Here is a 115343-nt window from a genome sequence, read left to right on the forward strand (position 1 = left end):
AGAGGAATTCACGAATTTAAGGACGCAGCTGAAGCAATCCAAAATGCAGAAGGTATTTTTACAGGAGGGGGTAATACTTTTTTACTGGTTTCACAATTGTATAAAAACAAAATAATGAAAGTTCTTGCCGATACCGTTAAGAATGGAACTCCTTATTTAGGAACAAGTGCCGGAAGTAATATTTGTGGGCTGACTATGCAAACCACGAACGACATGCCGATTATTTACCCGCCGAGCTTTCAAACTTTAGGCTTAATTCCTTTTAATCTGAATCCGCATTATTTGGATACCGATGAACAATCAAAACACATGGGAGAAACCCGCGAAACAAGAATAAAGGAATTTCATTCTTTTAATGCCATTCCAGTTTTAGGATTACGAGAAGGCAGCTGGCTAGAGGTAAAAGGCGAAAACATAACGTTAAGAGGAAACTTATCGGCTAGACTTTTTAGACAAAATCAAGATCCTGAAGAATTAGAAAGCGGAGCTGATTTGAGTTTTATAAAATAATTCTGAAAGGACTAAGAATAAAAAAGCCGAAACAATTACGTTTCGGCTTTGAAGAGCGAAAGACGAGGCTCGAACTCGCGACAACCAGCTTGGAAGGCTGGAGCTCTACCAACTGAGCTACTTTCGCATTAAAATTTTAAATAAAAAACCTCAAATCAAATTTGAGGCTTAGAGCGAAAGACGAGGCTCGAACTCGCGACAACCAGCTTGGAAGGCTGGAGCTCTACCAACTGAGCTACTTTCGCATTAACAACAGTGCAAATATAATTAATAAGTTTGTTTCAATGCAAGTTTTTTTTCTTAAAAAATTACAAACTTACGCTGCAGCCATTTTTATTAAAGCATATTCAAATCATAAAGAATTTAATATGAAAATATTATACCTTTATTAAGCTTAAAAAAACAAAATAAAAAAAAATGCAAAACATCAAAAAAATAACGGCCCTAGAGACATTTCCGGTAAGACATCCTGTCCTTCGAGCCGACAAATCGATAGACAGTTGTCATTTTGATGGTGATAATTTAGAAACCACTTCTCATTTTGGTTTGTTTGATGGAAATAATATCATAGGTGTTATTTCAATATTCGAAGCAAAACATGATTTATTTGCGGCAGAAAAACAGTATCAAATTCGGGGTATGGCGATTTTAAAACAGCATCAAAAAAGAGGTTTTGGCGAAAAGCTGATTCACAATTCGGAGAAACATTACAGAAACAAAAACGCAAATTTAATTTGGTTCAATGCCAGAAAAGAGGCGGTTGGTTTCTATGAAAAAATGGGATACCAAGTTAAAGGATTGCCCTTTGAAATACCCGAAGTAGGAGAACACCTTGTTATGTTTAAAAAAATGAGCAATGAATAAATTATTTCTAATACTATTATTGTGTCTAATAACTAGTTGTAAAAAGGAATTAAAAAGCGAGGTAGTCGTAAAAAAAGAGATTGCTAAACCTAGTATTAAACCTGAAGGCAAAGCAATTAAAATTGACTCGGCTTTACTGATTTCTTTTAACAACAAAGCGCTCACTGATTTTTACAAATCTACTGAATACAGAACTGTTTGGCAATCAGAAGAAAAGAGAAAAATTATTTTAGGAGAACTTCTTAAATCTGATGAAGAAGGACTAAATCCAGAAGATTACACGGTAGCTACATTGAGTGATTTTGAAAAAAAATCAGCAACATTAGATGATTCTGATTTAGCTAAATATGATATTTTGTTGACGGCCAATTTTCAAAAATACATTTCACATTTAACTAACGGAACACTGAATCCACGAAAATTGTATAAAAACTGGGACTTAAAAGAAAACTACATTGATATAAATGAGACAATGACACATTTATTTAGCAGCGATTCCTTAGGCTATAAAATCGAACAATTGAAACCCAATCATATTGTTTACAAAAGATTAAAAAAAGCACTAAAACTAATCAACACTTTCCCAAAAGATAATTTCAAAACGATAAAAATAACGAAAAAAATCACTCCAAATGACACCAATCCTGCTATAGTAGATATCAAAAAAAGATTAATTTTTTGGAAAGAATTACAACCGAAAGATAGCTTGACCACTGTTTATGACGAAGAAACGGTAGCTGCAATAAAAAAATTTCAGTCCCGTCACGGTTTAGGCATTAATGCGATTATAGATGAAGGAACAATTAACTGTCTCAATTTCTCAAAACAACAGCGTATCCATCAAATTATTGCCAATCTAGAGCGCTGGAAATGGTATCCAAAAGAAATGGGGAAAGAATATATAATTATCAACATTCCTGATTACAGATTGAGCCTCGTTAAAGACAATGACACTTTGAGAACCCATAGAGTAATTGTAGGAAGGGCCAAAAGAAAGACTCCAATCCTGAGTTCGAAATTAACGCAAGTGGTTTTTAATCCAACATGGACTGTCCCTCCAACTATTTTGAGAGAAGATGTAATTCCGGCTATTTTAAAAAGGCGAAGCTATCTGACCGAATCAAACATTAAAGTTTATGATAGTAACGGAAGAATAATAAGTCCCTATGAATGGCAATTGTCACTAGCAAAAACATATCGTTATGTCCAAAGTCCGGGGACTTTTAATTCACTAGGCATGGTAAAAATAATTTTCCCCAACCGATTTTCTATTTATCTGCACGATACTAATCATAGAGATTATTTCGATAAAATAGATCGCTCATTAAGTTCGGGTTGTGTCAGGGTTGATAATCCATTAGAATTAACGGAGTATTTGCTGGATGATGCTGTCAATTGGAATTTTGATAAAATTACAAACATCTTGCAAAACGAAAAAACAAAATTTGTAAAAATCAGAAAAGAGGTTTCGTTCCATTTATTGTATTGGACCGCTTGGAGCGAAAATAACAAATTAATTTTTAGAGATGATATTTACGCCCTTGATGCCAATTTATATAACAAACTACGAAATTGACGCAGCAAATTTTGAAACTCTTGACGGATGATAAATAAAGAAGCACGATTTGTTTTTTATGGTGCTGATAATTTCTTTAGATAATTCTACCGGTACAGCCGGACAACCTTGACTTCTACCTAATCTGTGATTATTTTTAATAAACGAATTAGAAACGTATTCAGCTGCATGCATTACCACACCTCTTGCTCTTGCGTTATCGTTAACTCCTCTTTCTAAACCATCTAATTTAAGTGACATTCCATGTTTACCATTGTAAATTTCACCCGTAGCATAAAAACCTAAACTGCTTTTATACGATTCAGCTGAATTTGAAAAATTAGAAGCAAATTCTTCGCCTGTATTTCTTCCATGAGCAACAAGAGAATGAAACAATACATCACCAGAAATTAAATCAATCACCCAAAGTCTTTTAGTATTGGACGACAAACTAAAATCGACTAAGGTTAAGATGTCTTTCTGGATCAATCCTTTTTCTTTCAACAAATAATACCCTTTTAAAGCAGCTGCGAAGCTTTCTAATTTAGGTAAAGCAAAATTATTGGAATGTAAGTTACTGTAAGCCATTTCAATTTTAGCGTCAACACTAGTTTCCACCGTTTTGGCATAAACCACCGGTTTCGCATTCTTTGGCTCAGAAGAACTTGTTTTAATCGTAGAGAAGGAAACAAGCATAAATAAAATTGCAGGAAATATCTTATAAATCATTGGCTTTCTTTAAGTTATAGATTAATTTGGGATTGCAAACGTACGGTAAAATAAAACGATTAAAAATAATTTAACAAAACTTTAGTCCAATTAATAACGGACAAGTAAGGAAAATATTGAGTAAAACATCATAAAAAATTCACTTCCTGTGTTAATTTTGTTATTTTTGTTTTGATACAATCACAATATATGTCCAAATTTCAGTCTACTGTGCTTTTTTTTTTAATTTTCTACAGTTTCAATAGCTATAGCCAAAAAAAGGTTCTTTTGGCAAAACCTATAGAAGAAAACATCACCATCGATGGAAAAATTAACGAAGATATCTGGAAAACAGAATCAGTAGCTACCGATTTCGTTATGTTTCAACCTGACAATGGAAAACCAATAAACATTAATAAGAAAACTGAAGTTAAAGTACTCTACGACAACAATGCCATCTATATTGCAGCTTTGCTATATGATGATGAGCCTGAGAAAATAAAAAAAGAAATAACAAACCGTGATGTTTTTGGGGTTTCCGATAATTTTTCAGTTTACATCAACGGGTTTAACGACGGGCAACAAGACTTCCGCTTTTTTGTAAGTTCAGCAGGAGTTCAAATGGATTGTCTAGCAACTGAAGACAGTGAAGATTTTACATGGGACGCCATTTGGGACAGTGAAATAACAATGACTGACTTTGGATGGGCTGTAGAAATGAAAATTCCCTATGCTGCCTTACGATTTTCTAATGCTGATAAACAAATCTGGGGTCTGAATTTTATGCGAGAGATAAAACGAGATGTTCAGAAATATACTTGGAATCGCGTAGATACGAAAATAGGGGCCGTTATTCCGCAAGCAGGAATTCTCGAAGGAATAGAAAATATAAAAACACCTACTCGACTTTTTTTCATACCCTACTCGTCTGCGTATTATCAAAAAAACAACATTGGATCAGGAACCACTTTAAAAGGGGGATTAGATATTAAATACGGCATCAATGATTCCTTTACATTGGACGCCATTTTGGTTCCCGATTTCGGACAAACAAAATTTGACAATGCTATTTTAAACCTTGCACCTTTCGAGCAAAAGCTTGATGAAAACAGGCCTTTTTTTACAGAAGGCACTAATTTATTCAACAAAGGAGGATTATTCTATTCCAGAAGAATTGGAGGTGCACCAAGCACAGAACCGGCAATTACAGCAAATGAAGAAATAATTAATTATCCGAATACTGTTGATTTGCTAAATGCAGTTAAAGTTTCAGGAAGAACAGAGAAAGGCTTAGGGATTGGTTTTTTGAATGCAGTTACCGAAAAAACATACGCTACTATTCGAGATAACGCTACGAATGAAACACGAAAAGAAGTTATAGAACCATTGACTAATTATAATATTTTAGTTTTTGATCAGCGTTTTAATCAGAATTCGTCGGTCTCTTTTGTAAACACAAACACTACTCGTAATGGCGGCTTTAGAGATGCTAATGTTTCTGCATTGTTATTTGATTTAAGCACAAAAGAAAACACTTATAATTTATACGGAGATTTCAAATACAGTTCCATTAATACTATTGAAGATTATGATGGTTTTAAAACTTCATTAAACTTTGAAAAAACAAGCGGAAAATATCGATATTTACTTTCTGGAAAATACCTTTCTAAGGATTACGATATAAATGATTTAGGAATCATTTTCTATACCAATTATCACAATGCCTATGCGAATGCCAGTTATAGAATTTTGAATCCTACAAAGTTTTTTAACACCTTTAAGATAGAGCAGGAATTCAATTTCGAAATACAAAACACTGCTGGGAAATTACAAGAAGGCTATTATAAAACAGTGATTAAAGCAACGTCTTTAAATAATCATTATTTTGAGTTAGCCCTACTAATAAATCCACTTAAAACATTTAATTTTTACGAGCCTCGTACGAATGGCAGATACGTCTATAACCCTAAAAGCATTGCTTCTTATTTCGGATTTGAATTGAACAGAAACAATGAACTAACTCTTGATATGACACCACAATTTATCAAATATGACGAGAAAGGAAGATTTACTTACGGGATTAATTTTAGTCCAAAATACCGATTCAATGACAAATTTTCTTTAGCATATACGCTAGACTATACTACTTTAAAAAATGATCGTGGGTGGGTTGACTTTGATGATTCCGGAATTGTATTTGCGGAACGTAATCGTGAAATACTTCAAAATGATCTTACTGGAAAATATTCCTTAAACAATAAAATGACCTTTAATTTAACGGCTCGATATTATTGGTCTTATTCTAAAAATCATGATTTCTTCACCTTACAAAACAATGGCTATTTAACGCCAAATAATAATTATGCCTTAAATAAAGACAGAAATTTTAACTCTTGGAATTTTGATTTGTCGTATTCCTGGTGGTTTGCTCCTGGAAGTGAAATCTCAATTTTATACCGTAACTATGGATTAGAAAGAGCTAGTTTAGTCGAAAAAGATTTATCCAAGAATCTTAAAAGTATTTTCAATAGCGATCTTACCAATATCCTTTCCATAAGCGTACGTTATTTTATTGATTATAATGTGATAAAAAATAAGTTTTAAAATCTTCAAAATAAGATTTAAAAACAAATCGCTTTTAAGTTCTGAAATAGACTACCGACATATATAATATTGTTTTTGTTCTAAAAAATGTAACAATATATTAAAAACATAGTCTATTATTTAAATTATATTCTTGAACCGTTTTATCATCAATCAATCAAAAAATATCATGAGAAAAATACTTTTCATAAGTGTCTTCTTGTTTTCATTTCTTGGCTATGGCCAAAAAAAAGTCTTACAAACTAAATTCATTTCCGACAATATAATCATCGATGGAAAATTGGAGGAAACTATATGGGAATCTACACCTGTAGCAAAGGATTTTATCATGTTTCAACCAGACAATGGTAAACTTATTCCAGAAAACAGAAAAACAGAAGTAAAAGTTTTATATGACAATGACGCCATCTATATCGCAGCATTAATGTACGATGACGAACCAAATAAAATAATGAAAGAAATAGTGCAAAGAGATAATTTCGGTGCTTCGGATCTATTTGGAGTTTTTGTAAATGGTTTTAATGACGGACAACAAGATTTTCAATTTTTTGTTTCCGCTTCTGATGGACAAGCTGATTGTATGACGACCGACACTAATGGAGAAGATTACTCTTGGGACGCTGTTTGGAAAAGCAAAGCTACTATTACAGATTTTGGCTGGATTGCAGAAATACGGATTCCGTACGCAGCTTTGAGATTTTCAAGTGAAAAAAAACAGCTATGGGGACTCAATTTTTTCAGAGAAATAAAGCGCGACAAACATAAATATACTTGGAATTTTATTGATTCAAAAATTGGAACTTTTACGCAACAAACGGGAGTATTGGAAGGCATAGAAAACATAAAAACACCTACTCGTCTGTTCCTTTTACCCTATTCTTCTTTTTATGTAAATGCAAATTCACAGCAAAAAACCTACGGAACTATGAAAGGCGGTCTAGATATAAAATACGGCATAAATGATGCTTTTACGCTGGATGCTATACTTATTCCCGACTTTGGTCAAACAAAATATGATGACCAAATTTTAAATTTAGGCCCATTTGAACAACAATTTAACGAAAACAGGCCTTTCTTCACAGAAGGAACCGATTTATTCAGCAAAGGAAATTTACTTTATTCAAGAAGAATTGGCGGCACACCTTCAAATCTGCCAACTACTGCAAGTAATGAAAAAATTATTGACAATCCATCAAGTGTAAATCTTATTAATGCCTTAAAAATATCCGGCAGAACAAAAGATGGTTTAGGAATAGGAATTCTAAATGCAGTTACTGAAAAAACATATGCATCAATCCAAAACAATGAAACTAAAGAAACAAGAAGAGAATTAGTGGAACCATTAGCAAATTATAATGTTTTGGTAGTTGATCAGCGCTTTCGTAAAAATTCTTCTATTTCATTTATCAATACGAACGTAACCCGAAACGGGAGTTTTCGTGACGGGAATGTTTCTGCATTAGTTTGGGATTTAAATACTAAGAAAAACACCTACAATCTTTCTGGAAATTTCAAATACAGCTACATAAACGACATTGAAGACAAAAAAGGAACTGCAACATCGCTTAACTTTGGTGAGACTTCTGGAAAATACCGTTATAGCGTAGGAACAGAAATACAATCAAAAAATTTCGACAACAATGATTTGGGAATTAATTTTGAGACCAACTATTATGCAATCTATGGAAATGTAAATTATAGAATATTAAATCCAACCAAATATTTCAATACGTTCAATACAAATTTTAATATGTTCACCCAGTTTCAAAAAGAAACGGGAAAAATCCAAGGTAATAATATCAATGTTAATGTCAACCTGAACAATAAACAAAATCATTATTTTGGACTGGGAATAAACGCGAATCCAATCGAGTCCTTTGATTATTATGAACCGAGGACAGAAAACCGGTATTTAATTTTTCCAAAACGATTTGGAGGTTGGTTTATGTTTTCTTCTAATTACAATAATAAATTTGCCCTTGACATCAATCCATCATTTGCTGTTTTGAGCGAACCTGGAAGAAATTCTTATGGTATCGACATTGGCCCAAGATACCGTTTCAATGATAAATTCTCATTGAATTACAACTTTAGCTTTTTTAGACAAAACAATAACAAAGGATATGTAGACAGTGTAAATGATGATCTAAATTCGACAGCGCCTAATACTATCATTTTTGCCAATAGAAATGTTATTACCTACTCCAACTCTTTTTCCGGAAAATACTCCATTAACAGCAAAATGACTTTTAATCTTTCCTTGCGCCATTATTGGTCTTTTGCAGAAAACAAGAACTTTTTATCATTAGAGCAAAACGGCAGACTAATGGATTATAATATTTATACTGAAAACAAAAACTCCAATTTTTTCTCCTGGAATGGTGATTTATCCTATTCATGGTGGTTTGCCCCAGGAAGCGAAATTTCTATCTTATACAGAAACAATGCAGCCAATTTTCAAAGAGAAATCGATAAAGACTTTGGAAAAAAAGTAACAACGCTACTAACCAACGACCAACTAAAACATGTTTTCTCAATAAGCATTCGTTATTTTATAGATTATAATGAAGTGAAAACTAAATTCTAATTTGCATTAATTTTAGCAAACCCCCTTTTCTACAACAAAATTATCAATATTTGTTATTGTTACCTTATGAATGAATAATAGTGATTTCGATTACTTCCAACATTTTTAGAAATGCTTTATCTTTGCTCAAAATATAGTACAATGAACAAAAAAGTAATTCTTATGATTTTGGACGGTTGGGGAAAATCTCCTGACCCTAAAGTATCTGCAATTGACAATGCTAATGTCCCATTTATAAATAGTCTTTATAGAAATTACCCAAGCGCTCAACTTAGAACCGATGGTTTAAATGTAGGTTTACCAGAAGGACAAATGGGCAATAGTGAAGTAGGGCACATGAACCTTGGTGCTGGACGAATAGTCTATCAGGATCTCGCCAAGATAAATCTTGCTGTAGCGCATAATACTTTGGCAAAAGAACAAGTATTGGTTGATGCTTTTACTTATGCCAAAGAAAACAATAAAAAAGTACACTTCTTAGGTCTTGTTTCAGACGGTGGAGTTCACTCTCATACTTCTCACTTACGTGGTTTAATTGATGCAACGCAACAATATGGATTGCAAAAAGTTTTTGTTCACGCCTTCACTGATGGCCGTGATGTTGATCCAAAATCGGGTAAAAACTACATTCAGGATTTAGAAGATTATATCGAAAACACCACTGTAAAAATAGCTTCTATAATTGGGCGTTATTATGCTATGGATCGTGATAAACGTTGGGAAAGAGTAAAATTAGCTTACGATTTATTAGTAAATGGAATTGGCACTCATACTAAAAATGCAGTCGAATCGATACTAGAAAGCTATGAAGTTAATGTAACCGATGAGTTTATTCATCCAATGGTTATGGTTGACGACAGCGACAAGCCCCTTGCTACAATTGAAGACGACGATGTTGTTATTTTCTTCAATTTCAGAACAGATAGAGGAAGAGAATTGACAGAAGTCCTGACTCAAATGGATTGTCATGAGCAAAACATGCACAAACTCAATTTGTACTATGTCACGCTTACCAATTATGACGAAACCTACCAAAATATAAAAGTAGTTTACAATAAGGATAACATTACCGAAACCCTAGGTGAAGTCTTAGAAAAAGCCCAAAAAAAGCAAATTCGTATAGCAGAAACCGAAAAATATCCTCACGTGACGTTCTTCTTTTCTGGCGGAAGGGAATTACCTTTTGCTGGTGAGAGCCGCATCTTGAAAAACTCCCCTAAAGTGGCCACTTATGATTTGCAACCAGAAATGAGCGCATTTGAACTTACTGATGCTTTAGTTCCTGAGCTTGAAAAAGAAGAAGTGGATTTTGTATGCCTTAATTTTGCCAATGGCGATATGGTAGGACATACTGGAATTATGAGTGCTGCAATAAAAGCTTGTGAAGCCGTTGATAAATGTGTAGAAAAAGTAATTACAACAGCATTAGCGCATAATTACACTACTATTGTAATTGCAGATCACGGAAATTGCGAGACAATGATTAATCCTGATGGAAGTCCGAATACCGCTCATACAACAAATCCGGTTCCTATTATTTTGGTTGACAAAGATTTAAAAGTGATCCATGATGGTGTTTTAGGAGACATTGCCCCAACTATTTTAGAGTTGATGGGAATTGAAAAGCCTGAAGTTATGACATGTCATTCTTTGTTATAAAACTTAGAAGTAATTTGAATCAAAATATTTTAAATACATTTTAAAAAAATTCAAAAAAGCTGTTCTGATTGGAACAGCTTTTTTATTATCAAAAATTTGACATCAAAAGTTCTCATAAAATTGTACTTTTGCAAACTGAAAATTCGAAATTATGATTATTGTAAAATCACGTGAAGAAATAGAATTGATGCGAGAAAGCGCATTAATCGTATCAAAAACATTAGGAATGATTGCTTCTGAAATAAAAGTAGGAGTCACTACATTATATTTAGACAAATTAGCCGAAGAATTCATTCGTGATCATGGTGCCGAACCAAGTTTTCTTGGTTTATATGGTTTCCCAAATTCACTTTGTATGAGTCCAAATGCCCAAGTGGTTCACGGAATTCCAAATAACAAACCATTAGAAAGCGGCGACGTTATTTCGGTGGATTGCGGTGCTTATAAAAATGGATACCATGGGGATCACGCTTATTCTTTTGAAATTGGCGAAGTAGCTCCAGAAACCAAGAAATTATTGCAAATAACCAAAGAATCTTTATACGTAGGAATCCGGGAATTAAAATTAGGTAACCGCGTGGAAGATGTAGGAAATGCTATTCAAAGATACACTGAAGCCCATGGCTATGGTGTTGTTCGTGAATTAGTAGGACATGGAGTAGGACAAAAAATGCATGAAGATCCTGAAATGCCAAATTATGGTAAAAAGGGAAGAGGAAAGCTTTTTGTGGAAGGAATGGTTGTTGCTATTGAGCCAATGATTAATTTGGGAACCCGAAACATCAAACAATTAAAAGACGGCTGGACAATCCTAACTGCCGACGGAAAACCAAGTGCTCATTTTGAGCATGACGTTGCTATTATCGATGGGAAACCTGAGATTTTATCGACTTTTGGATATATATACAAAGCGTTAGGAATTGTGAGTAATGAAGAAGATGAGTTTAGAAAAACACCTTTAGTCCTATAATGAAAAAACTTTTTAAACTTATACTCAATACCATTCCGCGTCCAATTCTTATTCGTTTAAGTTACCTGGCAAGACCAGTTCTTGCTTTTGCATTAAAAGGAACTCAATTTACGGATCCTATCGACGGAAAAAGTTTCAAAATGTTCCTCCCTTACGGTTATGGAACGCAAAGAAACAATGTGCTTTCACCAAGTACACTTTCATTGGAAAGACACCGTTTGCTGTGGTTATATCTGAATGAAAAAACCGATTTCTTTACTTCAACAGAGAAAAAGAAAGTACTTCATTTTGCACCGGAACAGGCCTTCTACAAATTGTTTCGAAATCAAAAAAATCTGGATTATACCACAACCGATTTATTTTCACCACTAGCTGATGTAAAAGCAGATATATGTGATTTGCCTTTCGAGGAAAATCAATATGATGTGATTCTTTGCAATCACGTTTTAGAACATATTCCAGATGACACTAAAGCGATGCAAGAATTATTCAGAGTTTTGAAACCAGGAGGAATGGCGATTTTGCAAATCCCACAAGATCTATCCAGAGCCACTACTTTTGCAGACGACACAATTACTGACCAGAAAGAAAGAGCAAAAATATTTGGGCAATACGACCACGTTCGTATTTATGGCCGTGATTATTTTGATAAATTAAGAGGCATTGGTTTTAAGGTAATTGAAGAAGATTATACGAACAAAATATCGTCAGAATTAGTGGAAAAATATTGCTTAGCCAAAGGTGAAATCATCCCTGTTTGTTTTAAATAGATTTGAGACTAATCAAATAAAGCTACTCCAATTCGCATAATAATAGTATTGCTTAATTCGTTATATTTACATTTCAGCAATTCAAGGTATATGCTTAAAGCTCTTTTTCTAAAAATAGGTCTGCTCTTTATAATCACTTCGACTACTGCACAAGTAGAAAAAGAGACCGCTCCACCCTATAATATTAAGACGATTACTTTTGTACAAACGGAACAAAATGTAATTCCAATTTTCAAATTAGGAGAGGGATTTCAGTTGCAATTTGATGACCTTTTCGGCAATGAAGCTGATTATTACTACGAAATAACGCATTGTGACTATAATTGGAATCCAACAGACATCCCTAAAAGTGAGTATTTAAAAGGTTTTGACAACCAAAGAATTTCAGATTACACTAATTCTTTCAACACATTACAACTCTATTCCCATTACAGACTGGCGATACCAAATCAGTTTACACAGCTATTAATCAGTGGTAATTACATGCTGAAAATATTAAACAACGATAAAGAAGTTATCTTTTCCAGAAAATTTATTCTTTATGAAGATGTTGTGACAGTTCCTATTCAAGTAAAGAGAGCAAGAACCGTTAGTAATTTAGAATCTAAACATAACTTAGAATTTACTATTAAATCCAGTACAATTACTTTTCAAAATCCATTGAAAAACGTAAAAGTCCTTTTACTTCAAAATGGCCAGTTCAATGATGCAATTAAAAACATAGCCCCCCAATATACAATTGGAAATGATTTAATTTATAAATATGATACCCAAACCCAGTTTTGGGCACGAAATGAATTTCTGTATTTTGAAAATAAAGACATTAGAGCTGCTAATAATAATGTAGCCCGTGTAGATTCTAATAATGAAATTTACAGTTCCCATTTATACACAAATGATGCAAGAACAAATTATCCATATTCTGTAACACAAGACGTCAACGGGAATTTTGTCATCAAGAACATAAACGCGACCAACAACGACATTGAATCCGATTATGCCTGGGTGTATTTTAGCCTTTCCGCCCCTACTTTTAGAATTAGCAAAGAGGTCTACATTACCGGAATGTTCAATAATTATAATCTAACACCCGAATATAAAATGGACTATAATGAAAAAAAGAGCATTTACGAAAAAGCAGTTTTAATAAAACAAGGGTTTACAAATTTCCAATATACAGTTGCAGATAGCAAAGGAATTATCGATCATGAAAATGCAATTGACGGAAATTTTTATCAAACAGAAAATGATTATTTTATAATGGTCTATTACCGAGAAAATATGGACCGATATGACCGAATCATCGGAAAAGGGATAGCAAATTCACTAAATATCATCAACTAAAAAAAACTTTTCAAAAAATGACAATACGAAATCAATTTTTTGTAAATTTGTCATTATTAAGCACCTATTCATTTATTTATTATGGTTTCTCAAATAACAAGAGGCATAAAGATATCAGTATTGACTAGTTTTGAAGGAACCTACTTCAAAAACTATAAGATCCATTTTGCCTTTAGTTATGAAATCACAATCGAAAACCACAGTAAAGATTCTGTTCAGTTAATTTCTCGCCATTGGGAAATTTTTGACTCTCTAAATGATATAGAAGTAGTAGATGGCGAAGGCATTATCGGAAAAAAACCGGTTTTAAAACCAGGTGAATTCCATACTTATAGCTCAGGTTGTTTATTATCTTCTCCTTACGGTGCGATGAAAGGTTATTTTAACATGATTAACTTTACTTCTACAAAAAATTTCAAAGTTATAGTACCTACATTCAGACTTTGTGCTCCATTTGCATTAAACTAATTTCTTTCTCTTTTGAATTATTTTGATTTTATTAGGATCAAATAATAAAATTTTTAAATTATCCTTTGTACTTTTGTCGTAATCTAAGTTATTCGCAACATTTGGAATGATTTTATTTTTTTCAATTGTTTAATCTTGCCTGTCTTCAAACAGGTCATCTAATTACTATATCATGCTAAAAGGATTTTTTAATGTACCAAAAGCGGTAAACGAACCAGTAAAAGGGTATGCGCCAAATTCACCTGAAAAAGTGGCTGTTCAAGCCGCTTACGCAAAAATGTGGAATTCTAAAATCGATGTGCCGCTATACATTGGAAGCGAAGAAATTAGAACTGGCAACACAAAAAACATGACCGCTCCTCATGATCATAAACATATCGTAGGAACCTATCATCTTGCTGAAAAAGCACATGTTGAAAAAGCCATTGCAAATGCACTAGAATCAAGAACTGCATGGGCAAATATGGCTTGGGAGCAAAGAGCTGCTATTTTTCTTAAAGCTGCTGAATTAATTGCGGGTCCCTATAGAGCAAGAATAAATGCTGCAACAATGATTGCGCAATCGAAAAACATTCATCAGGCCGAAATTGACGCTTCTTGTGAACTTATCGATTTTTTACGTTTCAACGTGGAATTTATGACACAAATTTATAGTGATCAGCCCAATTCAAACTCGGATATGTGGAACCGATTAGAGTACAGACCTCTGGAAGGCTTTGTATATGCTATAACTCCATTTAACTTCACTGCTATTGCTGGAAATCTCCCTGCAAGTGCTGCTATGATGGGAAATGTTGTGATCTGGAAACCAAGTGACAGCCAAGTTTTCTCTGCAAAAATCATTATCGATGTTTTCAAAGAAGCTGGAGTTCCTGACGGCGTTATCAACGTCGTTTTTGGAGATGCTTTAATGATTACGGACACTGTTTTGGCCAGTCGCGATTTTTCCGGAATTCATTTTACAGGTTCAACACATGTATTTAAAGACATTTGGTCAAAAATTGGAGCAAACATTCACCACTATAAAACGTATCCAAGAATTGTAGGGGAAACCGGAGGAAAAGATTTCATTATAGCGCATCCAAGTGCACATGCGAAACAAGTTGCAACTGGAATTGTACGTGGGGCATTCGAGTTTCAAGGTCAAAAATGTTCTGCAGCTTCAAGAGCTTATGTACCACAAAGTTTATGGCCAGCTGTAAAAGAGCAATTAATTACCGATACAAAATCCATGAAAATGGGCTCACCAGAAGATTTTGGCAACTTTATTACTGCAGTTATTCATGAAGGGTCTTTTGATAAATTGGTAAGTTTTATTGACCAAGCCAAAAAAGACGCTGATGCTGAAATTATCGTTGGTGGTAATTATGACAAATCAGTTGGTTATTTTATTGAACCAACCATAATTGTAACAACCGACCCTCATTACACAACAATGGAAACCGAATTATTCGGACCAGTAATGACAATTTTCGTTTACGAAGATGAAAAATGGGAAGAAACATTAAAACTAGTTGACACTACTTCAGAATATGCTTTAACAGGTGCAATTTTCAGTCAAGACCGTTATGCAATTGAGCAGGCAACCACAAAATTACAAAACGCTGCAGGTAACTTTTATATTAATGACAAACCCACAGGAGCTGTAGTAGGAATGCAACCGTTTGGTGGTGCAAGAGCATCAGGAACCAATGACAAAGCGGGTTCCGCATTGAACTTATTACGTTGGGCTTCGCTTAGAACTATCAAAGAAACCTTTATAACTCCAGAAGACTACAGATACCCGTTTTTAGGAGAATAAGTTTTAAAAGCTTAAGGATTTTCTAATGACGATTCTTGGTTTAAGATTTAACCCCAAAAAATTCAAATTATTTTGATTTTCTGGGGTTCTCTTTTTTTTACCTTAGCCTTCTTTCTTAAACGCCTAAACTACAAACTTCAACGGCACATGCACAACTTTCTTCGTTTCAAAGAATTCATCATCGAAAAAGTCAGCTAAATTATACTCTGTAGCTTTAGGGAAATCTTTTAACTCTTCTGTTAAATCACCGCCTTTAAGATATAGTATGCCATTTTTCAATTCGTGCTTGTTATTCTTTTTGATTTTTGTTTTAACCCATGAAACAAAATCAGGCATATTCGTTACCGCACGACTCACGATAAAATCAAAATCCCCTTTTACATTTTCGGCTCGAAGTTGTTCGGCTTTTACGTTTTTTAGCTCCAATGCTTCGGCCACAGCCTGTACCACTTTTATTTTTTTGGCAATAATATCTATCAGAAAAAAACGGGTTTCCGGAAAAAGAATCGCCAACGGAATTCCAGGAAATCCTCCCCCAGTCCCTACATCCAATATATAAGTTCCTGGTTCAAACTTTATAATTTTGGCAATTCCTAAAGAATGTAAAATATGTTTGGTATATAAAGCATCAATATCTTTTCTCGAAATAACATTTATTTTTTCATTCCAGTCGTGGTATAGAAAATCTAATTTTGCGAATTGCTCTTTTTGAATATCGGTCAAATAAGGAAAATACTTAAGAATCTCGTCCATTGCTCTATTTTTTTAACAAAAGTACTATTTTTCTCTTTGAAATATTTAACTCAATTTTGCAGATTGAAAATTTATAATAATTATCTTTGGGGATTATTATAAAATTATATGAACAAGACCGCTCCTACATTTGCAAAGCAAGACAGTCTGAAGTTTTTCAGGACGCTTAACTCGCGGGTAAACAATTACTTCAAGGAAAACAACATCCAAAAAACAGGAAATTGGAGACTTTATTTGAAAACCATAATTCTGTTCACCGTTTTTCTTGCGCCGTATTTTTTGATACTAACGCTAGACATGCCTTTTTGGGCTCATCTTTTATTGACTATTGTCATGGGAATTGGTATGGCTGGAGTAGGAATGAATGTTATGCATGATGGAAATCATGGCTCTTATTCTAATAAAAACTGGATAAATAAATTCATGGGAGGAACGATTTATGTTCTTGCAGGAAATGTATATAACTGGCAAGTGCAACATAATGTCTTACACCATACTTACACTAATATTCCTGGTCATGACGAAGATTTAGATGCTGGACGTGTCATTCGTTTTACAAAAGAAGCAAAATGGTATAATTTTCACCAATTTCAACAATACTATTCTGTTTTTCTATATGGATTATTAACTTTCAATTGGGCGATAACGACTGATTTTAAGCAAATGAGAAGCTATCTAAAAAGAAAATTGTCTTACGGTGAAGCTAAAAGCCCAAAAACACTTTGGACAACTTTAATCATTACAAAAATAATTTATGTTTCTATCTGGATTGTTTTACCAATCGTTATTGGAATCACGTGGTGGAAGGTACTAATCGGATTTTTTGTAATGCACTATACTGCTGGATTAATCCTTAGCGTTGTTTTTCAATTGGCACACGTTGTAGAAGAAACAACCAACCCCTCTCCAAATGAATTAGGAGAAATGGGTAATACTTGGGCGATTCACCAATTGTTCACCACAACCAATTTTGCACCAAAAAACAAAATAGTGAACTGGTATACCGGAGGTTTAAATCACCAAATAGAACATCATATTTTTCCAAATATCAGCCACATCCATTACGGTAAAATTGCGAAAATTGTAAAAGAAACTGCTCAAGAATGCAACTTACCTTATTACGAATATAAAACAATGCGAAGTGCTATTATAGCTCATTTCAAACATTTGAAAGAGTTAGGAATGAAACCAGAACTTATATAATCGCATTAGAGCCCTGCAGTGCGTCACAATAAAAACTAAAGAAACTAATTACAATTAACTAAAAAATGAATCCACTTTCAGACAGAATTAACAATCTAGCTACATCACAAACATTAGCAATGGCTGCTTTGGCCAGAGAATTAAAAGCACAAGGAAAAGATATCATCAGTTTAAGCTTAGGTGAGCCTGATTTCAATACGCCTGATTTCATTAAAGAAGCTGCAAAAAAAGCGATTGACGAAAACTATAGCACATACTCTCCTGTAGAAGGATATGCTGAGTTAAAAGAAGCAATCTGTAGAAAATTCAAAAGAGACAATAATTTAGAATATAAACCATCTCAAATTGTAGTTTCAACTGGAGCAAAACAATCTTTATATAACATTGCTCAAGTTATGTTAAACGATGGTGACGAAGTAATTTTACCAGCTCCTTACTGGGTATCCTATTTTGAAATTGTAAAATTATCTGGTGGAGTTCCTGTAGAAGTTCCAACTTCTGTAGATACTGATTTCAAAATCACACCAGAACAATTAGAAGCAGCTATCACTCCAAAAACAAAAATGATGTGGTTCAGTTCTCCTTGTAATCCAAGCGGATCTGTGTACAACAGAGAAGAATTAACTGCATTGGCAAAAGTGCTAGAAAAACACCCAAACATCTATGTTGTTGCTGATGAAATCTATGAGCACATCAATTTCTCAGGAACTTTTTGTAGCATCGCTTCAATCCCTGGAATGTTAGAAAGAACGATTACCGTAAATGGAGTAGCAAAAGCTTTCGCTATGACAGGATGGAGAATTGGATATATTGGAGCTCCAGAATTCATTGCAAAAGCGTGTACAAAAATACAAGGTCAGGTAACAAGTGGAGCTAACAGTATTGCACAACGCGCTACCATTACTGCTGTAGATGCCGATCCAAGCGTTTTAAAACACATGGTAGATGCTTTTCATAGCCGTAGAGATTTAGTGGTTGGATTATTGAAAGACATTCCAGGAATCAAAATCAACGTACCAGAAGGCGCATTTTACGTATTTCCGGACGTTTCATCTTTCTTCGGAAAAACATTGAAAGGAACTTTCATCAAAGATGCTAATGATTTCTCTATGTATCTTTTAGGCGAAGCCAATGTAGCAACCGTAACAGGTGACGCATTTGGTAACCCGGACTGTATTCGTTTTTCTTACGCAACAAGCGAAGATTTATTGAAAGAAGCATTACGCAGAATAAAAGAAGCTGTAGCATAATTCCAAATAGCTCAAAATTTAAAAATAGTTTAAGGTTTAAAGTTTTACCACTTTATACTTTAAGCTATTTTTTTTATGGGAGTATCCCGATGAAAAAACGAGGCCAGGCCATTCATTAAAATGCCTTCTCTTGTTAAAAAAAGCAAACAAAAAAGATTTTTGACCCCTACCCTTCCCACAAAAAAAACACTATTTTTGCTTACAATTCAAATCGGTTTTATACGACTAAGCAACTTGAAAACTTCAAAAAAAAATGAAAATACTACTTCTCGGCTCAGGCGAATTAGGAAAAGAATTTGCAATCGCAGCACAACGCATCGGGCAAACCATAATTGCGGTTGACAGTTACGAAAACGCGCCCGCTATGCAAGTTGCTCATGATTTTGAAGTAATCAATATGCTTGATGGAGAAGCGTTAGACCGAATAGTTGCAAAACACAAACCCGATTTCATTGTTCCTGAAATAGAAGCCATTCGTACCGAGCGTTTTTATGAATATGAAAAACAAGGGATTACCGTGGTTCCTTCAGCAAAAGCTGCTAACTTCACGATGAACAGAAAAGCAATCCGTGATTTGGCTGCTAGAGAATTGGGACTAAAAACTGCTAATTATCGTTATGCGACAACTGCCGAGGAATTACAAAAAGCCGTGGAAGCGGTCGGAATGCCATGCGTGGTAAAACCATTAATGTCATCCTCAGGAAAAGGGCAATCGACCATTAAAACCGAAGCCGATATCGAAAAAGCGTGGAAGTATGCCGTTGAAGGTTCACGTGGCGATGTCGTAGAAGTTATTGTGGAGGCGTTTATAAAATTCAATTCCGAAATCACTTTATTGACTGTTGTTCAAAACAACAATCCAACCCTTTTTTGCGCGCCAATTGGCCATAGACAGGAACGCGGCGACTATCAAGAAAGCTGGCAACCTGCTCGAATTTCTGACAAGGATCTATATGAAGCCCAAGACATGTCCGAAAAAGTAACCGAAGCTTTGGGTGGTGCAGGACTTTTTGGAGTCGAATTTTTCTTGGCCGATGATGGTGTTTATTTCTCAGAATTATCGCCAAGACCCCATGATACCGGAATGGTAACTTTAGCTGGAACACAAAACTTCAACGAATTTGAATTGCATTTACGAGCAATTCTAAGTTTACCCATTTTCGAAATTACATTAGAAAAAGCGGGAGCCAGTGCCGTAATTTTAGCTTTAGAAAATTCAACAAATCCAACTTATACTGGTATCGAAAAAATTGCCTGTTATCCTAAAACCGATTTCAGGATTTTTGGAAAACCAACTTCAAGACGCTATCGAAGAATGGGCATCGCTTTAGTCAATGACCATTTAGAAACTCCTATTGAAGAAGTGGTAGAAAAAGCTAAAAAAGCAGCAAGTTTAGTTATAGTAAATTCATAATTACTTTTTAGAAACACGAAAAGCTGACGGGGTCAATCCAGTATGTTTTTTGAATAATCTTGTAAAATAAGAATAGTCATCGAACCCTAATTCGCTCGCAATTTCATTGACCGTCATTTTTTTGTCCATTAACATTCGTTTGACTTCAAGTATGATCCGATCCGTAATTACTTCAGTTGTGGTTTTTTGCAACATTTCATTACAAATCCTGTTCAAATGCTTTAAAGTAATATTGAGCTGTGAAGCATAGAAAGAAGGTGCTTTTTCAGTTTTAAAATGATGCTCTAAAAGAACTTCGAAATTCTTAATCTTCACATTATACGAATGCGCTACATGGAGATGAGTTGCACTATATTTTCTGGCAATTTCAATGTGTATAATGTCTAACAGATTCATGATTTTATCCTGCTTCAACATCTGATTTGTCTGAATTTCTAGCATCATACTCTCAAAATAAGGTACAATCGCTTTGGCTTCGGCTAAATCAAAGACCATTTCAGGCTTGTTGTCTACCGACGAATAGAAAGGGTAGTCCGCGATGGTTTTCTGTCCAAAATAAAGATTATACATTTCCTGTGAATAGAAAATCACAAATCCTTCCACATCATCCGACAAATCCCAATGATGCATTTGTCCGGGCTGCAAGAAAAACATACTTCCCGACTGAATCGAAAATACATCAAAATCGATTTCATGTGTTCCTGATCCTTTAGTAAAAAAGACCAAAACATACGAATTATGTCGATGTGGCTCCTCTACAAAACTATGGTCAATCAAATGATTTTTAAAACTATTGACATACAAATCACTATTCACCGAATTGCAGTTAAACCGCTGAATATTATAAACAGGATACTTTTTCATAAGCAAAAATGTCTTTATTGTGCTATAATTAGCGAATATAGAAAACATCTGTGATATGGATAAGGAATACCTTTGAAAAAAATAATAATGATGTCAAATTCAATTGTCCACATCCTAAATAACGATTGTCCCCATTGTCTTAAAGGCAAAGTTTTCAAAGAAAAAAATATTTTCTTGAATATTGGCTTTCCTAAAATGTATGAGTATTGCTCGAACTGTCAGTTTAAATTCGAAAAAGAACCTGGCTATTTCTTTGGCGCGATGTATGTCAATTATGGCTTAACAGTAGCACAAGGTATAGCGACCTATCTTGTTGCCCAATTCTTCTTTAAGGAAAATTTTGATTTAAGAATCATTCCAATTATTGCTATTGTCATTATTGCAATGTCTTCTTTCAACATTCGACTTTCCAGGTTATTGTGGATTTACATGTTTAAAAATTATTCTATTTAAAATAATTTCCTTCTGTCATAAAACTGTTATCTTAGCAAGAGCAAATCCTTAAATCATGAAACAGTTACTGCTCTTCTTTTTTTTATTTTCTGCTGCATTTGTGAATGCACAAGATAAAAAAGGACAATCAAAAACTCAGATTGTCGAAGCTGCTTGTGGGCAATGCCAGTTTAAAATAAAAGGCCACGGTTGTGATTTGGCCGTTCGTATTGATGGAAATAGTTATTTTGTTGACGGAACTTCTATAGATTCCCACGGTGATGCCCATGCCGACGATGGCTTTTGTGCTGCAATTAGAAAAGCAGAAGTGGCTGGCAAAATTGTAGACAATCGCTTTAAAGCGACCTTTTTTAAATTGCTTCCCAAAAAATCCAAAAGCAAATAGTTCTAAACCAACCATGATAGAACCATCGTCCTCATAGCATTTTGAAGAGAAAAGGATAAAGGCAGAACACTCATGATGAAAACATAAAACGCCTGGCTCCTAAAAGGCATTCTGATAAATCCTAAAAAAATAGTATTTTTGCGGCCTAATTTAAACTAATCCATAAAAGTGGATAGTTCTAAATTTTAAACTTAAACAAAAAAATATGAAAGCATACGTATTTCCAGGTCAAGGCGCACAATTCACAGGAATGGGTAAAGACTTATATGAAAACTCTCCTCTAGCAAAGGAACTGTTCGAGAAAGCAAACGAAATTTTAGGTTTCCGCATCACAGATATCATGTTTGAAGGAACAGGCGAAGAATTGAAAGAAACCAAAGTTACACAACCCGCAGTTTTCTTGCATTCGGTGATTTTGGCAAAAACGTTAGGTGAAGATTTCAAACCAGAAATGGTAGCGGGACATTCACTAGGGGAGTTCTCTGCTTTAGTAGCAAATGGAGCTTTGTCTTTTGAAGATGGATTACGATTGGTTTCTCAACGTGCTTTAGCGATGCAAAAGGCATGTGAAATAAAACCTTCGACTATGGCAGCAGTTTTAGGATTGGCAGACAACATTGTGGAAGACGTTTGTGCTTCGATAGACGGAATTGTGGTAGCGGCCAATTATAATTGTCCAGGACAATTAGTGATCTCGGGAGAAACATCAGCAGTAGAAAAAGCCTGTGAAGCGATGAAAGCAGCGGGTGCAAAACGTGCTTTATTATTGCCGGTTGGTGGCGCTTTTCACTCTCCAATGATGGAGCCTGCAAGAGAAGAACTGGCAGCTGCTATTGAAGCTACTACTTTTGCTGTTCCTATTTGTCCAGTATATCAAAATGTGACTGCAAACGCAGTTTCTGACCCGGGCGAAATCAAAAAAAATCTAATTATACAATTGACCGCTCCTGTAAAGTGGACACAATCCGTACAACAAATGATAAAAGACGGAGCAACTTTGTTTACTGAAGTTGGCCCTGGAAAAGTTTTGGCAGGATTGATTAGTAAAATTGATAAAGAAGCAGTTACGACTAATGCTTAATTAGTATCCATTTTCAGCAATGGAAATCGTTTACAAATAGGATCCTCATAAACAGAAGTTTGTGAGGTTTTTTTTTTTATCTTTATAAATTGAGTACAAATCAATATTAATTTACTTAAAACAAATAAAAATGAAAAAAGCACTTTTAGTATTAGCATGTATTGGCATTTTATCGACTTCTTGTAAAAAAGAAACAAAGGACGAAGTAAAAGAGGCTACCGAAGCAGTTGGCAATGAAATGGAAGAAGCTATAGATACCGCAGCTGTAAAAGTTGACGCCGCAGCTGATTCAACTAAGGTTAAAGCTGGAGAAGTTCTTGAAAAAGGAGCTAAAAAAATGGATGAAGCTGCCGAAGAACTAAAAGAAGCAGCTAAAAAATAATTCCAAAAAAGCTATTGTTGGACTACCTTCTGACATCTTTTAAGAGACGATAGCACTTTGGCTACACAATTGCTATCTGTCAATCGTCTTATCGAATAAATCCGATTAACAAACAAGCGATTGAGAATAGAACCATCTCTATTCAACAATCGCTTGTTTTTTAAATTTTCAAAATAGCTACCTTGCATTTTTCACATATCCTTAAAAAAACATGTATCCAGACGGTAGTCTAGATTGGGTACATTTATTTCCTATTTTTCTGTTCCCATTTCCAGGCGCTAGCCATAGCTTCCTCCAACGTAGACTGCGCTTTCCAACCCAAAACTTTATTCGCTTTATCCGTATTAGCATAAGCCTCAACAACATCCCCTTCTCTACGAGCAACTATCTTATAAAGTATTTTTACACCACTTACTTTTTCGAAAGTATGGATAACTTCTAAAACTGAACTTCCGGTTCCGGTTCCCAGATTGAAGGTTTCTACTTTGGCAGTGTTTTTTTTATTCAATAATCGCTGTAAAGCAATAACATGCGCTTTCGCCAAATCGACTACATGAATATAATCCCGAATAGCCGTTCCATCAGATGTTGGGTAATCATCACCGTAAACGGATAATTCCTTGCGTAAACCGATTCCAGTTTGAGTTATAAACGGCACTAAATTTTGCGGAACACCAATAGGTAATTCCCCAATTTCAGCCGATGGATGTGAACCAATAGGATTGAAATAACGCAATAATATTGCATTTACATTAGTGACTTTAGCAGTATCTGTGATAATCTCCTCTCCTATTTGTTTCGTATTCCCATAAGGAGACATTGCCGTTTGAATAGAAGCATCTTCGGTAATTGGCATTTTTTTGGCTTGGCCATAAACGGTACAAGAAGAACTAAAAATGAAATTTGCTTCTGGTTTTTTCTGTAATTCTTGTAAAATATAGACTAACGTATTGATGTTGTTCTCATAATACAACAATGGATTTTCAACACTTTCACCTACCGCTTTTGAAGCTGCAAAATGTATAACCCCTGAAATATCACTATGTCTTTTGAAAAAATCCTGTACTTTTTCTTTATCGCGTAAATCTAACTTTTCGAAAGCGGGAACTTTTCCAGTAATGTTCTGAATTCCGTCTAAAACATTCAATGATGTATTCGATAAATTATCAACAACCACGACTTCAAAGCCTTCGTTTTGTAATTCAACAACGGTATGTGAACCAATAAAACCTAAACCTCCTGTTACTAGTATTTTCATATTTATTTTTTATCGTTTGGCGGAAATTTAAAAGCTTGTCTAGCAATTAGAAACCATTGTTTTTTTTGTTTTTGCCAAACAAGCAGTGTTCCAATTTTTATATCCTTATCAACTCCACCGTCTCTAGTATGCGCAACAAGTGCATTTCTTACTATAGCAACATCACCAACAATAGTAATTGTTTGATTTTGAAATTCAATCGTAACAAAATCGGATTCGCCGCTAACAATTTTCTCTATAAATACGGATTGATTTTCGAGATGCCCATCAGAATGTCCGTAACTTAAATCTACAGACGTTAGGTCTTTAAGCATGTTTACATCGGCATCAATCATTGCTTGACGCAAAGCCTCAACACGAGAAGCAACAGCTATTTCTTTCCTATTATTGGAACTATTTTGAGCTAAACCTGAAAATTGTAATAAAACCAGCGAAATGGTTGCGAAAAAATATTTCATTATTATTTAATTTAAAAATTCCAAGACGCTATCGGTAATAAACTTGACTTGCTCATCGTCTAATTCTGTATGCATTGGCAAAGAAATCACTTCTTTTACTAATTGATTGGTCACCGGAAAATCTTCTTCTTTATATCTCGAATCCAAATAAGCCTTCTGAGAATGTAGAGGAATTGGATAATAAATAGCGCAAGGAATTCCTTTATCTAACAAATATTGCATTAAACCATCTCTATCTGCATTTACAATACGCAATGTATACTGGTGAAAAACGTGGCAGTCACAAATATCACAAATACTAGGCGCAATTATATTTTTGTGTCCTTCAAAAGCGGTGGAATATTTTCTGGCCGCATCCTGTCTTGCATTACTGTATTGGTCTAATAAAGGCAATTTAGCATTCAAAACTGCAGCCTGAATACTGTCCAAACGCGAATTCACTCCTATTACATCATGATGGTAACGCTCGTACATACCGTGATTTACAATCCCGCGAAGTCTGTGAGCTAATGCGTCGTCATCTGTAAAAATGGCTCCACCGTCTCCGTAACACCCAAGATTTTTTGAAGGAAAAAATGAAGTGGCTCCTACATGTCCAATAGTTCCTGCTTTCTTTTTAGTTCCATCCAAAAATTTACAATTGGCACCAATGGCTTGCGCATTATCTTCGATAACATATAGATTGTATTCTTTGGCGATAGCCATAATTGCTTCCATATTGGCGGCACGACCGAACAAATGAACCGGAACAATTGCTTTTGTTTTTGCCGTAATTGCTTTTTTAATTCCCTCGATAGATATATTCATATTATACATATCTACATCGACTAAAACAGGCGTTAATTGCAATAAAGCAATCACTTCCACCGTCGCTGCAAAAGTAAAATCGGCAGTGATTACTTCATCCCCAGGCTTTAAATCCAATCCCATCATGGCAATTTGCAAAGCATCAGTTCCATTTGCACATGGAATTACATGTTTCACGCCTAGGTATTCTTCTAAAGATCTTTGGAATTGATGAACTTGAGGTCCATTGATATAAGTATTTGTGTCTAAAACTTCTTGAATAGATGCGTTTACAACGGCTGCAATTTTATCATATTGACTTTTTAAGTCAACCATTTGGATTTTTTTCATTGAAATTTTTTGTTAAAAGTTCGAAAGTTTAAGGTTTCTATAACCATCGAACACTTTCTTAAAACGAAGAACAAAAATAGTTATTTAATGAGTTCAAACCAATGAAATTAATATAAAGAAAAACGTATTTTAGCCACAAAATTTCACTGATGCTTTTTCTTTATAATCTAACGGTTCAAATTGCTGGTTTTTTATTAAAAATCGTAGCCCTTTTCAGTCCAAAAATTAAACTTTTCATAGAAGGAAGGAAACTTGTTTTCCCTACTTTGAAACAAAAAATAAAACCTTCCGATAAAACGATTTGGTTTCATGCTGCATCATTAGGCGAGTATGAGCAAGGTTTACCCGTGATTGAAAAAATTAAAGAAAAATTTCCTTTGCACAAAATTGTGGTTACATTTTTCTCGCCTTCGGGTTATGAAGTTCGCAAAAATAACACTATTGCTGATGTAACGGTCTATTTACCTTTAGACACAAAAAAAAATGCACAGGAGTTTTTACAAATCGTTCATCCTGATTTGGTATTTTTTATCAAATATGAATATTGGCCGAATTATTTAAGCGAACTCAAAAAACAAAGACGACCGACTTATTTAATTTCTGGCATTTTGAGAGAAAATCAGGCGTTCTTCAAATGGTACGGAGGATTTTACAGAAAAGCTCTGGATGCGTTCACTTATTTTTTTGTACAAAATGAAAACTCCAAAAAACTATTACTACAATTAGACAAAACCAATGTAGCCGTTTCCGGAGATACGCGTTTTGACAGGGTTGCTACTATTTTAGAAAAAGACAATACTTTGGATTTTATTGCAAATTTCAAAAACGATACTTTGACTGTTGTTATTGGCAGTTCTTGGCCAAAAGACGAACATTTATTAGTTGATTTTATAAATTCTAATAATTACAATGTCAAATTTATTATTGCGCCTCATAATATAAAAGAAGAACAGATTCAATTGCTAAAAAACAGTATTACTAGAAAAACGATTCTCTTTTCTGAAAAGGAGAATGCAGCGCTAGACCAATATGATGTTTTAATAATTAACACTATTGGTATCCTGACCAAAATCTATAGTTACGCCGATATCGCCTATGTTGGGGGCGGATTTGGAAACCCTGGAGTACATAATATCCTTGAACCAGCAACTTTTGGCGTTCCAATAGTGATAGGACCAAACTATTCCCATTTTGCCGAAGCAACTGCTCTAGTAAATATGGAAGGCTGTATTTCTGTTTCCAATAAAAAGGAACTTGATAATGCTTTAACAAATTTAATTCTAAACGAGATCGAAAGACAGGAAAGAGGACATATTTGCAACACCTTTGTACAAATGAATAAAGGCGCCACAAATGTGATTATGAGTGCCATTTAAAAAAACAAAATCATTAATCTTTTCGTATTACCAGAACTAAAAACCTTTTTATCAAAAAAAAAAAAATCAAAAAAACATTTTTATTCAAATAATCCATTCAGCAAATATTTCTCTAATTAGTACCGAAACCGGACAGCTATCAGTTAAAATTGGTTCCATAACAGCCTGTAAGAGTATTATTCATTAAATTAGCGCTATATATTTCGAACAAACGATCCTGTGGCATAATAGTTGTTACAAATGAGAATGTTGGACTTAAATATTATTTTTTAAAAAAAAAATAAAAAAATATTTTACATATTAAAAAATTTATATCTTTGCCACGAATTAATAATTAACCTTTTATATTAAATTAAGATGAAAAAAGTATTTTTAAGTTTAGCTGTTGTTGCTGTTTTAACTGTTGTATCATGTAAAAAAGCTGACGCTCCTGCTGAGGACGCTGCTGCTGTAGTTGATTCTGCTGCTGCTGTTGTTGATTCTGCTGCTGCTGTAGTTGATTCTGCTGCTGTTGTTGTTGATTCTGCTGCTGCTGCTGCTACTGATGCTGCTGCTGCTGCAACTGAAGCTGCAAAATAATTAGAACTCAAATTCTAAAAATTTTAAAGCCATCCGCTATGCGAGATGGCTTTTTTAATTATCTATATTGAAAGAATCATGAATAGATAATCCTAAAAAGAGAGCAAATGTACTTACAATTGCTCTCTTTTTTATTCAAATCAGTTTTCCTCAATCTTAATCGATGAAAACAAAATCATTTTCTGAAAAATCTAATATTTCCGACTTCGAACCGTAAAGCACAATTTCATCTATTCCTTTTTGAAGCCTTAATGAAGTAGTATATTTTCTACTCGTTGCAAAATGATTACCTCCGAACATCAATTTAAAAAAGTACTTGCCACTGGACGTTTTAAACTTTAAAAAGTCAGCCGATTCAATATCTGCTTTTAACTTTTCAATATCCTCCTCACACTCAAACTTAAGTTCGTAACTTAAACTTGTAAAAATAACTTTCCCTCTTCTAGAGGTGAAAACGAATTTATACTCATCATTATTTCTCTTACTAATCACAAAAGCCCCCATACTCCTTGAAATGAATTACATCGTTGAAGTCAAAACTGCAATGATGATGATTATTATAAAATTACATAAACACTAAAAGCAATATACTTCTACTTTTAAACATTTGTAACTAACTCCGTAAAATCTAAATGGATTTATTATAAATAAAAAAAGCTCCAAACATAGTTTGAAGCTTTTTTAGTACTCAGAGCGGGACTTGAACCCGCACGAACATTGCTGTTCACTGGATTTTAAGTCCAGCGTGTCTACCAATTTCACCATCCGAGCATTATGTGGTGTTGGAGCGAAAAACGGGGCTCGAACCCGCGACCTCGACCTTGGCAAGGTCGCGCTCTACCAACTGAGCTATTTTCGCATTTTCAATTTTTAGAAAGAACCGCGATACTTGTTCTGTATTGCGGATGCAAATTTAGGACATTTATTGAATTAAACAAGCCTTTTTTATAAAAATTTCACATATAAAAGTTAACCTTCTGATAACCTAAACATTAAAATAAATAAAATTATTTTCTGGTCAACATTCTTTTAATTTCATTGAGTTTCATCAATGCTTCCATAGGCGTAATGGTATTTATGTCTAAATTAAGAATCTCTTCTTTTATTTCCTCCAGTAAAGGATCATCCAAATTAAAGAAACTCATTTGCATTTCGTCTTTAGAAGCTTTTATTCCATTTAGCGCGTCGCTAGAATGATTCTTTTCTAATTTTTTCAAAAGCTTTTGTGCTTTCAGAATTACGATTTGCGGCATTCCCGCCATTTTCGCTACATGTATTCCAAAACTGTGAGCGCTCCCTCCTTTTATCAATTTTCGAATAAAAAGCACCGTATCTTTCAACTCTTTGACGGCCACATTATAATTCTGAATTCTAGGCAAGGATTCACTCATCTCATTTAACTCATGATAATGTGTTGCAAATAATGTTTTGGGTTTTGAAGGATGCTCGTGTAAAAACTCAGCAATTGCCCAAGCGATAGAAATTCCATCATATGTACTGGTTCCTCTTCCAATTTCATCTAATAGCACCAAACTCCTATCGGAAATGTTATTCAAGATAGAGGCTGTTTCATTCATTTCGACCATAAAAGTAGATTCTCCCATCGAAATATTATCACTTGCTCCTACTCTGGTAAATATTTTATCCACAATTCCCATTCTAACGCTATCTGCAGGAACAAAACTCCCCATTTGAGACAAGAGCACAATTAAAGCAGTTTGGCGCAAAATAGCCGATTTTCCGGACATATTCGGTCCCGTAATCATAATCAGCTGTTGCGTCTCCCTATCCAGGAAAACATTATTGGCAATATAAGGCATTCCGACAGGCAGTTGTTTTTCAATAACAGGATGCCTTCCGTTATTAATTTCCAGTTCGAATGTCTCGTCAAGTTCCGGACAAACGTATTTATTCTCAATAGCCAATTGGGTAAAAGAACACAAACAATCCAGTTGCGCAACCAAATTAGCATTCATTTGGACCGGTTTGATATAAGTGGCAATCCAACTGACCAGCTGTTCAAATAATTCTACTTCTATTTTATGAATTTTTTCTTCGGCACCAAGGATTTTGGTTTCATATTCTTTTAATTCTTCTGTAATATAACGTTCCGCATTTACCAAGGTTTGCTTTCGAATCCATTCAGAAGGAACTTTATCTTTGTGCAAGTTTCTGACTTCTATGTAATATCCAAAAACATTATTAAAAGATATTTTCAAAGACGATATCCCTGTTAATTGCGACTCCCGTTTTTCAATTCCTTCCAAGAATTCTTTACCCGAAGTCGATATTGCCCGTAAATCATCCAATTCTTCACTGATTCCTCTAGCAATAGCATTTCCTTTGGCAATAGCAACGGGCGCATCTTGATTTAAAACGGATTTTATCTTTTCACGCAATAATTCACAACTGTGTAAACTTTCACCTATCACTTTCACCGCTTCTTGCGGACTTTCTAACGCCAGCTCTTTTATTGGAATAATAGCATCCAATGATTCTTTCAGATAAACTACTTCACGAGGCGACACTTTTCCGGCTGCAATTTTTGAAATCAAACGTTCTAAATCTGAAATTTGTTTGATTTGCTTCTGAATATTTTTTAAAACATCTTGATTTTCTTTCAAATAAGAAACAACCTGATGACGACTTTTTATCTTAGCACTATCTTTTAAAGGAAGTGCCAACCATCTTTTTAACAATCGTCCGCCCATTGGCGAAAGCGTTTTATCAATCACATCAAGAAGCGTAACCGCATTTGGATTATAACTATGATACAATTCCAAGTTACGGATCGTAAATCGATCCATCCAAACGTAAGCATCTTCGGCTATTCGCTGAATTGCGGTGATATGTTGGACTCTATTGTGTTGTGTTTCTGATAAATAATACAAAATGGCTCCCGAAGCAATAATTCCTTCTTTCAATTCCTCGATTCCAAATCCTTTTAAAGAGGTAGTTTGAAAATGCTTAGTTATGGTTTCGAATGCATAATCCTCCTTATAAATCCAATCTTCCAGGTAAAAATTATGATAATCATCCCCGAAAATTTCTCGAAAATCACTCTTATTATTTTTTGGAATTAAAACTTCGCTTGGATTGAAATTCTGCAATAACTTATCAATGTATTCCGCATTGCCTTGCGCTGTAAGAAATTCACCTGTAGAAACATCCAAAAAAGAAACCCCAATTGATTTCTTTGTAAAAAAAACTGAGGCTAAAAAATTATTGGTTTTAGATTGTAAAACCTCATCGTTCATAGAAACACCCGGAGTTACTAATTCCGTAACACCTCGTTTTACAATAGTTTTAGTCATTTTCGGATCTTCGAGCTGATCACAAATCGCCACACGAAGCCCCGCTTTAACCAGCTTTGGTAAATAGGTATTCAAAGAATGATGCGGAAAACCCGCCAGAGCTGTTTCGGTCTCAGAACCTGCTCCTCGTTTGGTTAAAACAATTCCTAAAATTTTCGAAGCCCTTACGGCATCCTCTCCAAAAGTTTCATAAAAATCTCCTACCCGAAACAGTAAACAAGCATCAGGATATTTCCTTTTAATCTCATTATACTGCTTCATTAAAGGCGTTTCTTTAACCGTTTTATCTTTAGATACCAACTTATTTTATATTTAATAAATGAAAAAAAATGTGTCAGCGAATTTATATATTTTATAGCGAATAACTATCACTTCAAAAATTAAAATATTTTTAAGGAAAATTTAAGATGTAATTTCTATTTTTTCTATAGATTTGTCTTTAATTCTTAAATCAAAACTGACATGAAAAAAATATTTACTCTAGCGATGCTAGTAGTTTTAGGAGTTACAGCTTCTAACGCACAAGAAACATCAAAGGTTACAAAAAAAATAAAAGCTGCAACTACTAAAGTAAGTGGCGCTGGAATGGTTTTTGTAAACGAAGTTATTGACTACGGGACTATTGCACATAATGCAGATGGGAAACGTGAGTTTGTTTTTACTAATAATGGTACCAAACCATTAATCATTACAAATGCCCAAGGTTCTTGTGGTTGCACAGTGCCAACGAGCCCAAAAGAACCGATTGCACCGGGTGCAAAAGGAGTTATTGGTGTAAAATATGCTACTGATAGAGTTGGTGCATTTACAAAAACGGTAACAATTACTTCAAATGCTGAAGGACAGCCTACCAAAGTACTTACAATAAAAGGAACTGTTTTAGCAGATAATGCAAAGAGCTAAATTCTAAATTAATTATAACAAAAAAAGCTTCCCTAATTTCGGAAGCTTTTTTTATTAAAAACAAACCTGAAAAAACATGAGAAAACTGGAAAACAGCGAACTCGAAAGAAAATCTATTGAAGCTTTTAAAGAATCTGAAAAAACACCTCTAATTTTAGTCTTGGATAATATCCGCAGTTTGCATAATATTGGGTCTGTATTTAGAACTGCCGATGCTTTTTTAATAGAAAAAATATACTTGTGCGGAATAACTGCAACACCTCCAAACAAAGAAATTCATAAAACGGCACTTGGAGCAACCGAAACCGTGGCTTGGGAACATAACGAAAACGTTCTTGAGGTTATTAAAAAATTAAAGAAGGAAAACATTACTACATATGCAATTGAGCAAGTAGAAAATGCTATTTTTCTTCAAAATTTTGAAATTGAAAAGAACAAAAAATATGCTCTAGTTTTTGGAAACGAAGTTTATGGAGTTTCACAAGAAGCGGTTGCATTGTGCGATGGTTGTATCGAAATCCCGCAATTAGGAACCAAACATTCTTTAAACATCTCAGTAAGTGCAGGTATTGTGGTTTGGGATTTATTTCAAAAATTAAACTGGCCGAAATAATTTTTTTTTTAAAATAAGAAAAGTAATACTTTTATCGCATGAGAATTTATCATTTTTTGAAAACAACTTTAGTTTTTTTATTTTTTGTCCAGATGGCAGCACATCCAGCTACTTCATTTTATTTTACAAAAAAAAACAATGCTGCTTTCACAAAAGATAGTATAAATTCTTTGACCAAAAATCCCATTACAAGTCCACTTTCATCATCAATTTTAGATATAGCACCCAAAATTATAGCTACAGGCAATCAAATCTATTGCCCGGGAACTTCCTTAAAAATAGTAAACGATGTTGTCATAACAGATGCTGATGACACCGGTACAAATGCTATTTACATACAGATCTCTTCAGGTTATGTAAACGGACAAGATCAATTAACCCTTACGGGCTTTCATCCCACTATTACTACAAGCTGGGATATAAGTGCCGGAAAATTAAAATTATCCGGTGCAATATCGGGTGCTGAGATATCCTACGCTGATTTTATGGCTGCAATAAAAGATGTTGAATTCAGTAATTCATCGGCTGCACCGTCAGGTATCCGAAATTTCTCGATCAGTATAGGTCAGGCAAATTATTTACCAAGAAATGGTCACTATTATGAATTTGTTCCTAATCTTGGTATTAGCTGGACTGCCGCAAAAGTTGCTGCCGAAACAAGCTCTTATTACGGAATGCAAGGCTATTTGGCAACAATCACGGCTAGTGATGAGGCAAAAATATCTGGAGAACAAGCCTCAGGAGCTGGATGGATTGGCGGTAGCGACGCTGGAACAGAAGGAATTTGGAAATGGATGACTGGACCCGAGCTTGGAAATCTCTTTTCATTTACTTTTTGGAATTCCAATGAGCCCAACAACGTGAATAACAATGAGCATTATGCTCACATCACAGCACCTGGAGTAGGCACAAGAGGTTCTTGGAACGACTTGCCCGATTCTGGCGACCCAACCGGACCGTATCAACCTAAAGGATATATAGTCGAATATGGTGGCATGCCAGGAGATCCTATTCTTGAAATTGCCGCTAGCACAACCATAACAATACCCCAAATAACAGGGACGACATCCGCGTCAAGATGTGGATCAGGAACAGTTATGCTTCAAGCAACCGCATCCAACGGAACAATAAAATGGTATGACGCAGCAATAAATGGAAATTTACTGACAACCGGCAATAGTTATACTACACCTTCATTATCAATCACTACTACCTATTATGTAGAAGTTGAATGTCCAATGTCAAGAATACCTGTTGTAGCTACTGTAAACACTATTCCTTCTATTACATCTACCAACACTCCGGTTTCCAGATGTGGTGCCGGATCTGTAACACTCCTAGCAACCGCAAATATTGGCACCATCAACTGGTATTCTACCCCAACTGGCGGAACTATTGAAGCAACAGGAACAAGTTTTACATTGCCAAATAACACTGCAAGTACAACCTATTATGCGGAAGCAGTAAATAACGGATGTGTTTCAATGAATAGAAATCCCATCGACATTATCATCTACACACCACCAGTTGTTACTCCTCAAGAGGTTGTACTCTGTAAATTAGGTGTCGTAACACTAGACGCTTCACTTTTTGGCATGACGTATTTATGGTCTACTGGTGAAACAACTCCCGAAATTGTCGTTTCTACACCAGGAAACTACACTGTCAATGTAACAAGTCCAGCCCCAGAAAACTGCACTAGCACAAAAAATATCACTGTCATAGAACACAACACCCCCGAAATAGACCGTATCGACGTCAATGAAAGCACTGTTGTCATCTATTTAAAGCAGGAAGAAGTTTACTTTGAATATTCTGTTGACGGAATTAATTACCAAAGTTCAAATGTTTTTTTTAATGTACCAAGTGGATTTCAAACTGCTTATGTGAGGGAAATAAACTACTGCAGTTCGGATACAGAAAATTTTATTGTTCTTATTATCCCTAAATTTTTCACTCCAAACAATGATACTTACAATGATTTTTGGGAAGTAAAAGGATTAATTAACTACCCTGAAGCCGAAGTGAATATATTTGACCGCTATGGAAAACTAATCACCCAATTAAATGCGTCAAAACTAACTTGGGACGGAACATTGAACAAAAATCTACTCCCAGCATCCGATTATTGGTATGTCTTAAAAATCGACAATACAAGACCCGAGTTCAGAGGTCATTTTTCACTTAAAAGATAAATTTTCAAATTTTAGTCCGCCAATCTTTTGCTGGATTTCACTTAAAATATACAAATAATCTTCTTGATTTTTTACAAAGTCCCGATCAGACACATCAATAATTAGAACATTCAGTTCCGTCTGCGATTTAATGTAATCAAGATAACCATTATTTATTTTATCTAGATACTCTGCTGGAATCTTTTGTTCGTAGCTTCTTCCTCTTTTTTTAATATTTTGCAACAACCGTTCTGAATTTTGGTATAAATAAATATATAAATCCGGTTTTGGCATTTCTCTGTAAATAATATCAAACAAGTTTCGATACAAACGGTATTCGTCTTCAGCCAGTGTTATTTTAGCAAAAATTAAAGACTTAAAGATATGATAATCGGCCACTAAAAAATCTTTAAACAAATCAAACTGAGCTAAATCATCTGTTAACTGTTGGTATCTGTCAGCAAGAAATGACATTTCAAGCGGAAAAGCATACCGATTTTGATCTTTATAGAATTTAGGTAAAAATGGATTATCCGCGAAGCGCTCCAAAACTGTTTTTGCATTAAAATCTTCAGAAATTTTGGTCGCTAAAGTTGTTTTTCCTGCCCCAATATTCCCTTCAAAAGCAACATAATTAAATTGCTCCAAAGGAATACTTTGTAAAGGATTTTCTAAATTTTGTATAATTTTGCAAACGCTTTGATCCGAACAGACTTCAAGCAATTCTGAAATTGTTTTTTTTAAAACAGGGTGCTTCCAGTCTAAATTCAAATCCTGTATTGGCAACAAAACAAATTTTCGGTTCTGCATCATTGGATGTGGAATTTGAAGCTTTTCGGTTTCAATAACTACTGAGTCGAAAGTAATCAAATCAATATCTATACTTCTAGATTGATAGCCTAATTCTTCACTGCGAATCCGTCCCAATCTTTTTTCAATTTTCAAAACCTGAGACAGAATTTTATTTGCCGAACTAAAAGTGTGGATTACCAATGCGCAATTGTAGAATGCATCGCTATCAAAACCCCAAGACGGTGTTTCATATAGCTTTGAAACTTTAACTACCGTTCCAACTTCCTGGTGTATCAATTGCAGGCAACGCTCGATGTTTTCTAATCGGTTGCCTTGATTGCTTCCTATCGATAAAATAACTTGATGTTGTGATTTCATATTAAGCACAAATTAACTAAAAGAATTTTAGAATAGAAGTATCTTTGCAAAGAGTGTTGATAACTAAATTTACCATTTATAAAATTAAATCTGTAACAATTCAACCTTTTTTAGACTTATTAAAAAAAATATAATTATGAAGTTTTTAGGAAATGTGTTGGCAACCATAATAGGTATTTTCATCTTTTTTATGTTATTCTTTTTTGGGATACTAATTATTGGAGCCATTTTTGGAGGTGAATCTGAAGGTATTACCGTAAAGAATAATTCAGTTATCGAATTGGACTTAACAGACATAAAAAACGACTACGCAGGCAAATATAAAGATCCTTGGATGGAGTTATTTTCCGATGGCAAAAACATAGGCCTTTCGGACATTATCAATGCAATTGAAGAAGCAAAAACTGACGATGATATCAAAGGAATTTCGATTTTGAACACCGATTCCTCCCTTGGAATGGCACAAAGCAAAGCCTTACGTGATGCATTAGAAAGCTTTAAAAAATCAGGGAAATTTGTAATGGCTTATGCCAATTCATTTTCCCAAAAGGAATACTACTTAAACTCCGTTGCCAGTCCTATTTATTTGAACCCCGTTGGGGAAATGGATTTTAAAGGATTGTCTTCAGAAATTATGTTTTTCAAAGATTTTCAGGAAAAATCAGGATTAAAAATGGAAGTGATACGCCACGGGAAATATAAAAGTGCTGTAGAACCCTTTCTAGAAGACAAAATGAGCGACGCAAATAGAGAACAGATTTCAGCATTATTGAATGCCGTTTGGAATTCCTTTACCAGCGATATTTCTAAAAGCAGAAACGTGCCAGTGGCTAAACTAAACGAAATTGCAAACGGGCTTCTGGCCAGAACTCCTGAAATGGCAAAAACACAGGGATTAGTTGATATTATAGCATATGAAGATGTATATCACAATGCAATTAAAAACATATTAAAAGTATCCAAAGATGACGATTACAATAAAGTAAAGATTTTGGATTATGCTAAAAAAGTAGCCACTACCTCAAAAATCACTGATTCAAATGATAAAATTGCTATCCTGTATGCGCAAGGTGAAATTCATAGTGGTGAAGGTGATGTTAATGTTATTGGCGAAGGTGCCATGCGTCGTTCACTTCAAGAAGCCAGAAAAGATAAGAATGTAAAAGCAATAGTGCTTAGGATTAACAGTCCGGGTGGAAATGCTTTGACTTCGGATTTGATTTGGAGAGAGATTGAATTAACTAAAAAAGTAAAACCTGTGGTAGTTTCTATGGGGAATTATGCAGCTTCAGGCGGATATTATATCGCATGTAACGCTAATAAGATTTTTGCCGAAAACAATACTATTACAGGTTCTATTGGTGTTTTTGGAATATTGCCTAATTTTAGTAAACTGACAAAAAAAATCGGGATAAACGTAGAACAAGTTAAAACGCATGAAAATGCTGCAAAATATAGTCCTTTTGTTCCATTGGATGAAAAATTTAAAGCAGTTACTCTTGAAGAGGTCGAAAAAATCTACAAAACTTTTGTTACTCACGTTGCCCAAGGGCGAAAAATGACATTTGCACAAGTTGACTCCATCGCACAAGGAAGAGTTTGGGCTGGTTCCGAAGCCTTGAAAATTGGGCTAGTAGATAAAATTGGAGGTTTAGATGATGCCATACATGAAGCTGCTGCCTTAGCAAAAACAAAAACATATACTACTCAAAACTATCCTGAATATGAAAAAAATTTCAATGATATTTTTGCCAGTTTACCATTTGCTAAATCCAAAGAAACATTTATCAAGGAAGAAATAGGGGAAGAAAATTATAAAATCATGGAAGAAATAAAAAGAGTACAATCGCAAAAAGGCGTTCAGGCCATGATGCCTTTTGAAATTAACATCCATTAAAATACAATCATAGTTTGCTGAAAAATCCGTTTAGTCAATTGATCAAACGGATTTTTTTATTTTATAAAGTTAAATTACTGCTTATAAAAAACATTCAGAAAACCACTACATTATAAAAACACTATTTTTGTAAAAATACAAGGCACCATTTTTGCAGCTTTGTAGAATCTAAATAAATCAAATTATGATAAAGAAAATTTTAAAAATCATTGGAATTCTGATCATCCTACTTGTAGGGACGTTATTGGCAGCTCCCTATTTATTTAAAGATCAAATAAAAGCAAAAATTGCAAAAGCTATTAATGAGAAAGTAGATGCAAAAGTCTCATTTGCAGATGCTGATTTAAGTTTATTCAAAAATTTTCCAAATGCGAATGTCACTTTAGATCAACTGGTCATTATAAACAAAGCTCCTTTTGAAGGCGACACTTTGATTTCATTCGGCGAATTGAATTTAAAAATGTCTATCAAAGAACTTTTTAAAGGCAAGGAAGAAGCGATAAATATTGACGGAATAACTTCAAAAAATGGATTAATCAATATCATCTTCAATAAAGATGGAATAGGGAATTATGACATTGCTTTGAAAGATGACAAAATTAAAGACGCTGGAAAAAGCAGTCCTTTATCGTTAAAAATTCAAGATTATAAAATCGAAAATTTCAAGTTCCGTTATTTTGACGAAAAATCAAAAATAAAAATGGTTATCGACAGCTTAAATCATGAAGGAACTGGAGATTTTGCAGCACAAAAACTGGATTTGGTTACCAAGTCAACAGCAAAAATATCGCTCGATGTGGATAAAGTCAATTATATGAAAGATATAGCTTTGACTTTGGATGCGGTTTTAGGAATTGATTTAGAAAAAGACAAATACACTTTCAAACAAAACAAGGCCCTAATTAATCAATTACCGCTGGAATTTGATGGATTTATTCAAATGATTGAAACGGGTCAGGAATACGACTTAAAATTCAAAACCCCAACTTCTTCTTTCAAAAACTTCTTAGGTGTTATACCGGCAGCATATGCATCGAGTTTGGACAACGTAAAAACAACTGGTGATTTTACGGTCGTAGGCTTTGCAAAAGGCTTATATTCTGATACAACTGTTCCAAAATTTAATATTGAAATTGCTTCAAACAATGCTTCCTTTCAATATCCTAACTTGCCAAAGTCAGTTCAAAACATCATTATTGATACTAAAATAATAAACGAAACAGGGATTCTAAATGACACTTACATCAATCTGGACAAGCTGTCTTTCAAAATAGATCAGGATGTTTTTAGTGCTAAAGCAAATATTAAAAACATAACACAAAATGCAATAGTCGATGCCGCTTTAAAGGGAACTATCAATTTAACAAATCTTTCTAAAGCGTATCCCATAAAACTGGACAAGCCTTTATCAGGGATTTTAAAAGCGGACGTAACTACAAAGTTTGACATGAAATCTGTGGAGAACAATCAATATCAAAACATTAATAACGCTGGAACAATGAGTTTATCCGGATTCAACTATGCAGATGAGAATGGAAAAACGATGAATATCAGTACAGCCTTAGTTCAGTTTAATCCTAGTCAAGTCAATCTGAAACAACTGAATGCAACCACTGGAAAAAGCGACATTAGTGTAACTGGTATTTTAGAGAATTTTTACGGATTTATATTTAGAAACCAGGAACTGAAAGGGAATTTCAACATGAATTCCAAGCAACTGGCCGTTGATGATTTTATGACAAGCGGTGAAGCCACTAAAACACAAACTAAAAAAGCGGAAGCCATGAAAATTCCTGCTTTCTTGAATTGTACGCTTACGGCAAAAGCGAATACAGTTCTCTATGATAATTTGACATTAAGCAATGTATCTGGAAAACTGATTGTAAAAGACGAAAAAGTCACTCTAGAAAATGTAAAAACATCAATTTTTGGAGGAACAATTGGTGTGAATGGGGCTGTTTCCACAAAAGGAAAAACACCTGTTTTCAATATGGATTTGAAATTAGATCAAGTAGATATTGCACAATCGTTCACCCAACTGGATATGTTGAAGAAAATTGCGCCTATAGCCGGAATCATCAATGGAAAATTAAATTCAAGTATCAAATTGAATGGAAATCTTGATGCTACAGAATTAACCCCTGATTTGAAAACATTGACCGGAGATTTGTTAGGACAACTACTTTCAACTACTATAAATTCAAACAATTCGACTTTGCTGACTGCATTGGGTTCCAACTTGAAATTCATTGATGTAAGCAAAATCAATCTAAATGATTTAAAAGCAGCTGTAACTTTTAAGGATGGAAAAGTGAACGTAAAACCTTTTAACATCAAATATCAAGATATCAAAGCTACTATAGGTGGAACGCATGGTTTTGATCAAAGCATGAACTACAATTTAAAATTTGATGTTCCTGCAAAATATCTGGGTTCAGAAGCCAATGCATTAATTGCAAAATTATCTCCTAGTGACGCAGCAAAATTGCAAAGCATTCCCATAAATGTGCTGTTAGTTGGAAACTTCACCAATCCGAAAATCACAACTGATATCAATAGTGCGGTAACCAAGCTTACCAATCAGTTAGTAACTCAGCAAAAAGACAGAATGGTAAAACAAGGAACTTCAGCTTTAACTGATTTCATCAATAAAAACAAGAAACCAGGAGATACTGCAAAAACTGCAACTCCCACAACCAAAGAGGAAACAGCCGCTGAAGTTAAGACGAAAGCTGCTGATTTATTAAACAATTTGTTTAACAAAAAGAAAAAAGCAGAGGAGCCTAAGACGACACCTTAATCTATTTATAAACTAAGAAAGCCTAAAAGCATTTGAAACTTTTAGGCTTTCTTATTATACATTAATCCTTACCACGTACCCTTCAGAACCACGAATATTGAAAACCGTTCCATCATCGAAAAGAAGGTACTGCCCTTTTATTCCAGTCAATTTCCCTTGAAATTGAGGTGTTTTATCTAAACTTAAACTCTTTACTTTATTTGTATATTCTAAAACAGGGTAGTGCATTTCATACAAATCATTTTTTTGCGAATAAAAATACTCCTGAACTTCTGTTGGAATTAGATTTTCTACTTTCAACCTTTCGGCAACTAAATCGATTTGCTCGACATTATTAGTCAGCATTTTTCTCCAATTGGTTTTATCGGCATAATGATTTTTTAATGCCACTTCGGTAATCCCAGCCAAATACCGATTAGGTACTTCTACAATAGAAATAGCTTGGGTTGCACCCTGATCAATCCATCGAGTTGGCATTTGTGTTTTCCTGGTTACTCCCACTTTTACCTCGCTGGACAAAGCCAAATACACAATATGCGGTTGCAACTGAACCTTTTCTTCGTAAACAAGATCTCTATCCTGAATTCCAAGATGAGCAGTACTCAATTCTGGTTTCATAAGCCAATCTCCAACTGCCGGACTGGAATAAAAACAATCATAGCAAAATCCTTGACGGAATATTTTTTTCTTTTTTAGGCAATTCAAACATTGGTATCCAACAAAATTAATTTCGATATTTTTATTCAGCAACTGATTCACATTCAAAAAACTATTCTCAAAAACTAAATAGTATTGAATTGGGTTTCCAAATTCGGTTTGCATTTTTGCAAGTACACCTTCGTATGTCATTCTATTTAAAGTTTCAGGTTTAACGCATCTAGTTAAACAAATTTTGTTATTTTTGGTAAAGTTATAACTCGTAATTCATAATTCATAATTTAAAAATGCCACTAACCATAATCAATTCGTTCGCCTCCTGGTTCCTGAAACAACGAATCCATCAGATTGAACTTTTCCTAAAATATCCAAATGAGGTTCAGGAAGAATTGCTTATGAATTTAATTCAGTCTTCAAAAAACACCGTTTTAGGCAAAAAATATGACTATGCTTCGATAAATTCCTACGCTACTTTTTCCGAAAGAATTCCAATCTCCACTTACGAAGAACTACAACCATTAATCGAAAGAACCCGTAAAGGGGAACAAAATGTTTTTTGGGAAACACCCATAAAATGGTTTGCTAAATCAAGCGGAACCACCAATGCCAAAAGTAAATTTATTCCAGTAAGCAACGAAGCATTAGAAGATTGTCATTATAAAGGAAGTAAGGATTTGTTATGTTTATATCTAAATAACAACGAAGAGTCAGAACTCTTTCTTGGAAAAAGTCTTCGTCTTGGCGGAAGCTCACAAATATATGAGGACAATAATACTTTTTTTGGAGATCTATCTGCAATATTAATCGAAAATATGCCTATTTGGGCTGAATTTAGCAGCACGCCAAGTAGCAAGATTTCGCTAATGAGCGAATGGGAAACAAAAATCGCTGCCATTATAAACGAAACAAAAAATGAAAATGTAACCAGTTTCGCAGGAGTTCCTTCCTGGATGTTAGTTTTAATGAATAAAATGCTGGAGGAAACCGGAAAAGGAAATCTATTGGAAATTTGGCCTAATTTGGAAGTATACTTTCATGGCGGTGTAAATTTTGAGCCGTATCGAGACCAATATAAAAAAATACTACCTAAAAAAGATTTTAAATATTACGAAATATACAATGCCTCCGAAGGTTTTTTCGCAATTCAGGATTTAAACTATTCCAGTGATTTATTATTAATGCTGGATTACGGAATTTTCTATGAATTTATCCCGATGGATACTTTTGGCACACCAGACCAAAAAATAATTCGCTTGGCTGATGTAGAACTTTTCAAAAATTATGCATTAGTGATTACTACTAATTCTGGGTTGTGGCGTTATTTGATTGGGGATACTGTGCGTTTCACTTCATTAAATCCGTATCGAATCCGGGTTACAGGAAGAACCAAACATCATATCAATGTTTTTGGAGAAGAATTAATGGTTGAAAATACAGATCAAGCTATAGCCAAAGCCTGTAAAATGACTCAAACAGAAGTAGTCGATTATACTGTTGCTCCTGTATTTATGGATGGAAAAGAAAAAGGTGCTCACGAATGGATGATTGAATTTAAAGACAATCCTGCTGATGTATCCCAATTTCAGAAAGCATTGGATGAATCTATACAATCGCTAAATTCTGATTACGAAGCCAAACGTTACAACAATATGACATTAAATCCGTTAGTAATTAATGTTGCTCGAAAAAATTTATTTTATGACTGGCTCAAAGTAAAAGACAAACTAGGTGGCCAACATAAAATCCCCAGATTATCGAACCAAAGAGATTATCTGGAACAATTAAAAAGCATGCAGGTCAAAATAATACAATAACAAAGATGAAAAATATTTTTTACATCCTGATCACATTATTTTTAATGAGTTCCTGCGGACCGCACAGAATGCGTTGTGGAGCACGAGGAATTTGTAAAGCACCAGATCAATCAGAAGTAAAAAAACAAAATCATCTTAAACTAATATAAATTCTACATAAAGGAAATGCCCATCTCAATAATAAACGAGATGGGCATTTTTATTCTTGATTAAGGCACACTTAAGAAGCGATTTCTAATCGTTTTAATAAGTTTTTATTGAGGGTTTCTTTCGCATATTCTCTGTCAATTTCTAATATTTTATCATCAGAACTTGGCAATTCATACATCGCATCCGTTAAGATTGCTTCACATAAAGAGCGTAATCCACGGGCTCCCAATTTGTATTCTAAAGCTTTATCAACAATAAAATCCAATGCTTCATTTGTAATGGTGAATGTTACCTCATCCATCAAAAACAATTTTTCATATTGCTTGATTAATGCATTTTTTGGCTGCGTCAAAATTGCACGCAAGGTTTCTCTATCTAAAGGATCCATGTGTGTCAATACTGGCAAACGACCAATAATTTCCGGAATCAATCCGAAATCTTTAATATCTTTTGGAATAATGTATTGCAACAAATTGTCTTTGTCGATATTGTCCACATTTTTAGAAGTGCTATAACCAACGGCTTGACGATTCAGTCGTTTAGAAATAATTCTTTCGATTCCATCGAAGGCCCCACCAGCAATAAACAAAATATTTTGTGTGTTTACCTCCACAAATTTTTGGTCTGGATGCTTACGTCCCCCTTTTGGCGGTACATTTACAACTGTTCCTTCTAATAATTTCAATAATGCTTGTTGTACACCTTCACCAGAAACATCACGTGTAATCGATGGATTGTCACTTTTACGAGCAATCTTATCTATTTCATCGATGAATACAATTCCTCTTTCGGCTTTGGCTACATCATAATCTGCAGCTTGTAGCAAACGTGTCAAAATACTTTCGACATCTTCTCCAACATAACCCGCTTCAGTTAATACTGTGGCATCAACAATGGCTAAAGGTACATCCAACATTTTTGCAATGGTTTTAGCTACCAATGTTTTTCCTGTTCCTGTTTGTCCAACCATGATGATATTACTTTTTTCAATCTCAACTTCATCGTCTAATTGCTGTTGCATCAAACGTTTGTAGTGATTATAAACCGCAACAGACATTACCTTTTTAGTTTGGTCCTGACCAATAACATACTGATCAAGAAACGCTCTGATTTCTTTTGGTTTTTTCAAAATTAAATCTCCAACCAGTTTTGAACTTCCGCTGGATTTTAATTCTTCCAAAACAATTCCGTGTGCCTGTTCGATACATTTATCACAAATATGCGCATTGATACCAGCAATCAATAAATTGGTTTCTGGTTTCTTTCTTCCACAAAACGAACACTCTAATATTACTTTTGCCATCTATTTCAGTTAGCAGTGTTCAGTTTTCAATTAACAGACTAAATAGTGTCAACTGAGAACTGAATACTAAATTTATCCTCTTATTAAAACTTCATCAATCATTCCGTAGGTTTTTGCTTCTTCGGCAATCATCCAATAGTCGCGCTCACTGTCACCATGTACTTTCTCGAAAGTTTGTCCTGAATGATGAGAGATAATTTTATACAACTCATCCTTTAGTTTCAACATTTCACGTAAGTTGATTTCCATATCTGTTGCAACTCCTTGAGCTCCGCCTGATGGTTGGTGAATCATTACTCTTGAGTGCGGCAATGCCGAACGTTTTCCGGCTGCTCCTGCACATAGAAGCACTGCTCCCATAGAAGCTGCCATCCCTGTACAAATAGTCGCTACATCTGGCTTTATGTATTGCATCGTGTCATAAATTCCTAATCCTGCGTAAACGCTTCCACCTGGAGAGTTCAAATAAATTTGAATGTCTTTTGAAGCATCAGCGCTTTCCAGGAACAATAATTGTGCCTGAACTATATTTGCAATTTGATCATCAATTCCTGTTCCGAGGAATATAATTCTGTCCATCATCAGTCTTGAGAAAACGTCTAATTGTGAAATATTCAACTGACGTTCTTCGATGATATATGGAGTCATGTTTTTAGGGGTCATTGCGCCTACGATTTTATCGTAATACATTGCATTTACTCCTTGGTGCTTTGTAGCAAATTTTTTAAATTCTTTACCGTAGTTCATATTTATTTGTTCTAAGTTTTACGAAATCTCTTGTATATCCCATTTAATGCAAAGGTCATACCTCTTTACCAAATAATGTCAATATGTCTTATTTTTAGCCCCGATAACAGTGAAAAGCTCTTTTTACTAACAAAAAAGGCAGCACTGAAAAACTTGCATAGAATAGCTGGATGTGCTCCTGAAATTAATTCAAATAAAAGAGCGTCAAAAAAACATTCTTTTGACGCTCAAATATACTTATTTTTTTAGAAATTATTCCCCGTATGAAGCAGCAATAAATTCTTCGTAAGTCACTTCTTTAGTTGTAGGATTTGCTTTTTCTTTGAACAATTCCAATAATTTCTCAGCAACAACCTGGTCAGAAAGTCTTTTTACTTCGTCTTGGTTTGACAAAACTCTTGCTACAATTCCCTGAACTTCTTCGTCAGTAGGATTTGTTTGTCCGAATTGTGCCATTTGTTGTCTGATTGACTTTGTGGTAAATAATTTCAAGTCCTCAAAAGTAATTTTGATATCACTTGAAGCCATTGCTCTACCTTCAATCAACTGAAAACGCAATCCTCTTTCTGATCTTATGTATTCTACCTCAGCTTCTTCAGCAGAAAGTTTTTTCTCACCTACAGTTTGCAACCATTTTTTTAGAAACTCAGATGGTAAGTCAAATTTTGTGTTTTCAATCAAGAAATCCTGAACATCAGCCAACAATTTTTGATCTGCTTGTTGTGCAAATTGATTTTCAGCATCTTCTTTGATTTTTGCTTTCAATTCTTCTAGAGAAGCTACAGTTCCAGCTCCAAAAAGTTTATCAAACAATTCTTGGTTCAATTCAGCCAATTCAGCGGTGTTGATTGCTTCGATTGTGAAATCTACATCAACTGCAAGTTCATGAACCTCATCATGACCTACTTTCATAACATCCATCAACTGATGCGCATCTTCGAATAAATCTTTTGTATTTACAGTTACAACATCTCCTACTTTTTTACCGATAAATTTATCAGCTGTAGCTTTATCTTTGAATATATCCAAAGAAATAGTTGTTGTGTTATTGATTCCTTTTTCTTCGTTTGTAAAGGTTCCTGTTAAATCTGAACCAGCTTCAACCACATCTTGAGGAATAGCTTTTCCAAATTGTTTTTGGATACGTTCAACCTGACCTTCAATTAATTTGTCATCAGCAGTAACCACATATTTTACAATGTCATTTTTCGCTTCTAAATCCAATTCGAAGTTTGGCACTAAACCAATCTCATATTCAAAAACCAATTCTTCAGCATCCCAAGAAAAATTCTCGTTTACTTTTGCAAGTGGCGTTCCAAGAAGATTTAATCTTTCAGATTGCACGAAACGCTCTAAAGCTAAATCCACAACTTTTTGAACTTCTTCTTGTTTTATAGCTTTACCATATTGTTTTTCAACAAGATCTTTTGGCACAGCCCCTTTTCTAAATCCTTTAACGGTTGCTAAAGGCATTTTCTCATTTATTCTTTTTGCTACTTGACCTTTGTAATCCATGTGAACAACTGTCATTACAATTGTTTCGTTTACTGCGTCTATTGCTACTCTTTTGATATCCATCTTCTTCTTTAATTTACATAATAAAATTGGGTTGCAAAATTATAAAATTTTTGTAACCCAAACAAGCTTTTTAGTCCCGAACCTTCGGGATTGAATTTTAGGTGGTTATTTGATAAAATCACAATTCTAAAAAGAAAAATAATTTGGGTATGTCTCTACGCAAAAACTGCGGATCAGGCTGCTCGTTCCAGCTTTTATCGCCCTGCCAAAAAAGCAACCCATAAAAAAGCTCCGCTGACATCCTTAATATGGTCCGAAGTGAGGTTATCTCACGTGTAGAAACGAAATGTATTGTTTCAAAACGTATTACTGAATTGAATAGGGATGCAATATTTCACTTTTTAGAATTTAATCAAAACCCTATTAAACTTACATATAAAAGTTAAACCAGCCGCTAGCACTGCTCCAAATTGATTTGCGCAGTTGATTTAATTTGAATGAAACTTTGTGTTTTGATTGTTTTGGAAAACCCAAATAATAGGCTTAATTTAGCCACAAACCACTTTAGCATGAGAACATTAGCACAAATACCGAAGTAGTTAAAATACTCAAAATAAATTTCATAAATTATTATAAATACTAAATCTGAACTAAAAATATGAAAAAAAATACTTTACTAATTGCACTTTTTTTTCTAACAGGAATAACTTACGGACAAACGGCACAGTGGGCAAGGGCGACTGGTGGTCCAGACCAATTAGACTTTGGCTCCGATATTCTGGCTGATGCCAACGGAAACACCTATACTTCTGGAATTTTCAGACAGACTACCAATTTCGATTCCGGAAATACAAATATTACTGAGGTAGCAATGCAATATGGTGACATATATGTCCAAAAATTGAGCCCCACAGGAAGCTTCCTTTGGGTTAAGGTTTTCAAGAACGAAATGCGCATGGAGTCATCCTATTTAACACTTGATACCAGTAACAATCTGTACCTGACTTCACAATTTACAGGTTCCATCGACCTTAATCCGGGTAATGAAACCGACGTTCATACGGTTATTTCCCCCTATCCGAGTGCTTATGTTGTAAAACTCAGCACTAACGGCGAATACATCTGGGGCAAACATTTTCAATTTGGTTCTACGATTAATTCAGGAATAGAAACTACAGGAATAGAGATTGACAACGAAAATAATATCTTACTCACAGGAGAATTTCAGAACAGCATCTATTTTGATTTTGGGAATACCGTTCAGGTCAGCACCGCGACAGGACGCAACAATTTCATTATGAAAATGGACACAGAAGGTAGCTTCATCTGGAATAAAATTTTCACCTCAAACTTATACGGGCGGTACAAAATCAACGATATTGCTACAGATTCTCAAAACAATATTATCTTGGCTGGAGGCACTTATGGAAATGTTTATCTCAATCCACCGTCAGGAAATTACATTCAGTCTGATGTGAATTACCCTGATTTAGCTATTGTAAAGCTTCGCAGTAACGGCGATTTTATCTGGGCAAAAACTGCGCAGGGAACAACGGTTGGGAACTCTAATTCAGCGGAACAAGCCAATGCAATTGCGATTGATGTGGATAATAATATTTATTTTTCCGGAAACTTCACCAACCGTATCAATCTCGAAACTTCTACTACTAGTTTTGTTCTGGATAGCGGCATCAACGACAGCAGTCAATCAACACCGTTTTTTGGAAAAATGAATTCAGAAAGTACTATGTTGTGGGCTAAAAAGCTCGACGGAGGCACCTCTACCAATTCCAGTGGAAGAACAGCCTCAATTATTGATATCACTACTCAGGGTCGTGTGTTCGTTGGTATGAATTATTTAGGAACATTCACTTATACCGTAAATGGCGTTACAGGCAGTAACACTACTTATAATGATCCATCTCGGGGGCAGCAAATGGGAATGTCTTTGGCTGAAATCAGTCCGTCAAACGGAAATTACCTCAATATGTATCACCTAAAAAACATATGGCATATTTGGCTTCATGGCTTAGATATCAGGAACAACTCGGCCTATATTTCAGGAAGATTTAGCGCCACTTTGGATTATGGGAATTCTGTCAGCATTACAACTGCAGCTGGTGGTAATACCGGGCAAGATGACGCCTTTGCAGCTCAAATCTCATACAGTACTTTAGCCATTACAGAAAACACACAACTTCCCAATACAATTGTGTTGTCTCCAAATCCCGTGCATAATCAATTGAATGTAACGGCAAATAACCAGAAAATTAGCAAAATAACAGTTACTGATCTGACAGGAAAGACACTTGGAACTATCCTGCCCTCTTCAACTGAAAGCACAAATAATATAGATGTTTCGCAATTAGCCTCCGGAACTTACCTGCTCACAATCTATACCGAAAAAGGAATCAATTCAAAGAAATTTCTAAAATTGTAGGTTTTAAATTATTGCTAAATTCGCAGCAAATTAAAAACACCAACTCGATTTCCTACAATTAAAAAAAAATGACAAATTTTCCAGTTACAACATCGACACTTTCAGCCACAGCATTAGAGCAATTTGTTAAAGAAAAATATGGTCTTAGCGAAAACTGTACTTGCAAATTGTTTAGAACAGGAATTAACCACACCTATTTTATTGCTGACAACGAAACAAAATATGTATTACGTGTCTACTTTTACAACTGGCGTTCTAAATCCCAAATTCTTGAAGAAGTCAATTTGTTACATCTTCTAAAAGAAAACCAAGTCAGCATCTCTTTTCCTATTGCAGACAAAAAAGGCCGTTTTATTCAAGATATAAATGCCCCAGAAGGAATACGTCATGCCGTACTTTTCTCGTATGCTGAAGGAAAAAAAATACGATCTATGGATGCTGCGACCTGTTTCTCTATTGGTTCCCTAATGTCCAAAATTCATACTACAACAGCTAACAAAAGTATTGAGCGCATCAATTACGATATAGAAACCCTGGTTCAATTGCCTTATGAATATGCAAAACAGTATTTTTCCGAGACAATAGAGGAAATGGAATTCATAAAAAAGCAAAGCGAAAAAATCAGCAAAATCTTTAAAAAAACTGCCTTAACAAAGGTTACTAAAGGAATTGTTCATTTGGATATCTGGTATGACAATATGAACATTAACGACAAAAACAAAGCAACCATTTTCGATTTTGATTTTTGTGGAAACGGCTTGCTTATTTTTGATGTTGCTTATTTCTGCAAACAACTATTCCATATCGAAGTCAATAAAGCCGAATACGAGCTAAAAGTTGAAAGCTTCCTAAAGGGATATCAAAGTACAAGAGCACTCTCTAAGGAAGAAATAAAAATGATTCCTGCTGCAGGAGTCGCCATTTGGATTTTTTATCTTGGGGTACAATCACAACGGTTTGACTGGTCAAATATATTCTTGACTGAAATTTACCTAAAAATGTATGTCGGAAGAATGAAATCTTGGATTGAATATAATGATTCGAAAGAAAACATGCGATAACGCTGGTAAAAATCACAAATGCTACCGCATGGAACTGTACTACAGACCTAAACATTAAACAATGGCTGATTGCGATTTGGTCGTCTGGACACGCTACAGAAATAAATTTCAATTTTCAACTGTTTAATAATTCACATTCAATCCAAAACCAATTCCCATATCACTGTCATAATGCGTTGTAATCCCAAAATTTCTCGTGACAATATAGCGCAAACCCGCCATATATTCCTTATCGGTATTCCACATTAAATTCATGCGCAATCTTTTGGAAACAGGAATATCCATGCGTTCAAATTGCAATCTGAAATTTCCATCGGTAAAAACTTCAGCTTGCGCTTTTATGAGCATTGGCAAAGTATATTCGACTCCGGCACTGAAAACGGCGCGATTGTCTTTGGTATTGGTTTGACCAAAAAGATTCTCTTCCATTGCCCCCATTTCCATTTTTCTGTACCGCCAGTCAAAACCGATGAACGGCATCAGCCATTGCATTTTTCCGATATATCTTCCAATATGGGTTTCCGTTTCATAACCGTGGTGACTGCTGTAACCTAAACGCCATTCTGTACCAATACTCCAACGCGTATTTCCTACCATAACCATTCCGTCATTTCCATTGGTAGCAAAATCATTTTCAGCCATAATATGAAAGGCTCTGTCATCAGCGAATAATTTGCGTCGGGCTAGTTTTGGGTTTTGAATTAATGGATTAGCAGGAGAATTTTCGTAAGAGAAAATCCTACCCATCCCTGACATCATGTGATACAAAATATGGCAATGAAAAAACCAATCACCACTTTCGGTAGCGGCAAATTCTAACGTGTCTGTCTCCATAGGCATAATATCGATTATGTTTTTCAGTGGGGCGTAATCTTCTTGCCCGTTTATTACCCTAAAATCGTGCCCGTGCAAATGCATGGGATGGCGCATCATCGAATTATTATGAATTATCATGCGTACTACCTCTCCTTTTTTAATTAAGATTTTGTCGGTTTCTGAAACTACTTTATTATCCAAACTCCAAACATAACGGTTCATATTTCCTGTTAGTTCAAATTTTAATTCTTTTACCGGTGCATTTTTTGGAAGCGTCGTTTTAGTTGGCGACTTAAGCATCGCATAATTCAATGTAGTTATATCTGATAGCACAGTAGAATCATGGATGTGATGATCTGCCTGACCATTATCCATTTTCATCTCTCCCATTTTATCTTCTTTCTTCTCCTTTTCAGTTCCAGTAATTTCAGGATACATTACCACATTCATGTCCATTTGGTTCAGTGACATTTGCATACCCATATCATCCAAATCTCCATTCATCTTCATCATGCCGTTCATCATTCTCATACCTTCAAAATATTTTAATTTAGGTAAAGGCAAAGTCAATTGCTTGATCCCATCGCCTAAATACAACGAAGTAGATTTCGTTCTGTCTTCAGAAGTCACCAGAAATTCGTACGCAGTTTTATCAGCAGGAATGGTTACAACAACATCATAAGTTTCAGAGACCGCAACGATCAAACGATCGACTTCAACAGGTTCCACATCATTTCCATCATTTGCAACTACAGTAATTTTTCCACCGGCATAGGTCAACCAAAAATACGTTGATGCGCCACCATTGGAAATTCGTAATCTAACCTTATCACCTGCTTTAAATTGCGAAAATTGACTTTCATTTTTTCCATTAATCAGAAATTTATCGTAATACACATCACTAACATCCATGGCATTCATTCGTTTCCATTCGTTAGTGGCTTTTGTTTTAAGATGCCCTGCTTTTATAGCCTCAGAATAGCTTTGGGTTGTTCCTTTTTGAATAGCAAACCAGTCCGTTCCATTGTGCAACATTCGATGCACATTTTCAGGTTTCATATCCGTCCATTCACTCAGAATAAGCGGAATGGTTGGCAAATTGTCAATTCCTTCTCTAAAATCCGGGTCTTCATTTCTTTTATTCATGATAAAAGAACCGTACATCCCAATTTGCTCTTGCAAACCCGTATGACTGTGATACCAATGTGTTCCGTGTTGAATAATTGGAAAAGTATATTTATGGGTAGTATGCGGTTTGATTGGCATTTGCGTCAAATTGGGCACACCATCTTCTTTGTTGGGTAAAAACACCCCATGCCAATGCAACGAAGTATCTTCATCCAATTCATTATGTACATAAATTTCAGCAATATCACCCTCGGTAAACGTGAGTGTGGGCATCGGAATTTGCCCGTTTACAGCAATGGCTCTTTTGGGCTTATCGCCAAAAGTGACAATGGTATCCCGAACATATAAATCGTAACGAATTGTTCTTGATGGCGCATTCTTAACTATTCTTTTAACTGATTCCTCTTTGACTTTGGTATTATCTACAGGATCATTTGAATGATTTTTATTCAAGTCATCATTTGCGCCTTTGTTTTGAACACCATTTACTTTTACTGGCATTCGCTTTTTAACAACTTTTTTTAGGGCTTGCTTTTTTGGAACGGTTTTTTTTACCAGTTTTTCTTTAATTAAATCCATCCCGCATTTGGGGCATTTTCCTGGTTTGCTGGCATGAATTTCGGGATGCATTACACAAGTGTAGCTTACCGGTTGAGTCTGGAGAACCTCCATCTTTTTAGACCTGTTTTCCGCATTGGTATTTTCTGGCGCAAAGAAACAAATAGTCAGGAAGAGAATTAATAGAATACTGCTTTTCATTATTTTTTATTTTTCAATGGACTTTTCAATCCTAATTTCTTTATAGTTTTAGATTTCTCAAACGCAATGCATTAGCAATTACTGAAACCGAGCTAAAACTCATCGCCAGTGCAGCAATCATCGGCGAAAGTAAAATCCCAAAAAACGGATATAAAACTCCTGCAGCAATTGGAATTCCCAACACATTGTAAAAAAAAGCAAAGAATAAATTTTGCTTGATATTTCGCATTACCGCATGACTTAAATTCTTGGCTTTGACAATACCATGTAAATCGCCTTTAACCAAAGTAATTTTAGCACTTTCAATAGCAACATCAGTTCCGGTTCCCATAGCAATTCCGATATCGGCTTGCGCCAAAGCCGGAGCATCGTTGATTCCGTCACCTGCCATGGCTACAATTTTCCCTTCCGATTGTAATCGTTTAATTTCGTTCAGCTTATCTTCGGGCAAACAGCTCGCTTTAAATGAACTTAAATTCAATTCTTGAGCAACTGCTTTTGCTGTATTTTCATTATCTCCCGTTAGCATTATCACTTCAACTCCCTGACTTCTTAATTCCTTTATAGCCGCGATACTTGTAGCTTTGATGGCATCAGAAATAGATACAAATCCCATCGCAATTCCGTCAACTGAAATATAAGAAACCGTTTTACCGAGTTTTTGTTCAGCTATGATTTTATTTTCCAATTCTTCAGAAACTGAAGCATTGACCAACTCCATTAATTTTTTATTTCCAAGAGACACTTTTTTATTGGTTACAGTACCAACAACTCCCTTACCAGAAATCGCTTCAAAATCTTTAACTTCGATTAATGAAATTCCTTTCGCTTTCGCAAAATTCACTACAGCTTGCGCCAAAGGATGTTCACTGTATTGATTTAAAGAAGCAATGCTTTGCAATAAAATATCTTCCTGATTACCGGCAGCATAAATTTTCTCCACGGAAGGTTTACCTTCGGTAATAGTACCTGTTTTATCGGTAATCAAGACATTTACTTTATTCATGTATTCCAGTGCTTCGGCGTTTTTTATCAAAACTCCCGACTGAGCTCCTTTGCCAACACCAACCATTACTGACATTGGCGTAGCTAATCCCAAAGCACATGGACAGGCAATAATTAATACCGCAATGGCATTTATAAATCCATAAACCATTGCCGGTTCAGACCCGAATTTTGCCCAAACAAAAAAGGTCACCAAAGACACCGCAACTACAATTGGCACAAAATATTTGGCAACTTTATCCGCTAGTTTCTGAATAGGAGCTTTAGATCTACTAGCATTATTGACCATTTGTATAATTTGCGAAAGCAAAGTTTCCGAACCTACTTTTTCAGCAATCATCTCAAAGGATTTATTTCCGTTGATTGTTCCTGAACTAATGCTATCCCCTATTTTTTTATCAACAGGAATAGGTTCACCCGTAATCATAGATTCATCAATAGTGCTTTCCCCGTAGGTGATTTTTCCATCAACCGGAATTTTATCTCCAGGTTTCACTCGCAATACATCTCCTTTTTTGATATCATGAATCGAGATTATTTTATCTCTTCCCGCGACAACTAAAATAGCTTCAGTAGGCGCTAATTTCAACAGTTCTTTTATAGCACCACTTGTTTGACTGTGTGCTCTTGCTTCTAATAACTGCCCAAGCAAAACCAATGTTAATATAACGGTTGTTGCTTCGAAATAGAGCGAAACGGATCCGCTATGAGTTCTAAATTCCTTAGGAAAAATATCTGGGAAAAACATTCCAGCTAAACTAAATAAAAATGCAACTCCTGTACCAATTCCGATAAGGGTAAACATATTCAAATTACCAGTAACTATTGACTTCCACGCGCGCTCAAAAAACATCCAACACGCATAAAAAACTACGGGAAGTGAAAATATTAATTGCACCCAATTCCACTTTGCGGCATCCATAATTCTCAGTAGTGGAGCATTCGGAATCATATCAGACATGGCAATTAAAAATACCAAAACAGTAAATACAGCTGCAATTTTCATTTTGCGCACTAACTCATTATACTGTTTATTTTCCACTGTATCGGTGGATTCCATTGGCACTAAATCCATTCCGCAAATAGGACAAGAACCCGGACCATCTTTAATTACTTCAGGATGCATGGGACAAGTGTACATTATTTTTACCGAACTCAATTCTGGAGCTTTCTCCAGATTCATCCCGCAAACTGGGCAACTTCCCTGTTTATCATAGACTTTTTCTCCCTCACAATGCATCGGACAATAATATTTACCTTGGGCATTACTGGGTAGAGTCACTATTGATGTGTCTTGTGATGCATTGGAACTACAACACGATTTGTCAATTAATTTTCCTGCTTTCTCATTAGAATAAACAGCATTATCCATTACTATTGTATAGTTTCCCGCTGCAGTTAAAGCCTCTTGTAATTGTTTTGTCGGAATGTGTTTATCCATTGTTATTTCTGCAATCGGTGGATCCAAAGTAATTGTTGCCTGAATCCCATCTATGGAATTCAATGCTTTTTCGACATTGGAACGACAGCCGTCACAACTCATTCCCGTGATTGTATATGTATGTTTCATAATATTGAATTAAAAAAGGCTTTATAAAAAATCACAGAACCGATTTAAAAAATTTGAATGTTGATGATGCTCTTCTTCTGTATCACTTTCTTTAGAAGCCATTTGGATATCTCCTGTAAGACATTTTCTAATTTCATTTCATTTTCTTGATCTCTTTCGGGTGCATTGGGCAAGTATACATTTCTTTATGAGTTTCCCTTTGATAAGATCTTCAGACTTCTTAAAGTAACGTCATTGTATTTAATGCTAAGAATATGCGCGGCACGATGATTCATTTTTTCATTATAAAATAACAAACTAAAGATTCATCTCTGGTATTCAAAGGTAAGTGACCTTTATTTTTACTTCTTGTAGAATTTTGGAAATGATTTGTAATTTTCACAACCCATCAATTCGCAATCTGTTATTCTTTTTTAATTGTTTAAAATGGGTTGGTGTTAGGCCAGTGAATTTTTTAAACTGATTGCTCAAATGTGCTACATCACTGTAATGCAATTTAATTGCAATTTCACTTAAAGTTAATTCTTTGTACATTAATAATTCCTTTACTTTTTCAATCTTTTGAGAAATAAAATAATACTCAATAGTCGTTCCGTGAACTTCAGAAAATAAATTACTCAGGGTGCTGTAATCCTGTCCTAATTGTTCCGACAAATAGTTTGATAAATTAGTTTTCAGTGCATCATCTTTATGATGAACTAAATTGACAATTAAGCATTTAATTCTTTCTATAATTATAGTCGTTTTATCCTCTAACAATTCGAAACCAAGCGATTGTAATTTTATTTGTAAATCTTCCTTCTGCTTTTCTTTGAAGTCCTCTACTAATTCAACTTCGCCTAATTCAACTGAAATTGGAGTAAGTCCCAATTTTTCCAACTCGAACTTTACAACCATAATACATCGATTGCATACCATATTTTTAATAAAGATTCTCATTTTACTTAATTATTTTGGCATACACTTTTCTCAACATCTATTAATTGCGACAGAACTGTATGTTTCATAAATTTACTGATTATAATAACCAACCTTGCTGTAAGCAAGGTTGGTTAGGTTTAAATACAAAAAAGAAGCTTTTACTTATTCGTTTTTTTTATGATTCGGGAACAGGTTCGGTTAACTTCATTCCGCATTTTGAGCATTTATCATTCAAAGTACCTTGAACTTCCGGATGCATCGGACAGGCATACCTTTTTTTAGCATTATTCCTCATTCTTGAGTTTTTTCCAATAGTCGTTGTGTCACTATCCACCACTATTGAACTATCATTCATCGTACGAGTCTCATCAGTTGCTTTTCCTTTATTTTTATCAGTACAGGAAAGCAATACAAAAACCATTAACAGGCCTAAAAAAATAGATTTTTTCATTTTAATTTATTTAATACATTTTGAAGTCATTAGCTTTTTCAACAAGAGAACACCATAGAACACAATCCAATGGTATTAGATGATTCTAAACATTATTTATTTTACTCCTATAAGTAATCCAAAATGAACTACTTAATAATTTCGACTGTTTTGCCGCAACTCAACATTTGAGAACCATAATACGGATTTTTAATAGCGGGGTCTTTGCTTAACCAATTGGCCCCTTTACCATCATTTGCCATCGGACAGAACTGGTAAAAAACAGGTGTTTCATACTTAGCGACTTTTATCAAATCATGCATTTTTTTTGATAAAGACATAAAAAGAGTTCTTTGTTTTTTAATGTCTTGTGTTTCAAAAATACTTTTAGTTCCAGTAATCAAATCTTTCATGACTTTCATCCAAACCATATGAACTTCAGGCGATAGCTCGTCCATTTTAACCGCATTTATTGAAGCTAGCAAGTCTTTTGCTACTGAAGAAGCCACTTTACCATCTGTTTTCACTAAGGCATCCTTCAACAAAAAATAATTATCAAAAACCGGTTTCAATTGATTATTAGTTGTTAGTTCTTGTTTTAGAGTTTCTGAATTATTGCTGTGAGTCCCATGGTTTTTCATAGGTTCCTTTTTAGGTTTTGCAACAGCAACTATAGCTTCTCTTTCGTATTGACAGCATCCCGGAAGAGTATTATAAGCCGCTTCTGGAGCCAGAAAACTACTGCTGTCATAACCCGCCAAGGCAATCCGTTTTAGTATTTCCTCTTGATTCGTTTTTTGCGAATCATAGGTCAGAATCGCCAATTGAGTATCTTTACTCCAATCTACTTTAGCCACACTTTTCAAGTTCCCGGCTTTCTCGATAGTTGTTTTGCACATCCCGCAATTCCCGTAAATTTTTACCGTTTCGGTTTTGGCATTTTTAATTTGTGCAGCGTTTACCGTGATTGAAAGCAGCACTGTAATCGCCATCATTATTTGTTTTATAGAGTTCATTGTTTTAAATAATTTTGAAGTGAATTAATCAAAAACCAATAGAGAAGCACCAGCATGTAGTGCTAAAAATTGAATTTGACTATAAATTTAATGAATTTAAAGCACAACGCTTTGAACTAAGCCCATTTATGGCTGTCTAAAAAGGAATCTAGCTTATTTTAGGCGGAAGCCAAACGGATCTGAAATCAGAAGTAATAATAATTTCTGAAAAATAATAATTTTGTTTTTGCGAAGAAAAACGGAAGATTTTATTGTTTAAATCAGTGTGAAACAATAAAGCTAAACCCAAATGAAGCGCAGGACAGCCGCAGAAAACACCTTTACAAGCTCCACCGCAACCCTCATGATTTTCCTTTTTAGAGGATTTTTCTTTGTTGCAACAATCAGCTTTCTCTGTTTTTGAAGAAACCTCTTTCTTACAACACGCTTTCTCGGATTTAGTTTTACATGCAAAAGCTATGCTTGGTGTCATAAAGAAACCAAACATAACTAATAATACTATATAAAACTTTTTTAACATTGTATATTCCAAAATTAAGCACAAAGGTATTAAATCAGCGGTCAAGGCGAATTTATTCACTCCCAAATACTTGTTAAAACAATTGATTATTTTCCTTCTCCTAGTATACCATTCATTATGGATTGCAATAATGACAATATTATACTAAAAAATAATGCTGTCCAAAACGTGTCGACACTAAATCCTCCCACAATTTTCGTACACAATAAAATAATCAATGCGTTTATGACCAACAAAAACAATCCCAATGTAATAATAGTAACCGGTAATGTTAGTATTACCAATATTGGTTTAATGAATATATTAAGTAACCCAAGAACAATAGCTACAATTAATGCTGTAGTGAATCCAGCTACATGAACACCCGGCATAAAATTAGCGATTAGCAATACTAAACCTGATGTAATAAGAATTCTGATTAGTAAATTCATAAATTTTGTTTTAAAATTTTAATAAATGTAGTGAAAATTTAAAATCATTTAATTTATTTTAGAAAAGAACTCACTTTTTGATAAAAAGAGGCTGGGTTTTCGGCATGAAGCCAATGCCCTACATCAGGAATCGTTTCGATCGTTGAATTTGGAAAATGATGTTGAATATTTTCGAAATCGCTGTCGAGAATATAATTAGAATTTCCTCCGCGTATAAATAGCGTTGGCTTGCTGAATATCAAATTCTCCGACAATGGGACTCCTATTTCATCCATTTTTGTGTTGAAAACCGCCAAATTAAATCGAAAGGCGAGTTGTCCTGGTTCTTTCCAGTATAAATTTTTCATAAGGAATTGCCTCGTTCCAAAATCAGGGATATATTTTGCCATAATTTCCTCGACATCGTTTCTAGCTGGTTTGACTGAAAAATCAACGGCATTCAATCCTGCCAAAATATCATGATGGTGTTGGGGATAAAATTTTGGTCCGATATCCGCAACAATCAATTTATCTACTAATTCAGGATGCGTTGCTGCCAGAAGCATGGCTACTTTTCCGCCCATGGAATGTCCGATGATATTTATTTTTTCTAAATTATGGACCTGGCAATATTCGAAAACATCCTGAACCATGAGTTCATAACTGAATTCTTCAGAATGTAAACTTCGGCCATGGTTTCGTAAATCGAGAATATGAACTTGAAAATCGGAAGCGAATTGAACACCTAATGTTTTCCAATTGTCAGACATTCCAAGGAATCCGTGAAGAATTAAAAGTGATTTACCTGAGCCTTCTATTTTTGAGTACAACATAGTATAGGGTTTGTGGAACGCGTGGGGGGCAGTAAAAAACATGGAACAAAACGAAAGTGAAGTTTTGCGAACACATAAATAGTCTTGACCGTTTTTCAGCTGATTACGTCCAAATTTCTTTATTTTAATTTTTGTAAATACATATTGATTACATTATCTAATCCCAGATAAAGTGCTTCGGAAATTAAAGCATGTCCTATGGAAACTTCCAGTAATCCCGGAATGTTTTGCTTGAAATATTCAATATTATCCAAACTCAAATCATGACCTGCGTTAATTTCTAATCCGATCTGATTGGCCAAAATTGCGGATTCCATATAAGGTTCAATTCCTTTTTTATTCCCTAAACTGTACTGATATGCATACGCTTCAGTATACAATTCAATTCTTTCCGTCCCAATATTTTTTGCTCCTTCAATCATCTCGAGAATTGGATCCACAAAAATGGAGGTTCTTATCCCATTTCTTTGAAATTCCATAACAATCTCTTTCAGATAATCGGCATGTTTTATGGTATCCCAACCTGCATTGGAGGTGATAGCATCGATCGCATCAGGAACTAAAGTTACTTGGGTAGGTTTTATTTCCAGAACCAGATCAATAAAGGTTTTCTCTGGATTTCCTTCTATATTATATTCAGTATAAACTATGGATTTCAAATCTCGGGCATCTTGATACCTGATGTGACGCTCATCTGGACGCGGATGAATCGTTATACCTTGCGCTCCAAACTTTTGAATGTCGGTTGCCACTTTTAATAAATCGGGAACATTTCCACCGCGAGCATTTCGTAAAGTAGCTATTTTATTGATGTTTACACTTAACTTTGTCATTGGAACACTTTTTGATTATGTGATAGTATTTATTGCTGCAAAAATACAAAGTAAAAGGTAGGAGTTTTTGCTTATTTTTGATTATTTTGCATGAAATATTTCCGATTGATTTATGACAGAAATTACAAACTATATTACCAATGATTTTAAAGCGATTGACAGCCAAGAAACTATTGCGGTTGTTCAAGACTTTTTCAATGAATTACACTTTTCACACTTTCCGGTAGTCGAAGAGGGAATTTATATTGGCAGTATTGTATCCGATGATATTGAAACATTTGATAGCGATAAAAAAGTAATTGATTATAGATACACACTTGAAGGATTTTATACCCGAACAAATACAATTTGGCTGGATGTTTTAGAAATTTTCGCAAAAAACCATACCAATTTAGTTCCTGTATTAGATGAAAACAATAAATATGTTGGCTATTATGAAATAGAGGATATAATGAAATTTTTTCATGAGACTCCATTTTTAAAAGAGCCGGGTGGAATTATTGTTGTCAAAAAACCAATTTTGGATTACTCCATGAGTCAGATTACTCAAATCGTAGAGAGCAATAACGGAAAGCTTTTAGGTTTATTCATTTCTGAAGCTGATGTTGATAGTGTTCACGTAACTATGAAAATAAGTTTAGGAGCTATGAATGAAATAATACAAACGTTCAGAAGGTATAATTATGAAATTATATCCGAGCATCAAGAAGACAATTACATTAATAATTTAAAGGAACGTTCTGATTATTTAGACAAATACCTTAATATATAATAGTTCATTTGTGAATATGTCGGTTCGTTTAATTAAAAAAACAAACGAGTAACAGTTTTCAAAAAGCGTACCAGTGAATAAACGATTAAACAGAAAGATGAAAGTAGCCATATACGGACAATATTATTTAAACAGCACAGAACCTATTATTAAAGATATTTTTGTTTTTTTTAATTCCAATAACGTAGAGATGGTTATTGAATCCAATTTTTTAAAAATTCTATACGAAAAGCAAATTATAAGAAAAGAATATAAAACTTTTGAATCCCATACTGAATTAGATAAAAGTTTTGACATGCTGATAAGCATCGGTGGTGACGGAACTATTTTGAGAGCCGCTACACTAGTTCGGGATTCAGGTGTACCAATATTAGGTATAAATGCAGGTCGATTAGGTTTTTTGGCTACCGTTCAAAAAGAAAATATTGCGGCATTCATGCAATTTGTTATCGATAAAAAATACACTATTTCAAAAAGAACATTATTGAGTTTATCCTGTTCCCCAGAAAACGAATCGATACAGGATATCAATTTTGCGATGAATGAAATTTCCGTTAGCAGAAAAGACACCACTTCTATGATAACGGTGGATACGTATTTAAATAATGAATTTTTAAATTCCTATTGGGCAGATGGTTTGATTATCGCCACTCCAACAGGATCAACCGGCTACTCTTTGAGTTGTGGAGGACCTATTTTAACTCCCGACGTAAAAAGTTTGGTTATTACCCCAATTGCACCTCATAATCTAAACGCCAGACCACTCGTTGTTCCAGACGAAACAGAAATTAGATTGAAAGTTTCTGGCAGAGAGGACCAATATTTAGTTTCTTTAGATTCCAGAATTGCATCTGTAAAAAACGAATCTATACTCACCATAAAGAAAACCCCATTTCAAATAAATATGGTAGAAATCCCCGAAGAAACATTTTTGAAAACATTACGCACGAAATTACTTTGGGGTGAAGACAAAAGGAATTAAACCATTTTAGTTAAATACTATACGATTCTATCTATTTTTCGCGTTTGGATTTATCTAACGTCATGTACTGTTAATTATTCAAAATAAAGGACAATTAACACTATGGGCATTGAATCGTATCGATAATTATTATATTTGCACGCAATTTTAACTAAATGAACAAAGTTTTTATTTTTTTGGTATGCCTATTCCCATCTTTAGCAATTCATGCACAAATTCATGAAGTTGGTATTTTTGCAGGAGGTAGCAACTATATTGGAGATGTTGGACCTACGACCTATATTTCGCCAAACGAACCTGCTTTGGGATTGCTTTATAAATGGAATAAAAGTCCAAGACATGCCTACCGATTTTCGTATGCGCAATCAAAAATTGTTTCTAACGATTTGGATTCTGAAGAAGGAGCGAGAAACCAAAGAGGATATCGTTTTGAAAATAGCATAAAAGAAGTATCTTTAGGCCTTGAATTCAATTTTTTCGATTTTAATCTTCATGAGTTGAGGAATAAAATCTCTCCTTATGTATATTCCGGAATAAGCTATTTTAGATATGACGAGTTGTATATTTTATCCGACGAGACTAGAAAAGACAAGGGTTCAGGCTCTTTTGCAATTCCAATTAATTTAGGGATAAAATCAAACATTACACCCAGTTTTATATTGGCGGTAGAAGTTGGAGCTCGATATACACTTACGGATAACCTGGATGGGAGTAATCCCAAGAATAAAAATTTAGAAATGTTACGATTTGGAAATTTAAATAATAATGATTGGTATGTTTTTTCGGGATTAACCCTTACCTATACCTTTGGAAACAAACCTTGTTACTGTGCAGAATAAAGAAATGGATTTACTACCTACAATAGACGCAACAAATTTACCCCAACATTTAGCCATTATAATGGATGGCAATGGTCGTTGGGCGAAGCAAAAAGGACTTTTAAGAGCTTTAGGACATGAAAGCGGCACAAAATCAGTTAAAAAAATAATTGAAGCCAGTGCCAAATTAGGAATAGAATATCTTACTCTCTATGCCTTCTCTACTGAAAATTGGAACAGACCAAAACTGGAGGTGGAAACTTTAATGAGAGTATTAATCAATTCATTAAAAAAAGAACTGATAACACTCCAAAAAAACAACATCAAACTGAATGCCATCGGTAATCTTGAAAAATTACCAAAATCTGCGCAAAAAGAACTTCTTGATGTCATAAACAAAACAAAGGACAACACTAAAATGACACTGACACTGGCATTAAGCTATGGTTCTAGGGAAGAATTAGTCAACGCAGTTAAAAACATTTGTAGTAAAGTTAAAAATAATATAATTTCAATAGACACTATTGACGATTCAATTATAAATGAGCATCTTTACACGCAAAATTTACCTGATGTAGATTTATTAATACGAACCAGTGGAGAACATAGAATAAGTAATTTCTTGCTATGGCAAATTGCCTATGCAGAATTGTATTTTACTGACATCTTGTGGCCAGACTTTAAAGAACAAGATTTATATGAGGCTATTATTAGTTATCAAAAAAGAGAACGTAGATTTGGAAAAACAAGTGAACAAATTAAATAATTTTTTAGTGTTACATAAAAGCATAAAAACAGTCCTTACAATTTTGATATTTGGTAGTTTTACTCAAATTAAAGCTCAAGATAGAGTTCCTTTTGACCAAGGAAAAAAATACATTCTAGCCGATGTAGCGGTTATTGGAAAAATAAGTTTCAATTCTCAGACCGTAGTAACCTTTGCAGGACTTCAAAAAGGACAGGAAATAACCATTCCGGGTGAAGAAATAAGTAGTGCTATTAAAAAACTTGGAAAACTAGGCCTTTTTGATGAAATTTCATTTTACGTTAATAGAGTCCAAAACGACAGCATTTATCTTGACTTAAACATAGTGGAATTACCCAAGTTAAATGAAGTCAAATTTGTTGGTGTTAAGAAAAACAAAACTGAGGCTTTAATTAAAGATAACAGTCTTACTAAAAATAAAATTGTAAACGAAAATTTAATTACCACGACAAAAAATTACATTGAAAACAAATACAAAAAAGACGGTTATTATAATACTAAAGTAACCATAAACACCATTAAAGACACAGCTGCAGTAAATCAAGTAAATATGCTTGTAAATATTGACAAAGGTGAAAAAGTAAAAATTCAAGAGATTGATTTTGTCGGCAATACAAAACTATCCGATAAGGTTTTGCGTAAAGCAATGAAAGATACGAAACAGAAAAATCCACTTCGTGTCTTAAAAGCGTCTAAATTTATACAAGCAAAATATAAAACCGACTTAGAAAAAGTAATCGCTGCTTATAAAGAAAAAGGATACCGAGATGCAAGAATACTTTCGGATTCCGTTACTTTTGATAAAAATAAAAATGCATTATCTATTAAAATAAATGTAGAAGAGGGAAATAAATATTACTTTGGAAATATTAAATTTTTAGGAAACACCGTTTACTCAGATCAATTTTTGAGCAGAATATTAAGTGTTAAAAAAGGAGAAACATATAACGGTGTACTTCTAGAGAAAAGAATCGCAGATAAATCCAAACCGGATGGTGAGGACATTACCAATTTATATCAAAATAGTGGGTATTTATTTTCTAATATAAATGCAGTTGAGGTAAAAACAGCAAACGATACGATCGATTTTGAAATAAGAGTTACTGAAGGTCCTTTGGCATATTTCAATAAGATTACGGTCGTAGGAAATGATAAAACAAATGACCGCGTTATTTATAGAGAACTCAGAACTAAACCGGGAGAAAAATACAGCAAAGAAGAACTGGTTAGAACTATTCGTGAGATTGGACAATTAGGATTTTTTGATCCTGAGGCAATTGATCCAAAATTCAAAAATGTAGATTCTGGAGCTGGAACTGTTGATATAGAATACAATCTTGTTGAAAAAGGATCAAGTCAAATAGAGCTACAAGGTGGTTATGGCGGAGGCGGCTTTATTGGTACTTTAGGTCTGTCATTTAACAACTTTTCAGCGAGAAATATTTTCAATAAAGAGTCATACAAGCCATTACCGATGGGTGATGGACAAAAAGTTTCCTTACGATTACAAGGAAGCACTTACTTTCAAACCTATAGTATGTCATTCTCAGAACCTTGGTTCGGAGGAAAAAAACCAGTTCAATTTAGTACATCGCTATCGTATAGTAAACAGTTTTTAAATAACTACATTACGCAAAGAGTAGATAAAACTAAAAGTTTTAATATCATGACTTTATCTGTTGGCCTGGCTAAGAGATTAACCGTGCCGGACGATTTCTTCGTTTTATCACAATCAATAAGTTACCAACATTATGATTTGCAAAACTACAACACGGGATTATTTACATTTGGAAATGGAACGTCTAGAAACTTAGCTTATACCGTAGGATTAACCAGAAGTAACAAAGGGGTAAATCCAATTTTCCCTACTTATGGATCAGAATTTAGTATTTCAGCAAAACTTACACCTCCTTATTCATTGATAAATGGTGTTGATTATGCAACATTAGGTGATCAACAAGAATACAAATACAAGTATGCTGGTACAACTTATACAGGTTCAAACGGAATACAAGTAAATGATGGAGATTATGTTGAGTCTATTCCTAGCACAACGAATCTTACTCCAAACAAAGTTACTAATTATCAAGATGCTGCTGCAGACCCTGCAAAAGTGGATCAAAAGAAATTTAATTGGTTAGAATATTATAAAATTAAGTTCAAAGCAGACTGGTACACAAAAATTTATGGTAAATTAGTACTGCGAACGCTAACTGAATTTGGGTTCCTTGGAGCATACAACCAAGAAAGAGGTGCTGTACCATTTGAAAGATTCTATGTAGGGGGTGATGGATTAGCTAACTATTCGATGGATGGTAGAGAAACTATTCAATTAAGAGGATATCCAAACAATTCATTGACGCCGGTAAACAGTGCTGGCGAACAAATTGGAGCAACGGTTTATAATAAATTTTCATTAGAAATGCGTTATCCTATAACATTAAAATCATCGGCATCTATTTATGCATTAACATTTTTAGAAGCAGGTTCATCATATGCTAATTTCAAGAGCTATAACCCTTTTGCATTAAGTCGTTCTGCAGGAGCTGGTCTACGAGTATTTATGCCAGCGTTTGGATTATTGGGAATAGATTTTGGATATGGTTTTGATGCTTTACCTGGAACAACGAAAGCAAATGGATGGGAAACCCATTTCATCATTGGACAACAATTTTAAAAAAATTAGTTAAAAATTTTTCTAATACTTTGAAGTTATGAGAAAACAATTTTTATTTATATTTTTAGCCCTGATAGCTGCAAATACAGTTATAGCTCAAACCAGGGGAACCAAAGTAGGTTATATTGACATGGAGTATATTCTTCAGAATGTACAAGATTATACAGAAGCCAAGAATCAATTAGAGCAAAAAGCTCAAAAATGGAAGCAAGAGATCGAAGTTAAAAAAAATGAAATTGACAAGCTGAAAAGTGCCTTAAAGGCGGAACAAGCTTTGTTGACAAAAGAGCTTATCGATGAAAGAGAAACAGAAATTAAGTTCCTTGAAAATGAAAACTTGGATTACCAACAGAAAAGATTCGGGGCAAACGGCGATTTGATGCTACAAAAATCAGTACTGGCAAAGCCGATACAAGATCAGGTTTTTACTGCGATACAAGATATTGCAGAAGCAAAAAAATATGATTTCATTTTTGACAAATCATCTGACTTGACAATGCTTTTTGCAGCAAAAAGATTTGACATCAGCGATCAGGTTTTACGTGTGTTAAATCGAACTGAAAAGAGAGAGCAATTAACCAAGAAGCAGCTTAAAGAAGAAGAAGCTAAGGAAAGTAAAGAGGATGCCATGGACGAAAATCCGGTTTTGGCTGACAGACAAAAAGCATTGGATGAAAAAAAAGCAGCAAGAGACAAAATCATAGCTGACCGAAAATTAATCCAGGAAGAAAAGAAAAAACAATTTGACGAAAGAAGAAAACAACTTCTATCCGAAAGAGAAGCAAAAAAAACTGGCACGGTTTCTGCCTCTGCTAAGACAGAGGATCTAAAAACAAAAATTGTTGATGATTCAACCAAAGTAGATTCACAAAAAGTTTTTGAAGAAACGAAACAGAAACAAGCTGACGAAAGATCAAAAATCTTAGAGGACCGTAAAAAAGTACTCGAAGACCGTAAAAAAGCTTTAGAAGAAAAAAGAAAAAAAATACTGGAAGAAAGAGCGGCCATTAAAAAAGCTGCAGCCGATAAATTAAAAGAAAATACAAACAAAAATTAATACTAAATATTTTAAAAACGATGAAACAAATCAAAACTTTACTAATTGCTGGAATACTTTTCTTTGGTGTAAACCAAACTATTAATGCACAAGCAAAAACCGCTCATGTTGATGTGAGTGAAATTATGTCAAAAATGCCAGCAATGTTAGACGCTCAAAAACAATTGGAGAAATTGAGTGGGACTTATGATGCTGATTACAAAAAAATGGTTGAAGAATACCAAGCAAAATTAAAAAAATATGAAGCTGAATCTGCAACAGTAACTGAAGCTGTAAATGGAGAACGTTCTAAAGAAGTTCAAGATATGCAAAAAAGAATTGTTGATTTTAGAGATAATGCTCAAAAAGAATTACAACAAAAAGAATCTGACATTGTAAAACCTTTAATGGAAAAAGTAAGAACTTCTATCCAAAAAGTTGGTAAAGCAAAAGGGTTTCAATATGTGCTAGATGGTTCTACACTATTACTTGCAGATGGTCCAAACTTGACTGCTGACGTAAAAAAAGATTTAGGTTTCTAAAAACCGCTCTAATAGTTAAAGAACTGCTCCCCCAAAATTTGGTGTCGAGCAGTTTTTTTTTGTTAAAATAAATTTTAGGAAATTTAAACCCTAGCACCTAACTTTGTTTTTATGAATAACAATCAACCAATAGGAATTTTTGACTCAGGTATTGGAGGCACTTCGATTTGGAAGGCCATTCATGACTTACTCCCTAATGAAAAAACGATCTATTTAGCCGATAGTAAAAATGCCCCCTATGGCCAAAAATCGAAAGAAGAGATTGTTGCTTTAAGTATTAAAAATACCGATTTTCTGCTTAATATGAACTGCAAACTAATTGTAGTAGCTTGCAATACCGCCACTACAAATGCTATTCGAGAATTACGCGAAAAGTATAACGTTCCTTTCATTGGTATTGAGCCTGCAATAAAACCCGCAGCGACGCATTCTAAAACACAAATCATAGGAATTCTTGCCACACAAGGCACTTTAAACAGTGAGCTTTTTAATAAGACTACTGAAATGTACCAAGACACAAAAATAATTGAACAAGTAGGCCATGGTTTAGTTCAACTAATTGAGAATGGCGCTATCAATTCCCCAGAAATGACAAAACTGCTTCATTCCTATCTAACTCCTATGATTGAAGCTAACATTGATTATTTAGTATTAGGATGTAGCCACTATCCCTATCTGATTCCTCAAATAAAAAAAATACTTCCAGAACATATTCAAATCATAGATTCTGGTGAAGCAGTAGCGAAACAAACCCAAAAATTATTACGCGAAAAAATAGGCTTTACCTCCGCCGAAAAAAGCAATCCCATTTTCTACACCAATACCAATCCAAAGGTTTTGACAGAAATTTTAGAGTATAAATATACTGTTGAAAAAATTGATTTTTAACCTATTCAAACTTTCTCTTGACAAACCAAATTCCATCTAAACATAAATTAAGAGATAATTTATGATAATTTTCTTTGATAAGCCCATTGGTGGCTCTTCCTTTTTGCCCATAAGAATAGCTAATATTCAAAGCTGAAAATGTATTTTCGATAGGAAGTGAAACACCAAGGGAAATTGACACAGAATTGATTTTTTTATTATCAACCTCGAGGTAACCCGTATCGTAATTCAATCCTGTCGAATATTGAATTCTATCATAGTACGTTCGTATATTTTTAGACTTGCTATAAGAAAAACCAAATGAAAATTTATCCTGGTTGACAAAATTCCCATACAAATCAGATTGATTTGTGTTATTCCACAAACCTTTCCCATAATCAAGCGTTAGATTTTAGTTATTCCTAAAAAGTTTACTTAAACCCACCCCTATTTCCAACGGCATATAATAATCATCCGTATCCGATTCAAGCTCCGACTCAATAGTGACAGTTCCTGAATTATTTACTGTAGTTACAGATTGCACTCTAGTAGCATTCACTTTTGTTGGTGATTTTAAATTCATCCCCAATGTGAACGTAGAATCAACTTTAAACTGAGCCCCCAGAGATGCCCTGACTCCACTGTAATTTGTTTTTTTAGTACTGTTGGTTATTGAATTAGAAATACTATAATCTCTTTCATCTGTAGTATTTCCAAAAAGAACCGTGGTAGCGATTCCTAATGCTAATTTTTTACCAATTCTATAACCATAGGAAATATCAAAATCATTTAATCCCCCCGTTCCAGTTGCATTCAAAGTATAGTATCCCTGGCTATCCTGAATTGGCAATGCTAAATTAGAGATTTTAAAAGTTGTATTCGAATAGGGCTTAAGCGCCAAACTAAAAGCTGACTTTACTGTTACCGGAAAAGCTAAAGCAATATGAGAAAACTGAATGTTATTCCGATTTTCTTTTTTCGAATTATTTTCATAATCGATAGAATAGCCTTTCCTCCCACATCAAATAGAAAATGATTTTGGTACATGAATCCTAAAGATGCGGGATTTAGATTATTGATAAATCGATTCGAAGGCAAAGCGATTCCTGAGAACCTATAGAAGGAATGGAACCAAAATCAGAATCATACATACTTCCTAAACCATACAGCGAATAGGGAGAACTGGAAATACTTTGTGAAAATGAAGCTGTTGTCATAAAACATAACAGGCCTATGATTGCAATTTTATTTTTCATCTAATAAGAAATATAGTGAATTTTCAATTGAATTTTATTGTTGGTATTTTTCTGATCACCTAAAACCAATCTATCGACGGCTTTGGAAATACTTGGCAACGTGAGAATTAATGAAGATTTAGAATCCGATTCTTTTAACATTTCACTTTGCAAAAAAGCACCTATCGAAATTTTATATCCGATGTTCTCATTGAATTCAACGCTTGTAGTATTCAGAACCGCATAAAGAGGCTTTCCTGCTATTGTATTTAGTGTGCCTTTTGTTCTATTTAATTTATCTCCAACAAAAACCCGTAACGAATCAACTAAAGGATAAGCAGCTGAATAGCTATTATTTGCAGGCTTTATGATTAATTCGGCATCTACAATTACGCCTTTTTCAGCGAGATATTTCAATTGTTTTATGTTAGGAAAATCTAGTCTGCAAGCTATTCCTGTTCCTGATTGAATAAAAGCCTTACAACAGCCTATTCCAATTATGCCGTTGAAGGTTTTAATCTTGGCGCAGTTGATTATTTGGTGAAACCTATTCCATTTCATCGGTTCTTAAAATCGGTTCTAAGAGCGCAACAAATTTTCAATCCGCAAAAGCTGCCAGCAAATAATAATTTGATTTCCACTCCTGAAATCGAACAAGATTTCATGTTTGTAAGAGCTGAATATGAAAATGTGAAATTAAACTTTTCAGACATTTTATTTATCGAAGGATTGAAAGATTATGTCAAAATATACACCACTGACAACAAGTATATTCTAACATTAATTAGTCTTATAAAACTGGAGAATTTACTTTCTACCAAAGGATTTTCGCGAATTCACAGGTCCTATATCATCAATATAAAACATGTGAAATCAATCCAGAAAAACAAAGTAATAATTGCCGAAAAAAGAATCCCGATTAGTGAAAGCTACAAGAACTCGTTCTTTGCAAAGATCAATTTATAATGATGCATTAAAAACCTACTCCTCTTTAAACCAACTGGAATACATTACATAATTATTCGAAATGCGCTCGATTTCACCTGCAAAGTCAGATTGATCAATGTCTTTTACCTTTTTGGCAGGAACACCAGCCCAAATCGATCCTGAAGCAACGATTGTATTTTGAGTAACAACAGCTCCGGCTGCAATAATAGAATTGTTTTCGATGACACAATTATCCATCACAATCGCTCCCATTCCTATCAGCACATTGTCATGAATCGTACAACCATGCACAATAGCATTATGGCCAATCGAAACATTATTCCCTATAATTGTCGGATGTTTTTTATACGTACAATGAATTATTGCACCATCCTGAATGTTCACTTTATTGCCTATTTTGATGAAATTCACATCACCCCTAATTACAGCATTAAACCAAACACTACAAGAAGACCCAAAGGTAACCTCACCTACAATAGTGGCATTCTCGGCCACATAACAATCCTCAGGTATTGAAGGTGTTTTTCCGTTAACAGATTTAATCAACATGGATAAAGTAAATTAATTGATTGCTGGACAGTAACATTCATATTTTTCAGCCTTGCAAAATAAATTGATTCCCAAAGTAATTTGATGGAATCCTCCATTATCAAATTTTACGGGACCCGAAACATTTGAATACGTATAGGCAAACATGAAATTATTGAAATTGACTCCAACTATAGGAGTAATATATTGAAGTTTTTGTTTAGAAATCCCAGCTCCATCGGTGTATTCAGCTCCATCTAAACTTCTACGATACGACAAACCTGCCCAAAGCTTTCCGAAATCCATACTTTTATATGCTTTAATATTTAAGTCAATTGATTTTTCTTTAGTCTTGTCTACAAGCTGAAATAAAACCGACGGTTCCCATAGTATTTTATCTGTATTTCCAAAAACATAACCTGCACTCAATAAATATTTTCTCAAATTATCACTTTCGTATTCAGTGTAAATATCTCTTCTGGTTTCAATGGCATTTTTAACCGTTCCATGAACATAAAAATCTAAATAATTATAAGATGCTCCGATATCAAAATTGAAATAAGAATCTTTTTGCACAATCGTTCCATCAACAATAGGATCAAAATCGCCAGACTGTAAAAACGCTGTTTCGTCTAACTGACTTTGAATTAATCCGGCACTGATACCAAAAGACAATTGATTCAAATCAATTTCATCTCTAGAAAACATTAGATGATAGGCATAGGTAGCTTTTATCCCTTTTTGAGAATGGTACCCATTTTTATCATTAAAAAGAATGATTCCCGCTCCAGCTTTCTCCCCCACTCTTCCATTAAAACTTAACGTCTGAAGTTCAGGTGCATCTTCTTGACTAAACCATTGTTTGCGCGCTGTAAGTCTAATTTTTGCACAATTTGCAGCCCCAGCCATTGATGGATGAATCAAATAATAATTATCAGACAGGTAATCAGAATAAACTGCAACACCTTCTTGTGAAAAAGAATATTGGTATACAAAAAACAGGACCGCAAAAAATTTAATTTTGTTATACATAGAAATACTATTATATAAAGAAGATTGCTAAATCAATGAATTGCCCAAATACTTAGTTAATAACTAAATATTTGTTAATTTATTTTATTAATATTCAAATATAGCTATTCGTGGAAAATAACTTTACTAAATTTGTAAAAATTTACAAAGATCATGATAAAAGTTAGTATAAAAGAAACACAAAACCCTACCATATTAAAATTTGAATTTCCAGATTTCATTACTCAAAATGAGAGTTTTGAATTCAAAAACATAGATGAGGCAAAATCTTCTCCCCTCGCACAAAAATTGTTTTATTTACCATTTGTAAAAACAGTTTATATCTCGGGAAACTTCATTGCTATCGAAAAATATAGCATTGTGGAATGGGAAGATGTAAAAGATGCAGTGGCAGAACAAATAGAAAAATTTGTAAACGAAGGCGGAACAATCGTAACCACAGATGAAAACAAAATTAAAAAACAGCCTATTACGGTTTATGGAGAAACAACTCCAAATCCAGCTGCTTTGAAATTTGTGGTGAGCAAAATGTTGACTAAAAATGCTATTGAATTCAAAAATATTGATCAGACTGGCGCTTCACCTTTGGCAAAAGAACTCTTCAAATTTCCTTACGTAAAAGAAGTTTTCATTGATGAAAACTATATCTCCGTAACCAAATATGAAATCAATGACTGGCAGGAAATAACTTTAGAAATAAGAAGTTTCATCAAGCAATATATTGAAAACGGAGGGACAGTATTAGATGAAAATTTTATTGAAACTGTAGCTGCTGAAGAGAATAACAAAGCAAAAGAATTTGATAATCTTGATGTCACGTCACAACAAATCATAAATATATTAGAGGAATATGTAAAACCAGCCGTGCAAGCTGATGGGGGGAATATTGCATTCGATTCTTACAATGAAAACGACAAAACCGTAAAAGTAATTTTACAAGGTGCTTGTAGCGGTTGCCCGTCCTCAACATTCACTTTAAAAAGTGGTATCGAAAACATGCTAAAAAGTATGCTGAATGACGAAAACATCAAAGTGGAAGCCATAAACGCATAAATTCGGATCTGATATTAAAATCACAACTAATTGAAAATCTTCTATTTGCATTAAAATATACTTTCTTTTTAAATTAAAATTTAAATAAAATAGGTATATTTATAATTCACTTAACAAATAGAAATTATGTCAGTATTAAAAGTAATTGAAATACTTTCCAACTCAGATATTAGTTGGGAAGATGCAGCTCGAAAAGGAGTTGCTAAGGCGGCTAAATCTGTAAAACATATACGATCTGTATACGTTAAAGACCATAGTGCATCTGTAAGTGGAGGAGAACTTACAGAATACAGAGTAACACTAAAATTAACTTTCGAACTCGAATAGATTAATTTAAACAAATTAAATTAAGCGTTTCATCTGAGACGCTTTTTTATTTAAGAGTTATTTCCAGCACTACACTACATTTTTTCCACCAAAAATGGCGTCAAAAATAGATTTACTTTATCATCAGGCTTTGACAAATTGGCTATTACTTCAATAATTCTAAGTACGAAATAATTTGTCAGGTAATGTTATATCCTATAATTTCCGATATCGATTACCATCAGTATTTACTGATTGGATGTGGCTCTGAACTATTCGAAACAAAACACGAATTGACTATCAGCAGCGCATTAGCTTTAGAGTATTGCACCAAAATCAATAGTCTTTTTATCGCCAATATTGCTTTGGTCTGAACCCACAAAACATAACCCTTCCGTTTTTGGCTCATGATGTAAAAATGATAAAACATTATTTTATGTTTCTAAGGCCAAACATGCTTAGCGCCAAACACTGATTTTCAGCAAATTATTAATGATTTAATAAGGGAATCCTAGAAAAAATTGCTTAATATTGTAAGACTAATCAAATATAAATAACATGGGACTATCTTCATTTTTAAAAAATTTGTTTGGCTCAGCCAAAGAAACAGCCAGCGAATTAGCAGACAAAACGGAAACGACTTTTGAAAAAGCAAAAGAAACTGCAGCACCTTATATTGAAAAAGCGGAAAATTTTGCAGAAGAAACATTTGAGAAAGTAAAAGAAACAGCAACACCATATCTAGAAAAAGCAGAAACTTTTGCAGAAGAAACATTTGAAAAAGTAAAGGAAACAGCAGCGCCACTTATAGCGAAAGTAGAAGACTTTACTGGTCAAGCTAAGGAAACTGCAGACAATGTTGTAGGAAATGCAGTCGAGACTGCAAAAGAAAAAGCTGATGTAACAGCAGATAAAGTTGAAGAAATAGCAACCGAAACCAAAGCAGTAACTTCGGACACTATAGAAACCTTAGAAAAAAAAGCTGAAGTAACTGCAGACAAAGTTGAAGATATAGCAAATGAAACTAAAGCAGTAGCTTCAGAAGCTGCTGAAACTGTCGCTGACAAAACAAATGAATTGGCAAAAGATATTGATGCAGAAGCGGATGAAATTGCCAAAAAAAACATAAATAGAATGGAAGAAGACGCCGATTAATTGGTATAAAAATAATTTATTTATATTTTTGCACTTCACAATTAACCCTCTCTTTTTGAGAGGGTTTTTTATTACTTAAAAAATGAACTTAGACCCGAATCAACTTACAAATTACGCAAGTACCTTTCTAAAAGCGCTAATTGATTACTCTCCAAAATTAATTTCTGCATTTCTTATTCTATTTGGTGGACTATACATCATTCGACTCACCAATAGATTCATTAGAAAAATAATGATCAAAAGGGATTTGGACCCAACATTAACTAAATTTCTTGCTGACATATTGCTTTGGGCTTTGCGAATATTATTGTTTGTATCATTCATCTCAAAACTAGGAATAGAAACATCTTCTTTTGTTGCCATACTTGGTGCAATGGGACTTGCCGTAGGTTTATCGCTGCAAGGTTCTTTATCTAATTTTGCAGGAGGTATGCTTATAATAATGTTCAAACCCTTTAAAGTCGGCCATACAATTGAGGCACAAGGCGTTATTGGAACAGTAAGTGAAATACAAATATTTGTAACCAAATTAATTACGGCTAACAATCAAACTATTTTTGTTCCAAATGGATCGCTCTCAAATGGAACTATTACCAATTACTCCTTACAAGGATTTAGAAGAGCTGATTTAACAATCGCGATTTCGTACGACACCGATATTAAAAAAGCAAAAGATATTATCATTACAGTGCTAAACAACAATCCAAAAATACTTAAAACCCCTAGTGCGGAAGTTTCGGTAAAAAATCTGACTGATACTGCCATCCAACTTGCAATTAGACCATGGGCCAATAATGAAGATTTCGGTATTGTTTTCTCTGAGACTTTAGAAAGCTGTAAGTTGGCATTTGATACCGCCGGAATTGTCATCCAACCTTATGTAAGAGAATCATCTAAAGCTAATCTTTAATTAAATATCTTATTTTTTTGAGGTAGTAATCATAAAATCTTTCAGATAATAGGGTTCAAAATAAGCAACATCAACCGTATCGCTTATTTTGAACTTCTCAAAACTTAATAAACTCATTTCCTTTGCTGAAGGAAATTTTATTTCGTCTAAAAAAATAAAATTTTCTTTAGTTAAAACCGTTTTACACTTTTCTGCACAATCGCCTACAAAATAAAGTGTTTCCTGAAAATCTTCAAATGAATTTTCGGTAATAATTTCGGCCAGAGTCGCTCTCTTATTTTCAAAATTGGGACTAAAAATAGCACTATACACTTCCATTCTTCTGGCATCAAGCATTGGAATAATCAATCCGCTGGAAACAGCTACCTGAGAAGCTAATGTTTTTAATGTGTCAATTGCAATCAGAGGTACATCTAGAGCATAAGACAGCCCTTTTGCGGCAGAAACTCCAATTCGCAAACCAGTATAAGACCCAGGGCCTTGACCTACAGCTATAGCAGCTAAATCCTTGAACGTAATTCCTGCTTCTCGTATAATTTCTTCAATAAAAACGTGTAATCGTTCCGCGTGAGAATAACCTTCTTCAGCAATTTCTTTGCATAAAATAGTTTCACCATCTTTTGCAAGAGCAATAGAACAGTTTTTGGTGGCAGTTTCAATGTTAAGTATGTAAGGCAAAATAGTTTAAAATTTATAGTTTTTTCAATCAAGCAAAAAACAAAGTTACAAGTGAAGTCAATTCAGAGCTTTTCAAAAACGAATTTAACACCACGAGCAACAATTCTCCATGCACAAGAATATTTCAAATATTGACTGGTTTTTAATTCCTTCAAGAATGATTTTTTTTAATTCTTAAAACACAAAATAAACCAATTAAAGGCAGACGCAAATATATTATTAAGCCTGCAATAATTTCAAAAATTATATTTAAAATTTTATCTTTTATTCGGCTAGTACTATTCCATTAATTTAAACTCTTCTAAAATCTAAAACCTGCTTACTTCTTAGCGTCCTTATCCGTTTTTAGTGTCACTTTATCTCCAGAGTTCAGTTCTTTTGATACCGTAGTATAAGGCCCTGTAATGACTACATCTCCTTTTTTAAGTCCAGACAAAACTTCGATATTGGTGTCATCCTGAATTCCAGTTTTAATAATTCTAATTTTAGCTTTGTCACCCACTTTTACAAACACACATTCTAATTTTTTATCACTCTTTGGTGCAGTTTTTTTCTCATCAGATTGAGGATCTTCTACTTTTATTTCCTTAACCGCCGCAGTATCCGATTTTACAACTACTGAACTTATCGGCACAGCCAGTACATTAGTTTTTGTTTTGGTAATAATATCAACCGTTGCTGTCATTCCTGGCCTGAACGGCGAATAAGAAGCTGGATTCCCTTCTAATAGATCCTGATAAGATTCTTTAAGTATTCTTACTTTTACTTTAAAATTAGTTACTTGATCGGCCGTCAAAGCAGAACTCGCGGAATTGGAAATACTCGTAACAATTCCTTGAAACTGCTTTTTTAAGTAAGCGTCAACTTCAACTTTTGCTTCGTCACCCACTTTTATTTTTACAATATCATTTTCATTTACATCAACTTCGACTTCCATATTATTGAGGTTGGCAACTCTTAGTATTTCAGTTCCAGCCATTTGTTGCGTTCCCAATACACGCTCTCCAAGCTCCACGTTAAGCACTGAAATTGTTCCGTCGGCAGGCGCATAAATAGTTGTTCTTCCCAGATTATCCTTAGCTTCATTTACAGTTGCCGAAGCACTTTGAACATTAAAGTAAGCGGTCTGTTTAGCTGCTTTTGCCACTTCAAAAGAGGCAATCGCCTTATCCCAATCGGATCTGGAAATAATTCCTTTTTCAAATAAGGTCTTATTTCTGTCGTAACTAGACCTAGCTTCTTTGAAGGAAGCATCCGCCTGACTCAAACCTGCTTTTGTTCCTGATAAATTAGAAACAGAACGATTGTAACCTGAAGTATATAAATCAGGGTTTATTTTAACCAACAAATCCCCTTTCTTTACAACCTGTCCTTCTTTTACGTTCAAAGAGATAATCTCTCCCGAAACTTCTGATGATATTTTCACTTCAATCTCAGGCTGAATTTTTCCCGTAGCTGAAACTGTTTCAACAATTGTAGTTGCATCAACTTGGGCTATTTCTATTTCCTTTCCTTTATCTTTGTTCCCTATAATTCCTTTTTTTGAAAGGACTATCAATAATGCAATAATCACTACTGCACTACCAATTAATATATAAATTGTTTTTTTTGACATAATAAACTAGTTTTTAATAATTGGAATTCCAAAATAGAACTCTAAAATTTTGATTTTAAAAATATAATCGTACTTCGTTCTAAGAACCTCCGATTGTGCATTAGTAAGTAAGGTTTGTGATTGATTAAAATCAAAAGAGTTCATCAAACCCACATCGTATTTTTCCTTGGCATAATTATAAGCCTCCTGTCTTGACTCTAATGCTACTATTGAAGATTCGTGCGCGTTTAGTGCCCCTTTAGCATCAGTAAATGCAGTATATACATTTCTTTGTAAATCCAAGTCCTGTTGTTCCAAGGCGATTTTTGATTTTTCTAAACTCACTTTAGAACGCTCTACATTGTTTCTGGCCGAAAATCCATTAAAGATGGGAATTGATAATTGGGCCCCAAAAGATTGCCCTTTATTGTCACTAAATTGAGTCCAAAAAGGATCCGGTTTTTGAGTTCCGGTTATAGTACCCGTTACAGGGTCAAATTGTGGAACGTCTGCATATGATACACGACTGTTAAAATTGTAGAACCCCTGAAGAGTCGGCTGAAAAGCGCCTTTCGCTATAGCTACATTTTTCTCTGCAATTTCCAAATTCGTTTTGGCTATTTTTAATTCTGTCCTACCCTCCTTAGCCTTGTCATAAATGGAAGTCGGAGTCTGTGCCATAATGTTATTTTCATCTTTAACATTAGTATCATCAGCCACGTCAAAATTCTCAAAATCCTTTAATTGTAATAATTGAGCCAGACTCAATTTAGAAATCAACAAGGCATTATCAGCAGCTATAACATTTTGGTTGTTTGAAGCTACCGTGGCTTTTATGTCTAATAAATCTCCTCGAGGAATCGACCCTGCTTTAACTAATTCTTCAGAACGGCTATATTGTTTTTCATTAATGGCCAATTGCTCTTTTTGCACTTTTAGATTTTCCTTATTAAAAAGCACTTGTAAAAAAGCATTAGCTATATTCAGCGCAACATCCTCCTGCATTTTTAGCAACTGATATTTCGCAGCAACAATCAAAAGATTAGCTTTGCGAAGGGTATTTTGATTTTGCAATCCTTTATATATATCAACTCCTACATTTGCACCTGCAGAGGTAAATTGTGTTGTTTGATTTCGCAAAAGCCCTGTAGTAATATCCTGATTCAAACCAATATTCCAAGAATGAGAAGCATTAGCATTCAGGGAAGGAAGAAAATTTCCTTTGGCATCTTTTTTATCAATAGCAGCCGTTTTAGAATCTAATTCGGTTTGTTTGATAGAGATATTATTTTGTATGCCATATTTTATGCATTCTTCTAAAGTCCATTTTTTAGATTGTGCCTGAACGGACAATCCAAATAGTACGATAAAAACCATACTGATACAACTATTTTTTTTCATATACTTAGAATGAAAGTGTAGCAAAGGTACTACACAAATTTAACATTTTTTTTAAAACTAAAATTCTTTTTCAGTGGCCCTTTATTGTTTTGGCTCTTCGTTTTTCAATCCTTGATTCCATACTTTTATTTTATCTGACACTTTAATTCCGCTTTTCACCTCTACATAAATTCCATCGCTTACACCCAAAACTAAATTCCTTCTTGCAAATTTTTGAGTTGTGGTTTCTACTTCAACATATGGCTTTTCTGTTTTTTTATCAAACTGAATTAATGATTCTTTTACAGCCAAAACTTTAGTTGCTTTTTCCAAAATAATAGAGGCATTTGCACTCAGTCCTGCCCTAATAAAAGTATCATCTCTATTGGTTAATGAAGCTTTAATTTCAAATTGAATCGCTCCATTCTCTGTTTTTCCTTTTGGTGCGATATATTGTAAAACTGCGTCAAATTTGGTATTCTCAATAGCGCCAACAGTAATTTCAATCGGTAACTTTTCTTTTATTTTACCGACTTCCGATTCATCGATTTTTCCAACAAATATCATACGCCCTACATCGGCAACACTTGCTATTGTTGTCCCTTCATTGAAATTATTACTTTCAATAACCTGATTCCCAACTTTTACCGGAACATCCAAAACCATCCCGTTTACGGTAGACCGAATTAAAGTATTCGCGTAATTCCCAAGTCCTGAAGTCGTTCCTGTTTTCACAATATCAAGATTTTGTTTTGAGGCATTATAATTTTGTTTGGCTTGTTTGTAAGCCAATTGTGCCGCATCAAAATCATTGGCAGAAATTACCCCTTTATCAAATAGTGTTTTCTGTCTTTGATATAATTTTTCCTGATTATCTAAATCAATTTTAGTCGTTTGCACTTGATTTTGGGAATTACTCAAATTAGAAACGTTAGCAACGACTTTGATTTTAGCAATCAAATCACCTGCTTTGATTGTTTCGCCCGCTTTGATATAAACCTGCTCGATGATTCCGGAAATATTAGGTTTGATAAGCACTTCTTCATCCGGGACTATGTTACCTGTTGCAATAGTATTCTTAACAATTGTTTTTATTTCTGCCTTATCAGTTTCAAAAACAATTGGAGATTCCTGATTTTTGGCATACAAATAATACAGCGCACCAAAGAAAACTAGTGCTATAGTAATTAAAACAGTTATGGTTACTCCTTTTTTCATCTTGATTTGTTTAATCGATTATTTTTTTGATTCCTTTTTTATTCTGTTCTTAAAGCGTCTACAGGTTTCACGTTTATGGCTGTTTGCGCTGGAATTAATCCTGCCAATAAACCTGAACCAACCAATATTATTAAAGCGATAAAAACTACCGTCAGATCAACACTCGGATTAGCAAACATCATCCCTTCACTAGGCATCGAAGCCAAGATCACATTTACAATTCCTAATACTCCCGTTGCAGCAGCAATGCCCAGCATTCCAGCTATTATAGTTAAAAAAATTGATTCTGATACTATTTGCGAACGAATTGCCCCTGGTGTTGCCCCTAAAGCTCTTCGAATTCCTATTTCCTTCGTCCGCTCTTTTACAACAATAAGCATGATATTTGAAATTCCAATAACTCCCGAAAGCAACACAAGTGTACCAACAAAATAGGCTATGAATTTCAAAATTAAAAACAAATCTTGCACTTTGCTGAATTCCTGAAATAAATCAAAATTCCCTACGGCTCTTTCATCATCAGGATGTATGGAATGTCTGGATTTAATAAGTTCAATAATACCTGCTTTAAGTTTAGTAATAGATACATTGTCATTTGCCGTTATTGCCATCCAACCTACTCTGTCTCCATAATTAAATGCCTGTTGAAAAGCAGTAAAAGGAACAAAAATATTTTTTTGTTCTGATTCTGAATTTCCATTATTTTGAGCTTTAGAGTTGTAAACTCCAACCACCATGAAATTGACCCCATTCATTTTTATGTAAGTCCCAATAACTTCTTCCGTTTTTTCATATAATTCTGCTATAACACCCTGTCCTATAACGGCCACTTTTCTTTTCAAAAGGATGTCTTGCTGATTGACAAAACGCCCTTTTATAATATCCATGGGTTGCTGCTTAATGAGCTCGGGATAATCGCCATAAATAGTATAAGCGGCAGTTTTAGTTCCTCTTACCACATTATTCGCCCCTTCAAACCCACCTAATTGATTTCTAGGAGAAACATATAATAAATCAGGAAATTTTTGCTTTAAGGCATCAACATCACTATTTTTAAAATCAAACTCCCGGGTTTTTGGTAATCCTTTATAGGGTTTTGACGTAGTTTGCGTCCACATAAACATAGTGTTAGTAGCAATCCCGTCAAATCCTTTTTTTACTCCATTCTCCAGGCCATTACCAGCTGCAAGTAATATTACCAAAATAAAAATTCCCCAAAAAACACCAAACGCCGTCAGAATAGTTCTGAAAACATTAGCAGTCAGCGCTTCTAAAATTTCGTTCCAATTATCTCTGTCAAACATAATTTATTCGTCTCTAAGTGCAACAATGGGTTTTATTTTAGCGGCCCTATATGCCGGAAAGAAACCTGCAATAGCTCCAGCTAATACAAGTAAAATTAAAGTGGTTATTGCCACACTAAAATCAACTTCGGGATTTAGAAAATAATCGCTTTTTACTTGTGGACCAACTAGCTCCAGTAGCGACAAACTTGCCAATAAACCTACAAATCCTGAAATTGAAGTTATAAATATAGATTCGTGCAATATCATTCCGATGATTGATATAGGAGACGCTCCTAATGCTTTTCTGATTCCAATTTCTTTGGTACGCTCTTTCACAATAATTAACATAATATTACTAACACCTACAACTCCGGCAATTATTGTACAAATACCCACCCACCAAAAAAACAAACGTATATACAAATTCAAATCATAGAATTGTTTGGCGTTTTCAACCGAATTATGCACAGTAATGCCACTATCATCATCGGGGGCAATTATATTTTTGCTTTTAAGCAATTGCTTTAATTCGTTTGAAAACTTCGTAGACTGTGCGAGAGCCTCCTCATATGTAGCATTTTTGTTTAACACATAAAACAAATTGCTAATTTTATCACCACCCCCGTAGGTGCGTTGTGTAGTGGTTATTGGTAAGTAAGCACGCGTTTCCTCTCTCTCACCAGCGGGATCAGTAAAAACACCTACTACTTTAAAATTGATATTATTAATAACGATCTGCTGTCCTAACGCTTCTTTATCTTTGAATAAATCTTGCTTTATCTTTAGACCAATGACAGCTACTTTTTCATTATTAAGTAAATCAGTTTTATTAATAAACCTACCTTTTATGATCGTACCATTTTCGATGAAAATATAGTCCGGATATACCCCACGATACTGATAATTTCCTGATTCTTTACCGTACGAAATTAAACCATTCCAGAAATTATAGGTTGACGCTTTTTTTTCCAGTTGATCACCAAATTTTTGGACGGTAATATCATAGTCGCTATTGCGAAATTGTATTTTTCTGCCAGGATTAAGTCCCTTATACTCTCTGGTAGTAGTTCCGGACCATACTTCAATAATACCATCAGCATCACGTTCAAACTGTTTTGAAATACCGTTTTGAAGCCCCTTACCAACCCCTAAAAGAATCACCAAAATAAAAATTCCTGAAGCCACAGAAATACCCGTGAGAAAAGTTCTCAACTTGTTCTTGGCGATAGCCTCAAAAATTTCCTGCCACCGTTCTATATTAAACATAAACTGAAGCTCTGACCTGTTCCACTAATTTATCGTCAATAATCAATCCGTCTTTTAAAACCACATTTCTTTTACACATGGCCGCAATGTCAGGTTCGTGAGTTACGATTAAAACCGTTTTTCCTTCATCATTAATTCCTTGAATCAATTCCATTACTTCATAAGAAGTTTTCGTGTCCAACGCACCAGTAGGCTCATCAGCCAATAATACTTTCGGATTAGATGCCATGGCTCTTGCAATTGCAACACGTTGCTTTTGTCCTCCTGAAAGTTCGTTAGGCAAATGATGGGAATGAGATGCCAGACCTACTTTTTCAAGATAACTCATCGCAATTTCATTCCGTTCCTTTCTCTTGATACCTTGATAATACAACGGCATAGCCACATTATCCAAAGCGCTTTTATAATTTATCAGATTGAATGATTGAAAAACAAAACCAAGAAATTGATTTCGGTATTTTGAAGCAATAGTCTCATTGAGATTTTTAATTGGAACACTGTCTAAAATATAATTCCCCGAATCGGCTTCATCAAGAATTCCCAGAATATTAAGCAACGTTGATTTACCAGAACCAGACGAACCCATAATGGCTACCAATTCTCCTTCTTTGATATTGAAATTAATTCCTTTTAACACATGTAATTCGGAACTTCCCATTTTATAGGATTTATGTAAGTCTTTAATTTCAATCATAACTACGTCTGTTTAAATCAATATTAATTATCCTGCAAATGAAATTGTTATAGAAAACGTTAATACCCTTATGAGGAATTTAATCATAAGACTTAATTGACGTGAAAATGTTACAGTTTAATCCTAAAAAAGAATTGTTTTGTTAATTTTGTTTTCTTAAACTGAAATAAAATGCTGAAATTCTTTTCGATCCTACTTATTCTTGCGCTTACCTTATGGATTTCCGGGTGCTCCACTTCTCAAAAGTTAGCTACATTAAAACCCGAACCGGATGACGCGGTTCCTTTAGTTTATGAAAACATCCCCTCTGTTATTAATTTACCGATTACTATAAAATTAAAGGATATTGAGAATCAAACTAATTCGCTTTTGAATGGTTTAATTTATGAGGACAATACTATTGAAGATGATGACATTGAAATAAAGATTTGGAAGCTGGCTCCAATAACTATCGAAAATGATCACGAAAATTCCGGAGAAAGAATAAAAACAATTTTACCATTGAAAGCTATTGTAAAATACCGAATCGGCACAAAAAAGCTAGGTGTTGACTTATACAACACTAAAGAATTCAACCTTAATGGTGTTGTCACTTTGGTAAGTGATGTGGATTTAATCAATTGGAAGCTAAACACAAAAACCGAGCTTAAATCATTAGATTGGCATGAAAGTCCAACGATGACAGTTTTTGGAAAAAATATGCCCGTCACTTACTTAATTAATCCTGGCATAAAGCTTTTCAAATCGAAAATCGAAAAAAAGATCGATGATGCGATAACAAAATCTATGGACTTTAAACCTACTGTTCTTTCTGCATTAGAAAAAATCTGCACCCCTTTTCAAATGAGTGACGTTTATGAAAGCTGGCTTCGAATTGTCCCTCTTGAAATTTATTCGACAAGCGTCAAATTAAAAAACGACACTTTTATACTGGGAATGGGAATGAAATGCAACATGGAAACATTGTTAGGACGACAACCAGAATCTAAATTTAACAAAAATAAGATCCTTCTGAAACCCGTTCTTAAAATTCCTGAAGAAATAACAGCAAATATTGTTGCCGTTTCTACCTATCAGGAAGCTTCAAAAATAATGACCAAAAATTTCTCCGGACAGGAATTTGGCTCGGGAAATAAAAAAATTAAAGTACAAAGCGTAGCTATTTGGCATAAGAACGGCAAAATGATTATTGCTTTAGATGTCTTGGGATCGGTTGACGGGACTATCTATCTGACTGGTTTTCCACAATATAGTGACAAAACAAAAGAAGTGTTTTTTGACAAACTAGAGTACGCCTTAGACACAAAGAATAAATTAATGCGTACTGCCAACTGGCTTGCTCAAGGATTAATTTTAAAAAAAATACAGCAAAGTTGTCGGTACTCTATAAAACCAAATTTAGACGAAGGCAAACAAAGCATGATGAATTACCTGAAGAATTATTCGCCTATGCCAGGTGTTTATATAAATGGAAAAATGGAAGATATTCAATTCCAAAAAATTGAACTAACCAATCAGGCCATCATTGCTTTTATTAAGGCAAAGGGAGTTGTAAATATAGCAATAGATGGTTTAAAATAAAATGAAAGGAATAATTCTACTTAGACTTATTCTTTTTCATTCTATAAATAGCGTAACCAATACCTGCAACAAGGAGATATGGAACTATCATTAAATAGACAATTCCATCGTTTACCGCTGCTGCTTTTGTTGCATTTCCTTCACTAGTTAATGCAGCACGGCACATAGCACATTGTGCATTTGCAGATCCTGAAAAGAGAATAAAAACTAAAAGAAAAATACAAACTAATAATGTATTACTACTATTTTGAATTACTGGATTCTGATTTTTGGCTTTAGTATACATAATAGGGTGAAATCATTAAGTAAACAACTACTCCGCTAACGGCTACATACAGCCAGATTGGGAAAGTGATTTTAGCAATTTTTTTATGAGTATCAAATCGTTCCGACAAAGCTCTAACATAGGTAATTAAAACCAGCGGAATAATAGCAATGGACAAAATGATGTGTGTAATTAAAATAAAAAAATACACATATCTAATTGTCCCCTCCCCTCCAAATTTGGCAGAATCAGCAGTCATATGATACGCTACATACATAACAAGAAAAGCTACGGACAAAGAAATTGCCGAAGTCATCAATCTTTCATGAAGTACTCTTTTACCCTTTTTTATAGCAACAACTGCAGCAATTAAAACAAGAGCTGTCAACCCATTGACAGTTGCGTAAATTGGAGGCAAAAAGGAAAGAGGCTCAACATTGTATCCAAAATCTTTAAGCTTCACGCCAAATAAAATCGCAACTACAACCGGAATTACAATCGACACAATGATTATAAACTTATTGAATTTCTGTTCTAATGAATTGTCTTTCATTTTATTCTTCTAATAATATATTGATATCCTGCTGTATGTTTCGTACACCTTTTTTATCTAAACCATCATAATACAAAATAGGATTTCCAAAATCATCCTTTCGGCAACGAATATATCCATTTTTATCAATTAAGGCAAATAATCCCGAATGCTCAAACCCCCCTGTAACCTTAGCATTTTCACCCGCATAAAGATTAAATCCCTTATTGGCTAAATCAAAAATATACGCTTTATCTCCTGTCAGAAAATTCCAATTTGAAGACTTAACACCTAAAAGAGCAGCATGCTTTTTTAATACTTCCGGCGTGTCATGTAAAGGATCGATCGTAATAGAAACAATCCCGAAATTAGGATTCCCAAAAAAACTCTTTTCTATAGCCAACATACTCTCATTCATTTTCGGGCAAATTGTTGGGCAAGTTGAAAAGAAAAATTCCAAAACGTACACTTTCCCTTTGTAGGTCTCATTAGTTATCGTTTTATTATTCTGATTTTCTAATACGAATTTTGGTGCCGGACCAATCTTGACTAATTTCTCAGCGCCTTTACGCACCGAATTGACTTTATCAAGTCGATCCCCTTTTACAACTTCGTTGTTCTGAATTTTATCAATTATTTTGGGCAGCGCATAAATTCCGAAAATCAATATAATAAATGAAATTCCTATGTATGATTTATTTTTAAGCATAAACTAAAAATTAAATTTTTCTGGTGGCATTATTGTTTTTTTTAAGAGCAGCGCGATATTCATAAAGAATAACTTTAAAATCATCTAACATTTCATTACTTAACTCTGCAGGATGAAACGTATTATAGCCTTCTTTATATTCTTTTACCAATTTCCTTCCTCTAAGATTTCTTTCTTTATCAATTATATATACATTTGGTGTCCCTAAATTTTTATCTAATTTCCCTACCAGTTTTAACTGATCATAATACGCATTTATTTCTTGCGGAGAGGTGAAAAGAAAATGCCATTGGGATACATCGGTAAAAGCGGCTAAAGCATCAATCACTTTTTTAGCATCATTTTCAGTCCCAATAGGACAAATCACGACAAATTGCAAATCTTTGAAATCATGATACCTTTGATAAATTTTTTGATTTAGATTGAAAAAATTTCCTCTGTTTTTTAAAAGTTCTGTGCCCGAGAAACCAAGAATAGTGACTTTCCCGTCCAAACTGATTTTTTTTCCATCTAAAGATTGCCAATTACCAAAATCAGTGGTTTTTGGAGTTATGATAGGTAATTTAGTAAAACTATTGACACCAGATGCAAAAAAAAGATAGGCAACAATAGGTAAAATAAAAAGGACAAATAGAACAATATTTTTTTTCATTTCAATGATAAAATTTAAAGTACAAAAATAAAAAAAGGTACGCAATGCGTACCCTTTTTTTGAATTAATATCTTGTTAAAAATTCCATTTAATAGTGGAATTCTTAAAAACCTCATAAATATAATTCCCTTCGGTCAAAAGAATGAAGAGCAAATATAATATCAGAAAAATTACTGGGTAAACAACTGCACTTTTTAAAGTACTTTTTTCTCCTTCCATGTGCATAAAAGCCCATACAATATAGTATGCCTTAAAAATGGTAAGAGCATAAAATATCCAATTAAGTAAATTCATACTTAAAAAATTGTTCATGTTAAGAAAATCTGGTTTCAAAATACCAAGATAAACTTCTATTATTGTTACGGCAGACAATATTCCGAAAACTTTCCAGATTCTACCTGTATTAGATACGTGTTCGTGTGACATGATAATTACTTTTTGAAATTAAACGAGATAGAAAACTGTAAATACAAATACCCAAACTAAATCAACAAAGTGCCAGTAAAGCCCCACTTTCTCTACCATTTCATAGCTTTTTCTTTTTTCGTAAGTTCCAACTAATACATTAAAAAATATAATGATATTTATTATTACTCCTGAAAATACGTGAAAACCGTGAAACCCTGTTATAAAGAAAAAGAAATCGGCGAATAATTTACTTCCGTATTCGTTTCTAGTTAAGTTAGCACCTTCTACTACATAGCTGGCCTGACTCAATCTCAATTCAGATTCTTCTCTCGAAAGAACTGTTTTTCGTTTTTCTTTGGTTATCACCTCAGTTCTGATCAAAAGATCAGGATGTGCTTTGAAACCTGCTTGAACTTCAGCTACAGAATAAGAAGGCAACGCCGACTCACTCATAAACCAATTTCCCGTATTTCGAGTCAATCGTTCTCTTTCTTCCGGTAAAGCCGCTGCAAAATCAGCAAGAGCTACTCGATGCCCTTCCTTATCAACAAACTGAAGTAAACTACCTCCTTTTGTTTCAATTGCACCATACTCTCCCTTTATAAAATTTTTCCATTCCCAAGCTTGAGATCCAACGAAAATCAAACCTCCGATAATGGTTAAAAACATATAAATAACAACTTTATTTTTTTTCATTTGATGACCTGCATCAACAGCCAAAACCATTGTTACTGATGAAAAAATCAAAATAAAAGTCATTAATGCCACATAATACATTGGAGCAGATACGCCATGCATAAATGGAAAGTGAGTAAACACTTCATCGGCCAAAGGCCATGTTTCAATAAATTTAAATCTAGAAAAACCATACGCCGCTAGAAATCCAGAGAACGTTAAGGCATCTGATACGATAAAAAACCACATCATTAATTTGCCATAACTTGCTCCCATTGGCTCATTGCCGCCTCCCCAAGTTTTTTCTTCACTATTTGCAGTAGTAACTGTCGCTTCCATAAAAGTTATTCGTTAAAAAGTTCCCAAATTTACGTTTTTTTCTTATTTAAAGAAATATAAAAACAAAAACAAATAAACCCATAATAGATCAAGAAAGTGCCAGTACATTGCACCTAGTTCTATTCCAAGGGTTTGAGTTGAATTGTATTTTTGTTTAAAATGATTATAAATTATAATTAGCAGTGAAATTACCCCACCAGCAAGATGAATCATGTGCACAACCGTTACAACATACAAAAAAGTCGTTGTGATTGAGCTTCCACTTCCAGTGAAATAATAGCCGTTTTCCACTATCTGTCCAAAACCTACAAATTGTAAAATTACAAATAATATCCCCAATACCAAAGTAGCAAAAAGAAATTTAGTAGTTGCATTTTGATTGTCTTTTTGAATGGCTTTTTTAGCCAAATGAAACATCACACTACACCCTATTATTGCTAAAGTACTATAATAAAATGCTGTCGGTAATTGAAAATCCTTTAACCAGTCGGCTCTGGATTTACTCACTACGAATGCACTTGTAAGTCCTGCAAACATCATGGTCATACTAGCCATCGCAAATAACAGTATCAATTTGTATGATCGCGCTGTTCTAGACTTATGTTCGTCTGTTGTCATTGTCATTTCCATAATTATCTTAAAAATTTATCAAATATATAAACTAATTGCAACAATGTTATATAAGAAACACTTACCAGCATCAGGGTCCTAGCTGCTTTTGCAGTTCTTACCTTATACAATTGCACTGCATAATAAAGCATCCAAATACCTAGTAAAAATACAATTATTGCTGTTACCGGAGTAATATACAAACGCCCCGTATAACCAAAAACGGGTATTAGCGAAGCTATAATAAGCCAAACCGTATATAAAATTATTTGTAAAGCCGTTCCTTTATCTTTTTTTCCAGTAGGCAACATAAAGAAACCTGCTTTTTCATAATCTTCATATAAAAACCAGCCAATAGCCCAAAAATGTGGGAATTGCCAAAAAAACTGTATTAAAAATAATGTTCCTGCTTCTATTCCAAACTCTCCTGTTGCAGCAACCCAACCTAACATAAAAGGAATTGCTCCTGGAAAGGCGCCTACAAAAACAGACAAGGATGTCATAGTTTTTAATGGCGTATAAACACTGGTATAAAGGAATATCGAAATCGCACCAAACATGGCCGTTTTAGGGTTAATTGTATAAAGTAGAACGATTCCAATAACAGTAAGAAGACTAGCAATAATCAAAGCTGTACTTTGAGACATTCTCCCTGCAGGAACGGGACGATTTTTCGTTCGATCCATCAAAGCATCTAAATCTTTTTCAATAACCTGATTAAAAGCATTAGAAGCGCCCACCATACAATAGCCACCAATGGCTAATTTCAACAATGTCATCCAACTAAAAGAGTGAATGTCAAAAATCCCAAGCATAAAACCCGCAATAGACGAAAACACAACGCTAACAGCTAGTCGCGCTTTAGTTATTTCGCGGAAATCAATATAAATAGATTTTAATGAAAGGGAATTTTGTGTTGCGTCCAATGCTACTGTTTATTTGCTTTGTAAAAACTTTTGCAAAAGTAGGGTATCAAAAGGGATTTGGCAAAAAACAATTCATAAAAAAGCTTTTTTAAAAATATAATAAAAACTAATAATCAAAATACCAATTAAAAACATCGGAACGTATCCCTAAAGTAAACCAATTTGTACTTTCATTGAAAGTAGTTGCTGTATTTTTATTCGGATCAAAACTTCGATAAATATAACTTCCAAAAACTTTTAGATTAGTTACTGGATTTATCAAATAACCTGCCTGAATATCTGTAATAAAAACAGCCGTTTTATTTCCCTGCCCTACTTTCACACCACTATCGAAAGCTCTATTTTCGTCGTAATCTTTATAAATATTCCCTCCGTAATTATAGCTGTCTTCCGCAGTATCAAAATCCAATCCACGGGTTCCCACAGTAATTTTTGCATCAGCAAAATACCTGTCTTTATGATAACGGACTATGGCAATAAACTCCTTGAAATTTCCTCCCCATTGATGTCCTATGCTCTGGTTATTATGACCATAATTTGTAATTGGAACACTATGCGAATACAAATAAGGTCGGACGTGATTGTATTCTAGCTGCATTAATAAGTCATCTACTTTAAAAGCATTATAATACTTAACTCCTAATTGATAACCGTATTTATTTTTCCAACTGTTATCCCTTGCTTTAATATCTCCAAGAGAAAATTCATCAAGAATAAATTGTCCGTATAGATTTATTTGATTATTCCATTTGTATTTATAGGTCAACCCTAAAACCGCATTTCCAGTTCTGGCAGAAGAAGCAAATTCAACGGAACGATAAAAAATAATTGGATTTACAAAACTCACATCAAATCCTCTATCATTCGTATTGGTCCAGATTACAGATTCAAAGAAACCAAGATTCAATTTATTCGATACATTCCAACTTAAGTAATGATTTGCCATAAACTTTGTTGCATAGGTTCTTTCAAGTGTTACCTCAGGTCGAACATCTTTCAGCCACATGTAAGTATTAGTATATTTTATTTTCCAAAAATTAGTATTTAATTTAAAATAGGGATACGGACTCGCGGCATCACTTTCCAATAAAGAACGATATCCATCTCCAATAAAATTTCTTCCATAACCCAATTGCAAGTCAAAATATTTACTTGGCGTAAAGGTTATATTGGCTTCCGCCAAAGGAAAATCATACGCATCAGTTTTGAAATCTTTAGCAATTCCCATACCCGGAATAATCGCAGGATTCCCACCTGCAGGCTTTATCGATTCTGCATAACGATTAAAATAATCTGCAAATCGCCCCTGACTTTCAAAAACTGTAGTGGTAAAATTAAGCTGCTTCCCTAATCCACCACGAAAATTGATTGCCCGCGTATTTACATAAGTATAATTCGCTTTTGTTTGAGATGCTTTTCCAACCTGCAAATCCAATATAGGATTTAACGTAAACCAATATCCATCACCTTGAATTTCAACCGTATTTTCATTCCATAATTTTCTAGCCCACCAGCCAGAAACATTCTTCCTAAGTTTATTGTTTACCGCTTTAAGATCATAATACTTTGAAACTTCGGCATAAGTATAAGGTTTTGATGCAGTATGATTATTACTGCCAACTTGATTTAAAGAAGCGTCAAATTGAGCATAATAACTGTGTGAAAAAGGAATATTCAAATGACTTTCAAACTCTGGATTATTAAACTTTTTATAAACGATACTATCTAATTCCGTAAGTTGTTTTGTTTTATTTGGCAAAATTTCTGCGCGAGCAAGTGCTTCTGAAGCCAGTTGCTTCGGACTTCTTAACGGAATAGCAATTGCTATTGTATATTTGGAATAGGTTGGCTTCCCGTTATAAGTTGACGGTTTTATTTTAGGAAATACGCCAAAAACCCGTTTAGTTTCTTTTATTAACTCTTCATCAATGGCATTAACATAAATCACTTTAAAAACACCGTTACTATCTACTTCAAAAAGAACCTCTACACTTCCCTTAAAATTATTTTGTTTAAGATTTTCATGAACTTCAAAATTTTGAAACACAAAATTTTGAACTTGATAATAAAAACAATTTTCTAATTCCTTAGATTGCAAGTTTTCACAATTCAAAAAAACAGGAAATCGTTCGGCCGATGCAGCTGACTGTATTGCGCTATTATTTATTTCTTGCGAATAAATAAAAAAGGAATAAAATGATAAAAGTAATGTTGACAAACCTTTTTTCATGCTTTTTTCTTTGTGAATTTAGTAATCAGTTTGTGAATTTTGCCCATTTGCAATTGCTTTTGCTCCCGATGTTCCGATCCGTTTTACTCCTAATCGAATCATTTCAACAGCCTCTTCATAAGTCCTTACTCCACCTGCCGCTTTTACAGGAAGCGGCGAAGCATTTTCCAACATAATAATAATCGAGTGAATTGTCGCACCATTTGGTAAATTATTTTCTGTTTTGTAAAAGCCTGTTGATGACTTTACAAAAACCGATTGATACAATTCTTCTTTAAAATTTGAAATAACACTATTTTTTATCAAGGCAGACAATTGTATAATCTGTTTATCATCAAGTGCTGCCACTTCAATAATCCACTTTACGACCTTATTATTTTCAAGTCCCAAAAGTGTACATTTCAAAATCTCTTCTTTAACCAAATCAACATCTCCTTTTTTAAATGCCTGGTAATTACAAACGAAATCCAAATCATCAGCTCCATCTTCAATCGCCTGAATCGCTTCTGAAAGTTTTTCATTTACACTTGACTTCCCTTCCGGAAAATCAATCACGGTCCCTATTTGTAAATTAGAATTGGCGTCGACAATCATTTTTTTTGCCATAGAAACCATATTCGGCCGAATCATGATCAGCTTAAAATGCTCATCTATGCCTTCCTGAATGAATTCTTTAACAACACTAATTGTATCAGCTTCACTAAGACCTGCTTGCGATGCCGTTTTTAAATAAGTAGAATCTAAATATTGTTTAATATTCATTTTTCTTATGATTTCATGATATCATTAAAGTCTATTAGCAAAAATACATTTTAAATTCACATTTAATTACTATTAGTGACTACTTCGTAAAGATGCAATGTTATTTTATAAATTATTGATTGTAAAAAAAAATAAATTCTTTTTGTACTATAAAAAAATCCCACCGAAGTGGGATTGTAATCCATATCAAACTTTATTTAAATTAGCGTACTTATTAAAAAACAGAAGCAAACAAACAGCGAGAGTTGTTCCTGATGAATTTGCTAACACATCCAATAAATCTCCCTTCCTAGTTTTTGTAAATAACTCCTGTGCTATTTCAATCCCTATTCCAAAAAAAACAGAAATCAAAAATGCCGCTAACAAAGGCTTAAAAATATTTGAACTATTTAAATGCTTCTTAAAAAACAAAAACCAAAGAGATGTTAACACTAAATGAAAAAACGCATGAACAATTTTATCTAAATTTGAAATACGAACAACAGGAATAGCGCTTGATTTTACTAAACAAAAAAAAACTATTATTCCAGTCCAAGATAAAGCTGTCCAAAAATAGAATTGTTTAGGCACCAATAAGCTCTTTGTATGATTCACTTGAAAGCAATGAATCAATTTCTGCTTCGTTTGAAATTTTTATTTTTATCATCCATCCCGCTCCATAGGGATCAGAATTTACACTTTCCGGTGTGTTTTCCAAAGCGTCATTAAACTCGATAATTTCACCTGATAATGGAAGAAACAAATCAGAAACGGTTTTTACCGCTTCAACAGTTCCAAAAACCTCATCTTTTTCTAAAGTCTGATCTAAAGTTTCCACTTCAACATATACGATATCCCCTAATTCTTTTTGTGCAAAATCAGTAATTCCAACGGTTGCGATATCGCCGTCAATACTAATCCATTCATGATCTTTAGTGTACTTTAAATTTGCTGGTATGTTCATATAAATACTAATTGATAATTATTAATTGTTAATCGAAATTTTATGTGACAAATGTAACAATCTCAATTCAAATCTTGTTTAGATTTTAAAAAAATTAATTCCCAAAATTATAACGCATCGTAAATCCAGATCTAATATTTGTTAAAGGAAAAGTAGTTGATATTACTGCTTTCGAAAATGAATGGTCATAATAGAAAATCGCAGTCAAATTTTTACTAAAAGCATAATCAGCGGTAATCTTTAAAGACCAAATATTTTGCCCTCCCGCCAATTGATTGTTATCATAATCTAAATATCTGACAATCGTTTGATTATTTCGATAGGAAAGATCTCCTTTCAAGTTAATATCGCTTTTTATAATTCCCGTTGGGTTGTCCGCCAATCTGGAAGAGAAAATCACATCTTTAAATCGATAGCCAAGCCCTACAATATATTCAACTCCTTTTACTTCTGTCAATAGATTATTGTCAAAACTCATTGATAGCGCTCTGTCTCTTTTTATTTCTGTAAGTACTTTTAATGAACTTTTCAATTCAAAATCCATTCTTATAAGGGGACTGAATTGCTCCACTAAATTGATGTTCGACATAATCGTTCTATTGAAAAAATTACCGCTTGCATCAACGCCGTTCGGTGTTTTATCATACTCAAAATTAGACCTAAACGCATTAATGGTGTAGGAAGCCCGATAATTGTGTTGCATGGAAAAGCGTTTGAAATTCTTTTTAAAAAAAGCATAACGCATCAGTCCATTGTATTTTACAGCCCAGTTTGGTATTGGAAAATTCCTAAAAATTCCAAGTGAAACATCTGACGCGTTAGATCCCGAGTAAGCTGCTAAAAAAGCAGGCAACAATACTGCCTGGTTATTTTTACCATACCCTAACGGAAAGCCTTCAGCATCAAGATTTGCCGGATTATTGATATCTATCCCACGTTGCGTTGCCAACCGATTAGCAACTGCAAGTCTATTATTTCTAAAATCTTCAAAAGCAGCAGATTCATTTTCATCACTGGTTGAAAAAGATGTTTTAATTAAAACCGTAGAGATCGAAAAAAGACCGTAACTGTATGGTGATCGTGAATTATATTGTCCATCGGTAACATCATATTGTTCTGAAAAGTTTTTGGAATAGGCTCTGTCCAATGATAAATCAACTTTTAAATCTGGTAACAAATCCACATTAGCTGTAGCTTTAAATAACCTATTGATAACTTGTGAGTAATTTTGATTAAAATCAGGGTAATTGGTAAGCCATCCGTTCTTAGCAGCTTCATATCGAACGTCATCCTGACTTCCAAAAATAAACCCTAAAGAAGGTCTTGATGAACCCAGGAATCCTACACCCGGTGTGTATCCTGGCAGAATTGTACCACTGTTTTCAGTGTAATTCATTTGAACATTTTTAATGCTCGTTAAAACCCCAATCAAACCATCTACAAACTCATTGCTTTTTGCAATTTGCTGTGTATTAGTATTCACAATTTTTTCCCCAGGTTTTGGAGCAGCAGTTTTAGGTTTAACTGCTGGTTTATTTGTGTTTTTTGTTAAGCCCAAATACTTATAAAACGCATCCATATTGAATGTCCCATTCAAAATATGTGAACTTGCATTTTGAACCGTATTCCCTAAATTATAGCTATTTCCTTCTATTTCTATTTGAGACAAAGCATTAGAGGAACGCTGCCAGCTGTAATCCCCTGTATACGAATAGTTCGCTTTAATAAAACTAAACATTGGAATTTTATTAATGGGTATTTCATAATTCACAACCAATTGTTGCATGTGCTGATTAGGATCTCCCATATCCCAATAACTATCCCATATCGTAAAACTATCGATAGGCTCATTGTCTTCGTTCAAATAGCTTTTTACGATATTACTGGAAGAAGCTGTATAATTCAATTTTAAGGCCTTTGTCAAATTATAATTAAAACCATACTGATAATTGAATGCAAAATTTCTTCGGTACAATGGATCTAAACCAATTCCTTCTACATCAACTTGTCTAAATTGCTGACGATTGTACTGTCTGATAATATTAGTATTAAAAGAAATATTCGAAGGCAGGTAATTAAAGTTGAAATCACTCAGTAATTTCCAATAATCACTTTTTTTCATGAAAGCTGTTTTCTTGAACGGCTCGACAGGTTTTGGCTGAAAACTATACGCATAATCAACAGATGAATTTGCCTGCTGATCAACATAATCCTCTATTTCAAAATCATGTCGCTCTACCTGGTTAAAAGACTGTGAGAAAGTGAAGTTCTCAGGGTCATAAACACGTTGTTTCTGCTCTGGACTTCTTTCCTTTCTAACCCCGATAAAATTGATGCTTTGTCGTTTCGTATAATCAATAGCTCTTCTTTCAATATTCTCTTTTTCGGCTTGGTCAGTGGTATTTGCCAGCAACTGTTTTAATTTGATGTCCTGATTAAAAGGATCATATTCTGGAGTAATGGTTTCTTCTCCAATGGCATAATTAAACGGCAGATTAATACCCCATTTTGGAGGCAATAATTTCCCCAAATTGACATTAGTTACTATATTATATTGTTTAGTATCCTCACGATTTCTTTCATTTGGGCCTTCTTCTAATGCTCCAAAACCAATCGTACTTTTTTTACCTGTGGCAGAAACTGTAGCAAAATCAGCAAAATTTGAATCTACATTTAACACGGCGGCCATCCCGCCTTGATTATCCATATCGGCTAAACGCAATTCATTGAACCAAACTTCTCCTTTAACATCTTGATGGGTTTCGTTACTTTTTACACCAACCATTAATGTTCGGGCCAAACCAAAATTAGGATTTCCTTTTATACCCAATCTCAGTTTGTTATTTTTATTCGCCAAAGAAGGATCTAGTTCCTCTTCGTTTTGATAATAAATGCCATCCAATGGAAGTGTGCTTGGGTCAATGCTCATAGCCAGAATCTTCAATTTGGTCAATAATGCCAGTGACAAATCTATTTCATTATCTTCAGGCCAGACTGCTTCGGCACTTAAAGCAGCACAATCAGTACTAGACGCTGAAGAAGGAACCGTAACTTTTAAGGGGATTTCTATTTGATAAAAATTCTGTGTGAAATCATTTCCAAAACGAATAAAACCTACCATTTGATTATCCCGAAGCGCAATTTCATTTGGCAAAGATTCGGCATGTAAAAACATTTTCAATTTTTTAAACTGACGCATGTCTATACTTACATTTTTAAAAACAGCTCTTGAATCTTCTGGCTCTAATCCATCACCAGACACCCTTAAAGACAAAGATTGTTCATTCTGGTTGATAACAGTATTATTGTTGTACAACTGTTCTCTAACCACCCCTGGAGGAGTGATGTAATTCACAGGGCATCTTTCATTATTTTCCTGAACATTCACAGCTAACACATCTAAAGTAGTTTCGTCATCAGCAACATTCGTATCATTAAAATCAAGTGTATTGGCATATCTTCTCCATTCTCCTCTTACCAAATCCAGCGCTCCAAAACGAACTGTTACCTGATCATTAAAACCCGTCATAAACATTCTCATGAAACGAATTGATCTAAAATCGGAGATATTTCCAATAGTGTTTTCCGGTTGCGAAACAGGTATTTTAAACTGAATCCACCTTGCGTCAGTAATCGCCCCATTTGCCAACGTAACTTGGGTACTTCTTATATCAGTAATGTAATTTTGTCCGATACTCATATTAGGCTTAACATCAATACTATACTCATAATACGCATTGATTGTATTCATAGTGTTATCTCTATTAATATCTTCGACATCAGGCACCGTAGAAGAACCTCGATTAGGATCGTTAATATCAACAGCGGAGTTTCCATCTACACCATTGTACATTTTATATCGGTCAATAACATTCCCTGAAGCATTTAAATAATAGGTATAGTCATCTGCTGCAGGATCAGCTTCTGACGCAAAATTACTGTAAACCACACCTTCTTTGGCATTATCCAAACCATCTAAACCCACATCCTGGTTAGTTCTATTATCGGCATTGGCATCAAAAGCATAAATTAAAGATTGTGATGCAGGCACATCTCCCCAAATCGATTGTGGATTCGCTACTATTTGATCTGGGCCAAGTCCGTTTTCATATTGTTTTCTTCCATCTTTTAATACATCCTCAGAGACTTCACCTAAATTAAAGTAAATTTTACCCGTGTTTGATTGCGGTATTTCACCGCTACCTACATAAGGATCTAATATCCAAAACTGAATATATTCTACATTTCCTTGTTCGAAATTAGTAGAATTTAAAGACCTCATTATCCCTCCAAAATTATCTGTCGGATTTGTAGACACATTCAAACTATTATTATAAGGTCCCCTGTCAGAAGGATAATAACTTAAATCCAATGTATTAACAACTTGGGATTGTCCTTGTGCAATATCTGTTAAAGGATAAAGTTCTTCACTGAAAATTCTTCTGGTAGTATTAAAAGACAATTCTTCATTTGAAATTCCAGATGGCTTTTGAGTATAAAACAAAGGATCTATGGAGTACCATGACAACTTAGCCCTTTTAAAACCATAGCTCAAATCGTTAGCGCTTGCATTAAAGTCATAAGTGCTTCTGGCATTTTTCTCCGGAGTTGATGACAAACTCCAAGAATACGGAGAACGCATATCGATGGTCGATTGCGAACCTTCAAAATCATCTACGTAAATAGTTGACTCTCCTTCAAAACGATCTGCTTTTGGGGAATCCGGTTTCAAAAATGCAATTTCTCCTCTCACAGAAAGATTAGAAGGCACATCGGTATCTAGATTAGGCAATTTATTCACTAATCGGGTTAAGAAGGGAACTTCAGTAGAAAAATTGGAATTAAATCCATAAATAGTATTATTTACAGATTCCTGACCAAAACTGGATTTTTGGGTAAATGGTCTTTCAGTCATTTTTAAAAAAGTCGCTCCAACCAGAAAATTATCAGAAATTTTATGCTCTACATTGACACCCATAAACCGTCTGGTTTGCTGACCAAAAATTGAATTATTTTCCAACGAAACTTCAATAGGCGTATTGGAAGCTTGAAGAGATGGATCTAGAATCTGAACTCTTCCCAATTGATAATTCACACTATAATCAACTCCTTCTACCAGAACTCGTCCTCCGGCAGTAACTACAACTGAACCTCGGGGAACATTGAAAGCACCAATAGGTATTCCGTCACCACCAGTGGATTTGTATTTTCCTCTTAATAGGAATTTATTCTTTTCACTATCTTGTAAAGCCCCGGATTGTGTATTACGATACATGTTTCTGAACACATATTTTTTTTGATTAAGATTATACGTATTTACATCATTGTAAAGTTCTCCTGAACCTGTGTTTGACAATTTAGAGAACAGGAGTTCTCCAAATGGCTCTTTAGTTGTAAATATTATTCTACCGTTTTGAGCATCTATTGTCAAGCCTTGCATAAAATCAAAAAAACCATCCCCGCCCGCTTGTGGATCATTATTGTAATTCAGTTTGTCTAAATTAAACACTTTAAGCAAAGGTGTTTCAGCGACTTCATTTTCTCTTGAAGGATTTGCTGGAAAAGGGCTTCCTGGAACTTCAGTAATATAATTTAAAGCAGACGGATCCGTATAAAGAATATTAAATCTGAAATCTTCCTGTTTCACTTGATAAGCCCCTGGAATCTGATAAATATTTTTCATCATTAGGTTCCAAACCGGATTTTTGACATTGGTCAAATTACTTTTCAGCATTTTCAATATCAAACTCTGCGTAATAATTGCCTGATTTGATGTGTTAGTATTTCCTGTTACAACAGTTGCATCTACACCGTCATTACCAAATTCACCAACCTGATAAACTTTATCTCCAATTGTATATTGATAGGCAACAGCTAAAACCTCATCATTAGCGAGTCGTTGCTGTAATGAGATATACCCTAATTGAGTATTAAAAGTATACTCATTAGGATTCAATTTTCTAGCATTTTCCAATTTAGAATAGTCCTGACCTTCACTTACTGTAACATTAAATCCAGAACTTGAAGTTACAATTTCACGAATATTATTGTTTAGCAAACCACTTCCGGCAGCGATTTGTGCAGGATCGTAATCATTATTTGAATTGTCAGAAGGAGAATCTACCTGATTGTTAAATATCCCGGTTGAAGGATCCAACACAACCACTTCATTATCTGCTAAACCTGTTAATTGCCCTTCCCCTAAATCCTGAAGCGCGATAATATTTCTTAGATTGTTGTTGGTCGTATTTACACGATTCTGTTTGTTGGTAACCCAAATCTCCAATCTTGAAATCTGAACTCTGCTATCAATAAAAGGATAATTTTTTAAGGATGCATCGTATCTGTTTCTAAAATATTGTGACAAGAAAAAGTGTCTGTCATTATCATAATCCAGCGCATACATATCGAAGTCCTGAATTGTTCCTCCTCCTTGCGCAATTAAACTTTTAGTTTGGGACTTCTGTTCCGAAAATATACCTGTGACAGTAGTTTTACCAAATTGTAATTGTGTTTTCACACCAAATAAACTTTGCGCGCCTCTAATCAGCGAGCTATTCAAAGGCATACTTACATTCCCCACTTCAATTTTTTGAATAATATCATCTTCTGAAGGAGCATATTCCAACTTCATAAGATTTTGAAAAGCAAATGTTGACTGGGTATCGTAATTAGCATTTACATTGAGTCGCGTTCCGACTTTTCCCATTAAGCTCATACTTATTCTTTGATCAAAATCGAAAGAAAGATTCGATCGGTTTCTTGGCGAAAACGAAGGGTTATCTTGTTTTGTATAACGCATTCCCAAATCCAGTTCAATAGATCCAGTTGGTTTTACATCGATGGTATTGCTTCCGAAAATGGATTCAAAAAGTCCTGATTTCACATAATACCTAGGTAATAAATCTTTCTTAGCTGCTGCACTACCTTCTTTTTTTCCGTCTATAGCATCTACTTTTTTCTTGAAATAATCTCGCATAGATTCTTTCAAGACCAAGCTTTCATACTCTTTTGGAGTTAAAATAATAGGATAGTTAACAGAAAACCCATCTACAGAATTGGTATAAATATACCTATCGGTAATAGGGTCATATGTATAAGCAGAGAGAACACTTTGAGGATCTTTTAACTGGACTTTCCCTGTAGAGAAACCAGTTACAGTTGTATCCTGAGCGGCTGGTGTTACCTGAGCTTGCGATACAAAACCACAAAATATGACTAGCAAAAAAATACAAATTTTATGCATATAATCCGTGTTTTGAGTACCTTTTATAAGTTCTTTAAAGCTTTCTTAATAATCGATTCAACAGAAGCATCTGGATCCTCTTTTACAATTTTTTCTACAATTCGTTCTGAAGTTTTTCGAACAAAACCTAACACCTCCAAAGCAGATAACGCTTCATCTCGATTTGTATTGCTTTGCGACATAGAAACTTCATCTAAATCATACAATTTCAATACTTTTTCTTTCAAATCAAGTATTACTCTTTGTGCCGTTTTACTACCAATTCCTTTTATAGATTGAATTGTCATTACATCACCTGATGCAATAGCATTTGTAATTTGTTTTGGGTCTAATGATGATAGCATTGTTCTGGCAATGCTAGCCCCAATACCTGAAACTGATAATAATAATTTAAAAATCTCTCTTTCAGATTTTTCTACAAAACCAAATAAAGTATGCGCATCTTCTTTTATTTGAAGATGCGTATACAATTTTATAAAGTCAGTATTGGGAAGCAAAGAGTAAGTATGTAAGGATATATTTACATGATATCCCACACCTCCACAATCAATAACTACCTGTGTCGGTGTCTTTTCTACTAATTTCCCCTGTATATGTGCAATCATTTTCTATAATATATGTTACCAAATATAATAAAATTAGCACATAATTTTACTAAATTCATCTATTTAAATGCAGTTCATCGTCAAAAAAACACTAACTGACATTTGTTTTTTTCTTCTCTTTTTCTTGTGCATCAATCACTGCAATAGCAGCCATATTGACCATTTCTTCTACACTTGCACCAAGTTGAAATATGTGAACGGGTTTTCCCATTCCTAACATGATTGGTCCTATTGAATCCACCTTATTCAGTTCTTTCAAAAGTTTATAGGTAATATTAGCAGATTCAAGATTAGGAAAAATTAGGGTATTTACTTTTTTACCCGCTAGTTTAGAAAATGGAAACTTTTCTTTTAACATTTCTGGATTCAAAGCAAAATCAGCTTGAATTTCTCCATCAATAACCATATCAGAATGGTTTGCATGCAAATAAGCGACTGCTTCTCTAACCTTTGCAGCACTTTCATTTGTTGAAGAACCAAAATTAGAATACGATATCATTGCAATTACCGGTTCTACTCCAAACATTTTGGCAGTTTTAGCAGTCATAATAGCAATTTTAGCTAAATCATCTGCGGAAGGGTTTATATTTATAGCGGTATCCGATAAAAACATAGGACCACGACTGGTCATCATCATATTTGTAGTTGCAACTAGAGAAGCGCCATGCGCTTTTTCAATAAGTTGCAGCATTGGTTTTACAACGGAAGGATAACTTCTGGAATGCCCTGTTACCAATGCATCTGCTTCACCTTCATTAACCATCATGGCAGCAAAATAATTTCTTTCACGCATTAATTTCTGAGCATCCAATAAAGAAATACCACGTCTTTGTCTGGCTTTCCAATAGGTTTTGGCAAACTTATTTCTTCTAGACTCTTCTTCCTTAATTTTTGGATCTATAATTTCAACATCGGCATCAAAGCCTAATTCTTCTTTTAATTCTAAAATAATTTCTTTGTTCCCCAATAAAATTGGAAAACCTATCCCTTCTTCTAATACAATTTGAGCAGCTTTAAGGACATCTAAATGATCCGCTTCTGCAAAGACAATCCTTTTCGGATCCATTTTAGCTCTATTGGTAATCAATCTAACCATCTTGTTATCATTACCCAAACGATCCAGAAGCTCCTCTTCATACTTTTTCCAATCTGTAATAGGATTTAATGCTACACCTGAATCCATAGCCGCTTTTGCAACAGCAGGTGCTACAATAGTTATCAATCTTGGATCAAATGGCTTAGGAATAATATATTCTTTTCCAAAAACCAACTTAGTGGCTCCATAAGCTACATTTACTTGTTCGGGAACTGATTCTTTTGCCAACAAAGCCAACGCTCTCACCGCTGCCATCTTCATCGCTTCGTTTATTTTGGTTGCACGTACATCAAGCGCTCCTCTAAAAATATAAGGAAATCCAAGAACGTTATTTACCTGATTAGGAAAATCAGAACGTCCCGTAGCCATAATAACGTCTTTTCGGGTTGTAACAGCAAGATTATAATCAATTTCCGGATCTGGATTTGCCATTGCAAAAACGATCGGATTTTTTGCCATTCCCATCAACATTTGTGGAGACATGATCCCTCCTGTTGACAAACCTAAGAAGATATCAGCCCCAACTAATGCTTCCTCAAGACTCATTGGTTTTATGTCTTTGGCATATTTTTGTTGTAAAACAGAAAGTGAAGGATTGTCTTTCGTCAAAACTCCTTTACTGTTAAACATCACTATATTTTCAACTTTTACACCTAATAAAACGTACAAATCAGCACAGGCAAGAGCGGCAGAACCCGCTCCAGAAACGACCATTTTTACATCTTCTGATTTTTTATTAGCCAGTTCTAATGCATTCAACAAAGCGGCTGATGATATAATAGCTGTTCCGTGTTGGTCATCATGCATTACTGGAATATTCAACTCTTCAACCAGTCTTCTTTCTATCTCGAAAGACTCCGGCGCCTTAATATCTTCTAAATTAATTCCGCCAAAAGTCGGCGCTATATTTTTTACGGTCTGGATAAATTCCTCAATGTCTTTTGTTCCAATTTCAATATCAAAAACATCAATATCAGCGAATATTTTAAAGAGTAGTCCTTTACCTTCCATTACTGGCTTAGATGCTTCAGGACCAATATCTCCTAGTCCTAATACTGCAGTCCCATTGGTAATTACCGCTACTAAATTTCCTTTAGCTGTATATTTATAAACATTATTAACATCTTTTGCAATTTCTAAACATGGTTCGGCTACACCAGGGGAATATGCCAAAGACAAATCTCTTTGTGTTGCGTATTTCTTTGTAGGAACTACCTGAATTTTACCAGGAGTTGGCTTTGCATGGTATAATAATGCTTCTCTTCTTTTGCTGTTTTTGTCCATTGTTTTAGATTTTATTCTATCATACAAAGATAGAAGACTTGCTTTAAAAAGTCAGCTTTTATCCTATTCTTTTATAAAAAATTAGAGCAGCTATCGCGATCCAAATAAAAATAGCTGCAAGAATTTGAGGGCACTGAAAAAGCATCCCTTTTCAAAAAACCATAAAATAATAGATTGTATAAGGCTTTGATTTTTAAATTCTCTTTTTTTAGCCAAATTTAATTTTCTGTGATTGTAGGTGGGCTATAACAATTAAAAGGAGCTAAAACACTATGGTTTTGCTCCTTTTTGGTTATTTTCATACCCCTTAATTGAATGACCTTTTGAGTGCCCTCAAATTCTTGCAGCTATTTTTATTTGTTCGACAATTTATCTTTTATTGTGTGATGTATGAGTTTAAATGTTGGATGGTATCTTTTTGGATTTCAATTATGGCTTTTACCACATCGCTTATGGAGATAATTCCTATAACTGTGTTGTTTTCTAAAACAGGCAAATGTCTCACTCTTTTAGTACTCATTAACTCCATACAATAATCTAAATTATCAGAAGGCTTAACTGTAACTACATCTGCTTCCATAATTTCATGAACCAAAGCTTTCTTTGAAGATTTGGCTTTCAAAACAATTTTTCTGGCATAATCTCTCTCAGACAAAACTCCTTTCAAAATTCCATCTTCGATAATAAGAATCGCCCCAATGTTTTTTTCGCTCATCACTGTCAATGCTTCGAATACAGTGTTAGTGGAAAGTATAGAATAAACTTCCTTTCCTTTTGTGCTTAATATTTGATTAACAGTCATAATAGATAAGTTTAATTTACCATAAAGTTAAAAAAAATAGTATTCAAATGGTAAAATTATTTGTTTATTTCATATTAAAACAATTCATCAGGCAAAGTCAACTTATTTAGTTCTTGTTTTAAATTATCACTCAATATTTGCAAACCATATTGATAAGACGCATTTACCCAACCAAATCCTTCCTTGGCTATATAATCAAACTCAGTTCCCACGTTGCCATATTCGGCAAAAACTTTGTGCGAACTTATTTCTAAATCGAATTTTTCAGGAATAGTTCCGTTATACTCTACCGCATTTTTAGTAATTAACCAAAGCCATCTGTAGACCATTTCTTGAGCCTTATTGAAGAACTTATAGTTGACCAAACCTTCCCACAATAACATTTGATGTGGCGCCCAACCAAATGGATAGTCCCATTGTCGTTGTGGTCCCTCTTTTGAAAAACTGTCAGTACTGGCTTTAGTACTTCCTGTAATCCCACCCATCATAATAAATTGAGGCAACGCTATCTCTACTAATTTTTTAGCCTGATGTTCACTGCACAAACCTGCCCATAGCGGAAAAAATGTGGTTGCTGCCTCAAATGGAAGTTGTCTTCTATTCACAAAATCATAATCAAAATACATACTTGATTCTTCATTCCAACACAATTCGTCAATTTTTTCTTTTCTAAAAATTGCTTTTTGTTCCCATTCTTCAGAGGTATAAATTTCATCCCCAACTTGGAAAGCGCCATTAAAATACTCTTTTATCAAATAAGCAATGTCTTTTTCATATTTGTAAAGAAAACTATTGACATCCACCGAGTTTAAATTAGCACATTTATTTATAAGTCTATCCGTAGTATCATGACCACTTTCTCTCAAGCTTCGATCATGAACGAAATACACATCTAGTTCGGCGTCGACAAGAGTTCTGTCTAAATATTGTTTTTCAAATTCTCGAATTGGCAAATTGTATTTTTCAGCATAAGGTGCTAAAACATCATCAAAATGTCCAGGTTCTACTTCAAAGGGCATCCCTACTCCATCTGCTTTGTATCGATTTAAGCCTGTCGCGGTTAATCGATTTCCTTGCACCATCCAAACCGTACTGTACTCCAAGATAACTGTTTCCAAATGACTTCTTAACCATTCAAAACTTGGCACTTTCTTTTTTACAATTTCAAGTAGCAATGAAGAATATAATGGTGGTTGCGTTCTTGTTAAATAATAACTTCTATTCGCATTTAGGATTTTACCGTAATGTATAATTTGATATTTAAAATTTTCGGCAATGGACATTGCTTTTTCCAGTTTATTGTCTATGATGAGACCAACACCAATAAAATAACTATCCCAACCATACATCTCATTAAATCTTCCGCCAGGAACCACGAAAGGAACGCCTTGCAAACTGTAAATCTTTCGATCTAAAGCTAAGGCCAAAATACCTGGTTTTGCATTTAACGTATCTACGTACTCCATCGAAAAATTTTCAGGTAAAATACCTACTTTAAAATTTTGAAGTTCTTTTTCCAATTCCTGAAAATAAGCAACCCCTTGTTTGTCTTTTGCCGAAACATATAGCGTAGGAACGTCATTGGAAGTTTTTTCGTCCTTAAGAATCTGTTCTAAGCCTTTTTTATCAATAGTTCTGGTCAGTTCATCCCAATAGTCTTCCTTAATTTTTCTTGAAATCCGTTCCACCGGATTCTCTTGAATACGACTCAAATCGACCACACCTACATCTGCTTTGTTTTCTTTTAATAAAGCTAATTCCTGAAGTAAATTTGACAAATGATACGTACCAACAATAACAACCTCTTGTTTTGTTTTTTCATCAACTAAAGTAAATTTTTTAGGTCCATTATCATCTTTAGTGATTTTTTTATCTTTATCGGTATCCTCTTGAAGCAGCAGCTCATGAAATACCTTCTCTGTGTTAATTAAGAAATTCATATTTTAGAAGTAAGTTTTTTTAGTAAAAAGAATGAAACAAGCAAAAACGACATCGGTATTAAAGTATAGTAGAATGCATTTTCCGGCCCTTCATTTTTGAATAAATAGCCAATAATTCTAGATCCAAGAGTACCTCCCAAAGCAGAAAAAACGACAATTAAACCTGTCATTGAACTGTGCAGTTTTTTGGGTAAAGCACTTAAAACAACCGAATTTAAAAGTGGATAAATAGGCGCGATAAAAAGTCCAACCAATGGAAATGCGAAACCTATTAATGGAATATCGCCAAGTGAATTAATTTCTTTCACATCCAAACCTATCGTTTTTGGAAGAACAAAAACAACTATTAGCATGGCCATTACAATACAAAAACTGAGAACCCAAATCCAATTTATTTTTTTAGTAATTACCCCCGCTAAAAGACGTCCAACAGCTAAAGTAATTGCCAATATACTTGCCATCATGATACTTATATTTTCTGGCAAATGCAGTACTTTACTATTAAAGGTAGGCAACCACGACATGATTCCCTGCTCAATCATAACAAACAGGAAGGCGCTAATTACAAAAACAATAGTTAGAAGTTTGGCAAATAATTTGAACATTTCTTTAAAATCATCTGCTAAGTCGACTCCGGGAATTTCGGTTTGATTTTCAAATTTGGTAAAAAACAAAAATCCAAATGACACTACTGAAATTCCAGCCAATAGCCAATATACATTTAACCATGAATCTGGATTAGCTTCTGAATTGAAAGCGGGAAATAAAAAGTAAGCCAATGCAATTCCTATCATAAAAACTCCTTCAATACTGCTCATTAAGCTATTATGCTCCTGTTGATTATCAGTAACGGTTCCTATCAGGGAATAAACGGAGACTTTTATCAATGCAAACGAAACACCAACAGTTGCAAAAAGTATTTTTGCAGTATCAAACGAATTACCAAAATACATATTTACACAAGCTACTGAAACTAATGCCAGTCCAATAAGCATAGCTCTTTTGTATCCTATTCTCGGCAAAAATGAAGCAATCAAAAAAGAAACTATAGCAATAGGCAAGTCCTTGAATGCCTCTAAAACACTGGCTTGCAACTCATCTACCCCATAATTTGTTTGCGATTTTAGTATAACAATCCCAACACTATTTAACAATATTGCAAATACAAAATAATTGAGATACATCGCAATTACGATAGCGTTTTTTTTCATTTTTCTAGTTCTTTAAGTTTGTAGAATTAAATTATAATTGGTCTTTAAATACTGTTGAAAATTTATTCCTTCCAGTTTCAGTACCGCAAGTTTTTGAGCTATAGTAATGGTTTCTTCAAAATATTTATTCAATAATCTCACAAATAAAAAACAGCTCCAGTTGTATATTTTATACATAATTATCCATTTAAAACTTTTTTACTTTTGATTAAAAGAGTACAAAAAGCACTGATGAGTAATAAGAAACCTGCAAAACTAATTGCTTGCCGAGGATCGTTATCCAAGAAATTCTTAAGAATATAGCCAAATGATACATTTTGGATAATCATTGGAATAACAATCATCATATTAATGATTCCCATATACACTCCATATCTTTCTTTTGGAATATCTCCAACAATCATCAGATAGGGTATTCCCATCATGCTTGCCCAGCCAATACCAAAACCTGTTATAGCAAAAAACAATAAATTTTTATTTTCTATATGAGGAAAAGCCAAAAAACCTATTGCTGCTAATAACGAACAAAAAGCATGAACTTTTTTGGGAGTGAATTTCCTGGCAAAACCTACCAACGCAAATGCCGTTAAAAAAGTAACAATATTATACCAGCCATTCACTAATCCTGTCCATCCGACTGCCGCTTCGTATGCCTGCGGATTACTTTTTGGTGTTGCATTCCAAACAGACAAGGCAATACTTTTAGATGAATTTTGCCAGTAACAAAACAAGGCGTACCATTGAAATAAATAAACCAAAGCCAATTGCCACATCACTTTTGGCATTTCACCTATTGCTGAAAAAATTTCTATCATAGGTTCAAAAAAACCGCCTTTATTAGCTCTAATCAATGCAAGTTCTTCCGGCGTTGGAGGTATCTCACTGGTAGTTCTCATACTCCACCATATAGAACCGATAGAACAAATTGCCCCTAAAAAGAAAGAGGCATATACCCAAGTAGGCAATGCTCCTGTTTTTCCGATTATAATCATTGGAAAAATAAACAATGATAAATTAGCCAATGTTTGTCCTAAACCGGTAAAAAAACTTTGCATCTGAAAACCAATAGGCTGTTGTTCTCCATCCAATTTATCAGCTATAAAAGCTCTGTACGGTTCCATGGCTGTGTTATTACCAGCATCTAAAATCCAAAGCAAACCCGCTGCCATCCATAATGAACTACTAAAAGGAAATAACAATAGACAAATGCTGCATAGCATAGCTCCTATAAAAAAATAAGGTTTACGCCTTCCCCATCTCGGGTGCCAAGTTTTATCGCTTAATGCTCCTATGATTGGTTGTATCAATAGCCCCGTAACAGGACCCGCAAGATTAAGCAATGGTATTTGGTCAGGACTTGCGCCTAAAAAATCATAGATTGGATTTACAGCACTTTGTTGTAATCCAAAACTATATTGAATGCCAAAGAAACCGACATTCATATTCCATATTTGCCAAAAATTTAACTTAGGTTTCGTAATCATTCTGCTTGGTTTTTTCGTCTGCTATTTTTTAATCAGTGTAAAACAATCTAACATTGCGGTGGTCGCGTCGACCTTCATATTGTTATTCCAATCTTCGAAAACTAATTTTATAGCATTTTCCCCTTTGTTGATTCTGATACAATATGATATCAAAAACGATATTAATCCCATGTAATAAAAGTACTTAGAATGAAAAACCGATTGGTTTTTTTATCCTTGCAAATTAATTCATGAGTACTGCTTTCAAACCGTTAAAATATTTGTTGTCAAAAGCAATGCTAGTATTTTCCGATTCGAAAATAAATTAAATTACGAAAAACTAGAATTCAGTCTTATTAATTCCTAATTTGATTTTTTTATTGCTTTATTTCTTAAAATTAATTTTAAAATTATTAATTTATTGAAGAATAAAAACAAAAACGTTTTCGGAAGAGCCGAAAACGTTTTCGATGTTTTTAAAATGATTAAAAAAATACAATTTTTATTTTGATGAAAAAGGAATAATTATTTTGGATTCCCATTCCAATTCATCTCCACCATTAAAAGGGTTTGCCAAAAAATGCTCCAGTATTTTATTTTCTAATCTATAATCATGTCTTTTCGCATAATCCCGTAACGCAAACCACGCCTTATCTGAAGTTCTAAAAGTCCCAAAATAAGTAGCTTTCAATCCTTTGACAGCAGCTAAAGTTTTGAATTTCACTCTCGCATCTTCAATTCTCTTAGTTTTTTTATCAATTGGAAAGCAATAATTAAAATCGATTATCTCTTTATCAAGATCCCAATTTGTAATCTCTAAATAAGGTTTACCTACTATTTTTATTTTATTTTCCTTCAAAAACCCAGTAATGTCCGCGTCATTCGAAATCATGGCTTGCGCCTTTTCCTGCAATACACTTTTTAAATTTATATAGGCAACAAACGTTTCTTCTGAAGATCCTTCACCATCAATTTTTATCTTGAAATTTTTCAAATGATTGTTCAGGCCTTCTTTAAAATCCCTTATTTTCTTAATTTGTTCCTCTTTGAAATTTGTATTAAAAAAAGGTGCCGTAAGTTTATTGTACAAACTGTTATTTACATCCTTTATCCCAACACTCACTTTTGTCACGGAGTCATTTATTGATTTAATATCCCATGTGTATCGCATTAGGACATTTCCTTTTTTCATTTCTTGTTTGATAAAATCAAAATTTCTCTTTTCCAGAATAACATAATTTTCATTGTCTTTTACAGATTGAACTGCCGACCATTCCTGAATTCCCTGAAAAACTGTTCCTGTCGCCGTTTTTACTTTAAATGAAATGCAATAATCATTTTCTTTTACAAATAAATACCAAACCAAAAGCAATGGTAAAAAAGCAATAAAAACTGCAATAATTCTTTTCCTAACTGTCATTATTATTTCGTCATCTTTAATTTTCCAACAATAAAATCTCCTATATTTTTTCCATGATCAATTCCGTTTACAATTGCTGCTTTGTAATGAATTCCACCATAAAGGCGGCTCATTGCTGCTTCTTTAGCAGCAGCATTAAAAGATGCAAATGACCTTTTTGGCAATCCAAATTGCAGTTCAGTATCATCAGTGTACGCAAAATTATCTCCAAAAACAGACGTCAAAACTGCTGCTGAACAAGTAGAAACGACAGAATGACCACTAGTATATTCCGGAAAAGGGGGAGTCTGCAATAAAGGTTTCCAGTTTTCATCTATATTCTGGTTGATTACTGTTTCAGGACGTACTACATTACTCTTGAACTTTTCATCCCAACAACTGATGAAACCTTCAAAAATTCCAATTGAGGTTTTGGTATAGGCTAAAACTGTTTTGCCAAAATCTGCATTGGATTTTTTACATGCAATTTTTACAATTCCCATCCAATGCCCTCCGGGCGTAATCTTCTTTTTAGCAAACATCATGTGTCCTTGACTAACCGAAACATAGGGATTACAATCCCAGAATTGGGCAATTTTAATTTCCTCTGAATTATCTCCTTTTTTAATCATCTCTTTACTGATATCGTATACCTCTTGTACTTCTTTAAAAAATGGTGATTTTCTATCTAAAGAAAATGGTAAAGCCGGCACGGGTTTAAACTGAGAAGCAGAATCCAAAACTAAAGTCCGGATTTCGCCCCAATGCGGCTCTACAGCGTCCATATAAGCCGGAGGCGTTGGTTGCCATCTTCCTGCCTGATTTGCATAAACAGAAAATTTAGATAAAGTTCGGGTTTGCTTGTAATTATCTTTTCCCATCCATTTCTTAATACGTTCCGCAACTTTCAGGCCGTATTCTTTAGAAACTTCAAACTCATCTTCATTTTCATCACTCCATTTCTGGTACAAACTATCTCGAAATTTATCTACTACTTCTTCTGAAAAAACCAATTGCTTACTTAACTCCATATGCGCAATCAGTGCTGCCAAAGGCTGATTCACACCACTTTTCGGATCCAATTTTGGTATGGAATCTAATCCGTTCAATTGATTTTGAAGACTCGTATAGGTTTTACTATTTTGAGCCATTACCTCATAAGCCGCAATGTTTGGATACACAAAAATCCTACTTGCAACAGGTGGCGAAAAAATATCGTGAATCATAATTTGAGTCACATTATCTATAGCCGCATGGTATTCATTAGTAGTAACCACAATACAGTTTTCCTTTTTACAAGAAATAAAAAGTAGGCAAATCACTGCTATGCTAAAAATTTTCGTTTTCATTTTTTTATCGTTTTCTAGGTTTCGTTTTATATTTATTTCTTTGTTGAAGGCATTTCATACAATTCTGCCTTTTTATTATTTATCGTAATCAACAGATATTTTTTATCCTTGAAATTGATAATATCCAAGTGTTTGACTGCCTTTTGCGTTAAATCAATCCCTATTTGATTTCCTAATAAAATTGTTTTTTCGTTTTTGATTAACGCACCCGAAAACCCATCAAATCTACTGTGATAAGGGGAGACCCCGAAATAGTTTCCTGCTGCGAAAACTTCATCTTTTGCATCACTATCAAAATTGGACTTCACAAAACTCGTAATTGGAGCCACTTGCATTTTATTCGAAAATGGCACAAAAGCAAATTTCCCCTTGTCATTTCTTAAATAACCTGATTTCAAATTATGAACTTCAAATAATGCCGCTTTTCCAAGCATTTTTGGATCAAAAACTTCTTCCAGTGTTTTTCCGGCAAAAGATTTATAACTTTTGAATTTCTTTTTTAGCATACCGCTAAATTGTTCCGCCAATTCATCCAGTCCCAGTGTGGTGTAATACTTTCCATTCTTTTCAATTGCAACAATAGTTTCAAAAGATCCGTTGACATCAAAATCATCATAGTACATCTTCATTGGAAATTCCTGCGAGGCTTTAAATTTAGAGTTCATTCCCCAGTTTCCAACCAAATAATCTTCGTCTCCATCCTGATCAATATCGAAAGGAATTACTGATTGCCATAATCCATTGCTTTTTTCTGGAAAAACCGTATCGGTTACATTAGTAAATTTCCCATTTTTGTTAGCAAAAAAAGTAGGCATCATCCATTCTCCAACAACTACTAAATCAATTCTTCCGTCTTTATTAAAATCATTAAAAATAGCATCCGTAACCATTCCGATTTTTGAAAACGTTTTACTTTCAGCAATAGTAAATTTTCCTTTATTATTGTTTAATAAATAGCAATCTGGCATACTTCCAAATCTATTATTTACGGAATTATTTACAACAAAAATATCCAAATCACCGTCTTTATCATAATCAAAAGTCCTGACAACGGAAGCATTTTGAGCCAATTTAGGCAATACTGCTTTTTCAAATTGATTGCTTTTATTAAAATACAATCGATCTTGTAAATTAGATGCATTTTCACCGCCACCGGAAGCTACATATAAATCACTGACTTTATCACTATTAAAATCTCCTATTACAGCAGAAGCATCTTCAAAAACAGAATCCTTTTCGATTTCAGCAAATCGTTTTTTGGCGAATCCAGTTTGATTTTGAAGGTAAATTGTAGCTTTTATATTTTTGGAACCACCAAAGAAAATGTCATCTTTTCCAT

The 115343-nt window shown here is 34.2% G+C and carries 101 protein-coding genes and 4 tRNA genes (2 of these 105 cut by a window edge); 44 read left to right on the forward strand and 61 right to left on the reverse strand.

Annotated elements, in window-relative coordinates; translation table 11 throughout:
* Positions 1–510: the 3' portion of a dipeptidase PepE gene (pepE, locus tag ACNQGN_RS04565; RefSeq protein ID WP_417986672.1), read on the forward strand. 198 nt of this gene lie to the left of the window's left edge; only the last 510 of its 708 coding nucleotides appear in the window; its start codon lies off the left edge, out of view; it ends in the stop codon at positions 508–510.
* Positions 511–564: 54 nt separating this feature from the next.
* Here pepE and ACNQGN_RS04570 read toward each other — a convergent pair.
* Together ACNQGN_RS04570 and ACNQGN_RS04575 are read right to left on the reverse strand one after the other, a co-directional pair.
* Positions 565–637: transfer RNA gene (locus tag ACNQGN_RS04570), tRNA-Gly, on the reverse strand.
* Between the two features lie 45 nt (positions 638–682).
* Positions 683–755 (reverse strand) — tRNA-Gly (locus ACNQGN_RS04575).
* A 172-nt stretch (positions 756–927) separates the two neighbouring features.
* Here ACNQGN_RS04575 and ACNQGN_RS04580 point away from each other — a divergent pair.
* Together ACNQGN_RS04580 and ACNQGN_RS04585 are read left to right on the forward strand one after the other, a co-directional pair.
* The gene (locus tag ACNQGN_RS04580) at positions 928–1374 is read left to right on the forward strand and encodes a GNAT family N-acetyltransferase (RefSeq protein ID WP_417986673.1); all 447 of its coding nucleotides are present in this window, start codon (positions 928–930) and stop codon (positions 1372–1374) included.
* The gene (locus ACNQGN_RS04585) at positions 1367–2950 is read left to right on the forward strand and encodes a L,D-transpeptidase family protein (protein WP_417986674.1); all 1584 of its coding nucleotides are present in this window, start codon (positions 1367–1369) and stop codon (positions 2948–2950) included. Before ACNQGN_RS04580 ends, ACNQGN_RS04585 begins: the two co-directional genes overlap by 8 nt.
* Here ACNQGN_RS04585 and ACNQGN_RS04590 read toward each other — a convergent pair.
* Entirely contained in the window at positions 2939–3658 is a 720-nt protein-coding gene (locus ACNQGN_RS04590) for a murein L,D-transpeptidase catalytic domain family protein (protein WP_417986675.1), read from the reverse strand. The genes ACNQGN_RS04585 and ACNQGN_RS04590 overlap by 12 nt on opposite strands.
* 189 nt (positions 3659–3847) lie before the next feature.
* Here ACNQGN_RS04590 and ACNQGN_RS04595 point away from each other — a divergent pair, with 189 nt between their 5' ends.
* The 8 genes from ACNQGN_RS04595 to pruA all read left to right on the forward strand — a co-directional run bounded on the left by ACNQGN_RS04595 (position 3848) and on the right by pruA (position 15840).
* Positions 3848–6241 carry a DUF5916 domain-containing protein gene (locus ACNQGN_RS04595; RefSeq protein WP_417986676.1) on the forward strand — a complete coding sequence of 798 codons (2394 nt, stop codon included), beginning with the start codon at positions 3848–3850 and terminating at the stop codon, positions 6239–6241.
* A gap of 169 nt (positions 6242–6410) precedes the next feature.
* On the forward strand, positions 6411–8828 hold the full coding sequence (locus ACNQGN_RS04600) for a DUF5916 domain-containing protein (RefSeq protein ID WP_417986677.1): 2418 nt from the start codon (positions 6411–6413) through the stop codon (positions 8826–8828).
* A gap of 141 nt (positions 8829–8969) precedes the next feature.
* The gene (gene gpmI, locus ACNQGN_RS04605; RefSeq protein ID WP_417986678.1) at positions 8970–10487 is read left to right on the forward strand and encodes a 2,3-bisphosphoglycerate-independent phosphoglycerate mutase; all 1518 of its coding nucleotides are present in this window, start codon (positions 8970–8972) and stop codon (positions 10485–10487) included.
* Between the two features lie 151 nt (positions 10488–10638).
* Positions 10639–11457, forward strand: coding sequence for a type I methionyl aminopeptidase (gene map, locus ACNQGN_RS04610; protein WP_417986679.1), 819 nt, complete (start codon positions 10639–10641; stop codon positions 11455–11457).
* Entirely contained in the window at positions 11457–12227 is a 771-nt protein-coding gene (locus ACNQGN_RS04615; protein WP_417986680.1) for a class I SAM-dependent methyltransferase, read from the forward strand. The genes map and ACNQGN_RS04615 overlap by 1 nt, the downstream gene beginning before the upstream one ends.
* A 90-nt stretch (positions 12228–12317) precedes the next feature.
* On the forward strand, positions 12318–13571 hold the full coding sequence (locus ACNQGN_RS04620; protein ID WP_417986681.1) for a type IX secretion system plug protein: 1254 nt from the start codon (positions 12318–12320) through the stop codon (positions 13569–13571).
* A gap of 81 nt (positions 13572–13652) precedes the next feature.
* Positions 13653–14039: a Co2+/Mg2+ efflux protein ApaG gene (gene apaG / locus ACNQGN_RS04625; RefSeq protein ID WP_379853532.1), complete on the forward strand. Its 387-nt coding sequence runs from the start codon at positions 13653–13655 to the stop codon at positions 14037–14039.
* Positions 14040–14211: 172 nt separating this feature from the next.
* Positions 14212–15840 carry an L-glutamate gamma-semialdehyde dehydrogenase gene (gene pruA, locus ACNQGN_RS04630; protein ID WP_417986682.1) on the forward strand — a complete coding sequence of 543 codons (1629 nt, stop codon included), beginning with the start codon at positions 14212–14214 and terminating at the stop codon, positions 15838–15840.
* Between the two features lie 123 nt (positions 15841–15963).
* On the opposite strand, the gene rsmG is transcribed toward pruA, so the two are convergent.
* Positions 15964–16593, reverse strand: a complete 630-nt coding sequence (gene rsmG, locus ACNQGN_RS04635) for a 16S rRNA (guanine(527)-N(7))-methyltransferase RsmG (protein ID WP_417986683.1) — start codon at positions 16591–16593, stop codon at positions 15964–15966.
* Positions 16594–16701: 108 nt separating this feature from the next.
* Here rsmG and ACNQGN_RS04640 point away from each other — a divergent pair, with 108 nt between their 5' ends.
* From ACNQGN_RS04640 to purT, 3 genes are all read left to right on the forward strand, one after another.
* A complete protein-coding gene (locus ACNQGN_RS04640; RefSeq protein WP_417986684.1) occupies positions 16702–17796 on the forward strand; it encodes a fatty acid desaturase family protein in 1095 nt (364 codons plus the stop codon).
* Between the two features lie 65 nt (positions 17797–17861).
* A complete protein-coding gene (locus ACNQGN_RS04645) occupies positions 17862–19046 on the forward strand; it encodes a pyridoxal phosphate-dependent aminotransferase (protein WP_417986685.1) in 1185 nt (394 codons plus the stop codon).
* 253 nt (positions 19047–19299) lie between these two features.
* Complete coding sequence (purT, locus tag ACNQGN_RS04650) at positions 19300–20460, forward strand: formate-dependent phosphoribosylglycinamide formyltransferase (RefSeq protein WP_417986686.1); 1161 nt, start codon at positions 19300–19302, stop codon at positions 20458–20460.
* Here the strand turns inward: purT and ACNQGN_RS04655 are convergent, their stop codons facing one another.
* Positions 20461–21324 carry an AraC family transcriptional regulator gene (locus tag ACNQGN_RS04655; protein WP_417986687.1) on the reverse strand — a complete coding sequence of 288 codons (864 nt, stop codon included), beginning with the start codon at positions 21322–21324 and terminating at the stop codon, positions 20461–20463.
* Between the two features lie 87 nt (positions 21325–21411).
* Between ACNQGN_RS04655 and ACNQGN_RS04660 the strand changes: the two genes are divergently transcribed.
* The 4 genes from ACNQGN_RS04660 to ACNQGN_RS04675 all read left to right on the forward strand — a co-directional run bounded on the left by ACNQGN_RS04660 (position 21412) and on the right by ACNQGN_RS04675 (position 23625).
* Positions 21412–21777, forward strand: a complete 366-nt coding sequence (locus ACNQGN_RS04660; protein ID WP_417986688.1) for a DUF983 domain-containing protein — start codon at positions 21412–21414, stop codon at positions 21775–21777.
* A 55-nt stretch (positions 21778–21832) separates the two neighbouring features.
* Entirely contained in the window at positions 21833–22162 is a 330-nt protein-coding gene (locus tag ACNQGN_RS04665) for a DUF6370 family protein (protein WP_417986689.1), read from the forward strand.
* A gap of 205 nt (positions 22163–22367) precedes the next feature.
* Positions 22368–23243, forward strand: a complete 876-nt coding sequence (fabD, locus tag ACNQGN_RS04670; RefSeq protein WP_417986690.1) for an ACP S-malonyltransferase — start codon at positions 22368–22370, stop codon at positions 23241–23243.
* 130 nt (positions 23244–23373) lie between these two features.
* On the forward strand, positions 23374–23625 hold the full coding sequence (locus ACNQGN_RS04675; RefSeq protein WP_417986691.1) for a hypothetical protein: 252 nt from the start codon (positions 23374–23376) through the stop codon (positions 23623–23625).
* 244 nt (positions 23626–23869) lie between these two features.
* On the opposite strand, the gene galE is transcribed toward ACNQGN_RS04675, so the two are convergent.
* From galE to ACNQGN_RS04690, 3 genes are read right to left on the reverse strand one after another with little or no spacing between them, the layout of a single operon-like run.
* Entirely contained in the window at positions 23870–24883 is a 1014-nt protein-coding gene (gene galE, locus ACNQGN_RS04680; RefSeq protein WP_417986692.1) for a UDP-glucose 4-epimerase GalE, read from the reverse strand.
* Between the two features lie 2 nt (positions 24884–24885).
* Positions 24886–25341 carry a nuclear transport factor 2 family protein gene (locus tag ACNQGN_RS04685; RefSeq protein ID WP_417986693.1) on the reverse strand — a complete coding sequence of 152 codons (456 nt, stop codon included), beginning with the start codon at positions 25339–25341 and terminating at the stop codon, positions 24886–24888.
* Positions 25342–25347: 6 nt separating this feature from the next.
* Positions 25348–26478, reverse strand: a complete 1131-nt coding sequence (locus tag ACNQGN_RS04690) for a DegT/DnrJ/EryC1/StrS family aminotransferase (RefSeq protein ID WP_417986694.1) — start codon at positions 26476–26478, stop codon at positions 25348–25350.
* Positions 26479–26627: 149 nt separating this feature from the next.
* Between ACNQGN_RS04690 and ACNQGN_RS04695 the strand changes: the two genes are divergently transcribed.
* Both ACNQGN_RS04695 and ACNQGN_RS04700 read left to right on the forward strand, forming a co-directional pair.
* Positions 26628–27854, forward strand: a complete 1227-nt coding sequence (locus ACNQGN_RS04695) for a 3-deoxy-D-manno-octulosonic acid transferase (RefSeq protein WP_417986695.1) — start codon at positions 26628–26630, stop codon at positions 27852–27854.
* A gap of 357 nt (positions 27855–28211) precedes the next feature.
* Positions 28212–28433, forward strand: coding sequence for a PG1828 family lipoprotein (locus ACNQGN_RS04700; protein ID WP_417986696.1), 222 nt, complete (start codon positions 28212–28214; stop codon positions 28431–28433).
* A gap of 156 nt (positions 28434–28589) precedes the next feature.
* On the opposite strand, the gene ACNQGN_RS04705 is transcribed toward ACNQGN_RS04700, so the two are convergent.
* The 4 genes from ACNQGN_RS04705 to mutS form a co-directional block, all read right to left on the reverse strand.
* Positions 28590–28937 carry a DUF1508 domain-containing protein gene (locus ACNQGN_RS04705; protein ID WP_417986697.1) on the reverse strand — a complete coding sequence of 116 codons (348 nt, stop codon included), beginning with the start codon at positions 28935–28937 and terminating at the stop codon, positions 28590–28592.
* Between the two features lie 181 nt (positions 28938–29118).
* Positions 29119–29204: transfer RNA gene (locus ACNQGN_RS04710), tRNA-Leu, on the reverse strand.
* A 12-nt stretch (positions 29205–29216) separates the two neighbouring features.
* Positions 29217–29292, reverse strand: a tRNA-Gly gene (locus ACNQGN_RS04715).
* A gap of 148 nt (positions 29293–29440) precedes the next feature.
* Positions 29441–32008 carry a DNA mismatch repair protein MutS gene (gene mutS / locus ACNQGN_RS04720; protein WP_417986847.1) on the reverse strand — a complete coding sequence of 856 codons (2568 nt, stop codon included), beginning with the start codon at positions 32006–32008 and terminating at the stop codon, positions 29441–29443.
* A 201-nt stretch (positions 32009–32209) separates the two neighbouring features.
* Here mutS and ACNQGN_RS04725 point away from each other — a divergent pair, with 201 nt between their 5' ends.
* From ACNQGN_RS04725 to ACNQGN_RS04735, 3 genes are all read left to right on the forward strand, one after another.
* Positions 32210–32650: a DUF1573 domain-containing protein gene (locus tag ACNQGN_RS04725; protein ID WP_417986698.1), complete on the forward strand. Its 441-nt coding sequence runs from the start codon at positions 32210–32212 to the stop codon at positions 32648–32650.
* Positions 32651–32726: 76 nt separating this feature from the next.
* The gene (locus tag ACNQGN_RS04730; RefSeq protein ID WP_417986699.1) at positions 32727–33263 is read left to right on the forward strand and encodes an RNA methyltransferase; all 537 of its coding nucleotides are present in this window, start codon (positions 32727–32729) and stop codon (positions 33261–33263) included.
* Between the two features lie 92 nt (positions 33264–33355).
* Positions 33356–35458 carry an Ig-like domain-containing protein gene (locus ACNQGN_RS04735; protein WP_417986700.1) on the forward strand — a complete coding sequence of 701 codons (2103 nt, stop codon included), beginning with the start codon at positions 33356–33358 and terminating at the stop codon, positions 35456–35458.
* On the opposite strand, the gene folK is transcribed toward ACNQGN_RS04735, so the two are convergent.
* Positions 35444–36607: a 2-amino-4-hydroxy-6-hydroxymethyldihydropteridine diphosphokinase gene (folK, locus tag ACNQGN_RS04740; protein WP_417986701.1), complete on the reverse strand. Its 1164-nt coding sequence runs from the start codon at positions 36605–36607 to the stop codon at positions 35444–35446. The two genes, ACNQGN_RS04735 and folK, sit on opposite strands and share 15 nt — an antisense overlap.
* 136 nt (positions 36608–36743) lie before the next feature.
* Here folK and sppA point away from each other — a divergent pair, with 136 nt between their 5' ends.
* The gene (gene sppA / locus ACNQGN_RS04745) at positions 36744–38504 is read left to right on the forward strand and encodes a signal peptide peptidase SppA (protein WP_417986702.1); all 1761 of its coding nucleotides are present in this window, start codon (positions 36744–36746) and stop codon (positions 38502–38504) included.
* Positions 38505–38688: 184 nt separating this feature from the next.
* The gene (locus tag ACNQGN_RS04750; RefSeq protein ID WP_417986703.1) at positions 38689–41304 is read left to right on the forward strand and encodes an AsmA-like C-terminal region-containing protein; all 2616 of its coding nucleotides are present in this window, start codon (positions 38689–38691) and stop codon (positions 41302–41304) included.
* A 54-nt stretch (positions 41305–41358) separates the two neighbouring features.
* Here the strand turns inward: ACNQGN_RS04750 and ACNQGN_RS04755 are convergent, their stop codons facing one another.
* Complete coding sequence (locus ACNQGN_RS04755) at positions 41359–42153, reverse strand: DUF2797 domain-containing protein (RefSeq protein WP_417986704.1); 795 nt, start codon at positions 42151–42153, stop codon at positions 41359–41361.
* A 95-nt stretch (positions 42154–42248) separates the two neighbouring features.
* On the opposite strand from ACNQGN_RS04755, the gene ACNQGN_RS04760 reads away from it, so the two are divergent.
* Positions 42249–43775: a GH3 auxin-responsive promoter family protein gene (locus ACNQGN_RS04760; RefSeq protein ID WP_417986705.1), complete on the forward strand. Its 1527-nt coding sequence runs from the start codon at positions 42249–42251 to the stop codon at positions 43773–43775.
* Positions 43776–43780: 5 nt separating this feature from the next.
* Complete coding sequence (locus tag ACNQGN_RS04765) at positions 43781–43924, forward strand: hypothetical protein (protein ID WP_417986706.1); 144 nt, start codon at positions 43781–43783, stop codon at positions 43922–43924.
* A gap of 71 nt (positions 43925–43995) precedes the next feature.
* Here ACNQGN_RS04765 and clpX read toward each other — a convergent pair whose 3' ends face one another.
* The 3 genes from clpX to ACNQGN_RS04780 form a co-directional block, all read right to left on the reverse strand.
* On the reverse strand, positions 43996–45228 hold the full coding sequence (clpX, locus tag ACNQGN_RS04770; RefSeq protein ID WP_417986707.1) for an ATP-dependent Clp protease ATP-binding subunit ClpX: 1233 nt from the start codon (positions 45226–45228) through the stop codon (positions 43996–43998).
* Positions 45229–45300: 72 nt separating this feature from the next.
* Positions 45301–45975, reverse strand: coding sequence for an ATP-dependent Clp endopeptidase proteolytic subunit ClpP (clpP, locus tag ACNQGN_RS04775; protein ID WP_417986708.1), 675 nt, complete (start codon positions 45973–45975; stop codon positions 45301–45303).
* Positions 45976–46227: 252 nt separating this feature from the next.
* Positions 46228–47553 carry a trigger factor gene (locus tag ACNQGN_RS04780; protein ID WP_417986709.1) on the reverse strand — a complete coding sequence of 442 codons (1326 nt, stop codon included), beginning with the start codon at positions 47551–47553 and terminating at the stop codon, positions 46228–46230.
* Between the two features lie 598 nt (positions 47554–48151).
* Between ACNQGN_RS04780 and ACNQGN_RS04785 the strand changes: the two genes are divergently transcribed.
* Both ACNQGN_RS04785 and ACNQGN_RS04790 read left to right on the forward strand, forming a co-directional pair.
* Positions 48152–49933, forward strand: coding sequence for a T9SS type A sorting domain-containing protein (locus tag ACNQGN_RS04785; RefSeq protein WP_417986710.1), 1782 nt, complete (start codon positions 48152–48154; stop codon positions 49931–49933).
* A 68-nt stretch (positions 49934–50001) separates the two neighbouring features.
* Positions 50002–50994: a phosphotransferase gene (locus ACNQGN_RS04790; protein WP_417986711.1), complete on the forward strand. Its 993-nt coding sequence runs from the start codon at positions 50002–50004 to the stop codon at positions 50992–50994.
* Between the two features lie 123 nt (positions 50995–51117).
* On the opposite strand, the gene ACNQGN_RS04795 is transcribed toward ACNQGN_RS04790, so the two are convergent.
* From ACNQGN_RS04795 to ACNQGN_RS04835, 9 genes are all read right to left on the reverse strand, one after another.
* The gene (locus tag ACNQGN_RS04795; RefSeq protein WP_417986712.1) at positions 51118–53697 is read right to left on the reverse strand and encodes a multicopper oxidase domain-containing protein; all 2580 of its coding nucleotides are present in this window, start codon (positions 53695–53697) and stop codon (positions 51118–51120) included.
* A 40-nt stretch (positions 53698–53737) separates the two neighbouring features.
* Positions 53738–56272 carry a heavy metal translocating P-type ATPase gene (locus ACNQGN_RS04800; RefSeq protein ID WP_417986713.1) on the reverse strand — a complete coding sequence of 845 codons (2535 nt, stop codon included), beginning with the start codon at positions 56270–56272 and terminating at the stop codon, positions 53738–53740.
* A 378-nt stretch (positions 56273–56650) separates the two neighbouring features.
* Positions 56651–57211 carry a helix-turn-helix domain-containing protein gene (locus ACNQGN_RS04805; RefSeq protein WP_417986714.1) on the reverse strand — a complete coding sequence of 187 codons (561 nt, stop codon included), beginning with the start codon at positions 57209–57211 and terminating at the stop codon, positions 56651–56653.
* Between the two features lie 157 nt (positions 57212–57368).
* On the reverse strand, positions 57369–57644 hold the full coding sequence (locus ACNQGN_RS04810; RefSeq protein ID WP_417986715.1) for a heavy metal-binding domain-containing protein: 276 nt from the start codon (positions 57642–57644) through the stop codon (positions 57369–57371).
* Positions 57645–57772: 128 nt separating this feature from the next.
* Positions 57773–58639: a DUF3347 domain-containing protein gene (locus ACNQGN_RS04815; protein WP_417986716.1), complete on the reverse strand. Its 867-nt coding sequence runs from the start codon at positions 58637–58639 to the stop codon at positions 57773–57775.
* Between the two features lie 148 nt (positions 58640–58787).
* The gene (locus ACNQGN_RS04820) at positions 58788–59111 is read right to left on the reverse strand and encodes a hypothetical protein (RefSeq protein ID WP_417986717.1); all 324 of its coding nucleotides are present in this window, start codon (positions 59109–59111) and stop codon (positions 58788–58790) included.
* 134 nt (positions 59112–59245) lie between these two features.
* Positions 59246–59590 carry a phage holin family protein gene (locus ACNQGN_RS04825; protein WP_417986718.1) on the reverse strand — a complete coding sequence of 115 codons (345 nt, stop codon included), beginning with the start codon at positions 59588–59590 and terminating at the stop codon, positions 59246–59248.
* Between the two features lie 53 nt (positions 59591–59643).
* Complete coding sequence (locus ACNQGN_RS04830) at positions 59644–60402, reverse strand: alpha/beta fold hydrolase (protein ID WP_417986719.1); 759 nt, start codon at positions 60400–60402, stop codon at positions 59644–59646.
* 119 nt (positions 60403–60521) lie between these two features.
* Entirely contained in the window at positions 60522–61235 is a 714-nt protein-coding gene (locus tag ACNQGN_RS04835; RefSeq protein ID WP_417986720.1) for a pyridoxine 5'-phosphate synthase, read from the reverse strand.
* Positions 61236–61347: 112 nt separating this feature from the next.
* Between ACNQGN_RS04835 and ACNQGN_RS04840 the strand changes: the two genes are divergently transcribed.
* From ACNQGN_RS04840 to murI, 8 genes are all read left to right on the forward strand, one after another.
* Positions 61348–62007: a CBS domain-containing protein gene (locus ACNQGN_RS04840; protein ID WP_417986721.1), complete on the forward strand. Its 660-nt coding sequence runs from the start codon at positions 61348–61350 to the stop codon at positions 62005–62007.
* A 97-nt stretch (positions 62008–62104) separates the two neighbouring features.
* Complete coding sequence (locus tag ACNQGN_RS04845) at positions 62105–62989, forward strand: NAD kinase (protein WP_417986722.1); 885 nt, start codon at positions 62105–62107, stop codon at positions 62987–62989.
* A 155-nt stretch (positions 62990–63144) separates the two neighbouring features.
* Positions 63145–63828, forward strand: coding sequence for a type IX secretion system protein PorG (gene porG, locus ACNQGN_RS04850; RefSeq protein ID WP_417986723.1), 684 nt, complete (start codon positions 63145–63147; stop codon positions 63826–63828).
* Positions 63829–63832: 4 nt separating this feature from the next.
* Entirely contained in the window at positions 63833–64573 is a 741-nt protein-coding gene (locus tag ACNQGN_RS04855) for an isoprenyl transferase (protein ID WP_417986848.1), read from the forward strand.
* On the forward strand, positions 64506–67250 hold the full coding sequence (locus ACNQGN_RS04860; RefSeq protein ID WP_417986724.1) for a BamA/OMP85 family outer membrane protein: 2745 nt from the start codon (positions 64506–64508) through the stop codon (positions 67248–67250). Before ACNQGN_RS04855 ends, ACNQGN_RS04860 begins: the two co-directional genes overlap by 68 nt.
* A gap of 37 nt (positions 67251–67287) precedes the next feature.
* Positions 67288–68307, forward strand: a complete 1020-nt coding sequence (locus ACNQGN_RS04865) for an OmpH/Skp family outer membrane protein (RefSeq protein ID WP_417986725.1) — start codon at positions 67288–67290, stop codon at positions 68305–68307.
* A gap of 20 nt (positions 68308–68327) precedes the next feature.
* Positions 68328–68828 (forward strand): OmpH/Skp family outer membrane protein, encoded by a 501-nt coding sequence (locus tag ACNQGN_RS04870; protein WP_416852014.1) that lies wholly within the window; start codon positions 68328–68330, stop codon positions 68826–68828.
* Positions 68829–68939: 111 nt separating this feature from the next.
* The gene (gene murI / locus ACNQGN_RS04875; protein WP_417986726.1) at positions 68940–69716 is read left to right on the forward strand and encodes a glutamate racemase; all 777 of its coding nucleotides are present in this window, start codon (positions 68940–68942) and stop codon (positions 69714–69716) included.
* Position 69717: 1 nt separating this feature from the next.
* Here the strand turns inward: murI and ACNQGN_RS04880 are convergent, their stop codons facing one another.
* The 4 genes from ACNQGN_RS04880 to ACNQGN_RS04895 form a co-directional block, all read right to left on the reverse strand.
* Positions 69718–70080, reverse strand: a complete 363-nt coding sequence (locus ACNQGN_RS04880) for a hypothetical protein (protein ID WP_417986727.1) — start codon at positions 70078–70080, stop codon at positions 69718–69720.
* Between the two features lie 27 nt (positions 70081–70107).
* Positions 70108–70596 (reverse strand): hypothetical protein, encoded by a 489-nt coding sequence (locus tag ACNQGN_RS04885; RefSeq protein ID WP_417986728.1) that lies wholly within the window; start codon positions 70594–70596, stop codon positions 70108–70110.
* A 166-nt stretch (positions 70597–70762) separates the two neighbouring features.
* Entirely contained in the window at positions 70763–70951 is a 189-nt protein-coding gene (locus ACNQGN_RS04890) for a hypothetical protein (RefSeq protein WP_417986729.1), read from the reverse strand.
* Positions 70952–71347, reverse strand: a complete 396-nt coding sequence (locus ACNQGN_RS04895; protein WP_417986730.1) for a hypothetical protein — start codon at positions 71345–71347, stop codon at positions 70952–70954.
* A 48-nt stretch (positions 71348–71395) separates the two neighbouring features.
* Here ACNQGN_RS04895 and ACNQGN_RS04900 point away from each other — a divergent pair, with 48 nt between their 5' ends.
* Positions 71396–71896 carry a LytR/AlgR family response regulator transcription factor gene (locus tag ACNQGN_RS04900; RefSeq protein WP_417986731.1) on the forward strand — a complete coding sequence of 167 codons (501 nt, stop codon included), beginning with the start codon at positions 71396–71398 and terminating at the stop codon, positions 71894–71896.
* Between the two features lie 15 nt (positions 71897–71911).
* Here the strand turns inward: ACNQGN_RS04900 and ACNQGN_RS04905 are convergent, their stop codons facing one another.
* Positions 71912–72427, reverse strand: a complete 516-nt coding sequence (locus ACNQGN_RS04905; protein ID WP_417986732.1) for a gamma carbonic anhydrase family protein — start codon at positions 72425–72427, stop codon at positions 71912–71914.
* 12 nt (positions 72428–72439) lie between these two features.
* On the reverse strand, positions 72440–73438 hold the full coding sequence (locus tag ACNQGN_RS04910) for a PorP/SprF family type IX secretion system membrane protein (RefSeq protein WP_417986733.1): 999 nt from the start codon (positions 73436–73438) through the stop codon (positions 72440–72442).
* A gap of 153 nt (positions 73439–73591) precedes the next feature.
* Between ACNQGN_RS04910 and ACNQGN_RS04915 the strand changes: the two genes are divergently transcribed.
* From ACNQGN_RS04915 to ACNQGN_RS04935, 5 genes are all read left to right on the forward strand, one after another.
* Entirely contained in the window at positions 73592–74491 is a 900-nt protein-coding gene (locus ACNQGN_RS04915; protein WP_417986734.1) for a NifU family protein, read from the forward strand.
* Positions 74492–74617: 126 nt separating this feature from the next.
* Positions 74618–74818, forward strand: coding sequence for a dodecin family protein (locus tag ACNQGN_RS04920; protein WP_417986735.1), 201 nt, complete (start codon positions 74618–74620; stop codon positions 74816–74818).
* A 185-nt stretch (positions 74819–75003) separates the two neighbouring features.
* The gene (locus ACNQGN_RS04925) at positions 75004–75171 is read left to right on the forward strand and encodes a hypothetical protein (RefSeq protein ID WP_417986736.1); all 168 of its coding nucleotides are present in this window, start codon (positions 75004–75006) and stop codon (positions 75169–75171) included.
* Between the two features lie 184 nt (positions 75172–75355).
* Complete coding sequence (locus ACNQGN_RS04930; protein WP_417986737.1) at positions 75356–75952, forward strand: hypothetical protein; 597 nt, start codon at positions 75356–75358, stop codon at positions 75950–75952.
* 82 nt (positions 75953–76034) lie between these two features.
* Positions 76035–76862, forward strand: a complete 828-nt coding sequence (locus tag ACNQGN_RS04935; RefSeq protein ID WP_417986738.1) for a mechanosensitive ion channel family protein — start codon at positions 76035–76037, stop codon at positions 76860–76862.
* Positions 76863–76871: 9 nt separating this feature from the next.
* Here the strand turns inward: ACNQGN_RS04935 and tsaB are convergent, their stop codons facing one another.
* The 7 genes from tsaB to ACNQGN_RS04970 form a co-directional block, all read right to left on the reverse strand.
* Entirely contained in the window at positions 76872–77540 is a 669-nt protein-coding gene (gene tsaB / locus ACNQGN_RS04940) for a tRNA (adenosine(37)-N6)-threonylcarbamoyltransferase complex dimerization subunit type 1 TsaB (protein WP_417986739.1), read from the reverse strand.
* A 319-nt stretch (positions 77541–77859) separates the two neighbouring features.
* Complete coding sequence (locus tag ACNQGN_RS04945; RefSeq protein ID WP_417986740.1) at positions 77860–79155, reverse strand: efflux RND transporter periplasmic adaptor subunit; 1296 nt, start codon at positions 79153–79155, stop codon at positions 77860–77862.
* 6 nt (positions 79156–79161) lie between these two features.
* Positions 79162–80535: a TolC family protein gene (locus ACNQGN_RS04950; protein ID WP_417986741.1), complete on the reverse strand. Its 1374-nt coding sequence runs from the start codon at positions 80533–80535 to the stop codon at positions 79162–79164.
* An 81-nt stretch (positions 80536–80616) separates the two neighbouring features.
* Complete coding sequence (locus ACNQGN_RS04955; protein WP_417986742.1) at positions 80617–81732, reverse strand: efflux RND transporter periplasmic adaptor subunit; 1116 nt, start codon at positions 81730–81732, stop codon at positions 80617–80619.
* Between the two features lie 38 nt (positions 81733–81770).
* Entirely contained in the window at positions 81771–83036 is a 1266-nt protein-coding gene (locus tag ACNQGN_RS04960) for an ABC transporter permease (protein WP_417986743.1), read from the reverse strand.
* Between the two features lie 3 nt (positions 83037–83039).
* Positions 83040–84284, reverse strand: a complete 1245-nt coding sequence (locus tag ACNQGN_RS04965) for an ABC transporter permease (protein WP_417986744.1) — start codon at positions 84282–84284, stop codon at positions 83040–83042.
* On the reverse strand, positions 84277–84978 hold the full coding sequence (locus ACNQGN_RS04970; protein WP_417986745.1) for an ABC transporter ATP-binding protein: 702 nt from the start codon (positions 84976–84978) through the stop codon (positions 84277–84279). Before ACNQGN_RS04970 ends, ACNQGN_RS04965 begins: the two co-directional genes overlap by 8 nt.
* A 174-nt stretch (positions 84979–85152) precedes the next feature.
* On the opposite strand from ACNQGN_RS04970, the gene ACNQGN_RS04975 reads away from it, so the two are divergent.
* Positions 85153–86559, forward strand: a complete 1407-nt coding sequence (locus ACNQGN_RS04975) for a DUF4403 family protein (protein WP_417986849.1) — start codon at positions 85153–85155, stop codon at positions 86557–86559.
* 16 nt (positions 86560–86575) lie between these two features.
* Here the strand turns inward: ACNQGN_RS04975 and ACNQGN_RS04980 are convergent, their stop codons facing one another.
* The 22 genes from ACNQGN_RS04980 to ACNQGN_RS05085 all read right to left on the reverse strand — a co-directional run.
* Positions 86576–86845, reverse strand: a complete 270-nt coding sequence (locus tag ACNQGN_RS04980) for a hypothetical protein (RefSeq protein ID WP_417986746.1) — start codon at positions 86843–86845, stop codon at positions 86576–86578.
* Positions 86835–87377, reverse strand: a complete 543-nt coding sequence (locus ACNQGN_RS04985) for a DUF420 domain-containing protein (protein WP_417986747.1) — start codon at positions 87375–87377, stop codon at positions 86835–86837. The genes ACNQGN_RS04980 and ACNQGN_RS04985 overlap by 11 nt, the downstream gene beginning before the upstream one ends.
* A 1-nt stretch (position 87378) precedes the next feature.
* Positions 87379–88065 (reverse strand): SCO family protein, encoded by a 687-nt coding sequence (locus ACNQGN_RS04990; RefSeq protein ID WP_417986748.1) that lies wholly within the window; start codon positions 88063–88065, stop codon positions 87379–87381.
* 10 nt (positions 88066–88075) lie between these two features.
* Entirely contained in the window at positions 88076–88717 is a 642-nt protein-coding gene (locus tag ACNQGN_RS04995; RefSeq protein WP_417986749.1) for a hypothetical protein, read from the reverse strand.
* Between the two features lie 75 nt (positions 88718–88792).
* Positions 88793–89143 (reverse strand): cytochrome C oxidase subunit IV family protein, encoded by a 351-nt coding sequence (locus ACNQGN_RS05000; protein WP_417986750.1) that lies wholly within the window; start codon positions 89141–89143, stop codon positions 88793–88795.
* A gap of 18 nt (positions 89144–89161) precedes the next feature.
* Entirely contained in the window at positions 89162–90139 is a 978-nt protein-coding gene (locus tag ACNQGN_RS05005) for a cytochrome c oxidase subunit 3 (protein WP_417986751.1), read from the reverse strand.
* A gap of 42 nt (positions 90140–90181) precedes the next feature.
* Positions 90182–90769, reverse strand: a complete 588-nt coding sequence (locus tag ACNQGN_RS05010) for a cytochrome c oxidase subunit 3 (protein WP_417986752.1) — start codon at positions 90767–90769, stop codon at positions 90182–90184.
* A 2-nt stretch (positions 90770–90771) separates the two neighbouring features.
* On the reverse strand, positions 90772–91674 hold the full coding sequence (gene cyoE / locus ACNQGN_RS05015) for a heme o synthase (RefSeq protein WP_417986753.1): 903 nt from the start codon (positions 91672–91674) through the stop codon (positions 90772–90774).
* Positions 91675–91780: 106 nt separating this feature from the next.
* Complete coding sequence (locus tag ACNQGN_RS05020) at positions 91781–93904, reverse strand: gliding motility protein RemB (RefSeq protein ID WP_417986754.1); 2124 nt, start codon at positions 93902–93904, stop codon at positions 91781–91783.
* An 18-nt stretch (positions 93905–93922) separates the two neighbouring features.
* Positions 93923–94666 (reverse strand): deoxyribose-phosphate aldolase, encoded by a 744-nt coding sequence (gene deoC, locus ACNQGN_RS05025; protein WP_417986755.1) that lies wholly within the window; start codon positions 94664–94666, stop codon positions 93923–93925.
* 186 nt (positions 94667–94852) lie between these two features.
* Positions 94853–95236 carry a VanZ family protein gene (locus tag ACNQGN_RS05030; protein WP_417986756.1) on the reverse strand — a complete coding sequence of 128 codons (384 nt, stop codon included), beginning with the start codon at positions 95234–95236 and terminating at the stop codon, positions 94853–94855.
* Positions 95229–95609, reverse strand: coding sequence for a glycine cleavage system protein GcvH (gene gcvH, locus ACNQGN_RS05035; RefSeq protein ID WP_417986757.1), 381 nt, complete (start codon positions 95607–95609; stop codon positions 95229–95231). The genes ACNQGN_RS05030 and gcvH overlap by 8 nt, the downstream gene beginning before the upstream one ends.
* A gap of 94 nt (positions 95610–95703) precedes the next feature.
* Positions 95704–102855, reverse strand: a complete 7152-nt coding sequence (gene sov / locus ACNQGN_RS05040; RefSeq protein WP_417986758.1) for a T9SS outer membrane translocon Sov/SprA — start codon at positions 102853–102855, stop codon at positions 95704–95706.
* A gap of 23 nt (positions 102856–102878) precedes the next feature.
* Positions 102879–103460 carry a Holliday junction branch migration protein RuvA gene (gene ruvA, locus ACNQGN_RS05045; RefSeq protein WP_417986759.1) on the reverse strand — a complete coding sequence of 194 codons (582 nt, stop codon included), beginning with the start codon at positions 103458–103460 and terminating at the stop codon, positions 102879–102881.
* A 91-nt stretch (positions 103461–103551) separates the two neighbouring features.
* Positions 103552–105840 (reverse strand): NADP-dependent malic enzyme, encoded by a 2289-nt coding sequence (locus tag ACNQGN_RS05050; RefSeq protein ID WP_417986760.1) that lies wholly within the window; start codon positions 105838–105840, stop codon positions 103552–103554.
* 376 nt (positions 105841–106216) lie between these two features.
* Positions 106217–106642 (reverse strand): CBS domain-containing protein, encoded by a 426-nt coding sequence (locus tag ACNQGN_RS05055; RefSeq protein WP_417986761.1) that lies wholly within the window; start codon positions 106640–106642, stop codon positions 106217–106219.
* 74 nt (positions 106643–106716) lie between these two features.
* A complete protein-coding gene (locus ACNQGN_RS05060; RefSeq protein ID WP_417986762.1) occupies positions 106717–108582 on the reverse strand; it encodes a trehalase family glycosidase in 1866 nt (621 codons plus the stop codon).
* Positions 108579–109793, reverse strand: coding sequence for an MFS transporter (locus tag ACNQGN_RS05065; RefSeq protein WP_417986763.1), 1215 nt, complete (start codon positions 109791–109793; stop codon positions 108579–108581). Before ACNQGN_RS05065 ends, ACNQGN_RS05060 begins: the two co-directional genes overlap by 4 nt.
* 179 nt (positions 109794–109972) lie before the next feature.
* The gene (locus ACNQGN_RS05070; RefSeq protein WP_417986764.1) at positions 109973–111277 is read right to left on the reverse strand and encodes an MFS transporter; all 1305 of its coding nucleotides are present in this window, start codon (positions 111275–111277) and stop codon (positions 109973–109975) included.
* Between the two features lie 481 nt (positions 111278–111758).
* The gene (locus ACNQGN_RS05075; RefSeq protein WP_417986765.1) at positions 111759–112676 is read right to left on the reverse strand and encodes a hypothetical protein; all 918 of its coding nucleotides are present in this window, start codon (positions 112674–112676) and stop codon (positions 111759–111761) included.
* A gap of 2 nt (positions 112677–112678) precedes the next feature.
* Complete coding sequence (locus ACNQGN_RS05080) at positions 112679–114004, reverse strand: vanadium-dependent haloperoxidase (protein WP_417986766.1); 1326 nt, start codon at positions 114002–114004, stop codon at positions 112679–112681.
* A gap of 32 nt (positions 114005–114036) precedes the next feature.
* Positions 114037–115343, reverse strand: partial view of a VCBS repeat-containing protein gene (locus tag ACNQGN_RS05085; RefSeq protein WP_417986767.1) — the end only. It continues 1954 nt past the right edge of the window; 1307 of the gene's 3261 nt are visible here — the last part of the coding sequence; its start codon lies beyond the right edge, outside the window; it ends in the stop codon at positions 114037–114039.

Source organism: Flavobacterium rhamnosi (assembly GCF_048286515.1).
GTDB lineage: Bacteria > Bacteroidota > Bacteroidia > Flavobacteriales > Flavobacteriaceae > Flavobacterium.

Excerpts from the sequence above, each read along its gene's own strand:
- ACNQGN_RS04580 (WP_417986673.1), top strand. The coding sequence starts at position 928 with ATGCAAAACATCAAAAAAATAACGGCCCTAGAGACATTTCCGGTAAGA.
- ACNQGN_RS04585 (WP_417986674.1), top strand. The coding sequence starts at position 1,367 with ATGAATAAATTATTTCTAATACTATTATTGTGTCTAATAACTAGTTGT.
- ACNQGN_RS04590 (WP_417986675.1), bottom strand. The coding sequence starts at position 3,658 with ATGATTTATAAGATATTTCCTGCAATTTTATTTATGCTTGTTTCCTTC.
- ACNQGN_RS04595 (WP_417986676.1), top strand. The coding sequence starts at position 3,848 with ATGTCCAAATTTCAGTCTACTGTGCTTTTTTTTTTAATTTTCTACAGT.
- ACNQGN_RS04600 (WP_417986677.1), top strand. The coding sequence starts at position 6,411 with ATGAGAAAAATACTTTTCATAAGTGTCTTCTTGTTTTCATTTCTTGGC.
- gpmI (WP_417986678.1), top strand. The coding sequence starts at position 8,970 with ATGAACAAAAAAGTAATTCTTATGATTTTGGACGGTTGGGGAAAATCT.
- map (WP_417986679.1), top strand. The coding sequence starts at position 10,639 with ATGATTATTGTAAAATCACGTGAAGAAATAGAATTGATGCGAGAAAGC.
- ACNQGN_RS04615 (WP_417986680.1), top strand. The coding sequence starts at position 11,457 with ATGAAAAAACTTTTTAAACTTATACTCAATACCATTCCGCGTCCAATT.
- ACNQGN_RS04620 (WP_417986681.1), top strand. The coding sequence starts at position 12,318 with ATGCTTAAAGCTCTTTTTCTAAAAATAGGTCTGCTCTTTATAATCACT.
- apaG (WP_379853532.1), top strand. The coding sequence starts at position 13,653 with ATGGTTTCTCAAATAACAAGAGGCATAAAGATATCAGTATTGACTAGT.
- pruA (WP_417986682.1), top strand. The coding sequence starts at position 14,212 with ATGCTAAAAGGATTTTTTAATGTACCAAAAGCGGTAAACGAACCAGTA.
- rsmG (WP_417986683.1), bottom strand. The coding sequence starts at position 16,593 with ATGGACGAGATTCTTAAGTATTTTCCTTATTTGACCGATATTCAAAAA.
- ACNQGN_RS04640 (WP_417986684.1), top strand. The coding sequence starts at position 16,702 with ATGAACAAGACCGCTCCTACATTTGCAAAGCAAGACAGTCTGAAGTTT.
- ACNQGN_RS04645 (WP_417986685.1), top strand. The coding sequence starts at position 17,862 with ATGAATCCACTTTCAGACAGAATTAACAATCTAGCTACATCACAAACA.
- purT (WP_417986686.1), top strand. The coding sequence starts at position 19,300 with ATGAAAATACTACTTCTCGGCTCAGGCGAATTAGGAAAAGAATTTGCA.
- ACNQGN_RS04655 (WP_417986687.1), bottom strand. The coding sequence starts at position 21,324 with ATGAAAAAGTATCCTGTTTATAATATTCAGCGGTTTAACTGCAATTCG.
- ACNQGN_RS04660 (WP_417986688.1), top strand. The coding sequence starts at position 21,412 with ATGATGTCAAATTCAATTGTCCACATCCTAAATAACGATTGTCCCCAT.
- ACNQGN_RS04665 (WP_417986689.1), top strand. The coding sequence starts at position 21,833 with ATGAAACAGTTACTGCTCTTCTTTTTTTTATTTTCTGCTGCATTTGTG.
- fabD (WP_417986690.1), top strand. The coding sequence starts at position 22,368 with ATGAAAGCATACGTATTTCCAGGTCAAGGCGCACAATTCACAGGAATG.
- ACNQGN_RS04675 (WP_417986691.1), top strand. The coding sequence starts at position 23,374 with ATGAAAAAAGCACTTTTAGTATTAGCATGTATTGGCATTTTATCGACT.
- galE (WP_417986692.1), bottom strand. The coding sequence starts at position 24,883 with ATGAAAATACTAGTAACAGGAGGTTTAGGTTTTATTGGTTCACATACC.
- ACNQGN_RS04685 (WP_417986693.1), bottom strand. The coding sequence starts at position 25,341 with ATGAAATATTTTTTCGCAACCATTTCGCTGGTTTTATTACAATTTTCA.
- ACNQGN_RS04690 (WP_417986694.1), bottom strand. The coding sequence starts at position 26,478 with ATGAAAAAAATCCAAATGGTTGACTTAAAAAGTCAATATGATAAAATT.
- ACNQGN_RS04695 (WP_417986695.1), top strand. The coding sequence starts at position 26,628 with ATGCTTTTTCTTTATAATCTAACGGTTCAAATTGCTGGTTTTTTATTA.
- ACNQGN_RS04700 (WP_417986696.1), top strand. The coding sequence starts at position 28,212 with ATGAAAAAAGTATTTTTAAGTTTAGCTGTTGTTGCTGTTTTAACTGTT.
- ACNQGN_RS04705 (WP_417986697.1), bottom strand. The coding sequence starts at position 28,937 with ATGGGGGCTTTTGTGATTAGTAAGAGAAATAATGATGAGTATAAATTC.
- mutS (WP_417986847.1), bottom strand. The coding sequence starts at position 32,008 with ATGAAGCAGTATAATGAGATTAAAAGGAAATATCCTGATGCTTGTTTA.
- ACNQGN_RS04725 (WP_417986698.1), top strand. The coding sequence starts at position 32,210 with ATGAAAAAAATATTTACTCTAGCGATGCTAGTAGTTTTAGGAGTTACA.
- ACNQGN_RS04730 (WP_417986699.1), top strand. The coding sequence starts at position 32,727 with ATGAGAAAACTGGAAAACAGCGAACTCGAAAGAAAATCTATTGAAGCT.
- ACNQGN_RS04735 (WP_417986700.1), top strand. The coding sequence starts at position 33,356 with ATGGCAGCACATCCAGCTACTTCATTTTATTTTACAAAAAAAAACAAT.
- folK (WP_417986701.1), bottom strand. The coding sequence starts at position 36,607 with ATGAAATCACAACATCAAGTTATTTTATCGATAGGAAGCAATCAAGGC.
- sppA (WP_417986702.1), top strand. The coding sequence starts at position 36,744 with ATGAAGTTTTTAGGAAATGTGTTGGCAACCATAATAGGTATTTTCATC.
- ACNQGN_RS04750 (WP_417986703.1), top strand. The coding sequence starts at position 38,689 with ATGATAAAGAAAATTTTAAAAATCATTGGAATTCTGATCATCCTACTT.
- ACNQGN_RS04755 (WP_417986704.1), bottom strand. The coding sequence starts at position 42,153 with ATGACATACGAAGGTGTACTTGCAAAAATGCAAACCGAATTTGGAAAC.
- ACNQGN_RS04760 (WP_417986705.1), top strand. The coding sequence starts at position 42,249 with ATGCCACTAACCATAATCAATTCGTTCGCCTCCTGGTTCCTGAAACAA.
- ACNQGN_RS04765 (WP_417986706.1), top strand. The coding sequence starts at position 43,781 with ATGAAAAATATTTTTTACATCCTGATCACATTATTTTTAATGAGTTCC.
- clpX (WP_417986707.1), bottom strand. The coding sequence starts at position 45,228 with ATGGCAAAAGTAATATTAGAGTGTTCGTTTTGTGGAAGAAAGAAACCA.
- clpP (WP_417986708.1), bottom strand. The coding sequence starts at position 45,975 with ATGAACTACGGTAAAGAATTTAAAAAATTTGCTACAAAGCACCAAGGA.
- ACNQGN_RS04780 (WP_417986709.1), bottom strand. The coding sequence starts at position 47,553 with ATGGATATCAAAAGAGTAGCAATAGACGCAGTAAACGAAACAATTGTA.
- ACNQGN_RS04785 (WP_417986710.1), top strand. The coding sequence starts at position 48,152 with ATGAAAAAAAATACTTTACTAATTGCACTTTTTTTTCTAACAGGAATA.
- ACNQGN_RS04790 (WP_417986711.1), top strand. The coding sequence starts at position 50,002 with ATGACAAATTTTCCAGTTACAACATCGACACTTTCAGCCACAGCATTA.
- ACNQGN_RS04795 (WP_417986712.1), bottom strand. The coding sequence starts at position 53,697 with ATGAAAAGCAGTATTCTATTAATTCTCTTCCTGACTATTTGTTTCTTT.
- ACNQGN_RS04800 (WP_417986713.1), bottom strand. The coding sequence starts at position 56,272 with ATGAAACATACATATACAATCACGGGAATGAGTTGTGACGGCTGTCGT.
- ACNQGN_RS04805 (WP_417986714.1), bottom strand. The coding sequence starts at position 57,211 with ATGAGAATCTTTATTAAAAATATGGTATGCAATCGATGTATTATGGTT.
- ACNQGN_RS04810 (WP_417986715.1), bottom strand. The coding sequence starts at position 57,644 with ATGAAAAAATCTATTTTTTTAGGCCTGTTAATGGTTTTTGTATTGCTT.
- ACNQGN_RS04815 (WP_417986716.1), bottom strand. The coding sequence starts at position 58,639 with ATGAACTCTATAAAACAAATAATGATGGCGATTACAGTGCTGCTTTCA.
- ACNQGN_RS04820 (WP_417986717.1), bottom strand. The coding sequence starts at position 59,111 with ATGACACCAAGCATAGCTTTTGCATGTAAAACTAAATCCGAGAAAGCG.
- ACNQGN_RS04825 (WP_417986718.1), bottom strand. The coding sequence starts at position 59,590 with ATGAATTTACTAATCAGAATTCTTATTACATCAGGTTTAGTATTGCTA.
- ACNQGN_RS04830 (WP_417986719.1), bottom strand. The coding sequence starts at position 60,402 with ATGTTGTACTCAAAAATAGAAGGCTCAGGTAAATCACTTTTAATTCTT.
- ACNQGN_RS04835 (WP_417986720.1), bottom strand. The coding sequence starts at position 61,235 with ATGACAAAGTTAAGTGTAAACATCAATAAAATAGCTACTTTACGAAAT.
- ACNQGN_RS04840 (WP_417986721.1), top strand. The coding sequence starts at position 61,348 with ATGACAGAAATTACAAACTATATTACCAATGATTTTAAAGCGATTGAC.
- ACNQGN_RS04845 (WP_417986722.1), top strand. The coding sequence starts at position 62,105 with ATGAAAGTAGCCATATACGGACAATATTATTTAAACAGCACAGAACCT.
- porG (WP_417986723.1), top strand. The coding sequence starts at position 63,145 with ATGAACAAAGTTTTTATTTTTTTGGTATGCCTATTCCCATCTTTAGCA.
- ACNQGN_RS04855 (WP_417986848.1), top strand. The coding sequence starts at position 63,833 with ATGGATTTACTACCTACAATAGACGCAACAAATTTACCCCAACATTTA.
- ACNQGN_RS04860 (WP_417986724.1), top strand. The coding sequence starts at position 64,506 with ATGAGGCTATTATTAGTTATCAAAAAAGAGAACGTAGATTTGGAAAAA.
- ACNQGN_RS04865 (WP_417986725.1), top strand. The coding sequence starts at position 67,288 with ATGAGAAAACAATTTTTATTTATATTTTTAGCCCTGATAGCTGCAAAT.
- ACNQGN_RS04870 (WP_416852014.1), top strand. The coding sequence starts at position 68,328 with ATGAAACAAATCAAAACTTTACTAATTGCTGGAATACTTTTCTTTGGT.
- murI (WP_417986726.1), top strand. The coding sequence starts at position 68,940 with ATGAATAACAATCAACCAATAGGAATTTTTGACTCAGGTATTGGAGGC.
- ACNQGN_RS04890 (WP_417986729.1), bottom strand. The coding sequence starts at position 70,951 with ATGAAAAATAAAATTGCAATCATAGGCCTGTTATGTTTTATGACAACA.
- ACNQGN_RS04905 (WP_417986732.1), bottom strand. The coding sequence starts at position 72,427 with ATGTTGATTAAATCTGTTAACGGAAAAACACCTTCAATACCTGAGGAT.
- ACNQGN_RS04910 (WP_417986733.1), bottom strand. The coding sequence starts at position 73,438 with ATGTATAACAAAATTAAATTTTTTGCGGTCCTGTTTTTTGTATACCAA.
- ACNQGN_RS04915 (WP_417986734.1), top strand. The coding sequence starts at position 73,592 with ATGATAAAAGTTAGTATAAAAGAAACACAAAACCCTACCATATTAAAA.
- ACNQGN_RS04920 (WP_417986735.1), top strand. The coding sequence starts at position 74,618 with ATGTCAGTATTAAAAGTAATTGAAATACTTTCCAACTCAGATATTAGT.
- ACNQGN_RS04925 (WP_417986736.1), top strand. The coding sequence starts at position 75,004 with ATGTTATATCCTATAATTTCCGATATCGATTACCATCAGTATTTACTG.
- ACNQGN_RS04930 (WP_417986737.1), top strand. The coding sequence starts at position 75,356 with ATGGGACTATCTTCATTTTTAAAAAATTTGTTTGGCTCAGCCAAAGAA.
- ACNQGN_RS04935 (WP_417986738.1), top strand. The coding sequence starts at position 76,035 with ATGAACTTAGACCCGAATCAACTTACAAATTACGCAAGTACCTTTCTA.
- ACNQGN_RS04945 (WP_417986740.1), bottom strand. The coding sequence starts at position 79,155 with ATGTCAAAAAAAACAATTTATATATTAATTGGTAGTGCAGTAGTGATT.
- ACNQGN_RS04950 (WP_417986741.1), bottom strand. The coding sequence starts at position 80,535 with ATGAAAAAAAATAGTTGTATCAGTATGGTTTTTATCGTACTATTTGGA.
- ACNQGN_RS04955 (WP_417986742.1), bottom strand. The coding sequence starts at position 81,732 with ATGAAAAAAGGAGTAACCATAACTGTTTTAATTACTATAGCACTAGTT.
- ACNQGN_RS04960 (WP_417986743.1), bottom strand. The coding sequence starts at position 83,036 with ATGTTTGACAGAGATAATTGGAACGAAATTTTAGAAGCGCTGACTGCT.
- ACNQGN_RS04965 (WP_417986744.1), bottom strand. The coding sequence starts at position 84,284 with ATGTTTAATATAGAACGGTGGCAGGAAATTTTTGAGGCTATCGCCAAG.
- ACNQGN_RS04970 (WP_417986745.1), bottom strand. The coding sequence starts at position 84,978 with ATGATTGAAATTAAAGACTTACATAAATCCTATAAAATGGGAAGTTCC.
- ACNQGN_RS04980 (WP_417986746.1), bottom strand. The coding sequence starts at position 86,845 with ATGTATACTAAAGCCAAAAATCAGAATCCAGTAATTCAAAATAGTAGT.
- ACNQGN_RS04985 (WP_417986747.1), bottom strand. The coding sequence starts at position 87,377 with ATGAAAGACAATTCATTAGAACAGAAATTCAATAAGTTTATAATCATT.
- ACNQGN_RS04990 (WP_417986748.1), bottom strand. The coding sequence starts at position 88,065 with ATGCTTAAAAATAAATCATACATAGGAATTTCATTTATTATATTGATT.
- ACNQGN_RS04995 (WP_417986749.1), bottom strand. The coding sequence starts at position 88,717 with ATGAAAAAAAATATTGTTCTATTTGTCCTTTTTATTTTACCTATTGTT.
- ACNQGN_RS05000 (WP_417986750.1), bottom strand. The coding sequence starts at position 89,143 with ATGTCACACGAACACGTATCTAATACAGGTAGAATCTGGAAAGTTTTC.
- ACNQGN_RS05005 (WP_417986751.1), bottom strand. The coding sequence starts at position 90,139 with ATGGAAGCGACAGTTACTACTGCAAATAGTGAAGAAAAAACTTGGGGA.
- ACNQGN_RS05010 (WP_417986752.1), bottom strand. The coding sequence starts at position 90,769 with ATGGAAATGACAATGACAACAGACGAACATAAGTCTAGAACAGCGCGA.
- ACNQGN_RS05020 (WP_417986754.1), bottom strand. The coding sequence starts at position 93,904 with ATGAAAAAAGGTTTGTCAACATTACTTTTATCATTTTATTCCTTTTTT.
- deoC (WP_417986755.1), bottom strand. The coding sequence starts at position 94,666 with ATGAATATTAAACAATATTTAGATTCTACTTATTTAAAAACGGCATCG.
- gcvH (WP_417986757.1), bottom strand. The coding sequence starts at position 95,609 with ATGAACATACCAGCAAATTTAAAGTACACTAAAGATCATGAATGGATT.
- sov (WP_417986758.1), bottom strand. The coding sequence starts at position 102,855 with ATGCATAAAATTTGTATTTTTTTGCTAGTCATATTTTGTGGTTTTGTA.
- ruvA (WP_417986759.1), bottom strand. The coding sequence starts at position 103,460 with ATGATTGCACATATACAGGGGAAATTAGTAGAAAAGACACCGACACAG.
- ACNQGN_RS05050 (WP_417986760.1), bottom strand. The coding sequence starts at position 105,840 with ATGGACAAAAACAGCAAAAGAAGAGAAGCATTATTATACCATGCAAAG.
- ACNQGN_RS05055 (WP_417986761.1), bottom strand. The coding sequence starts at position 106,642 with ATGACTGTTAATCAAATATTAAGCACAAAAGGAAAGGAAGTTTATTCT.
- ACNQGN_RS05060 (WP_417986762.1), bottom strand. The coding sequence starts at position 108,582 with ATGAATTTCTTAATTAACACAGAGAAGGTATTTCATGAGCTGCTGCTT.
- ACNQGN_RS05065 (WP_417986763.1), bottom strand. The coding sequence starts at position 109,793 with ATGAAAAAAAACGCTATCGTAATTGCGATGTATCTCAATTATTTTGTA.
- ACNQGN_RS05070 (WP_417986764.1), bottom strand. The coding sequence starts at position 111,277 with ATGATTACGAAACCTAAGTTAAATTTTTGGCAAATATGGAATATGAAT.
- ACNQGN_RS05075 (WP_417986765.1), bottom strand. The coding sequence starts at position 112,676 with ATGACAGTTAGGAAAAGAATTATTGCAGTTTTTATTGCTTTTTTACCA.
- ACNQGN_RS05080 (WP_417986766.1), bottom strand. The coding sequence starts at position 114,004 with ATGAAAACGAAAATTTTTAGCATAGCAGTGATTTGCCTACTTTTTATT.